This window comes from Lysobacter sp. GX 14042, assembly GCF_021390425.1.
Classification (GTDB): domain Bacteria; phylum Pseudomonadota; class Gammaproteobacteria; order Xanthomonadales; family Xanthomonadaceae; genus Novilysobacter.
Genome location: NZ_JAJUWY010000002.1, coordinates 1 through 109835, shown reverse-complemented (window position 1 = coordinate 109835; position 109835 = coordinate 1). Strand labels below are relative to the sequence as shown.

120 protein-coding genes, 2 tRNA genes and 1 pseudogene are annotated in these 109835 nt (G+C 69.9%); 81 read left to right on the top strand and 42 right to left on the bottom strand.

Annotation, left to right across the window (positions count from 1 at the left end; all coding sequences use genetic code 11):
* Positions 1-50 precede the first annotated feature (50 nt).
* From LY625_RS03865 to LY625_RS03820, 11 genes are all read left to right on the top strand, one after another.
* Positions 51-350, top strand: a complete 300-nt coding sequence (locus LY625_RS03865) for a hypothetical protein (RefSeq protein ID WP_233737694.1) — start codon at positions 51-53, stop codon at positions 348-350.
* On the top strand, positions 347-658 hold the full coding sequence (locus LY625_RS03860) for a hypothetical protein (RefSeq protein ID WP_233737693.1): 312 nt from the start codon (positions 347-349) through the stop codon (positions 656-658). Before LY625_RS03865 ends, LY625_RS03860 begins: the two co-directional genes overlap by 4 nt.
* The gene (locus tag LY625_RS03855; protein ID WP_233737692.1) at positions 655-1506 is read left to right on the top strand and encodes a YdaU family protein; all 852 of its coding nucleotides are present in this window, start codon (positions 655-657) and stop codon (positions 1504-1506) included. The genes LY625_RS03860 and LY625_RS03855 overlap by 4 nt, the downstream gene beginning before the upstream one ends.
* Positions 1493-2026 (top strand): hypothetical protein, encoded by a 534-nt coding sequence (locus LY625_RS03850; RefSeq protein ID WP_233737691.1) that lies wholly within the window; start codon positions 1493-1495, stop codon positions 2024-2026. The genes LY625_RS03855 and LY625_RS03850 overlap by 14 nt, the downstream gene beginning before the upstream one ends.
* Positions 2023-2157 carry a hypothetical protein gene (locus tag LY625_RS13370; RefSeq protein ID WP_255703299.1) on the top strand — a complete coding sequence of 45 codons (135 nt, stop codon included), beginning with the start codon at positions 2023-2025 and terminating at the stop codon, positions 2155-2157. The genes LY625_RS03850 and LY625_RS13370 overlap by 4 nt, the downstream gene beginning before the upstream one ends.
* Entirely contained in the window at positions 2154-2588 is a 435-nt protein-coding gene (locus tag LY625_RS03845; protein WP_233737690.1) for a Ref family recombination enhancement nuclease, read from the top strand. Before LY625_RS13370 ends, LY625_RS03845 begins: the two co-directional genes overlap by 4 nt.
* Complete coding sequence (locus tag LY625_RS03840; protein ID WP_233737689.1) at positions 2585-3406, top strand: hypothetical protein; 822 nt, start codon at positions 2585-2587, stop codon at positions 3404-3406. The genes LY625_RS03845 and LY625_RS03840 overlap by 4 nt, the downstream gene beginning before the upstream one ends.
* Positions 3406-3711, top strand: coding sequence for a hypothetical protein (locus tag LY625_RS03835; RefSeq protein WP_233737688.1), 306 nt, complete (start codon positions 3406-3408; stop codon positions 3709-3711). Before LY625_RS03840 ends, LY625_RS03835 begins: the two co-directional genes overlap by 1 nt.
* Before the next feature lie 169 nt (positions 3712-3880).
* Positions 3881-4252 (top strand): hypothetical protein, encoded by a 372-nt coding sequence (locus LY625_RS03830; protein WP_233737687.1) that lies wholly within the window; start codon positions 3881-3883, stop codon positions 4250-4252.
* Entirely contained in the window at positions 4239-4559 is a 321-nt protein-coding gene (locus LY625_RS03825; RefSeq protein ID WP_233737686.1) for a hypothetical protein, read from the top strand. The genes LY625_RS03830 and LY625_RS03825 overlap by 14 nt, the downstream gene beginning before the upstream one ends.
* On the top strand, positions 4556-4990 hold the full coding sequence (locus tag LY625_RS03820; RefSeq protein WP_233737685.1) for a hypothetical protein: 435 nt from the start codon (positions 4556-4558) through the stop codon (positions 4988-4990). Before LY625_RS03825 ends, LY625_RS03820 begins: the two co-directional genes overlap by 4 nt.
* A gap of 86 nt (positions 4991-5076) precedes the next feature.
* Here LY625_RS03820 and LY625_RS03815 read toward each other — a convergent pair whose 3' ends face one another.
* Complete coding sequence (locus LY625_RS03815) at positions 5077-5313, bottom strand: hypothetical protein (RefSeq protein WP_233737684.1); 237 nt, start codon at positions 5311-5313, stop codon at positions 5077-5079.
* A gap of 401 nt (positions 5314-5714) precedes the next feature.
* On the opposite strand from LY625_RS03815, the gene LY625_RS03810 reads away from it, so the two are divergent.
* The 19 genes from LY625_RS03810 to LY625_RS03720 all read left to right on the top strand — a co-directional run bounded on the left by LY625_RS03810 (position 5715) and on the right by LY625_RS03720 (position 22405).
* Positions 5715-6302, top strand: a complete 588-nt coding sequence (locus LY625_RS03810; RefSeq protein ID WP_233737683.1) for a hypothetical protein — start codon at positions 5715-5717, stop codon at positions 6300-6302.
* Positions 6299-6646, top strand: a complete 348-nt coding sequence (locus LY625_RS03805; protein ID WP_233737682.1) for a hypothetical protein — start codon at positions 6299-6301, stop codon at positions 6644-6646. Before LY625_RS03810 ends, LY625_RS03805 begins: the two co-directional genes overlap by 4 nt.
* On the top strand, positions 6643-7113 hold the full coding sequence (locus tag LY625_RS03800) for a hypothetical protein (RefSeq protein WP_233737681.1): 471 nt from the start codon (positions 6643-6645) through the stop codon (positions 7111-7113). Before LY625_RS03805 ends, LY625_RS03800 begins: the two co-directional genes overlap by 4 nt.
* Positions 7106-7570: a hypothetical protein gene (locus LY625_RS03795; RefSeq protein WP_233737680.1), complete on the top strand. Its 465-nt coding sequence runs from the start codon at positions 7106-7108 to the stop codon at positions 7568-7570. The genes LY625_RS03800 and LY625_RS03795 overlap by 8 nt, the downstream gene beginning before the upstream one ends.
* Positions 7567-8148, top strand: coding sequence for a glycosyltransferase family 9 protein (locus LY625_RS03790; RefSeq protein WP_233737679.1), 582 nt, complete (start codon positions 7567-7569; stop codon positions 8146-8148). Before LY625_RS03795 ends, LY625_RS03790 begins: the two co-directional genes overlap by 4 nt.
* Entirely contained in the window at positions 8132-9313 is a 1182-nt protein-coding gene (locus tag LY625_RS03785; RefSeq protein ID WP_233737678.1) for a hypothetical protein, read from the top strand. The genes LY625_RS03790 and LY625_RS03785 overlap by 17 nt, the downstream gene beginning before the upstream one ends.
* The gene (locus LY625_RS03780; RefSeq protein WP_233737677.1) at positions 9313-10719 is read left to right on the top strand and encodes a terminase family protein; all 1407 of its coding nucleotides are present in this window, start codon (positions 9313-9315) and stop codon (positions 10717-10719) included. Before LY625_RS03785 ends, LY625_RS03780 begins: the two co-directional genes overlap by 1 nt.
* A complete protein-coding gene (locus LY625_RS03775) occupies positions 10719-12722 on the top strand; it encodes a portal protein (protein WP_233737676.1) in 2004 nt (667 codons plus the stop codon). The genes LY625_RS03780 and LY625_RS03775 overlap by 1 nt, the downstream gene beginning before the upstream one ends.
* A gap of 35 nt (positions 12723-12757) precedes the next feature.
* Positions 12758-13612, top strand: a complete 855-nt coding sequence (locus tag LY625_RS03770) for a hypothetical protein (RefSeq protein ID WP_233737675.1) — start codon at positions 12758-12760, stop codon at positions 13610-13612.
* Positions 13613-13639: 27 nt separating this feature from the next.
* Positions 13640-14830: a P22 phage major capsid protein family protein gene (locus LY625_RS03765; RefSeq protein WP_233737674.1), complete on the top strand. Its 1191-nt coding sequence runs from the start codon at positions 13640-13642 to the stop codon at positions 14828-14830.
* 13 nt (positions 14831-14843) lie between these two features.
* Positions 14844-15038 carry a hypothetical protein gene (locus tag LY625_RS03760; protein WP_233737673.1) on the top strand — a complete coding sequence of 65 codons (195 nt, stop codon included), beginning with the start codon at positions 14844-14846 and terminating at the stop codon, positions 15036-15038.
* A gap of 15 nt (positions 15039-15053) precedes the next feature.
* Positions 15054-15407, top strand: a complete 354-nt coding sequence (locus LY625_RS03755; protein WP_233737672.1) for a hypothetical protein — start codon at positions 15054-15056, stop codon at positions 15405-15407.
* A gap of 48 nt (positions 15408-15455) precedes the next feature.
* Positions 15456-15857 carry a packaged DNA stabilization gp4 family protein gene (locus tag LY625_RS03750; RefSeq protein WP_233737671.1) on the top strand — a complete coding sequence of 134 codons (402 nt, stop codon included), beginning with the start codon at positions 15456-15458 and terminating at the stop codon, positions 15855-15857.
* Entirely contained in the window at positions 15857-17248 is a 1392-nt protein-coding gene (locus LY625_RS03745; RefSeq protein WP_233737670.1) for a packaged DNA stabilization protein, read from the top strand. The genes LY625_RS03750 and LY625_RS03745 overlap by 1 nt, the downstream gene beginning before the upstream one ends.
* Positions 17248-17715: a hypothetical protein gene (locus LY625_RS03740; RefSeq protein WP_233737669.1), complete on the top strand. Its 468-nt coding sequence runs from the start codon at positions 17248-17250 to the stop codon at positions 17713-17715. Before LY625_RS03745 ends, LY625_RS03740 begins: the two co-directional genes overlap by 1 nt.
* Positions 17712-18458, top strand: coding sequence for a hypothetical protein (locus LY625_RS03735; protein ID WP_233737668.1), 747 nt, complete (start codon positions 17712-17714; stop codon positions 18456-18458). Before LY625_RS03740 ends, LY625_RS03735 begins: the two co-directional genes overlap by 4 nt.
* Before the next feature lie 59 nt (positions 18459-18517).
* On the top strand, positions 18518-19915 hold the full coding sequence (locus LY625_RS03730) for a hypothetical protein (protein WP_233737667.1): 1398 nt from the start codon (positions 18518-18520) through the stop codon (positions 19913-19915).
* Positions 19915-22041 (top strand): hypothetical protein, encoded by a 2127-nt coding sequence (locus LY625_RS03725; protein WP_233737666.1) that lies wholly within the window; start codon positions 19915-19917, stop codon positions 22039-22041. Before LY625_RS03730 ends, LY625_RS03725 begins: the two co-directional genes overlap by 1 nt.
* Positions 22042-22165: 124 nt before the next feature.
* Positions 22166-22405, top strand: a complete 240-nt coding sequence (locus LY625_RS03720; protein ID WP_233737665.1) for an AlpA family transcriptional regulator — start codon at positions 22166-22168, stop codon at positions 22403-22405.
* Here LY625_RS03720 and LY625_RS03715 read toward each other — a convergent pair.
* The gene (locus LY625_RS03715) at positions 22402-22674 is read right to left on the bottom strand and encodes a hypothetical protein (protein ID WP_233737664.1); all 273 of its coding nucleotides are present in this window, start codon (positions 22672-22674) and stop codon (positions 22402-22404) included. The genes LY625_RS03720 and LY625_RS03715 overlap by 4 nt on opposite strands.
* Before the next feature lie 498 nt (positions 22675-23172).
* Between LY625_RS03715 and LY625_RS03710 the strand changes: the two genes are divergently transcribed.
* From LY625_RS03710 to LY625_RS03700, 3 genes are all read left to right on the top strand, one after another.
* Entirely contained in the window at positions 23173-23994 is an 822-nt protein-coding gene (locus tag LY625_RS03710; protein WP_233737663.1) for an H-type lectin domain-containing protein, read from the top strand.
* Positions 23991-25976 carry a hypothetical protein gene (locus tag LY625_RS13430; RefSeq protein ID WP_305067667.1) on the top strand — a complete coding sequence of 662 codons (1986 nt, stop codon included), beginning with the start codon at positions 23991-23993 and terminating at the stop codon, positions 25974-25976. The genes LY625_RS03710 and LY625_RS13430 overlap by 4 nt, the downstream gene beginning before the upstream one ends.
* Positions 25977-26534: 558 nt before the next feature.
* Positions 26535-26696, top strand: coding sequence for a hypothetical protein (locus tag LY625_RS03700; protein WP_233737662.1), 162 nt, complete (start codon positions 26535-26537; stop codon positions 26694-26696).
* A 177-nt stretch (positions 26697-26873) separates the two neighbouring features.
* On the opposite strand, the gene LY625_RS03695 is transcribed toward LY625_RS03700, so the two are convergent.
* From LY625_RS03695 to LY625_RS13480, 5 genes are all read right to left on the bottom strand, one after another.
* Positions 26874-27413, bottom strand: coding sequence for an integrase arm-type DNA-binding domain-containing protein (locus LY625_RS03695; RefSeq protein ID WP_233737661.1), 540 nt, complete (start codon positions 27411-27413; stop codon positions 26874-26876).
* A 275-nt stretch (positions 27414-27688) separates the two neighbouring features.
* Complete coding sequence (locus tag LY625_RS03690; RefSeq protein WP_233737660.1) at positions 27689-27913, bottom strand: AlpA family phage regulatory protein; 225 nt, start codon at positions 27911-27913, stop codon at positions 27689-27691.
* Positions 27910-28317, bottom strand: coding sequence for a hypothetical protein (locus LY625_RS03685; protein WP_233737659.1), 408 nt, complete (start codon positions 28315-28317; stop codon positions 27910-27912). Before LY625_RS03685 ends, LY625_RS03690 begins: the two co-directional genes overlap by 4 nt.
* Positions 28318-29417: 1100 nt before the next feature.
* Positions 29418-29861 carry a hypothetical protein gene (locus tag LY625_RS03680; protein WP_233737658.1) on the bottom strand — a complete coding sequence of 148 codons (444 nt, stop codon included), beginning with the start codon at positions 29859-29861 and terminating at the stop codon, positions 29418-29420.
* 118 nt (positions 29862-29979) lie between these two features.
* Entirely contained in the window at positions 29980-31140 is a 1161-nt protein-coding gene (locus tag LY625_RS13480) for a tyrosine-type recombinase/integrase (protein ID WP_233737657.1), read from the bottom strand.
* Between the two features lie 537 nt (positions 31141-31677).
* Between LY625_RS13480 and LY625_RS03670 the strand changes: the two genes are divergently transcribed.
* From LY625_RS03670 to LY625_RS03615, 12 genes are all read left to right on the top strand, one after another.
* The gene (locus tag LY625_RS03670) at positions 31678-33063 is read left to right on the top strand and encodes a hypothetical protein (RefSeq protein WP_233737656.1); all 1386 of its coding nucleotides are present in this window, start codon (positions 31678-31680) and stop codon (positions 33061-33063) included.
* A 199-nt stretch (positions 33064-33262) separates the two neighbouring features.
* Positions 33263-34270: a UDP-glucuronic acid decarboxylase family protein gene (locus LY625_RS03665; protein WP_233737655.1), complete on the top strand. Its 1008-nt coding sequence runs from the start codon at positions 33263-33265 to the stop codon at positions 34268-34270.
* Between the two features lie 64 nt (positions 34271-34334).
* Positions 34335-35438 carry an NAD-dependent epimerase/dehydratase family protein gene (locus LY625_RS03660; protein WP_233737654.1) on the top strand — a complete coding sequence of 368 codons (1104 nt, stop codon included), beginning with the start codon at positions 34335-34337 and terminating at the stop codon, positions 35436-35438.
* A complete protein-coding gene (locus LY625_RS03655) occupies positions 35435-36526 on the top strand; it encodes an SDR family NAD(P)-dependent oxidoreductase (protein WP_233737653.1) in 1092 nt (363 codons plus the stop codon). Before LY625_RS03660 ends, LY625_RS03655 begins: the two co-directional genes overlap by 4 nt.
* Positions 36523-37485, top strand: a complete 963-nt coding sequence (locus LY625_RS03650; RefSeq protein WP_233737652.1) for a zinc-binding dehydrogenase — start codon at positions 36523-36525, stop codon at positions 37483-37485. The genes LY625_RS03655 and LY625_RS03650 overlap by 4 nt, the downstream gene beginning before the upstream one ends.
* The gene (locus LY625_RS03645) at positions 37482-38495 is read left to right on the top strand and encodes a Gfo/Idh/MocA family oxidoreductase (RefSeq protein ID WP_233737651.1); all 1014 of its coding nucleotides are present in this window, start codon (positions 37482-37484) and stop codon (positions 38493-38495) included. Before LY625_RS03650 ends, LY625_RS03645 begins: the two co-directional genes overlap by 4 nt.
* The gene (locus tag LY625_RS03640; protein ID WP_233737650.1) at positions 38485-39660 is read left to right on the top strand and encodes a glycosyltransferase family 4 protein; all 1176 of its coding nucleotides are present in this window, start codon (positions 38485-38487) and stop codon (positions 39658-39660) included. The genes LY625_RS03645 and LY625_RS03640 overlap by 11 nt, the downstream gene beginning before the upstream one ends.
* Complete coding sequence (locus LY625_RS03635; protein ID WP_233737649.1) at positions 39657-40778, top strand: glycosyltransferase; 1122 nt, start codon at positions 39657-39659, stop codon at positions 40776-40778. The genes LY625_RS03640 and LY625_RS03635 overlap by 4 nt, the downstream gene beginning before the upstream one ends.
* Positions 40771-41862: a glycosyltransferase gene (locus LY625_RS03630; RefSeq protein WP_233737648.1), complete on the top strand. Its 1092-nt coding sequence runs from the start codon at positions 40771-40773 to the stop codon at positions 41860-41862. The genes LY625_RS03635 and LY625_RS03630 overlap by 8 nt, the downstream gene beginning before the upstream one ends.
* Complete coding sequence (locus tag LY625_RS13475; protein WP_233737647.1) at positions 41859-42983, top strand: glycosyltransferase; 1125 nt, start codon at positions 41859-41861, stop codon at positions 42981-42983. The genes LY625_RS03630 and LY625_RS13475 overlap by 4 nt, the downstream gene beginning before the upstream one ends.
* A complete protein-coding gene (locus LY625_RS03620) occupies positions 42967-43245 on the top strand; it encodes a hypothetical protein (RefSeq protein WP_233737646.1) in 279 nt (92 codons plus the stop codon). The genes LY625_RS13475 and LY625_RS03620 overlap by 17 nt, the downstream gene beginning before the upstream one ends.
* Positions 43238-44014, top strand: a complete 777-nt coding sequence (locus LY625_RS03615; protein ID WP_233737645.1) for a TIGR04290 family methyltransferase — start codon at positions 43238-43240, stop codon at positions 44012-44014. Before LY625_RS03620 ends, LY625_RS03615 begins: the two co-directional genes overlap by 8 nt.
* Here LY625_RS03615 and LY625_RS03610 read toward each other — a convergent pair whose 3' ends face one another.
* The 18 genes from LY625_RS03610 to LY625_RS03525 all read right to left on the bottom strand — a co-directional run bounded on the left by LY625_RS03610 (position 44015) and on the right by LY625_RS03525 (position 58102).
* Positions 44015-44752 (bottom strand): DUF6683 family protein, encoded by a 738-nt coding sequence (locus LY625_RS03610; RefSeq protein WP_233737644.1) that lies wholly within the window; start codon positions 44750-44752, stop codon positions 44015-44017.
* A gap of 75 nt (positions 44753-44827) precedes the next feature.
* The gene (locus LY625_RS03605) at positions 44828-45169 is read right to left on the bottom strand and encodes a hypothetical protein (RefSeq protein ID WP_233737643.1); all 342 of its coding nucleotides are present in this window, start codon (positions 45167-45169) and stop codon (positions 44828-44830) included.
* Between the two features lie 134 nt (positions 45170-45303).
* A complete protein-coding gene (locus LY625_RS03600) occupies positions 45304-45768 on the bottom strand; it encodes a hypothetical protein (RefSeq protein WP_233737642.1) in 465 nt (154 codons plus the stop codon).
* Between the two features lie 101 nt (positions 45769-45869).
* On the bottom strand, positions 45870-46160 hold the full coding sequence (locus LY625_RS03595) for a hypothetical protein (protein WP_233737641.1): 291 nt from the start codon (positions 46158-46160) through the stop codon (positions 45870-45872).
* 3 nt (positions 46161-46163) lie between these two features.
* Entirely contained in the window at positions 46164-46418 is a 255-nt protein-coding gene (locus LY625_RS03590; RefSeq protein ID WP_233737640.1) for a hypothetical protein, read from the bottom strand.
* 162 nt (positions 46419-46580) lie between these two features.
* Positions 46581-47162: a hypothetical protein gene (locus LY625_RS03585; protein WP_233737639.1), complete on the bottom strand. Its 582-nt coding sequence runs from the start codon at positions 47160-47162 to the stop codon at positions 46581-46583.
* Positions 47163-47177: 15 nt separating this feature from the next.
* Positions 47178-48536, bottom strand: coding sequence for a peptidoglycan DD-metalloendopeptidase family protein (locus LY625_RS03580; RefSeq protein ID WP_233737638.1), 1359 nt, complete (start codon positions 48534-48536; stop codon positions 47178-47180).
* A 98-nt stretch (positions 48537-48634) separates the two neighbouring features.
* Positions 48635-49285 carry a hypothetical protein gene (locus tag LY625_RS03575; RefSeq protein WP_233737637.1) on the bottom strand — a complete coding sequence of 217 codons (651 nt, stop codon included), beginning with the start codon at positions 49283-49285 and terminating at the stop codon, positions 48635-48637.
* Between the two features lie 10 nt (positions 49286-49295).
* On the bottom strand, positions 49296-49787 hold the full coding sequence (locus LY625_RS03570; protein ID WP_233737636.1) for a hypothetical protein: 492 nt from the start codon (positions 49785-49787) through the stop codon (positions 49296-49298).
* Positions 49784-51109 carry a FliI/YscN family ATPase gene (locus LY625_RS03565; RefSeq protein WP_233738322.1) on the bottom strand — a complete coding sequence of 442 codons (1326 nt, stop codon included), beginning with the start codon at positions 51107-51109 and terminating at the stop codon, positions 49784-49786. The genes LY625_RS03570 and LY625_RS03565 overlap by 4 nt, the downstream gene beginning before the upstream one ends.
* A gap of 5 nt (positions 51110-51114) precedes the next feature.
* Complete coding sequence (locus LY625_RS03560) at positions 51115-51846, bottom strand: FliH/SctL family protein (RefSeq protein ID WP_233737635.1); 732 nt, start codon at positions 51844-51846, stop codon at positions 51115-51117.
* 15 nt (positions 51847-51861) lie between these two features.
* Positions 51862-52506: a hypothetical protein gene (locus LY625_RS03555; RefSeq protein WP_233737634.1), complete on the bottom strand. Its 645-nt coding sequence runs from the start codon at positions 52504-52506 to the stop codon at positions 51862-51864.
* Entirely contained in the window at positions 52499-53272 is a 774-nt protein-coding gene (gene sctJ / locus LY625_RS03550) for a type III secretion inner membrane ring lipoprotein SctJ (protein ID WP_233737633.1), read from the bottom strand. Before sctJ ends, LY625_RS03555 begins: the two co-directional genes overlap by 8 nt.
* A 13-nt stretch (positions 53273-53285) precedes the next feature.
* Positions 53286-53720, bottom strand: a complete 435-nt coding sequence (locus LY625_RS03545; RefSeq protein ID WP_233737632.1) for a hypothetical protein — start codon at positions 53718-53720, stop codon at positions 53286-53288.
* 27 nt (positions 53721-53747) lie between these two features.
* Complete coding sequence (locus LY625_RS03540; RefSeq protein WP_233737631.1) at positions 53748-54068, bottom strand: hypothetical protein; 321 nt, start codon at positions 54066-54068, stop codon at positions 53748-53750.
* Positions 54069-54134: 66 nt separating this feature from the next.
* A complete protein-coding gene (locus tag LY625_RS03535; protein ID WP_233737630.1) occupies positions 54135-55466 on the bottom strand; it encodes an FHA domain-containing protein in 1332 nt (443 codons plus the stop codon).
* Positions 55463-57514, bottom strand: a complete 2052-nt coding sequence (locus tag LY625_RS03530; RefSeq protein ID WP_233737629.1) for an FHIPEP family type III secretion protein — start codon at positions 57512-57514, stop codon at positions 55463-55465. The genes LY625_RS03535 and LY625_RS03530 overlap by 4 nt, the downstream gene beginning before the upstream one ends.
* 162 nt (positions 57515-57676) lie before the next feature.
* A complete protein-coding gene (locus tag LY625_RS03525; protein WP_233737628.1) occupies positions 57677-58102 on the bottom strand; it encodes a flagellar biosynthetic protein FliO in 426 nt (141 codons plus the stop codon).
* A 93-nt stretch (positions 58103-58195) separates the two neighbouring features.
* Between LY625_RS03525 and LY625_RS03520 the strand changes: the two genes are divergently transcribed.
* Genes LY625_RS03520 through sctT form a run of 6 tightly spaced genes read left to right on the top strand, consistent with a single transcriptional unit; the run spans position 58196 to position 62948 of the window.
* The gene (locus tag LY625_RS03520; protein ID WP_233737627.1) at positions 58196-59299 is read left to right on the top strand and encodes an ATP-binding protein; all 1104 of its coding nucleotides are present in this window, start codon (positions 58196-58198) and stop codon (positions 59297-59299) included.
* Positions 59300-59317: 18 nt separating this feature from the next.
* Positions 59318-59920, top strand: coding sequence for a response regulator (locus LY625_RS13425; RefSeq protein WP_305067665.1), 603 nt, complete (start codon positions 59318-59320; stop codon positions 59918-59920).
* Positions 59913-61013, top strand: coding sequence for a type III secretion system cytoplasmic ring protein SctQ (gene sctQ / locus LY625_RS03505; protein WP_233737626.1), 1101 nt, complete (start codon positions 59913-59915; stop codon positions 61011-61013). The genes LY625_RS13425 and sctQ overlap by 8 nt, the downstream gene beginning before the upstream one ends.
* Before the next feature lie 3 nt (positions 61014-61016).
* Positions 61017-61883 (top strand): EscR/YscR/HrcR family type III secretion system export apparatus protein, encoded by an 867-nt coding sequence (locus tag LY625_RS13420; RefSeq protein ID WP_343223454.1) that lies wholly within the window; start codon positions 61017-61019, stop codon positions 61881-61883.
* A gap of 13 nt (positions 61884-61896) precedes the next feature.
* Positions 61897-62163 carry a type III secretion system export apparatus subunit SctS gene (gene sctS, locus LY625_RS03490; protein ID WP_233737625.1) on the top strand — a complete coding sequence of 89 codons (267 nt, stop codon included), beginning with the start codon at positions 61897-61899 and terminating at the stop codon, positions 62161-62163.
* Positions 62160-62948, top strand: coding sequence for a type III secretion system export apparatus subunit SctT (gene sctT / locus LY625_RS03485; protein WP_233737624.1), 789 nt, complete (start codon positions 62160-62162; stop codon positions 62946-62948). Before sctS ends, sctT begins: the two co-directional genes overlap by 4 nt.
* A gap of 6 nt (positions 62949-62954) precedes the next feature.
* Here the strand turns inward: sctT and sctU are convergent, their stop codons facing one another.
* On the bottom strand, positions 62955-64019 hold the full coding sequence (gene sctU, locus LY625_RS03480; protein WP_233737623.1) for a type III secretion system export apparatus subunit SctU: 1065 nt from the start codon (positions 64017-64019) through the stop codon (positions 62955-62957).
* A gap of 183 nt (positions 64020-64202) precedes the next feature.
* On the opposite strand from sctU, the gene LY625_RS03475 reads away from it, so the two are divergent.
* The 11 genes from LY625_RS03475 (at position 64203) to LY625_RS03425 (ending at position 73087) form a co-directional block, all read left to right on the top strand.
* Positions 64203-64529 carry a hypothetical protein gene (locus LY625_RS03475; RefSeq protein WP_233737622.1) on the top strand — a complete coding sequence of 109 codons (327 nt, stop codon included), beginning with the start codon at positions 64203-64205 and terminating at the stop codon, positions 64527-64529.
* A gap of 89 nt (positions 64530-64618) precedes the next feature.
* Positions 64619-65323, top strand: coding sequence for a hypothetical protein (locus LY625_RS03470; RefSeq protein ID WP_233737621.1), 705 nt, complete (start codon positions 64619-64621; stop codon positions 65321-65323).
* A 149-nt stretch (positions 65324-65472) separates the two neighbouring features.
* Positions 65473-67377 (top strand): threonine--tRNA ligase, encoded by a 1905-nt coding sequence (gene thrS, locus LY625_RS03465; RefSeq protein WP_233737620.1) that lies wholly within the window; start codon positions 65473-65475, stop codon positions 67375-67377.
* A gap of 30 nt (positions 67378-67407) precedes the next feature.
* The gene (gene infC, locus LY625_RS03460; protein WP_233737619.1) at positions 67408-67962 is read left to right on the top strand and encodes a translation initiation factor IF-3; all 555 of its coding nucleotides are present in this window, start codon (positions 67408-67410) and stop codon (positions 67960-67962) included.
* 220 nt (positions 67963-68182) lie between these two features.
* Positions 68183-68380, top strand: a complete 198-nt coding sequence (gene rpmI, locus LY625_RS03455; RefSeq protein WP_027069156.1) for a 50S ribosomal protein L35 — start codon at positions 68183-68185, stop codon at positions 68378-68380.
* A gap of 13 nt (positions 68381-68393) precedes the next feature.
* Positions 68394-68753, top strand: coding sequence for a 50S ribosomal protein L20 (gene rplT, locus LY625_RS03450; RefSeq protein ID WP_233737618.1), 360 nt, complete (start codon positions 68394-68396; stop codon positions 68751-68753).
* A gap of 122 nt (positions 68754-68875) precedes the next feature.
* Positions 68876-69886, top strand: coding sequence for a phenylalanine--tRNA ligase subunit alpha (pheS, locus tag LY625_RS03445; protein WP_233737617.1), 1011 nt, complete (start codon positions 68876-68878; stop codon positions 69884-69886).
* Between the two features lie 16 nt (positions 69887-69902).
* The gene (pheT, locus tag LY625_RS03440; protein WP_233737616.1) at positions 69903-72290 is read left to right on the top strand and encodes a phenylalanine--tRNA ligase subunit beta; all 2388 of its coding nucleotides are present in this window, start codon (positions 69903-69905) and stop codon (positions 72288-72290) included.
* A 28-nt stretch (positions 72291-72318) separates the two neighbouring features.
* Positions 72319-72621, top strand: a complete 303-nt coding sequence (locus tag LY625_RS03435) for an integration host factor subunit alpha (RefSeq protein WP_233737615.1) — start codon at positions 72319-72321, stop codon at positions 72619-72621.
* On the top strand, positions 72614-72970 hold the full coding sequence (locus LY625_RS03430; RefSeq protein ID WP_233737614.1) for a MerR family transcriptional regulator: 357 nt from the start codon (positions 72614-72616) through the stop codon (positions 72968-72970). Before LY625_RS03435 ends, LY625_RS03430 begins: the two co-directional genes overlap by 8 nt.
* Before the next feature lie 40 nt (positions 72971-73010).
* A tRNA-Pro gene (locus LY625_RS03425) sits at positions 73011-73087 on the top strand.
* Between the two features lie 82 nt (positions 73088-73169).
* Here LY625_RS03425 and dxs read toward each other — a convergent pair.
* The 6 genes from dxs to LY625_RS03395 form a co-directional block, all read right to left on the bottom strand.
* Complete coding sequence (dxs, locus tag LY625_RS03420; RefSeq protein ID WP_233737613.1) at positions 73170-75089, bottom strand: 1-deoxy-D-xylulose-5-phosphate synthase; 1920 nt, start codon at positions 75087-75089, stop codon at positions 73170-73172.
* Positions 75090-75153: 64 nt separating this feature from the next.
* Complete coding sequence (locus LY625_RS03415; RefSeq protein ID WP_233737612.1) at positions 75154-76251, bottom strand: hypothetical protein; 1098 nt, start codon at positions 76249-76251, stop codon at positions 75154-75156.
* A 72-nt stretch (positions 76252-76323) separates the two neighbouring features.
* Positions 76324-76998 carry an HNH endonuclease gene (locus tag LY625_RS03410; RefSeq protein ID WP_233737611.1) on the bottom strand — a complete coding sequence of 225 codons (675 nt, stop codon included), beginning with the start codon at positions 76996-76998 and terminating at the stop codon, positions 76324-76326.
* Between the two features lie 42 nt (positions 76999-77040).
* Complete coding sequence (locus LY625_RS03405; protein WP_233737610.1) at positions 77041-78834, bottom strand: acyl-CoA dehydrogenase C-terminal domain-containing protein; 1794 nt, start codon at positions 78832-78834, stop codon at positions 77041-77043.
* A 26-nt stretch (positions 78835-78860) separates the two neighbouring features.
* Positions 78861-79346: an LEA type 2 family protein gene (locus LY625_RS03400; RefSeq protein ID WP_233737609.1), complete on the bottom strand. Its 486-nt coding sequence runs from the start codon at positions 79344-79346 to the stop codon at positions 78861-78863.
* Between the two features lie 109 nt (positions 79347-79455).
* A tRNA-Phe gene (locus LY625_RS03395) sits at positions 79456-79531 on the bottom strand.
* A 109-nt stretch (positions 79532-79640) separates the two neighbouring features.
* On the opposite strand from LY625_RS03395, the gene LY625_RS03390 reads away from it, so the two are divergent.
* Positions 79641-80087: a DUF6491 family protein gene (locus LY625_RS03390; RefSeq protein ID WP_233737608.1), complete on the top strand. Its 447-nt coding sequence runs from the start codon at positions 79641-79643 to the stop codon at positions 80085-80087.
* Here the strand turns inward: LY625_RS03390 and LY625_RS03385 are convergent.
* The 4 genes from LY625_RS03385 to ftsY all read right to left on the bottom strand — a co-directional run bounded on the left by LY625_RS03385 (position 80066) and on the right by ftsY (position 83989).
* Positions 80066-80338: an oxidative damage protection protein gene (locus tag LY625_RS03385; protein ID WP_233737607.1), complete on the bottom strand. Its 273-nt coding sequence runs from the start codon at positions 80336-80338 to the stop codon at positions 80066-80068. The two genes, LY625_RS03390 and LY625_RS03385, sit on opposite strands and share 22 nt — an antisense overlap.
* A 38-nt stretch (positions 80339-80376) precedes the next feature.
* Positions 80377-81414 carry an A/G-specific adenine glycosylase gene (gene mutY / locus LY625_RS03380; RefSeq protein ID WP_233737606.1) on the bottom strand — a complete coding sequence of 346 codons (1038 nt, stop codon included), beginning with the start codon at positions 81412-81414 and terminating at the stop codon, positions 80377-80379.
* Positions 81411-82625, bottom strand: coding sequence for a hypothetical protein (locus tag LY625_RS03375; RefSeq protein WP_233737605.1), 1215 nt, complete (start codon positions 82623-82625; stop codon positions 81411-81413). The genes mutY and LY625_RS03375 overlap by 4 nt, the downstream gene beginning before the upstream one ends.
* Positions 82626-82696: 71 nt before the next feature.
* The gene (ftsY, locus tag LY625_RS03370; protein ID WP_233737604.1) at positions 82697-83989 is read right to left on the bottom strand and encodes a signal recognition particle-docking protein FtsY; all 1293 of its coding nucleotides are present in this window, start codon (positions 83987-83989) and stop codon (positions 82697-82699) included.
* A gap of 66 nt (positions 83990-84055) precedes the next feature.
* Here ftsY and rsmD point away from each other — a divergent pair, with 66 nt between their 5' ends.
* From rsmD to LY625_RS03335, 7 genes and pseudogenes are all read left to right on the top strand, one after another.
* Positions 84056-84724 carry a 16S rRNA (guanine(966)-N(2))-methyltransferase RsmD gene (gene rsmD / locus LY625_RS03365; RefSeq protein ID WP_233737603.1) on the top strand — a complete coding sequence of 223 codons (669 nt, stop codon included), beginning with the start codon at positions 84056-84058 and terminating at the stop codon, positions 84722-84724.
* A complete protein-coding gene (gene coaD, locus LY625_RS03360; protein ID WP_233737602.1) occupies positions 84721-85224 on the top strand; it encodes a pantetheine-phosphate adenylyltransferase in 504 nt (167 codons plus the stop codon). Before rsmD ends, coaD begins: the two co-directional genes overlap by 4 nt.
* Positions 85225-85302: 78 nt before the next feature.
* Positions 85303-85806, top strand: a complete 504-nt coding sequence (locus tag LY625_RS03355; RefSeq protein ID WP_233737601.1) for a hypothetical protein — start codon at positions 85303-85305, stop codon at positions 85804-85806.
* A 70-nt stretch (positions 85807-85876) separates the two neighbouring features.
* Positions 85877-86128 (top strand): YfhL family 4Fe-4S dicluster ferredoxin, encoded by a 252-nt coding sequence (locus LY625_RS03350; protein ID WP_233737600.1) that lies wholly within the window; start codon positions 85877-85879, stop codon positions 86126-86128.
* A gap of 128 nt (positions 86129-86256) precedes the next feature.
* Positions 86257-87960: pseudogene (gene ggt, locus LY625_RS03345) on the top strand (gamma-glutamyltransferase); the annotation flags it as partial.
* Entirely contained in the window at positions 87957-88847 is an 891-nt protein-coding gene (locus LY625_RS03340; protein WP_233737599.1) for an MBL fold metallo-hydrolase, read from the top strand. The pseudogene ggt and the gene LY625_RS03340, both read left to right, overlap by 4 nt.
* Entirely contained in the window at positions 88844-89575 is a 732-nt protein-coding gene (locus tag LY625_RS03335) for a TMEM43 family protein (protein WP_233737598.1), read from the top strand. The genes LY625_RS03340 and LY625_RS03335 overlap by 4 nt, the downstream gene beginning before the upstream one ends.
* A 78-nt stretch (positions 89576-89653) precedes the next feature.
* Here the strand turns inward: LY625_RS03335 and LY625_RS03330 are convergent, their stop codons facing one another.
* Positions 89654-91153: an aminotransferase class III-fold pyridoxal phosphate-dependent enzyme gene (locus LY625_RS03330; RefSeq protein ID WP_233737597.1), complete on the bottom strand. Its 1500-nt coding sequence runs from the start codon at positions 91151-91153 to the stop codon at positions 89654-89656.
* Positions 91154-91378: 225 nt separating this feature from the next.
* Here LY625_RS03330 and queA point away from each other — a divergent pair, with 225 nt between their 5' ends.
* The 5 genes from queA to secF all read left to right on the top strand — a co-directional run bounded on the left by queA (position 91379) and on the right by secF (position 96892).
* A complete protein-coding gene (gene queA, locus LY625_RS03325; RefSeq protein WP_233737596.1) occupies positions 91379-92431 on the top strand; it encodes a tRNA preQ1(34) S-adenosylmethionine ribosyltransferase-isomerase QueA in 1053 nt (350 codons plus the stop codon).
* The gene (gene tgt / locus LY625_RS03320; RefSeq protein WP_233737595.1) at positions 92428-93564 is read left to right on the top strand and encodes a tRNA guanosine(34) transglycosylase Tgt; all 1137 of its coding nucleotides are present in this window, start codon (positions 92428-92430) and stop codon (positions 93562-93564) included. The genes queA and tgt overlap by 4 nt, the downstream gene beginning before the upstream one ends.
* A 34-nt stretch (positions 93565-93598) precedes the next feature.
* Positions 93599-93931 (top strand): preprotein translocase subunit YajC, encoded by a 333-nt coding sequence (gene yajC, locus LY625_RS03315; RefSeq protein ID WP_233737594.1) that lies wholly within the window; start codon positions 93599-93601, stop codon positions 93929-93931.
* A gap of 87 nt (positions 93932-94018) precedes the next feature.
* Positions 94019-95887 (top strand): protein translocase subunit SecD, encoded by a 1869-nt coding sequence (secD, locus tag LY625_RS03310; protein ID WP_233737593.1) that lies wholly within the window; start codon positions 94019-94021, stop codon positions 95885-95887.
* A 15-nt stretch (positions 95888-95902) separates the two neighbouring features.
* A complete protein-coding gene (gene secF, locus LY625_RS03305; RefSeq protein ID WP_233737592.1) occupies positions 95903-96892 on the top strand; it encodes a protein translocase subunit SecF in 990 nt (329 codons plus the stop codon).
* Between the two features lie 84 nt (positions 96893-96976).
* Here the strand turns inward: secF and LY625_RS03300 are convergent, their stop codons facing one another.
* Positions 96977-97813, bottom strand: a complete 837-nt coding sequence (locus tag LY625_RS03300) for an inositol monophosphatase family protein (protein ID WP_233737591.1) — start codon at positions 97811-97813, stop codon at positions 96977-96979.
* Positions 97814-97922: 109 nt separating this feature from the next.
* Between LY625_RS03300 and LY625_RS03295 the strand changes: the two genes are divergently transcribed.
* Positions 97923-98684 carry an RNA methyltransferase gene (locus LY625_RS03295; protein WP_233737590.1) on the top strand — a complete coding sequence of 254 codons (762 nt, stop codon included), beginning with the start codon at positions 97923-97925 and terminating at the stop codon, positions 98682-98684.
* Positions 98685-98698: 14 nt separating this feature from the next.
* Here the strand turns inward: LY625_RS03295 and LY625_RS03290 are convergent, their stop codons facing one another.
* On the bottom strand, positions 98699-99334 hold the full coding sequence (locus LY625_RS03290; RefSeq protein WP_233737589.1) for an exopolysaccharide biosynthesis protein: 636 nt from the start codon (positions 99332-99334) through the stop codon (positions 98699-98701).
* Positions 99318-100661, bottom strand: coding sequence for a hemolysin family protein (locus LY625_RS03285; RefSeq protein ID WP_233737588.1), 1344 nt, complete (start codon positions 100659-100661; stop codon positions 99318-99320). The genes LY625_RS03290 and LY625_RS03285 overlap by 17 nt, the downstream gene beginning before the upstream one ends.
* A 232-nt stretch (positions 100662-100893) precedes the next feature.
* Here LY625_RS03285 and LY625_RS03280 point away from each other — a divergent pair, with 232 nt between their 5' ends.
* The 4 genes from LY625_RS03280 (at position 100894) to LY625_RS03265 (ending at position 103712) form a co-directional block, all read left to right on the top strand.
* Positions 100894-101520: a DUF47 family protein gene (locus LY625_RS03280; protein WP_233737587.1), complete on the top strand. Its 627-nt coding sequence runs from the start codon at positions 100894-100896 to the stop codon at positions 101518-101520.
* Between the two features lie 10 nt (positions 101521-101530).
* Positions 101531-102658 (top strand): inorganic phosphate transporter, encoded by a 1128-nt coding sequence (locus LY625_RS03275; protein WP_233737586.1) that lies wholly within the window; start codon positions 101531-101533, stop codon positions 102656-102658.
* Positions 102659-102697: 39 nt separating this feature from the next.
* The gene (locus tag LY625_RS03270) at positions 102698-102988 is read left to right on the top strand and encodes an MGMT family protein (RefSeq protein WP_233738319.1); all 291 of its coding nucleotides are present in this window, start codon (positions 102698-102700) and stop codon (positions 102986-102988) included.
* A 64-nt stretch (positions 102989-103052) separates the two neighbouring features.
* Complete coding sequence (locus LY625_RS03265; RefSeq protein ID WP_233737585.1) at positions 103053-103712, top strand: rhomboid family intramembrane serine protease; 660 nt, start codon at positions 103053-103055, stop codon at positions 103710-103712.
* Between the two features lie 36 nt (positions 103713-103748).
* On the opposite strand, the gene LY625_RS03260 is transcribed toward LY625_RS03265, so the two are convergent.
* The gene (locus LY625_RS03260; protein ID WP_233737584.1) at positions 103749-105728 is read right to left on the bottom strand and encodes a M13 family metallopeptidase; all 1980 of its coding nucleotides are present in this window, start codon (positions 105726-105728) and stop codon (positions 103749-103751) included.
* A 124-nt stretch (positions 105729-105852) separates the two neighbouring features.
* Positions 105853-107934, bottom strand: coding sequence for a M13-type metalloendopeptidase (locus tag LY625_RS03255; protein ID WP_233738318.1), 2082 nt, complete (start codon positions 107932-107934; stop codon positions 105853-105855).
* Positions 107935-108392: 458 nt separating this feature from the next.
* Between LY625_RS03255 and LY625_RS03250 the strand changes: the two genes are divergently transcribed.
* Positions 108393-109724 carry a DEAD/DEAH box helicase gene (locus tag LY625_RS03250; RefSeq protein ID WP_233737583.1) on the top strand — a complete coding sequence of 444 codons (1332 nt, stop codon included), beginning with the start codon at positions 108393-108395 and terminating at the stop codon, positions 109722-109724.
* Positions 109725-109835: the final 111 nt, after the last annotated feature.

The following is a 109835-nucleotide window of genomic DNA, read 5'->3' as shown; positions in this document are numbered from 1 at the left end:
TGGTCTTTGAGCAGGGCCTATCGCAGCGCCATTTGAGCCTACGTGAGTGCATGGCGACCGGGGTCTACCGGCAGGGGCTGGGGCGGATCGCGGGCCAGATTGATATGGCGCCTTCGAAGCTGTCCGAGAAGCTGGCCGGCGGCACCGAGCGAAAACGAGACATCGGCCTGGACGAGTTCGAGGCGTACATCGCCAAGACCGGGGACGTGACCCCGATCCACTACTTGGCCGACAAGTACCTGCGCGACCCCAACGTGACGCAGCAGGAGGCGCTACGGAAGCTCGCCGGGCTGGCCGAGACGCTACCGGCGCTTCTGGCGGCCGCGGGGCTGTCGGGAGCGCGGCGATGACGTACTGGCCCACCACTCCGATTCGTCGCGACGAGCTCGCTACCGCGGTCCGGACCGCAAGCAGGCAGGACGAGGCCGTCATGGCCGTGTATCGCGCAGCCGGACGCCCCCTATCCGCGTCCCAGGTCTGGCGTTCGTGCGAGGCGCAGGGCCGACGCTGGCCGCTGACCAGCATCCGCCGCTCGATCACCAACCTGATGAATGCCGGCGCCCTGGTTCACCTGCCGACGCAGACCCGCACCGGAATCTACGGCCGCCCCGAAACGCTGTACGCACTCCCCGAGAGGGAAGGCAGGGCCGCTGCGTGAACTACTTCGAGCACCACATCGGCGACTACGCCGCTGCCACTTCGCACCTGACGCTGCTGGAGGACGCCGTCTATTCCCGGCTGCTCCGGCGCTACTACCTCCAGGAATGCCCACTTCCCGCAGACGTGAAGCAGGTCGCGCGCCTCGCCGGCGCCCGCACGCCCGACGAACTGGAGGCGGTCGACGCGGTGCTGGCCGAGTTCTTCACCCTGGAGGACGACGGCTGGCACAACAAGCGAGCAGACGAGGAGATCGCGCGTTTCGTGGCGAAGATCGAGTCCGCGCGTGAGAACGGGAAGAAGGGCGGGCGCCCCCCGAAAGCGAAGCCACCCAGCGGCGGAAGGAAAACGGAAAAAACCCAACCCTTTCCATCGGGTTTGCAGGAAGAAACCCGACCCTTTTGCTCGGGTTCCGAAAACGAAACCCAACCGAAAGCTCACCAGGCTCCAGACTCCAGACCCCAAGAGCTCGCTTCGCTCGCTGGCGCGCGCGAGCCGACCGCGGCCGGCCGAGCGTGCCTGCTGATGCGGAAAGCGGGATGCGGTGGGACCAACCCGAGCCACCCCGACCTGCTGGCTGCGCTGGAGGAGGGCGTCACGCCCGAAGCGCTGGCGGCGACTGCCGCCGAAGCCATCGAGGCCAAGAAGACCCGCCCGTTTGCCTGGGCCATCACCACCGCGCGCAGCCGCCATGCCGAGGGCGCCGCACCCATCACCGCAGGAGCAACCCATGCAGGCCATAGCCGACTGTCTGCCGCCGACCGCGTGCAGGCCAACATCGAGCGCAGCCGTCGCGAGCGGGGCGAGTTCACCGTCATCGAAGGCACGGCTTCCCGTGTCGCAAACTGAAACCCTGTGGGGCCGCATGGCCTCGATCTACGGCCACCGGTGGACCAGCAGCTACGGCGACGATCCCGCCGGCATGGCCGGCGACACCTGGGCCTCCGGGTTGGCGGGCCTGACCGGCGCGCAGCTTGCTCACGGCCTGCAGGCGTGCCTCGCCAGCAGCGAGCCTTGGCCGCCGACGCTGCCCGAGTTCCGGTCCATGTGCCTCGGGATCCCGCCGATGGCCGCGGTGCGGCTGGACGCCGGCAAGCAGGGCGGCTTCACCCGGCTGGTGTGGCAGTTCCTCGATGGGCACCGCTACCGCAGCGTGAGCGCCGACCAGGCCGACCGGTTGCTGCGCGAAGCCTACGAGCTGGCCCGGGAGCACGTGATGCGGGGTGGCGAGCTGCCCGAGGTTGCCGGCGCGGTTGAGCAGGAGAAGCGCGAGGTGAAGCCGGCAGACCCGGAAGTAGCGAAGGCCCATGTCGAGGCGATCCGCCGCGAGCTGTGCGGCAAGGACCTGGCAGCGGGGCCGGACCGATGACCGGCCTGCCCAAGCCCGAGCTGGAGCGGTTCGTCTACCTGTCCCGCTGTGGCTGCAGCGTGTGCGAACTGGCCGAGTGGTTCCAGCTCCCGGTGTTCGAAGTCATCGAGTTGTGGAGGGCGCACGGATGACGCTGGCACGCCGGAAGGGGCTGCGGAGCCGGAAGCGCGCGATCCCCGCGCCGACCGCGGCGCAGCAGCAGTACCAGGACCGTGCTCGGGCGCTGGGATGCGTGGTGTGCCGGTTCCGCATCGAGCACGGAATGCAGCCGAATCGGCAGCCGGGCGCCACCGAGATTCACCACCGCAACGTGGGCGACCTGCACGGGCAGAAGCAACTGGGGCAGGACGAGGTGGTGGCCCTGTGCGAGTGGCACCACGACGGCGATTGGGTGCACTGGGGCTGGGGCGACGACGAAATGCGCGAGGTCTATGGGCCGAGCTTCAAGGCGCACGCCCGCGACTTCCGCGAGTGGACCGCCGATGCGTTGCCGGACCTGCCCGGCAAGGGCACCGAGCGGTGGCAGCGATACCAGGACGAACTATTGAAGGGGGCGAAGTGAACCTGTCTCAACGAATCCGCGACTACCTGGCCGAGCATGGGCCGAGTACGACCGCCGAGGTGCACGTCGGCCTGCCGGACGTGAAGGCCCGCAACAAGATCGCAATGGCGATCGGGTCCATGCGTCGGGCCGGGATGGTGGAGGCTGACGGGTCCACGCCGGCGAGGTGGGGCCTGGCCCGGGACGTGCGGTTGTGGAAGCACGCCACCGAGGGCGAGCGGCAGCGGGCGCAGGAGGAGTACCGGCGGCGAAGCCACGTGAAGCGAGTGGCCGCGCGCGCGTTCGAGCGCAAGAACCGGGGGGGCACCCGGAGTCGCGCGGCGTTTCTCGCCGAGTGCGCGGAGGGCCGGGTGGAAATCGCGCAGGAGCGGCTGGAGCGGCTGCTTACCGAGGTGCGGCAGGCGCAGGACGTACTCGAGCGGTCACGGCAGGAGGCTGCGGAGCTGCGCGCCGCGGCTACGGCCGATGCGGAGCAGCGAGCCCGGGCGGCCGAGGAGCGGGAAGCGGCGCGCAAGGCCCGCGCCGAGGCGGCCGAGGCAAAGCGGGCGGCCAGGGAGGCGGCGCGCAAGGCTCGGGCCGAGGCGGAGGAGACGAAGCGGGCGGCCAAGAGGGCGGCGCGCAAGGTACCGGCCAGGAGGGCGAAGCCGAAGCCGAAGCCGGCGGTTCGCAAGCCGGTCGTGGTGCGGCCGCCGGTGGTCACCCCGAAGCCGCCACCCGTGCAGAAGCAGGAGGTGCCGACCATGACGGTCGATGAGTTCCTGGCGCAAGGCGGGAAGGTCGAGCGGGTACCCGCGGCGTGGGAAAGGGAGGCGGCGTGATGGCGGCTTGGACGCGAGAGCTGCCGGCGGCGGTGGTTGATGAGGACGGGATCGTGGTGGGGAACCTGCGCCGCCAGGCCGCAGGGGAAATCGCCGCCGACGCCGCCCGGCGGATGGTGCGCGCGGCCGGGCCGGTGGCGGTGACGGTGGATCCGGATGGCCGGGTGTGGCTGGAGCCGCCGGAGTGCGCGGCAGAGGTGGACCTGGTGGGCGTGTACGACCCCGAGCTGGGCTTGGTGGCGATCACCACCGTGGTGCGGGATGACTTGATCGACGTGAGGCGGGAGTGGAGGCAGGCGGCATGAACCAGAAGCAATGGGACCAGGCGTATGACGCAGGGGAGTCGGCGCGCCGGGCGGGCAGGGATCGAAGGGCGCCGCTATACGCGATGGGACGGGACGGCGAGGTGCTGCGCGAACGGTGGTACGCGGGGTTGGATGACGCGGACGCCCGGATCAAAGGGGAGCGGAAGCGGTGAGGCCGCTGACCCTGCCGTGGCCGGACAAGGCCCTGTCCCCGAACGCTCGTGTCCACTGGTCGAAGCGGGCGGAAGCTGCCAAGAGCGCGCGAGCCGCGGCGCGCCTGCTGGCGATGGCGGAGAGGTGGAGCGGGGAGGGGCTGCCCGAGGGGCGGCTGCACCTGTGGATCACCTTCCACCGGCCCGCGCGGCGCAAGTACGACGACGACAACCTTCTGGCCCGGTTCAAGCCCATGCGAGACGGGCTGGCCGAGGCGCTGGGGATAGACGACGCCCGGTTCGTGTCGCACCCGTTCGTGAGCGACGAGGTGCGGACCGGCGGCGAGGTGGTGGTGCGAATCACGGGAGGATCGGATGGGCAGCTTTGATCATGGAATCTTGAATGTTCCGCTGCGCAAGCGCGGGAACATCGACGCTGAAATCGACCGCTACAAGGCGCAGCAGGCCCGGGAGGCGAAATCCCTGGCGCGCGAGCAGCACAAGAAGTGGCAGGCGCGGCAGGAGCGCATTCGGGCGGTCAATGAGCGGATCAAGGCGCTGACGGACGAGCAGGTCACAGCCCTGGCTCCGGTTCTGGGGGTCCACCGGCGGAGTGTGCGGAAGCAGCTGCGCTGGAACGCAAGCATCAATCCCTCCGCCGTGGCGAAGATCATTGAAGAGCTGGAGGCGGCATGACGGGGGAGGTGGATCAGTTCGGGTTGTACGTCGCCGGCCGGCTTGAGCAATGGGGCCGCGAGTTCGCATTGCATCGAGATTGCGAGTACCTGGGCCACCAGAGCAAGAACATGGTGCAGGTGCTGATCGAGCACAAAGGCGAGATGCCGGCGCGGCCTACGGGCTTCAAGCCACTGGAAGTGGACATGCTCGCGCAGCAGGTGGAGGACATCATCGCGGACATGGGCCGGGTGGATCGGACGCTGGCGACGGTGATGCGCGCGTATTACTGCGGCAAGGGGCGGAAGTTCCATGAGCGCCTGGAGACGTGCAACGAGCTTCTGGCTGCCATGGGGCTGCCCGAGGTTCGGCGCGAGGCGTACCGCGTGCTGCACATGCGCGGCTTCGATTGGGTGCGCGGCGTACTGATCGGGATGGCCATCGCCGCTTGAAGTTAGCAAAAATGCTAAAATCAAGGCGTCGATAGTGGAGGCGGCGAATTGATATGAGAAGTGCTCGGTTTGTTGCGGATCGGATTCTAACGGACACCTGTTTTCTGTATACGGCGTTTGCGCCGATGGTCTTGTTTGACCATGACCGAAAAGAGGTGAGGGACGCTGAACACGTACTTGTCAAGGTCGGAATCAGCTCCGCCCCGATGGACCGGCTGCACCAGATCCAGTGCGGCTCGCCTTTTCACATCGAAATCGCTGCGTTCGCTCCCGCTGGATACCGAGAAACTGCGAGAAAAATCGAGACGCGGATCCTGCGACATTTTAGATCCTACAAAACTCGTGGGGAGTGGCTGATGCTCCCGAACACTCCCCAGATGCGTAAAGAGTTCGCTTGTGACGCGAGGGGGGCCATCCACGATGTAACGGGGCGCCCAGTGGAGTGGCGACGGGTTACCAGGAGCGAACTCCGGCACTACTTCGACAAGGAGAGGAAAGCCGCTTGACGCCGTGACAGGTGTGTGGTCTTATCTAGGCACGGTGGCGAAATTGCCCCCGCGAAGCCCTGACCTGACCGGTCGGGGCTTTTTCGTTTCCGGCTGGCGGGGTGCGTCCTGCAGCCGCGGCGCCCGACAGGGGCGCCACCCTTCCACGCCCGCTACCGAGTCCGGACCAACTCTCACGCCCAGCCGGCAGTGGGAGCGGGCAGCTATGCCGAGAGCCTATGACCGACGCCCTGCACATCGACAAGACGGTGCTGGCGCCGGCCATGGAGCTGCTGCCGTCGAGGATGAACAGCGACCGTGCCCGTGTGGCGTTGCTGGCGATCTGCGGCCAAGAGTCGGACTTCCACCACCGGTGGCAAGTGATCGACCGGGCGCGGCCGCATGTGCGCGGGCCGGCACGCGGGCTGTGGCAATTCGAGCGCGGCGGCGGCGTGCTGGACGTGCTGACCCACCGGGCCAGCCGCGATCTGGCGCGCGAGGTGTGCGCCGAGCGCGGGGTAGCACCGAACTCCGAGGCGGTGCACCTGGCACTGGAGACGGATGACGTCCTGGCCGCCTGTTTCGCGCGCCTGCTGCTGTGGACCGACCCGCAGCCGCTGCCGCCACTGGGCGCGGTGTCGTCGGCGTTCGCGCTGTACCTGCGGGCTTGGCGTCCCGGTGCGTATGACCGCGGCAGCCAGAACCAGCGGGCCGAACTGCGGCGCAAGTGGGACGTGTACTACGCCCAGGCGCTCGAGGCCGTCACCGGCCGGGCGGATTTCTCCGGCGTGACCACGCAGTTCGACAGCTCGGCGAGGCGCGCGTGATCCCGGCAGGAGACGGCGCCCCGTGGTGGCTGGCGGGCGGCGCCGCGGCGCTGTGGGCTGCACGCGAGTTCGTGGGCGCGGTGCTATCCCGCAAGAAGAACCGCACCGAGACCGACGCGAACGTCGAACTGCTGAACAGCCTGCGGGAAGGGTTGGATCGGCAGGGGCAGAGGATACGGGCGATGGAAGAGGCTCACCTGCAGATTGCCCAACGCCTGGAAGACGAGATCAAGGCGCGGCAAGCCGCACAGGAAGAGGCATTCCGCCTGCGGTTGCGGGTCCAGGTGCTGGAGTCGGCGATGCGACAGGTCGGAATGGTCATTCCCCCGGAGACGAACACGTGAAGCTGGCCGTCACCCTGCTGGTCGGGTTCCTTGTGGCCGTGGTCATGGCGCTGCTCTACCGCGGCGATGCCATCGACGCCCGCGCCGACCTTCGCGCGATCGAATCGGATCTGGAGTCCGTGAAGGTCAAGCTCCGCACCAGCGAGACGCGCCGAAAGACGGAGCGCGCCCGGGCTGACCGCATGTACGACATCGCCGCCAAGGCGGAACAGGAGAGGATCGATGCTCAGGAAACTGCTGACCGGACTATTGCTGACCTGCGCGCTGGCACTATCCGGCTGCGCGAGCACTGGCAGGGATGCCCCGAGCCCCGCTTGCCCGGCATTGACCCCTCCCCCGCCGAGCCTGATGCGGGCGCCCGAGACCGAGAGGAAGGTGCGGGAGCAATTGTTTCAGCCGCAGCCGAGTGCGATGCCCAGGTGAGAGGGCTGCAGGGTGTGATCCGTGAGTACCTCGGCAATGAGTGAACGCAAGAACAAGGGTGGGCGCCCGAGCAAGTACAGCCCCGAACTGATCGAGACCATTTGCGAGCGCCTGGCGAGCGGTGAGCCGCTGGCGCAGATCTGCCGCGATGACGGCATGCCGCACCCTTCGACCGTGCGGGACTGGATGAAGGAGCGTGAAGACGTTTCCCGTTCCATCGCGCGCGCGCGAGAAGACGGTTTCGACGCGATCGCCGTGGATGCGCTGCGTATCGCGGACTTTGGTGAGAACGACACCGGCGAGGGCGGCGACGTCAACCACGACGTGATCCAGCGTTCCAAGCTGCGCGTGGAAACCCGGCTCAAGCTGCTGGCGAAGTGGGACCCGAAGCGGTACGGCGAGCGGATCCAGCACGCAAACGACCCCGAGCAGCCGTTCAACACCGTGTCGGACGCGCAGATCGAGGCGCGAATCCGACAGCTGCTGGGCGAGTCGGAATGATCTTCGACCTGCGCGCCGGCCACCTTGGCGACGTGCTGCTGGCGATGCCGGCGATGCGCGAAGGTGATGCGGTGATCGCGCAGGAGCGCGCGCGAGTGCCGGGCTTGGGTGTGCAGTGGAGGGCCGGTGGCTCGGGTATCCGACCGGTACACGGCCAGGGACGTCATGCCACCGATGCGTGGCTGTTGGCCAGCAGCCGAGAGCCTGTGCGGCACACGTTGCTTCCGGACGTTCCCCGTGACCTGCTGGTCATCGCGCCAGTGGTTGAGTCGCCGCGGCGGCGCTGGCATGGCTGGGCGCAGCTGGCCCGCCTGCTCGGTGACGTGGTGTGGCTGGGTGCCACGGAAGCCAGGCAGATGTGGATGGAGACGCTGAACCGCGCGCACACCGTCATCTGCCCGGACACCGGAACCGCGCACATGGCGGATGCGCTGGGCGTGCCGAAGGTGGTTGGTCTCTACGGGGGCGCCATGGACCGCTTCGCGCCGTACTGGAACCGCGCTCACTGCATCGAGCGCCCCCGCATGGCGATGACGCCGGCAGAAGTGGCGGAGGTAGTCCGTGCCCAACACGTTTGATGGATCGTGGGTCGTTTACAGCGATGGTCTTGGTGCCGAGTGGGATGGCACGTCGTTTATCGGGCTGTTGCCGTACTACTCGGCTAACTACACGCAGCCGGACGAGTACGCGGCGCCCGGCGACTTCGCGGCAGGCGTGGTCCTCGCAGAGTGGAGCGACCCGGACGGAATCGCCTACGTGCAGTCCTACGACCGTAACTGGAAGCTGATCGAGGACGCGCGGCTGTCGTCGGGCGTCCCCTTCGCTTTCAGCTACCCGGAGTGTATCCAGATCGTTGTTGGCACCAGCGCCATCGGCGGATTGAGCAGCCTGACCATCACGCCCACCGACCCAGAGCCACCCAACCCGACCCCAGGGCGCGATCCGGCCGACCTGCTGGCAGACCCGGCCTTGTGGGAGCCACAGGAGTACTGGAACGGGGTGGCGTACTACTTCGACCCCGACGACACCGCCGCGCATTACGGCATCTTCGAGATGCGGGCGCCCGAGGTGGTTGCCGGCGATACGGTCTCCGGCACCCTTTCCGGTGTGGGTTCCGATGACTTCGGGAACCTGCTGTATCTCAACGTCGTCGCGAACGACTCCCAAGTGCTGGAAAGCGTCCCAGTGGAGCCGGGCGGACCTTTCAGCATCACCGTGCCAGATGGCGTACAGCGGCTGTCCCTGATTCTGTCGCTATACCCCGACAGCATTTCGGCCTCGCAGGTCTACATCGGGCCGGTGACGATCACCCCGGCCACACCCGATCCGGAGCCGACGCCTGCTTCCGGCCCTTGCGACGAACTGGGCCGCGCCACCCGCGTGTTCGTCTCCGGCTACAACCGCACCCGGGTTCACCACTCCCGCCTGGTCCGTGGCGAGCGACGGTGTCTGGTGGCCGACTTCAACGGGGCGATCCCCAAGAGCCGCAGCATCGCGTCGGTGACCTGGCGCACCGATCAGCCCCATGCAGCGATCCTGTCTGCACCGCGCATCAAGGGCCGCGAGGTCATGGTGGACATGCTGGCCGGTCAGGGCGTCGCACAGGTGAAGTGCGAGGCCACGCTGGACAACGGCGAGGTTTACAACCAGCTGTTCTGGGTCCGCGCCTACACCGGGCCGTGGTTCCGTAATGAGTCTCCCGCCACCGAGGGGCCGCAGGAGCTGACGGCCACGGCCGAGTGATGCAGGCCATCGCAGGACTACCGGTTGCGCAGAAGCGCGAGCTGGTGGCGTTGCTGGAGGAACGGGAGCGGAGGAAGCGAACCAACAGGCTGGCCACGTACCGGCCGTACCCGAAGCAGGCGGAGTTCCACGCGCTCGGTGCCACGGTGCGCGAGCGCCTGCTGATGGCCGGCAACCAGCTCGGCAAGACCTGGAGCGCAGGGTTTGAGGCGGCGATGCACGCCACCGGCCTGTACCCCGACGACTGGCAGGGCCGGCGCTGGGATCGCCCCACGGTTGGGTGGGCGGCCTCGGAGACGATGGAAGTCAGCCGGGACGCGGGGCAACGAATCCTGCTGGGCCGTGAGGGCGAGCGCGGCATCGGGGCCATCCCCGAGTCCTGCATCCTAGACGTGGCCCGCTACCCGAACGTGCGCGGCGCGATCTCGCAGGCGTGGGTGCGGCACGTGTCCGGCGGCCAGTCGCTCATCATCTTCAAGAGCTACGACCAAGGTCGGCGCAAGTTCCAGGGCGACACGATCGACTGGTTCTGGCCTGACGAAGAGCCGCCGGAAGATATCTACAGCGAGGGCCTGACCCGGACGAACGCCACTGGCGGGATGGTCATGATGACCTTCACCCCGCTGCTGGGCATGAGCCGGGTGGTGCAGCGGTTTCTGAAAGAGAAGAGCCCCGACCGCGCCGTGGTGCAGATGGGCATCAAGGACGCGCTGCACTATACGCAGGAGGAGCGCGACCGGATCATCGCCAGCTACCCCGAGCACGAGCGCGAGGCCCGCACGCAGGGCCTGCCGATGCTCGGCGAGGGCGCGGTATTCCCGATCGCGCGGGAGAAGGTGGCCTATGACGCCGGGTCAATGCCGATACCGGACCACTGGCCGCGCATCTGCGGCATCGACTTCGGCTGGGACCACCCAACCGCGGCGGCCTGGCTGGCGTGGGACCGGGACGCGGACGTGATCTACGTCTACGACTGCTACGCGCAGACGAAGCAAACGCCGGTATTCCACGCGGCCGCGATCAAGGGCCGGGGCGACTGGATCCCGGTGGCATGGCCGCACGACGGCCTGCAGCACGACAAGGGCAGCGGCGAGCAGCTGGCGGACCAGTACCGGGCGCAGGGCCTGGAGATGCTTCCGGAGCGCGCTACGTTCGATGACGGCAGCAACGGGGTGGAGGCCGGTGTGATGGAGATGCTGGACCGCATGCAGACGGGCCGGCTCAAGATCGCCTCGCACCTGGAGCCCCTGTGGGACGAGATCCGCGGCTATCACCGCGAGAAGGGCCGGATCGTGAAGATCAACGACGACATCATCAGCGCGGTTCGCTACGCCCTGATGATGATCCGTCACGCCAAGGTGCCGGGCCGGAAGGCTGGCGCCATCAAGTTCAAGGGAGCGTGGTAGTGGCCGAGACGAACGACAAGCCGCGCACGAAAGAGGACCGCTACGCGCTGATCCGCAAGCGCTTCAAGGCGTGCGTGGATGCCGAGGCCGATCTTCGGGCCAAGGCCGCCGACGACTTCAAGTTCGCGTGGGTGTCCGGCCACCAGTGGGACAACCACTTCGGGGCGAAGCGCGGCGACCGACCGAAGTACGAGTTCAACAAGCTCCGGCAGGCCATCAAGCAGGTCATCAACGACAACCGGCAGAACACGCCGGCGATCAAGGTCCGGGCGACGGAGGACGGCGACACCGAGTTGGCGTCGATCCGGCAGGGCCTGATCCGAAACATCGAATCCGAGTCCAAGGCCGACGAAGCCTACGACTGGGGCGCCCTGTACGCGATAACGGCAGGGTTCGGCGCCTGGCGTGTGGTGACCGAGTATGTCGGCGACGACGCCTTCGACCAGGACATCCGGATCCGGCGCATCCCGAGCCCGCTCACGTCGGTGTGGTTCGACCCCTCCGCCCGGGAGCTGGACCGGTCCGATGCCCGGTTCGCGTTCGTGGTCGAGTCCGTGAGCCGCGACGAGTTCCGCGAGCGCTGGCCGAACGCCGATTGCGTCGACTTCGAGGGCAGCTCCGAGTACGGCGACTGGTTCGGCCAGAAGGAAGTCCGGATCGCCGAATACTGGAGCCGAAAGCCAGTCAAGCGCGAAATGCTGCAGCTGTCGGACGGGCGCGTGGTCGCCGCCGACGACTGGACCGAGACGGAAGGCGTGGAGGTGGTGAACCGCCGCAAGGTGGACACCTTCCAGCTGACCATGGAGATCGTGAGCGGCAAGGAGACGCTGGAAGGACCGTTCGACTGGCCCACCCCCGACATCCCGATCATCCCGGTGTGGGGCGACATCGTGACCGTCGACGGCAGCGACCAGTGGTCGGGCATGGTGCGGCCGGCGCGGGACGCCCAGGTGCTCTACAACTTCGAGCGCAGCAACTTCGCCGAGGTGATCGCGACCCAGCCGCACGCGCCGTTCCTGTATACGCCAAAGCAGATCGAGGGCTTCGAGCGCGAGTGGGCCGGGCTGGCGACCGACAACGCCCCGGGGCTGCCGTACAATCCCGACCCGCAGGCGGAGAGCGTGGCCCCGCGCCGGCAGCCGCCGCCGCAGATGTCGCCGGGCTACATGGCCGCGCTGCAGCTGTCGTCGGACGACCTGAAAGCCGTCACCGGCATCTATGACGCCAGCTTGGGCGCGCGGAGCAACGAGACCAGCGGCCGGGCGATCATGGCCCGTAAGCAGGAAGGCGACGTCGCCAACTTCGACTACGCCGACAACATCGCCCGTGCGGTGCGGCGGACCGGCGAGATCGTCAACCGCCTGATCCCCGAGGTCTACAACGGCGAGCGGCAGATCCGCATCCTGGGCGAGGACGGGGCCGAGAAGTACGTCCGCATCAACCACCTGGAGCTGGACGAGGCCGCCGGCGAGTGGCGCTCGGTGACCGGGCGGGTGGTCAACGAGGACGGCTCCCTGGTGCCGGTCTACGACATCACGCAGGGCAAGTACGACGTGACCATCGCGACGGGGCCGAGCTACACCACCCAGCGCATGGAGACGCTGGACGCGATGATGCAGCTGGCGCAGTCCAACGGCCCGATGGCGATGCTCGCGCAGTACGGGATGCTCAAGAGCATGGACACGCCGGGCATGGAGGAAACGCTCGAGGCGATGCGCCGAGTTCTGGTCGGGCAGGGCTTGCTGCCGCCGTCCGAGGAGGACCAGGCGCAGATGCAGCCGCAGCAGCCGGACCCGGTGCAGGAGTCCGAGGTGGCCGAGAACATGGCCGGCGCCGAGAAGGACAAGGCGATGGCCATCAAGTACGCCGCCGACGCCGAGAAGACGCAGATGGAGATCCAACGCCAGATGTACCTGGACCAGGTGGCGCTGGCGCCTCCAATCCCACAACCGCAACCCCTTCCCATGGAGCCGCCGCCAGGCGGCTTTTTTGTGGGCCAGTGAAAGCCTGAACTGACGGGCGCAACCCCAGAGGAACCATGACCACCGAGACCGAAAACGAGAACGTGACCGACGAGGCGGCGACCGAGGCTGCTACCGAGGCCACTGGGTCGGACGCACAGGCCGAGCAGGTCGAGCATCAGGAAGCTGCCGACGCTGACGAGGACGAGCGTGACGACGACTCCAACGGCGAGGACGACAAGCCGCGGCGTAAGCGCCCGCGCTGGAGCGATCTGAACGAAGCCCGGCGCCGGGAGGCAGAAGCGCAGCGGGAGCTGGCAGAGCTGCGCCGGCAGATGGCCGAGCGTGACGGCAAGCGGGAGGAACCGACCCCCGAGAAGCCCGAAGGCAAGCCGACGCTGGAGCAGTACGACTACGACCAGGAAGCCTACCTGACGGCCCTTGCCGACTGGCGGCTGGCAGAGCGCGAACGCGAGCGCGAGCAGCAGGCACAGCAGCAACAGGCGCAGCAGACCACGGCGGAACGGATCACGCAGCTGCAGGCGGCAGAGGCGGAGTTCATCAAGGCCAACCCGGACTACGAGGGCGTGGCGAAGAACCCGCAGGTGCCGATCACGCAGCAGATGGCGGACGTGATGCTGGAGAACCCCAGCACCGCGCCGGCCATCGCGTACTACCTGGGCCAGAACGTCGCCGAAGCGGTCCGCATTGCGCAGATGACCTCTGTGCAGGCGGCCCGTGCGATCGGCGCGATCGAAGCCAAGGTGTCCGCTTCCCCGAAGCCCGCGCCGCCCCCCAAGCCGGTGAAGAAGGCAGCCCCCGTCGTGCCCACGCTGAACTCCGGCGCCCCCGCGGTGAAGGACTGGAACCAGATGGACACCGACGAGCACGTCAGGGAGTACCTGGCTCGCAAGCAGAAAAACGCCCGATAGGGCATCCCCCTTCCCGAGGAAACCGCAATGCCGAACAACATCCTGACCGGTGACGTGATCGTCAACCGGATGCTCGCCAAGATGGCGGAGGTCCCGACCTTCCTGAACAAGATCAACACGCAGTACGACAGCTACTTCGGTGGCCGTGGTGCGCGCGTGGGTGACTCGGTTCGCGTGAAGGTTCCCCAGCGCGCCCGGATCCGCCGCGGCCGCATCGCCGACCTGAACCCGATCAACGACCAGACCGTGACCGTGGCCCTGGACGAGCAGATCGGCGTCGACGTGGGCGCGACCAGCGCGGAGCTGGCGCTGGACATCGATGACTTCGACGCCCAGTACATCACCCCGAACGCCCCCGACCTGGTGGCGGCCATCGAATCGGCCATCCTGCAGAAGGTGATCCCGCAGGTGCCGGAGACCGTGGGCGACTACGGCGCGTTCGATGACGCCCGTACCGCGCTGGAAGCCAAGGCCCGGTTGGACAACAACCTGACCCCTGCGGCGGATCGCATCATGCTGCTGAACCCCAGCGCGCAGGTGCAGATCGTGGATGGCCTCAAGGGCCTGTTCAACGATCAGGGCAAGGTCGGCCGCCAGTACCGCACCGGCGAGATGGCCAGCAACACGTTGGGCTTCGACTGGTTCCAGTCCACCCTGATGCCGAGCCTGACCCGCGGCACCGGTGCGGGCTACACGGTCAACGGCGCCGGCCAGACCGGCTCCAGCCTGGTCGTGGGCGCGGGCACCGGGACCATCAAGCGCGGCGACACCTTCACCATCGCGGGCGTCTACGCGGTCCACGACCAGACCAAGGAGACGCTGGGCTACCTTCGGGAGTTCACCGTCACCGCCGACCACCCGGGCGGCGCCGGCACCCTGCAGATCACCCCGGCGATCGAGCCGACCGGCACCCGGGCGAACGTCTCCGCGGCTCCGGCCAGCGGCGCGGCGCTCACGATCGAGGGCACCTCCGGCGGCGTGTACGGCCAGAACCTGGCCTTCGCCAAGGACGCCTTCTACTTCGTCACCGCCGACCTGCCGGTGCCGAAGAACATGGAGGCCGCGGCGACCCGCACCTGGAACGGAATCAACATCCGATACGTCCAGGGCTTCGACATCACGAACGACATGTTCGTGAGCCGCTTCGACGTGATCTACGGCGGCGGCGTGCTGCGCCCGGAGCAGGCGGTGCGCATTCCCAACGACTTGACCCTGTAAGGAGGGCACCAGCATGGCAATCGAACGCAACAGCGAGTTCGCCGCGGCGCCGGGCACCGAGGACGGCACCCTGGTGGGCCGCAACGCGGACACCCCGGTCGGCTTCTACGGAGCCGCCCCGATCCCCCGGCCGGTCCTTCCGGCCGCCACCGCCGAAGACATCGCCAACGCCCTCGTGGCGCTCGGGCTGGTGTCGCAGGCGTCCTGATAGGAGGGCACGACGATGGCAACCTACAAGCGCCCCCTGTGGCTGGAGAAGGATGGTAAGCGGCAGCTGTTCGCCGCTGACGCCGTGGCCGATGCCCGCGCCAACGGTTGGGACAACCCGACCGCCCCGCGGGCCAATGGCGAGCCGTGGAACCCGCCCCAGGACGAAGACCTGCGCACGCAGGCCGACGCCCTGGCCGCGGTGAACGAGAACCGCGAGAAGGTCGAAGCCAAGAAGGCCGACCGCAAGGCCAAGGAGGACGCCGAGCGCCAGCAGCAGCTGGAGAAGCAGGCCGAGGCCAAGGCCGAGACCCCGGACTTCAAGGTCGCGGTGGTCGAGCCCGAGAAGAAGGGCAAGTCGAAGAAGTGATGCACCGAGGGGCCGGGAAACCGGCCCCTTCCTCATTCTGGAGGCCGCATGGCCCGAGTAGCTGACATCGTGAGCCGCGCCCTGCGGATCCTGCGGGTGGTCGACGCGCACAGCGCCCCGTCCGCCCAGGAGATGGCGGACGGCATCGTCGCCCTGAACGGCATGATGCGGCGCTGGGAGGCCAACGGCCTCGCGCTGGGCTGGTCGGACGTGGAAGGCCCCGACGACCAGGTTCCGGCGCCCGACGAGGCGCACGAAGCCATCGTCTACAACCTCGCGCTCAAGCTGCGCCCCGAGTACGGCGCGGCGCTGGAGCCAGACGTGGTGCAGCACGCAGCGGACGGCCACGCGGCCCTGCGCCGTGACGTGCTGACCGCCTCCCCGCTGCAGGTGACGCCGCGGTCGCCGCGCGAGGGGCGCTACAACATCTACACGGATTCCTGGGACTGATGGCCCGCCTGTCGCCCCTGAACATCGCTGGCGGGGCCTACAGCGACGACGCGCGGCCGTGGAGCGCGCAGGACACGGTGAACTACCTGCCTGTGCCTGCCGAGCGCGCCGGCACCCGGTCGCCGTCCCTGCTGCGCAGCGCGCCGGGCTTCACGGTGTTCGCCACCGGCATGAAGAACGCCCCCGTGCGCTGCTTGCACAACGTGGAGGGCCTGTTGCTCGCGGTGGTCGGCGACACCCTCTACCGCATCGCGCCCAACGGGCAGGCCACCGCGATTGGCACCGTGCCGGGCGTGCGCCGGGTGACGATGGCGCACAACCAGATCAAGCACGGCCACGAGGTCGTGATCGCCAACGGCCAGTCCGGCTACCTGTACCGGACCACGGACGGCACGTTCCAGCAGATCACCGATCCGGGCTTCCCCGGGTTCAAGGCCGTGGACTTCGTGGACGGCTACATCGCCGGCATCGAGCCGGCGGGCCGGTTCTGGCTGCACAGCGACCTCCTGGACGCCGGCAGCTACAACACGATGGACCGCTACGACGCGGAAGCCTCCCCCGACAAGATGGTGGCGATCGTCGTGTCCAGCCGCGAGGTGATGATCCTCTCGGGCCGATCCGCGCAGTTCTTCCGCAACGTGGGCGGGGCGACCGGCACGTTCGCCAACAGCTCCGGGACCGAGATCGAGGTCGGGTGCGCGTCGACGCACGCCGTGGCGCGCCTGGACAACACCGTCTACTGGCTCGGCCACGATGGTGTGGTCTACCGCCTCGCCGGCCACCAGCCGCAGCGCGTCAGCACCGGCCCGATCGAGCAGGCGATCAGCCGCTGCAACATGGCCAACGCCTTCGCGTTCACCTTCGAGGACCGCGGGCACAAGGTGTTCTACCTGACCTTCCCGGACGGGCACACGTGGGGATATGACGTGTGGTCGGGGGAGTGGCACCGCCGGCAGTCGCAGGGCTTCGACCGGTGGCGGCTGTCGACGCTGGTGAAGTGGAACGGCCGGTGGATCGGCGGCGACTTCGCCAACGGCCAGCTGTATGCACTGGATTGGGACGTGCAGCACGAAGCCGGCGACGAGCTGGAGAAGCGCCGCGTCACGCCATCCCTGCACGACAACCAGAACGCGGTGACGGTTCCGGCGCTGGAGGTGGTGGTCGATAACGGCCTGCCCGCGCAGCCCGCCACCTTGCAGCTGCGCTACAGCCGCGACGGCGCCCACAACTGGTCCGACTGGCGTCACCTGCCCATGGGCGAGGTAGGCGACTTCCAGCAGCGTGTGATGGCGCGCCGGCTCGGTCGCGGCATCCGCTGGGTGTTCGACATCCGGGTCACCGATCCGGTCCGGGCCGACCTGTTGGCCGCAAGCATCCAGGTGGAGGGGTGATGGTCCTGATGTTCTCGGCGTCCTTCGACGTGACGCCACGGGCGCCCATGCCCACGCGCGAGCAGCTGCACGCCCTGGAGGACGCTATCCGGGCGAGCGGCGGCGAGGTTCCCGTCGACGCCATTACGCACCACCACTTCGCGCACGGGATCTACGGTCGCGAGATGCGCATCCCCGCCGGCGTCGTGGTGGTCGGGAAGATCCACCGGCATTCCACGCTGAACGTGCTGGCGCAGGGTGAGATGTCGGTCACCACGCCGCAGGGGCAGAAGATCGTGCGTGCCCCGGCCATCTTCACCAGCGAGCCGCGCACGAAGAAGGTGGCGCTGGCGCTGACCGACTGCGTGTTCCTGAACGTGCATCCGAGCTTTGAAACCGACCTGGCAAAGCTGGAAGCCGAGTTCATCGTTCCCGAGCCGCGCCGCGAGCTGGGGCAGACCCACCAACTTGAGGAGAGCAGCCGATGAGCTGGGGAATCGTGGCCGGCGCAGCCGTGAGCTTGGTCGGCGGCGCCTACGGGGCCAATCAGCAGAAGAAGGCCGCGCAGGGCGCCGCGAACTCCGCAGCAGAAGGCCAGCAGCTCGCTATCGCGGAGCAGCAGCGCCAGCTCGACCTGACGCGGCAGGACATGCAGCCGTGGATGCAGGCCGGCCAGAACGCGCTGGGGCAGATGCAGGCCCTGAACGCCGGGGACTTCTCGAGCTTCACGCAGTCGCCCGACTACCAGTTCGCGCTGGACCAGGGCCTGCAGGGGCTGGACCGTAGCGCCGCGGCCCGCGGCAGCCTGAACACCGGTGGGCACAGCGCGGACGTGCTGGGCTACGCGCAGGGGCTGGCCAGCCAGAACTACGGCAACTTCTACAACCGACTGGCCGGACTGGCCAACGTGGGGCAGACCACCGCCACCAGCCTCGGGCAGTTCGGCGCCAACGCCGCCAGCAACATCGGCAACGCCTACGGGAACATCGGCAACGCGCGGGCGTCGTCCTACCAGGCCCGCGGTGACGCCAACAGCCAGCTGGGCGGCCTGGTCGCCGGCTTCGGATCCAACCTGCTGAACAACTGGGGCGGCTGGAACAGCACGCGCAACCAGACGCAGGCGGCGCAGAACGGCTTCGCCGGCCTGCAGGCGTCGAACAACCCCTTCGCCGTCTCGGGCGGCAACGCCTGGGCCTCGCCCGGCTACAACTGGAACTTCGGAGGCGGCTGATGGCAGTTCCCAACGCACTACTCGGCGGCTTCGGGGCGGGCTTCAACGCCGGCAACGCGATGGCGCAGAGCGCGCTGGATACGCGGCGCCGCAACCAATTCGCGCAGCTGGCGTCGCAGGCGTACAGCACGCCGGCCGCTGGCCAGAATGCCCTTTTGGGGCAGATGGCCGCGATCAGCCCGGAGGGCGCGCAGGCGCAGCAGGCGCAGTTCCAAGGCCAAGATGACCGATCCCGGGCACAGGTGATCAATGCCTCGCGCTACCTGATGAACGCCTTCAAGAGCGGCGATCAGGCGGCGATCCAGGGCGCCTACCGGGCGGTGAAGCCGGCCTTCCAGCAGTTGGCGCCCGATAAGCAGCTTCCCGATCAGGTGGGCGAGGACATTCTGCCGATGCTGCACCAGGTGCTCGCACAGGCGGACCCGAACGCCGCTGGCACCACGGTGCAGTCCCGGTTCGTGGGCCAGGACGGCAACGTCTACACCGTGATGCGGGACGGACAGGTGGTGAACACCGGAATCGCCGCGGACCGGCAAATGTGGTTCCGAGACCACCCGGGCATGGACCCGCAACTGGTCGACAAGCTGGGGAACGTGCAGACCGTGGGCGGGCAGGCGGGCGGGCCTGCACCGCCGGTTGCTTCTACGGCCCCGACCCGGGCAGGCATGGAGGCCGACATCGCATTGGCCAACGATCTGATCGCTGCCGGAATGCCGGCGGATCAGGTCGACACCTTCCTTTCACAGCGGGGCGCGCGCGTCGGCGGGGAGCCGACCATCACGCCCGGCCTGCCGACCCCGCCGCGCACGATGGCCCGTCCGAGTGAGGCGCAGGTGGCTGCGGAGACGGAGCGCGCCCGGCAGCAGGCGCAGCTGGAGTTCCTTCCCGCGCAGCAGGCGATCGAGACTGCCGGCGAGGTCGACCGTACCCGGCAGGTGGGCGAGGTCAAGCGCGACCTGGAGAAGTCCGCCGGCGAGTCGAAGGCGCGGCTGTCGCTTGACCAGGCCACGGCGCGAATCGGCCGGGTCGACGCGCTGGTGAACTCCATCATGCCGCGGATCAACAACTGGACGGCCGGCACCATCGGCAGCATCGCCGACGCCATTCCCGGCACGCCAGCGGCCGACCTTCGGCGGGACCTGGGCACGCTGCAGGCCATCGCCGGCTTCGATGAGCTGAACGCCATGCGAGCCGCCAGCCCCACCGGCGGCGCCCTAGGCAACGTGACGGAGCGCGAGCTCGCCTTCCTGCAGTCGGTGGTCCGCAACATCGAGAACAGCCAGTCGCCGGAGCAGCTGCGGCGCAACCTGCAGGACTTCCATCGCGAGCTGCGCGGATCGTGGGAGCGCGTGGCGCGCGCCTACGACCAGGACTACGGCGCCGGGCGCCAGCCTTCGCCGCAGACCCCGCAGCAGCCCGCGCAGGACATTGACGCCCTTCTGGAGATGTACCGCTGATGGCCACCCTGCAGGAGCTGGAGAACGGGCTGCGCAAGGCGCACGCCGCCGGGAATGCGGACCACGCGCGCGTGTTCGCTGCCGAGATCCGGCGGATGCGCGACCAAGGGCAGACGGCCGCCGACTTCTCCGGCGTGACCGGTAGCACGGACAGCACGGCCATGCCGCGCACGGACGCGCAGCCGTCGCTTTTCCGCGGCGACTCCGACTTCCACCAGCGCGCCGGCCTGAACCCGCTGCAGATGAGCTGGGCGGCCGCGCGCGACATGTTCGGCACCCGGCAGGGCGCCGCGGAGTACCTGGCCGAGCAGTCCGGCGGGCGGGTGCGGCGCGATGACCGCGGGGAGCCGGTGGTGGAGCTTCCGGACGGCACCGCCTACCGGCTGAATGACCCCGGCATCGACGTGCAGGACGTGTCCAGTCTGGCGGCAAACATCGGCGTGGCCGCGCTCCCCGCCGGCTGGATCGCACGCATCGGGCAGGCGCGCAACGTGGGGCTGGCCGGACGTGCCGCGATGCAGGGCGCGGGAGCGGGCGCGACGGACGCGGCCCTGCAGGCTGGCTTCAACGATGGCCGAATCAACCCGGCCCGTACTGCGGCGGCCGTAGCCGGTGGCGCCGGTGGCGAGGCGCTGGGAACCGGTCTGGCTGCCGCCACCAACGCATTCGGTCGCATCGGGCGGGTCGCCAGTGGCAGCAACGCAGCTCGCGCGCAGCAGCTTGCAGACGAAGCGGGCATCAACGCGACCCCCGAGCAGCTGGGCCGGCTGTCCGCGGCGATGGAGGAAGTGCGCGCCGGCGCTGACCCGCGAGCGGTGTTGGGCTGGGAGGAGTTCGGGTTCCTGTACACGCAGGGCCAGCGCATGGCCGATCCCGCGCGGCAGTTCCAGCAGTTGAGCCGGGAGGAAGTGCTGCGGCAGTCCCCCGGCGGCGGTCCGGCGTTCCAGCGTGCGGCGGCACACAACGCCGAGCGTCTGGACGATGCCGTTACCACAATGGGCGAGCGGTTCGGGGCGCAGGCAGCCACCACGCCGGCCGAGATGGTCAGTGGAGCCGGGGCGCGGCTGCGAGGTCAGGCCGACGAGCTCCAGCAGCGGATCGGGGAAGCCTACGGGCGGGCAGGCGAAGGCGCGCGGGCCGCAGTGAGCCGTGATGCCGTGCTAGAACTGCCGCTTCGTTTGACCCGCGCCCTGGCCGAGTTCTCGCCCAACAGTTCGACCACGCCGGCTACGGCGACGACACTGCAGCAGCTGCGTACCGCCACGGAGTCGATCCTGTCGGACCCGAACGCCAAGGGCGTGACCCTGCGGGCGCTGGAGACGCAGCGGCGAATCATCAACAACAACATCAACACGGCTGCCAGTCGTGGAGATCGAGCCGCCCTGACCACGCTCAAGCGCGAGTTCGACGGCTGGATGGACGAGGCCGTGGAGTCCGCGCTGGTGAACGGCGACCCCGCGGCCCTGGCGGCGCTCAAGGAAGCCCGCGGCCTGCGCGCCGAGTTCGGGCGCCGGTTCGAGGGACGGGGCGATGCAGACCGCTTCATCGCCGGCCTACTGGACGGCTCCCGCACGCCCGAGGAGCTGGTGAACATCGCCTTGGGGGCCAGCCAGGTCAGCAAGTCCGGTGGTGCGCGCTTCATCGAACGGCTGCGCGTGGCGGCCAACAACGATCCGCAGGTGATGGACGGCCTGCGGGCCGCGCACTTCACCCGCCTGACCCGTGGCAACAACGGCGACCCGCTGCAGCCGGGGCAGATTCTGCGCAACATCCGCACGACCGAGTACAACAACGCCAGCGTGCTCCGGGCGCTGTACTCGCCGGATGAGTGGCGCCAGGTGCAGCGGCTGGCGGATGCGCTCGAGCCGATGGTGGCGAAGGGTGACTTCGGGAAGTCGTCCGGATCGACGGAGCGCTTCATGCGGGCTAGGTTCCAGCAGGGGCTTGGCTTCCTGCCATTTGCGGGTCGCCTCGTGAATAGCCTGATCGAAGGCTTCTCGAGTACCGCCCAGAACGTGCAGGCGGCCCGTGCGATTCACAGGCCGGTTCGGCCCGTACTAGAGACCCCGGCGACGGCGCCGGCAGGTGGAGGTGTCGGGCTGCAGGAGGTGCTGACGGACGACTAGACCCCCTCCCCTCCGGGAATAGAACGTCGCTGGAAATCTGACGTTCTATGCCTGACCCCATCAGTGATTGCGCAGATCATCCCATACAGCCCCGGGACGGCCCCGGGAGTTGTGAGGATGCAACATGGCACTTGGAGGCACAGCCCACACACCTGCACTTGAGCGGGTGGCAACAGTCCAGCTACGCACCGGACTCAGTCGGACCGAGATCTACCGCCAAGTTAAGGCGGGGACCTTCCCGGCTCCCGTGAAGATCGGCTCGCGATCGTCAGCGTGGATCGCGTCAGAGGTTGATTCCTGGATTGAAGCACGCATTGCTGCGCGTGACAGCGATAGGTCCGGTTGCAGGTCAGCAGGGCGCTAAGGATCACCGCCGAACAGGCGCGACTTGCCCGCGAGGAAGCCAAGGCGGAAGCAGACGATGCCGGTCCCGCCGATCGCCACCCACCACCAACCGATGAAGTAGGCGGGGGCGACGGCGGCGAGGACCGCCACCAGCGCCACCGTGTTGAAGGCTCCGGGATGAAGGGTCAGCCACGTGGCCAGCTTGGCGTACCAGGGCCGCGGTCCTACGTAGTACGCCGGCTCGCCGGAGTCGGTGAGCTCGGCATCGACGCGGCGGCGCTGGTTCACGGGCGGCTCCCGATGAGCGCGCAGTTGCTCGAGTTGTACTCGCCCTCGGCGCGGACCTTCCGCAGGTCCGCGTCGGGGAACACGCCATCCACGACGCCGCGCACTGCCTCCAATGCGTTCTCCGTCGCGCCCTCGTACACGCGACCCAGGATGAAATCGTGGCTAGGCCCTTGAGCCGCCCACAGAAACCCCACCGGGGCAGTGTTCCTCACCTCTTGATCGGTAATCGCTCCGCTTTCCCACAATGAAAGGAAGGTCTTTCCAGCTTCATAGCCAGCAAGGAATAGCCGCTGCGCCTCATCCTCATAGCCCGCCTGCCCCGCGAGGGCGGAACACTCAAAAGCGGCCCATGACGTTCTTGCGAGATTGGCCTCTCCGGCTGATGCCGTGAAGCACGCCGCGACTGTCGCCAGCACCACCCACCGCTTCACGTAGCCAGCCCCGCCCCGAGCGGGGCTTCTGCTTTCAGGAGAACCCATAGTGCCCGCATTCCGACTCTTGAACCAGTTCCCGGTCTACTTCGACCGCGCCGGCCGCCTGGCTGACGGAGGGCGGCTGCTGTTCTTCGAGACCGACACCACGACGCCGAAGGACGTGTTCGGCGACCCCGGCCTGTCGGTGAACAACGGCAACTCCGTGACGATCGGCAGCGACGGCCGGGCCGAGGTCGACGTGTGGGGCGATGGCCGGTACTACGTGCGCCTGGAGGACGCGGACGGGACGCTGATCGCGGACGCGAACCACGTGGAGGTGGGCGGTGGCAGCGAGGCGACGATCCCGCCGCTGGAGTCCGGCGCGTTCCTGACGAACAACGGGAGCCTGCTGCTGTGGTCGCCGATCCGCGAGGTGCCGGACCCGACGGGGCAGGGCGGCAAGGTGCTGGGCACGGACGGCGACGTGCTCATCTGGCAGCCGGTGCAGGAGATCCCCGAGCCGCCCGAGCCGGACATTGCCGTCGACAGCGACAGCATCCGCATCGGCGGCGGCGGGTCCACGTCCTGGCTGCAGCAGATCGGCAGCGGTTCGGCCGCGGCGACGGGCAGCAAGTCGACCACGGCGAACGTCACCTTCCCCAAGCCCTACGCTTCGACCCCCAAGGTGTTCGTGACCAACACGGCCGGTTTCATCACCCAGAAGGGCAACGTGATGCCGACCGTCTCGGTGACCAACCGGAGCACCACGGGATTCACCGTGTCCTTCTCCACCGAGACCGGCGAGGGGAACGCGGACAACAACATTGTGACCCCGGTGGCCTTCGACTGGCTGGCCGTGGGCACGGTGGCCACCCCCTCCGATGATCCCCCGGTGACCCCGGCATGATGCTGCCCCGCCAGTCCATCCCGATCGCCGAGGCCGGCGGTCGCACGTCGGAGCCGTTCTACCGGTTCCTGCAGGACCTGGAGCGCGAGGTGCGCGCCAAGGGCGGCGACACCACCGAGCTGCAGCGCCAGATCGACAAGCTGCGCGAGGACATTGCAGAGGGCCGCGGCGACATCGGCCTGCTGCTGGGGTCGCAGTCGGTGCGCGTGGTGGGCCAGCTCTCCAACGGAAACGCCTTCGTCAGCTTGCAGGGCGACGTGGACGAGCCGGGGTCGACATTCGTGTACGGCACCACCGCGGAGGGCCAGAAGGGCTGGTTCGCGCTCGCGGACGGCCTGCTGGAAGGCGAGGGCGTGGCCCTGTCCGTCGACGCCACCGGGCGGGTCACCTTCGGCCTGTCCCCGCTCCCCGACACCGGCGGCGGCACCCTCCAGAAGCTCGAGCGCGACCAGTACGGCCGCGTGTCCGGCACCAGCGAGGCGACGACCGACGACCTCCCGGAAGGGGAGGGGAATCGGTACTTCACGCCGGAGCGGGCGCGGGCGGCGGCTGTCGCCGACGCGATCGACCCGGACGCCACGGACACCGCGCCGAGTGGGCGGGCCGTGGCGGAGGCCATCGAAACGATCGAGCTGACGCCCGGCCCGGAAGGTCCACAAGGACCGGAGGGGCCCGAAGGCCCGCAGGGGCCGGAAGGCCCGGCCGGCGAGGATGGCGCGGGCATCGAAATCGCGGGCTCGGTGCCGACCTATGCCGACCTTCCCACGGGGCTCGGTTCGGGCGACGCGGGCGCGGGCTACCTCGTGCAAGCAGACGGCAAGCTCTACATCTGGGACGGCTCTGCGTTCCCGCCCGATGGTGGCGGCGTGGCGTTCCGTGGTCCGGAGGGGCCACAAGGTCCGCAGGGCAGCCAAGGTCCGCAGGGTCCGAAGGGTGACACGGGTGAGCGCGGCCCGCAGGGTCCAGCCGGGCCGAAGGGCGACAAGGGGGATCCCGGCGATCAAGGCCCGGCAGGACCGAAGGGCGATCAGGGCGATCCGGGGCCGCAGGGTCCACCTGGCGCTGACGGCGCGCCCGGGCCGCAGGGCGATCCCGGTCCGCAAGGGCCGGAAGGCCCCGCCGGGCCCGAAGGTCCACAGGGCCCGCAGGGAGACCCCGCCACCAACCTCGTCCAGTCCGTCAACGGAAAGCAGGGCACGGTCGTGCTCGGGGCCGCGGACGTGGGGGCTGTCCCTTCCTCCGGGGGGCTGTTCTCGGGACCAATTTCAGTTGAATCCACCGACCCCGTTGTGATGACGGTGCGGCGGACCAACAACAACGCTAATGGCGCTATTCGTTTCGCAGGCTCCACAGAGGAGCTGTTCTTCGGTTTGCGGTCTGGAAGCTCCTTCGGGGTGGGGGGCACTTCTGTCCTATCTTCTGGTTCGTGGGTGTTCTTTGCTTCCAATGAGGTGAGTCCGGGGGTCGACAATGCAGTAGCTCTCGGGCGAACAAACCTTCGCTACACCGAAGTGCGCGCCGTCAACGGCGCTATCAACACCTCCGACGCCCGCGAAAAGACCGAGCCGCGCGACCTGACGGAATCCGAGCTTGCCGCGGCCTCTGACATTGCCCGGCTTCCCTGCATCTTCCAGTGGCTCCACGCGATCGAGGAAAAGGGCGAGGACGCTAGGCTGCACGCCAGCCCCACGGTGCAGGCGGTGATCGCGGCGATGGAGGCGCACGGGCTTGATCCGTTCCGCTACGGCTTCGTGTGCTTCGACCAGTGGGACGAGCAGCCGGAGATTCGCGACGAGTGGCCCGACGAGTACGACGACGAGGGCAACCTGATCCGCGAGGCCGGCAGCGAGGTCACGCAGGAATACCGCCCAGCCGGCGACCGCTACAGCCTGCGCCCGACCGAGCTGGCGCACTTCGTGCTGCGGGGCCTGGCACACCGGCAGGACGAGCTGGAGCGGCGTCTGGCGGCGCTGGACGGCTAGGGTGTTCGAGGTCCGGTGAACTGCCACTCAAACCGCCGGTTGGGGTAGTCCATCACCAGCACGCCGAACTGCAGCAAGCATCGGCCCAGGATCAACGAGTAAGCCGAACACCCGCTCTCCCGCACGGACACATCGGTGTGGAAAACGAGCCCGGACGCAGGGGCGAGAATGGTGGCGTCACGCACGTCAGCGGTATGGCTGCCCCAAGCGGTGTGTTGGCCTACGGACCTAGTGGAGGGTGCCGACACAGCGTCAAGCACGCTGGCGAAGGAGGAGCAGTAGTCAGCGCCTGTATCAACGAGCGCGACACAGTCCACGCGAGCGGTGCTGTCGCTGCCTTTCGGTGGCGCCAGGACAATATCCACGACCGGGATGGCGTCCGCCACTTCGCCGAAGGGATCGGACGGTCGACCGGCTCTGTCTACGAACCTGATTGGCAGGGTTGCTGTGGTCATCTCGCTGATCCAATGGCCTGCCCGCAGCCTACCTGACACCTGGGGCCGGGCGTATCCTGCGCCCATGCTCGGCGCTGCTTTCAACTGGCTGGAAATAGACGGCGTGAGCTACCTGCGCTACAACACGAAGACCGTGGCGGTGGTGAAGCCCGGCGAAGTGGTGATCCGCTGGGGGAGCACCGAGACGGGCGGTCGGTGCGGGTCGGTCGCGCAGGGGAAGCGGTACGTGGAGCGGTGGTTCGGGGCGCGTCTCGGAAATCGCTGACGCCGCGCCGGGGTGTTGCCTGACTGACCCCGGCCACTCACCGCGCCATCCTGCAATCCCCGCCGTGCAGCGCGGACCGGGCGACGGCCTGACGCCAGACGGGCCTGCCGGGAAGCAATGCCGTCCTTCGGGACAGCGGCGGGGGCTATCCCTCCAGGTACTTCGCCCACGCCTGCATCAGCTCGCGGCGCGATACTCGATGGGGTCAAGCCCTTCGCGAAGGAGCTGCCGTTGCTGGTGGGCGAGTTCTCGGGCTTGCGCCAGTGATGTTACGGGATACGCTCCAAGACCCATTTCCCTGCGGCGCTTGTTCCGCTGGAACCGGAATATCCATGACTTCGTTCCGGCGGGGGTCACAGCCAGGTAAAGCCCTGCGCCATCGCAGTGATAGCCAGGTGCAGTTGCATGCGCGACCCCAGCGGCGCTAAGGCGGGATGTTTTGTGTGCGGAGGGGCGGGGGCGTACGTTGGCAGGGATCATCGGCGCATCGTTGCCCACAACGTTGTGCAGCGGCCGCTCCGTCCTGATCGCCTCACTCTCGGCAGCCAAGGCATCTTCGCGCGAGGGATAGCGCGCTATCTTCACGGTGGCGATTCGGTCGTACCAGGCGGAGCCGTCTCGGTGCTCGCACAGCCTGGCGATCGGGCTTAGCGCGATGCCCACGTAAAGCAACGTTCCATCTGCATCGTAGTGCCGGTACAGCGCTGTCGTCTCCATGCTCCCTCCTAACACGCAACTCAAACGCACAGGCGCTGCAACCCGCATTCCTGCGTTGGCACGCGCCACCCTGAAACGGCGCAAGCTATTGAATCCGCTGCAATCCCCTGACCTTGACATGGTAGGGGTCACAAGTTCGAACCTTGTACCGCCCACCAATAAATCAATGATTTAGGTCATTGGGCATTGGGGAGTACGGCAAAAGTACGGCAAACAGCGATGCTGCTGCCGCACCCCTGCCGGCTCCCCTTTTGCTTTTCTGGAGGATGCTGCAGCTACGCAGCCTGTGCCTCAGCCGCCTTCCGGCGGATCCATGCGTCGACTTCGGACGCCAGCCAGCCTACGGCGCGGGGCGCGATCTGCAGCTTCCTAGGGAAGTCGCCGCCGCGCTCCAGTCGATCAAGGGTGGAACTGGTCAGGCCCGTGGCCTGCAGCACCTGCCGCTTCCTCAGGATCGGGTCGGCGATGCCGGGGATGGCGGCGACCTGCGGGGTGCTCATTCGTTGCTCCCTTCGGCTGCAACGTCGCACGTCGAGGCAATGACGCTGCAGTCCTTGTGGGCATTGCCACCGGAAGCCGTGGTGAGATTCGGGCGGCGTAGGTCGAGACGATTGCCATTGCGATATCTGACTTGTTCCTTGGGGCGAGCGCCGTAGACGAGGCGGGCCACCACTCGACCGTCCTTGCCGGGCAGGCTCACCTTGACGTAGCTGCGGGCGAGTTCGGCGCTGCCGTTTGAGTTCAGCTGCCAGTTGAGGGACACGCCATCGGCTACCAGGCGGGTCAGGTCATCCGCATAGATGATCGCGGAATCGTTGAGGTTGGCGACAGGAACGAGGGCACAGCGTATGCCGTCGGCGTCGGTGAAGTAGCGCACAGGGCGCAGGGTCTGGGTCTTGCTCATGAATTGCTGGGTTCCATACTTCGGCCACGCGGAACCGAAGCGCGAAGCTCAGGGCTTCGCACCGACGGCAGCGCGGGGGGTCACAGGGGAGAAGACACGTCCGCAGGCGCGGAACGTGGGAACCGATGACGCCTAGTGGTGCGCCATGGGTTAACCGATACGGGGACTTGGCCCCCGGGTCTCCCTCCGGGCAGGCAGTCAGTACGCGCTAGCGTGGCCGTGCGGTCGCTCGGGTCGAAAAATAGACCCCCACGCGAACAGCTTTCACGTGAGCGGTCGAGCGCCTCTGGAGCGCTCTACAGGGGCGACCTGTGCCCGACGGGTACCGGGCGACGGTCGACAAGGTGCGCGGCGCTTCAGCAGCCTGTGGCGGCGTCCTGCTGTCGCCACGAGGGTGCCGCGCTTGACCAAAAAAAGGACCAGCCACCAGAGAGGGGGCCGGTCCTGAGGTAGCGCGGCGCGAGTGCGGCCAGCAACTGAGTAAGGATGGGGGCAGAGACGGGGCAGGGCTTGACCACGGCTGGACCGGGATCAGGTTCCCTGATGATGGTGATCATTGGTCACCACCACCACAGAGAGCCGTAGGCCTACCTGCTGTTGAACCCTAGGTAGACACTAGGTGTATATACAGGGAGTTGACCGGGGGGGGCTTTTCAGCTCCCCCGATACGGGGACTTGGGCAACGGCTATCAGACGGGGACCTACCCCACCCCCTGCCGCTGTGCGGGGGCGACCCCCACCGGGGGAATCGCCGTTCGCGCTCAAGATGAAATGCCCTCTTGAATTTTCTCAGTCCAAAAGGGTCGGCCTACCTCTCCCAGACGAACTCCCGGGTGTGCCAATTCCAGTACAGCTCCCGGCGTCCACCCTTCACGTACAGGTACCGCGATGCGGTAGACAGCTCAAGGTGGACGCTTCCAGCTTCGATGATCACTTGCTCAGATTCCCATACCGCCCGACGTTGGGCGGGGGCATTCTCGGGGCACCTGCTGGCCGCGTCACGCCAACGGATGGGCCTTGCTGCTGGCCACGCTGGTGACCGATAGTGGGCCGGTCGGAACGTCTCGGATCGTAGAGGGTCGGCCGCGCCGGAGTGGCGCTCAGGCGTGCGCCGGGTCAGCGGCTTCGTCGTCTGCCGTAGGCTGTTCTTGGGCGAGCATGAAGGCGGTATAGGCTGCCTCAAGTAGCTGGTCATCTATGCCGTTCAGCGGATACAGGCGTCCGTTTTTCTGGACTTCGGACAGGACTGTCCCTAGGCAAAGGACCAGCGTCGGTCGGTGCGGATGGGTAGCCGGTATGCCCATGACGCACAGCCCGAGTGCCGTAGCCGCAACTGCCAACTTGTGCGGACGCTGACCAAATTTCCCACTGAAGACGTCGGGCATATCGTCCCACGCTGCCTGCACGAGTGCGTTGGCTGTCTTCGCAGGATCAGCGGGGACGGGTAGAAGGCCAATCCGCGCGTGATGTTCAAGAAGGTTCTGTATTACTACTGCCGCTTCGCTCTTCTTGAACGTGCTCTTGATTCCACCAAAAAATCCCATGATTCACCTGGCCCGCTGGCCATCCCCCTTGTAGACGTCGGGATGGTAGGCCACGCAGTCAGAGTCGGGGAAGGCGGGGCGGGCGGATACCCCCAGCTGGGCAAAGGTGACTGCGGGATCAGACGGCGAGCGTTGCCAACGCTGCCGTAGCCCGTTCTTGCAGCAGGTGCCCGTAGGTCTTTTCGATCATTCGGACGGACGTTCCGGCCAGCTTCGCCACCGTGAGCAGGTCGGTTCTGCCGCTGGTGACGAGGTCGGTAATCACGGAGTGGCGCAGGGTATAGGCCGTGGTCCCGGGAGGGAGCGAAGCAGCCTGCGCGGCTGCGGTGATGGGCTTCTTCCACGCGTCCTTGTTCCAGACACTCCCGTCAGCCCGCATGAAGATGAAGGCGGTCGGCAGCTTGTTCCTGATCTGTTCCCGCAGCAGGTCGGCTGATGCAGGCGGCAGCACCAACGGGCGTCCCTCGCCCGCCTTGTCGCTTCGAACTGTAAGGATGGCCCGTCCGGCATCGAAGTCACCCACGCGAGCAGCGGCAAGCGCTCCCGGCCTCAGGGGAAGCAGGCACAGCGCACGGCAGAAGGCCTGAGCGTCTGCCGGAAGTTCGGCGAGGAACGCCCGCCGTTGTTCGCGCGTCAGGTACAGGTCACGGCGGCTGGTGACCTCATACGGCTTCAGCGCTTCGCGCCATGCATGCTCCGATAGAACATCGCCGTTCTTGAAAGCCTCGTTCAGTGCGGCGCGGAAGGCGACCATATCCCGGTTGATGGTGGCCTTGCTGCGGGGGCGGGTGGTCCGGGGTCCGGACTTGCTGCGCGATACCTGTGCCGGCATGGCCTCCAACCGCTCGCGCCAAACGCGGACGTGGCGAGGTGTCAGCTTGTGCAGAAGTACCGACGCGATGGGGTCATCGTAGACGTGCCGCGCAAAGCGCCCTGCAGCGTCCTTCGGGCCACGTTCCGCGTAGCGCTCGCAGGCATCCCGTACCGTCAGGACTTCATGGGAGCCGCCCGCGTCCAGATGCTTGAACCACTCCATCGCTTCCTTTGCTGCAGCGCCGAACCGCTCACTCGGTGGCAGGTGTCCGAAGTCACCGAGGGACCGCAGCGGGCGCTTCCCGCTGTCCGGGTCGTTGAACCGGGCAATCCACGTCCCGCCCTCTCCGGACTTGGACGGTCGGAACCCGATGGCTTGTCCAGTGGCCAGGGTGTGCCAGTACGGCTCCCGGCGGGGCTTCAGCTTGTCGCGATTGCGGACGGTCCTCAGGTCGATCTTTGCCACGTTGCCAACTCGCTGCACTCTGGGAAGCGCGGAGTCTATCGAGTACGGCAGAAGTACGGCAAACATAGTGGCGTGCATGGGGTCTTCTGGTGATATGAATCAGCGAGTTGCATGCACATGGGTGCTCTTGGCTACCTATTTCCCAGCCTTGACATGGTAGGGGTCACAAGTTCGAACCTTGTACCGCCCACCAGATTCCTTCGAAGCCCCGGCATGCCCGGGGCTTCGCTTTTTGGAAGCCCCGCACCCTAGGGTCGACCTCAGGGTTGCGTCCGCCGCATCGCGCGCTAGCGTGACAGGACCCGCGCCGCCTGCGCATGCCAGCGGAGTGTTCCCATGCCGATCGGTTTCGACGGTGGTCTTCCACGCCTGCCCGACCCGCTCGGGCTGTTTTCCGGGCGGGGGAACAACGGAGTGGGAACCGGGGCGCGGTCGCATCCGCTCCACGGTGGGGGCCATGGACAGCAGCCGCAGCGGGGGCAGGGTGCGGGCAACGCACAAGGGCACGGCCATGGGGTGAATACCGGCCGGGGCGGAATGCACGTTCCATCCGGCCTGACCGCCCCCCCGGCGCCTCCGATCCCGCATATTCCCGGCCTGGGCACGCCCGGGACGCAGCCGTCCGGCCACCCGGTCCAGCAGGCGCTCAACACCCTCGGCGGGTTGTTGCCGGGTGGTGGTCCGGTGGCAACCGCGCAGTCGGCGGTCAACGCGCTCCCGGTTGCGCTCCCGGGGACGCCGGCATTCACCGGCGGGCCGGGCCAGCCCGCACTGCCGGCGCTCCAGGGCCCGCTGCACAATGGCGGCGCGCGGTCCGCCATGGGCAACCCCGCCACCGGCTACCCGCTGGCGGGACAGCCGGGTCCCGCTTCCCTCGCTGGCGCGGTGGTCAGCCAGCTTGCCCGGGCGATGAACCACGGTGCCCCCCATTCCGCGGCCCAGGCGAATACCCAAGGTGGGCCGGCGCCGGCCGGATCCATGTTCGCCTCAGTGCCGGGATCCCCGGGCCTGGTCGCCCATTCCCCGGCGACGGCATTGCCACTACCGGCCCATCCCGCGGCACATCGCGCCACCGACGCGCCGCTGGTGCCGCGCATGCCCGCCCAGCAAGGGTTCCAGGCGTCCGTGGTCCCGCGGGCAGTGGCCCAGCCAACGCCGGCCCACGCGCAACCGGCCGCACTTTCACAGGCGCCGGCGACCCCGGGGCAGGCGCCCGCCGCGGCGCACCAGGCGGCGCAGGCTGCCAGCCAGCCGCAAGCAGGCACTGCGCCAGCCCAGGAAAACCGCCTGGCGCAGCAGCAGGCCCAGGTACCCGGGCGTGCGGCGCAGGCCGGGCAACCGGCCACCATGGCGGCGCAGGCGGCGGTATCCGGAAATCCCGCGGCGCCGTCCACGGCCGCCGCGAACCCGGCCAGCGCCGCGGCCATCAACCAGGCCGCGGTGCCGCTGGTCGCGGCGCTGGCCGGCAACACCATGGTGGAGGCCCGTGCCGTGCAGGGTGCCGGCAATGAACGCAGCCAGGTCCATCTGGAAAACGCATTGGCAAGTGGCCATACCGCCGAGCGCGGCCTGCGCCGGTCGCTGCGCAACAGGGTGTCGGGCATGCGCAGTTCGCTGTTGCGGATGATCGGGCTGTCGCTGCTCGACCCCGCGCACCGCCAGCGCCCGCACGGCCACACCGCGCAGGGTGCGGACGTGGTGGTGGGGAAGGGCGTGTGGTTCGCATTGCCTTGGCTGTTCTGGCTCCTCTCGGTGGTGGCCTATGGCTGCCTGGCGATGGCCCTGGTGGTGATGATCGGGGCGGACGCGGCAGGCCCGACCGGGACACGCGCCGCCGTGCCGGGCTGGCTTGGCCCACTGGTGCTCGGCTGCGGGCTGCTGGCCGCGCTGGGAGCCTGGCGGATGGTCCGGCGGCGCCGCTGACCGCAGGCGCGGGCCCATCGCCTGCGCTGGCGCCGCTCCGCGCGCGCGAACGTACGCGCGCTGCTTCTTCCTCTATTCACCTTCACGTTGCGGCCGCATTCATCCGTGCATCGTCCGGACTCGCGCTTTACTCCCCCCACGTACGACGTGCGGTCGCGCCGGCGGGCGCCACTCGCGTTGAAGAGCAGAGGTGAGACGGATGGACGCAACGATCGGCAAGAGGAGCTTCCCCGACGGGAAGCGTGCGCTGGTGACTGGCGGTGCTGGATTTCTCGGTTTCCACCTGTGCCAGCGGCTGCTCCGCGACGGCTGGCAGGTGCTTGCGACCGACAACCTGTCGACCGGCTCCATGGAGAACGTCGCCGCATTGCGCCACGAACCCGGGTACCGCTTCATCCGCCATGACGTCACCGAGCCGTTCAATGCGCCCGTCGAGCGCATCTTCAACCTGGCCTGCTGCGCCTCGCCGGTGCACTACCAGGACGATCCCATCAAGACCATGCGGACCTGCCTGGACGGTTGCGCGAACATGCTCGAACTGGCCCGGCAGACCGGTGCGCGGATCTTCCAGGCTTCGACCAGCGAGGTCTACGGCGAGCCGGAAGTCCACCCGCAGACCGAGGATTACCGTGGCGCGGTGAGCACCACCGGCCCGCGCGCCTGCTACGACGAGGGCAAGCGCTGCGCCGAGACCCTGTTCTTCGACTACCACCGGCTCTACGGCACTCCGATCAAGGTCGGCCGCATCTTCAACACCTACGGTCCGCGCATGCAGGCCGGCGATGGCCGGGTGGTGTCCAACCTGATCGTGCAAGCCCTGCGCAACAAGCCCATGACGCTGAACGGCGATGGCAGCCAGACCCGCTCGTTCTGCTACGTCGATGACCTGATCGAGGCCATCGTGCGGCTGATGGACAGCCCGGAGGACTTCACCGGCCCGGTGAACCTGGGCAACCCCTCCGAGGTGACCGTGGCCGAGCTGGCCGAGCGCATCATCGCCATCACCGGCACGCGCTCGAAGATCATCCATCGCCCGATGCCGGTCGACGACCCCACCCGCCGCTGTCCCGACATCACGCTGGCAAAGCAGTCACTGGACTGGGAACCGCAGGTATCGCTGGAGGAGGGGCTGCGCCAGACGGTGGCCTGGTTCGAGCGCAGCCTGGCCGGGGCCGAACCGCAGGAGGCACGCCGTGGGGTCGCCTGAGTCGATGGCTATGAAGAATGGAAATGGGGGCGGAAACGGCGCCCCGAATGCAGGGGTCAAGCGCGTGCTGATCACCGGCGGTGCCGGCTTCGTCGGCTCGCACCTGGCCGACCAGCTGCTGGCGCAGGGCTACCAGGTCCGCGTGCTCGACAACCTGTCCGAGCAGGTCCACGGCGAGTCGATCAGCCGGCCGTCCTACCTGGATCCGGAGGTCGAGCTGGAGCGCGGCGACGTACGTGACGAGGTCGCGGTGCGCCGTGCACTGCGCGGCGTCGATGCGGTCTACCACCTGGCCGCCGCGGTCGGCGTCGGCCAGAGCATGTACGAGATCGAGCACTACACCGACGTCAACAACCGCGGTACCGCGGTCCTGCTGGAGGCGCTGGCCAGCGCGCCGGTGCAGCGGCTGGTGGTGGCCTCGAGCATGAGCATCTACGGCGAAGGCCTGTACCGCGACGCCGCCGGCGAGGTGGTCGCCCCGCCGGAGCGCTCCCCGGAGCAGCTCGCGCGCGGCGAGTGGGAACTGTCCGACAGCGCGGGCGTGCTGACCCCGGTGGCGACGCCGGAAACCAAGGTGGCCTCGCCCTCCTCGGTGTATGCGCTGTCCAAGCTCGACCAGGAGCGGCTGTGCCTGATCGTCGGCCAGGCCTATGGCATCCCGACGGTGGCGCTGCGCTTCTTCAACATCTACGGCACCCGCCAGGCGCTGTCGAACCCGTATACCGGCGTGCTGGCGATCTTCGCCTCGCGCTACCTCAACCGCCGTCCGCCGCTGATCTTCGAGGACGGGCGGCAGCGTCGCGACTTCGTCAGCGTGCACGACGTCGCGCGCGCCTGCCGGCTGGCACTGGAGGTGCCGGGCGCGGCGGGCGAGGTGCTAAACATCGGCAGCGGCCGGTCGATCGACGTGATCGGCGTGGCCGGTGAAATGGCCTCCGCGCTGGGCATCGACGACCTGCCGCCGGAGATCACCGGCAAGTCGCGAACCGGTGACATCCGGCACTGCTTCGCGGACATCGGTCGCGCGGCGGAGGTGCTGGGTTACCGCCCGGAGGTGGAGCTGCAGCAGGGCATGGAGGAGCTGGTCGAGTGGATGCTGGGCCAGCAGGCCTTCGACCGGGTGGACGCCGCGGCCGAGGAGCTCGCGCGGCGGGGGCTCGCACGATGACCGCGAATGCCCGCGACACCGCGCCGGTGCTGGTCACCGGTGGCGCCGGTTTCATCGGGACCAACCTGTCGGCCCGGCTGCTCGCCGGCGGGCGGCAGGTGATCGTGCTCGACAACCTGTCCCGCGCCGGCGTCGCGCGGAACCTGCAATGGCTGCGTGCCCGCCACGGCGATCGCCTCGAATTCGTCGAGGGCGACGTCCGCGACCGTGCACTGCTCGACAAGGTGGTCGGGCGGGCCGGCGAGGTGTTCCACCTCGCCGCGCAGGTGGCGGTCACCTCCAGCCTGGACGATCCGGGTGCCGATTTCGAGGTCAACCTGCGCGGCACCCTCAACCTGCTGGAGGCGATCCGCGGGGCGGGGCACCGGCCGCCGCTGGTGTTCACCTCCACCAACAAGGTCTACGGCGCGCTGGGCGACGTGGAGCTGGAGGACACGGGACGCCGCTACGAGCCGTCCGACCCGGAGCTCCGCGGCAGGGGCCTGGGCGAGGATCGCCCCCTGGACTTCCACAGTCCATACGGTTGCTCCAAGGGCGGCGCCGACCAGTACGTGCTCGACTACGCCCGCAGCTACGGGCTGGACACCGTGGTGCTGCGGATGAGCTGCATCTACGGCCCGCACCAGTGCGGCAACGAGGACCAGGGCTGGGTGGCGCATTTCCTGATCCGCGCGCTGGCCGGCGAGCCGGTCACCCTCTACGGCGACGGCCTGCAGGTGCGCGACATCCTGTACGTCGAGGACCTGGTGGACGCCTTCCTGGCCTGCCGCGATCGGATGCCGGTGCTGCGCGGGCGCGCCTTCAACATGGGCGGCGGGCCCGCCAATGCGGTCAGCCTGCTGGAGGTGCTCGAACGCATCGGCCAGCTCACCGGGCACCCGCCGCGGGTCGAACATTCGAACTGGCGCACCGGCGACCAGCGCTATTACGTCTCCGATACCGGGGCCTTCCGCGCCGCCAGCGGCTGGGCACCGCGGGTCGATGCGGACGAGGGCATCACCCGCCTGCACGACTGGCTGCGCGAGTTCCACGTGCCGGTGACCGGCGCCCGTCGCGAAGCCGCCGCTGCCGGGAGCAGCGCCGCATGAGCATGATGCAGGCGGCGGTATTCCAGGGCGACGGAAAGGTGGAAGTGGCGCGCGTGGCCTTGCCCGAGCCGGAAGTGGGCCAGGTACGGGTCCGGCTGCACGGCTGCGGCGTCTGCGCCTCGAACATGCCGGTGTGGGCGGGCAAGCCCTGGTTCGAATACCCCTTCGATCCGGGCGCGCCCGGCCACGAGGGCTGGGGCGAGATCGACGCGGTCGGCGACGGGGTGGAGGACTGGCGGGTCGGCGACCGGGTCGCGCTGTTGTCGGGCAAGGCCTATGCCGAGTACGACGTGGCCGATGCCGGGGCGCTCGCGCGGCTGCCGGAAGGCCTCGACGGCAGTCCGCTGCCGGGCGAGCCACTGGCGTGCGCGATGAACATCTTCCGCCGCAGCGACATCCGGGCCGGGCAGACGGTGGCGGTGGTCGGCGTGGGCTTCATCGGCGCCCTGCTGATCCAGCTGGCCACCCACGCCGGCGCACAGGTGATCGCGCTTTCCCGCAGGCCGTTCGCGCTCGACGTGGCGCGCCGCTGCGGGGCCACCGCGACCTTCGGCACGGAGGACTGGTACGCCGCGATCGGCGCGGTCAACGAACTGACCGGCGGCGCGGGCTGCCCGCGGGTGATCGAGGCCGCCGGCGAGCAGGCGACGCTGACCATCGCCAGCGGTGTCAGCGGCGAGGGCGGCCGGCTGGTGATCGCCGGTTACCACCAGGACGGCCCCCGCGAGGTCGACATGCAGCAGTGGAACTGGCGCGGACTGGACGTGATCAACGCCCACGAGCGCGACCCCGAGGTCGCCGCGCGCGGCCTGCGCGAAGCGATGGTCGCCGTCGCCGAAGGGCGGCTCGATCCGGCTCCGCTGCTGACGCACCGCTACCCGCTCGATCGTCTCGGCGATGCCTTCACTGCGATGCAGCAGCGTCCGGACGGATTCCTCAAGGCAACGGTGAGCCTGTGAACGCACAACTCGAACCCGTCGCGCGGCGGCCACGGCTGGGTTTCCTCGGCGTCGGCTGGATCGGCTGCCAGCGTATGCAGGTACTCGCCGAAAGCGGTCTGGCCGAGATCGCCGCGGTGGCCGATGCAAGCTGCGATGCCCTGGAGCAGGCGCGCGCCTGCGCACCGCAGGCCCGGCCCGCGCGCGATCTTGCCGGGTTGCTGGCGATGGACGACCTCGACGGCCTGGTCATCGCCACGCCCAGCGGCGCCCATGCGGGGCAGGCGATCGCCGCGCTGGAATCGGGCCTGGCGGTGTTCTGCCAGAAGCCGCTGACCCGCACCGCGGCGGAAGCCAGGCAGGTGCTCGACGCGGCGCAGCGCGCCGACCGGCTGCTCGACGTGGACTTCAGCTACCGCTACGTCGCGGGCGTGGCGCAGCTGCGCGAGGCGGTCCGCACCGGCGAACTCGGTGAGCTCTACGCCATCGACCTGGTGTTCCACAACGCCTACGGACCGGACAAGGACTGGTTCTACGACATCGCCCGCTCCGGCGGCGGTTGTGTCATGGACCTGGGCATCCACCTGGTCGACCTGGCGCTGTGGATCGCCGGGGCCCCGGCGCCGGGGACCGTGGACGCGCAGCTGTATGCCGCCGGCCGGCCGCTGCAGGCCCCGGTCGACCGGGTGGAGGACTACGCCAGCGTGCAGTGGCGCCTGGACGGCGGGGCCAGCGTGCGCATGGCCTGTTCCTGGCGGCTGCCCGCCGGCTGCGATGCGGTGATCGGCGCGTCCTTCTATGGCACCGGTGGTGGCGCGGCGCTGCGCAATGTCGGCGGGTCGTTCTACGACTTCAATGTCGAGCGGTTCGATGGCACCTCCAGCACGCCGGTGGCCTCGCCGCCGGATGCCTGGGGTGGCCGGGCGCTGGTCGACTGGACCCGGAGGCTGGCGGCGGGCGGGCGCTACGATCCGGCGGCCGGCCACCTGCTCGACGTCGCCCGGCTGGTGGATGCGGTCTATGGGCGCTGAAGCGTTGCCGCGCGCGCCCTACCGGGTGCTGATGACCACCGACACCGTGGGCGGTGTCTGGCAGTACGCGCTGGAGCTGTGCCGCCAGCTGTGCGCCGGTGGGCACGAAGTGGTGCTCGCCGCGAGCGGGGCCGACCCCTCGCCCGACCAGGCGGCCGAGGCGCTCGCGATCGAAGGCCTCGAACTGCACGCGATGCCCTACCGGCTGGAGTGGATGTCGCGTCCCTGGGACGACATCGCCCGCGCCGGGGACTGGCTCCTCGATCTGGCCGGGCGCGTACGCCCCGACATCATCCATCTCAACGACTACAGCCAGGGGGGGCTGCCCTGGCCGGCGCCGGTGCTGATGGTCGGCCACTCCTGCGTGTGCTCCTGGTGGCAGGCGGTGCGCGGCGCCCCGGCCCCGGAGGAGTGGGCGCAGTACCGCGCCCGCGTGAGTGCCGGCCTGCGGGCGGCCGACCTGGTGGTGGCGCCCACCGCGGCGATGCTGGATTCGCTTGAGGCCCACTATGGCCCGCTGCCGGCCACGCGGGTGATCGCCAACGGGCGCACGCCCCTGGCCCGCCCCCGGACCGGGGCGCCGCGTGAGCCGCTGATCCTTGCCGCGGGGCGGCTGTGGGACGCGGGCAAGAACATCCAGGCGCTCACCGCGGTGGCCGGCGGGCTGTCCTGGCCGGTATGCGTGGCCGGCGAGGCACGGCATCCGGATGGCGGTGACGAGTCGCTGCACCCGGGTGTCCGCCTGCTCGGCCAGCTGCCGCGCGACGCGCTGGCCGGCTGGATGGCACGTGCGGGGATCTACGCGCTGCCGGCGCGCTACGAGCCCTTCGGCCTGTCGGCGCTGGAAGCGGCGACCGCAGGCTGCGCACTGGTGCTCGGTGATATCCCGAGCCTGCGCGAGGTGTGGGGCGAGGCGGCGCTGTACGTGCCGCCCGACGACCACGACGCCCTGGCCGCGACGCTGCAGCGCCTGATCGACGATCCGGAACTGCGCGAACGCCAGGCCACCCGTGCCGCCGCGCGCGCCGCCCGGTACACGCCAGAAGCCATGGCGCGCGGGTACCTGGCCGCCTATGCCGGGCTGGCAGCCGGGGCCGCGGAGCTGCAACCCGGTGTACCCGCCACCGCCCCCGTTTCCGCCGCCGTCGCCGGAGCAGGCCCATGAAGTTCGTGCTGTTCTATCACTCGCTGGTGTCGGACTGGAACCATGGCAATGCCCATTTCCTGCGCGGGGTGGTCGCCGAGCTCCTGGCCCGCGGCCACGAGGTGCAGGTGCACGAGCCGGCCGATGGCTGGAGCCGGGCGCAGATGGTGGCCGGCCACGGCCAGGCCGCGGTCGAGGAGTTCCACCGCCGCTTCCCCGCGCTGCGCAGCCATGCCTACCCGCCGCAGGGACCGGACCTCGACCAGGCGCTGGACGGCGCCGACGTGGTGCTGGTGCACGAATGGAACGAGCCGGAACTGGTCGCCCGCATCGGCCGCCAGGCTCCCGGCGGCTGCCGGCTGCTGTTCCACGACACCCACCACCGGGCAGCCTCGGCGCCCGGGGAGATGGCCCGCTACCAGCTGCGCGACTATGACGGCGTGCTGGCGTTTGGCGAAGCGGTACGCCAGCGCTACCTGGAGCATGGCTGGGCTGCGCAGGCCTGGACCTGGCATGAGGCCGCCGACACCCGGGTGTTCCGGCCGATCGACGGGGAAGCCGACGAGGGCGACCTGGTGTGGATCGGCAACTGGGGCGACGAGGAGCGCAGCCGTGAACTGCGCGAGTTCCTGGTCGATCCGGTCCGGAGGCTGGGGCTGCGGGCGCGCATCCACGGCGTGCGCTACCCCGACGCGGCGCTGCGCGCGCTGGAGCAGGCCGGCATCGAGTACCGCGGCTGGCTGCCCAACCATCGCGCGCCGGAGGTCTTCGCCCGTTTCCGCGCCACCGTGCACGTGCCCCGGCGTCCCTACGTGGAGACGCTGCCCGGCATCCCGACCATCCGCATGTTCGAGGCGCTGGCCTGCGGCATCCCGCTGGCGAGTGCCTGGTGGCCCGACGACGAAAGGCTGTTCACGCCCGGGCGCGACTACCTGGTGGCCCGCGACGGGAAGGAGATGGAGCGGCACCTGCACACGCTGGTCCACGACCGCGAGGCCGCCGGGGAACTGGCCGCGCACGGGCTGGCGACCGTCCTCGCGCGGCACACCTGCGCCCACCGCGTCGACGAACTGATGGAGATCCTGTGCGGGCCACTTGCCCGCGACACGCATGAGCCAAGGAGCCTGACCCATGCCTGAGCCACTGAACATCGCCTTCTTCGGATCCAGCCTGGTGTCCTCGTACTGGAACGGGGCGGCCACCTACTACCGCGGCATCATCCACGCCCTGCACCGGCTGGGGCACCGGGTGACCTTCTACGAGCCCGATGCCTTCGAGCGCCAGCAGCACCGCGACATTGACGATCCGGACTGGGCACGGGTGGTGGTCTATCCGGGCGAGGGCACCGACGGTGTCGAGCGTGCGCTGGAGCAGGCCCGTGGCGCCGACGTGGTGGTCAAGGCCAGCGGGGTGGGCGTGTTCGACGAACTGCTCGAGCGCGAGGTGCTGCGCCTGCAGGGCGAGGGCACCGCGGTGATCTTCTGGGACGTGGACGCGCCGGCCACGCTGGAGCGCGTGGACGAGGACCGCGCCGATCCGTTCCGCGCGCTGGTCCCGCGCTACGACATGGTCCTGACCTACGGCGGCGGACCGCGGGTGGTCAGCGCCTACGAGACACTGGGCGCGCGCCGCTGCGTGCCGGTCTACAACGCACTAGACCCGGCCACCCACCATCCGGTGCCTGCCGATCCGCGGTTCGCCGCGGACCTGGGCTTCCTCGGCAACCGCCTGCCCGACCGCGAGGCGCGGGTGGACGCGTTCTTCTTCGAAGCGGCGCGCCAGGCCCCTTCACGCCGTTTCCTGCTGGGCGGCAGTGGCTGGGACGAAGGCGTGCCGGGCAACGTCGAACGCCTCGGCCACGTTTCCACGCGCGACCACAACACTTTCAACTGCAGCGTGCGGATGGTGCTCAACGTCAACCGCGAGAGCATGGCGCGCTTCGGCTGGTCCCCGCCGACCCGGGTGTTCGAAGCCGCCGGCGCCGGCGCCTGCCTGATCGTCGACGAGTGGGAAGGCATCGGCGACTTCCTGGAGCCGGGCAGCGAGGTGCTGGTGGCCTCCGATGGCGGGCAGGTCGCCCGGTACCTGGAAACGGTGGGTTCCGGCGAGGCCGCGGCGATCGGCGAACGCGCCCGCAAGCGGCTGCTGGCCGACCACACCTACGACCACCGCGCGCGCCAGGTCGAGCAGTTGCTGGGCGTGCGCGCCGGGGCGCCGGCGTGAGCGCGCCGCTGGACATCGTGGTCCTGGGGTTGAGCCTGCGCTCGTCCTGGGGCAACGGCCATGCCACGACCTGGCGCGCACTGATCGAGGCGCTGGGCGAACGCGGCCATCGGGTGACGTTCCTCGAGCGTGACGTGCCGTGGTACGCCGGCCACCAGGACGCGCGCGGCGAGCTGCCCGGAGAGCTGCTGCTGTATGCCGGGCCCGACGAGTTGCGCCAGGCCCATGCCGGCCTCGTGGCCGATGCCGACCTGGTGATCGTCGGCTCCTACGTGCCCGACGGCATCGAGGTCGGGCGCTGGGTGCAGGACACCGCCACCGGCCTGGTCGCGTTCTACGACATCGACACCCCGGTGACCCTGGCCGCGCTCGGGCGTGGGGAGTGCGAGTACCTGGACGCGGAACTGGTGCAGGGCTACGACTTCTACCTGTCCTTCAGCGGTGGCCGCTCGCTGGAGCTGCTGGAACAGCGCTATCAATCGCCGATGGCGGTGCCGCTGTACTGCTCCTTCGACCCGGCGCGCTACTTTCCCGAGTCGTGCGATACCGCGTACGACCTGGGCTACATGGGCACCTACAGCGACGACCGCCAGCCGGTGCTGGACGAGCTGCTGCTGCAGCCGGCGCGGACCTGGCGAGACGGCCGCTTCGCCGTGGCCGGGCCGCAGTACCCCGCGCACATCCAGTGGCCTTCGAACGTTGAGCGCATCGAGCACCTGGCGCCGGCGGAGCACCGCGGCTTCTACAACCGCCAGCGCTTCACCCTCAACGTCACCCGGGCGGACATGGTGGCCGCCGGCTGGTCGCCCAGCGTGCGCCTGTTCGAGGCGGCCGCCTGTGCCACCCCGATCATTTCCGACGCCTGGGAGGGTCTCGACAGCCTGTTCGTCCCCGGCGAGGAGATCCTGATCGCCGAGCGCGCCGCGGACGTGGCGGCCTGGCTCCGCGACATGCCCGAGGCACGACGCGCCGGCATCGGCGAGGCGGGCCGCCGCCGGGTGCTGGCCGAACACACCGCCGCCCACCGGGCGGAAGCACTGGAGCGGTACTTCGACCGGGCCGCCCAGCGTCGTTCCCGCCACCGGTCACAAGGGAGGGTTTGCGATGGCAGCCGCGCATGAGGCACGACAGACGACCGACCACGACGAAATCAGGAAATGGGTGGAAGCCCGTGACGGCCGGCCGGCCACGGTGAAGGACACCGGCGAGGGCGAGGAGGCGGGCGTGCTGCGCATCGCCTTCCGCGACGATCCCGCGCTGGAGGAGATCAGCTGGGACGAGTTCTTCGACAAGTTCGAGGAAGAGGACCTCGGTTTCCTCTACCAGGAGAAGACCGCCGACGGAAAGCCCAGCCGCTTCTTCAAGCTGGTCGACCGTGAGTAGCGCGCAGGAGCTGCGCGCGCGGGTCGAAGAGCTCGGCCCATGGTTCCACAACCTGCACCTGCCCGGCGGCGTGCAGACCGCCCCCGACCACTGGCTGCAGGCGGACTTCCCGGCCTTCAAGTGGGCGGAGATCGCCCCTCACGTGCCGGCCGACCTGGACGGCTGGACGGTGCTGGATATCGGCTGCAACGCCGGCTATTACAGCTTCGAGCTGGCCAGGCGCGGCGCCCGGGTGACCGCGGTGGATGTCGATCCGCACTACCTGCGCCAGGCCCGCTGGGCCGCCGGTGTGCTGGGGCTGGAGGACCGCGTCGAGTTCCGCCAGATGCAGGTCTACGAACTGGCGCGGGTGGAGGAGCAATACGACCTGGTCTGGTTCATGGGCGTGCTCTACCACCTGCGCCATCCGCTGTTGGCGCTGGACATCATCCGCCGCCGCACCCGGCGGATGATGGTGATGCAGACCCTGACCATGCCCGGCGAGGAAGTCGCGGAGATTCCCGGCGACTTCCCGCTGGACGAGCGCGAGCGGCTGCGCGGCGCCGGCTGGCCGGTGATGGCGTTCCTCGAACACCGGGTCGCCCAGGATCCGACCAACTGGTGGGCACCGAACCACGCCTGCGTCGAGGCAATGTTGCGCAGCGCCGGCTTCAGCGTGCGCGAGCGGATCGCGCACGAGACCTATCTGTGCGAGCCCGAGCGCGGGGAGGAGGGCATGCGCCCGATGATCGAGGCCGAGCTGCGCGCGGCGGCCGGGCTGGGGCGGTGATCAGCGGCCGGCGAAGCCGGTATCGCTGATCGTCAGCCGGTCGAGCCGCGGGCCGTCGGGCAACAGCTGGTCCTGGACGCCGGCGCGGTAGCGGGCGAGCAGTCCGGGATCATTGCGCCCGACCAGGGTTTCGTGGGCGAGGTCGGCGGCCGCGACGTGCAGCACGAAGGTTTCCGCCAGCTCCTGCTTTTCCGCATCGTCCATCCGCCGCATCCAGAAGTCCCCGCTGAACTGCGCGAGGAGCTGGCTGCGGACCGCGCGTGCCTGGGCCGGAGTGATGGCGCGGCCATGGATGATTTCCCACAGCGCGACGTAGCGCATCGCGGCGACCTCGAGCAGGTCGTCCAGGCGCGGCTCCAGACCGTGGCTGCGCATCAGCTCGCGGAAGCGCTCGTGATAACGCCCGGAGTCGAGCTCGCGCGCCATGGTGGCGCGGCTGGCCGGGTCATCGCCGCCATAGAAGAGGACGAAGCGCTGGTTGACCGTTTCGGTGACTGCGGGGTCGGCTTCGAACCCCGGATCGAACTCGGGTTCCTTCCACTCGCTGGCCTGGCTCTGGAAGGCCTTGCTGCTGTCGCTGCTGAGCCGGCGGGCACCATCCAGGGCCGACTGGCTCAGGGCCATCTGGCCGTAGCCCATGCCCAGGTCGAGCGTCGCCGAGGGCGACCACTGCGCCTGCGCGGCCAGTGGCACCGCCAACATCCCGAGGACCGCAGCAGGCAGGCGGGACTTGCGCATCGTGGGACCTCCGTAAAAAAGGAAACGGCCCCGGGAGACCGGGGCCGTTCCATCTTGCACCTGTAGCGCCGGCGGTTACTGCTTGCGGGCGTTGGCGGTCATGCCTTCACCGATCGCCTTGATGGCGGTGCTGGCGGCGTTCGAGATCATGCTGAACAGCTGGCTCTGGGCCTGGAACTCCGAGATGGTCTTCTGGAATTCCTTGGCGGCCTTCTGGTCTTCCGGGTCGGCGGCGGCGAGCTTGTCCATCTTGCCGGTCAGCTCGACCAGCTTGGCGGCCTTGTCACCCATGATGCCGCCCAGGGCCTGGGCGATGGCGACCAGCCAGCTCTTGCCGTTGGAACCCTTGCTCTCGCCGGATTCCTGCAGGCCGCTGATGATCATCTTGCTGATGGTGAGGTTGATTGCGTCGGACATTTCCTGTTTCTCCTCGGCTTCGGGTCGCCGCCGGTGAAGCCCCGGATGGAAGCGGCGTGGTGGATGTGTTTGCGTGGAAATGATTCTGCGGGGAAGTGCCGCGGTAAACAGCTAGGGCGTTCCCTAGCGGATCGTCAGCCGCGCTGCAGCGCCATCGCCAGGTGCGCGGGCAAACCCTCGGTCCCGGTGGCGGTCGCCGCCGCGGGGCGCGACTTCAGCCACGCCAGCGCGGCCTGTTCGCCGTCGGTGCGGCAGCGGCGGGAGAACTCCATCGCCACCGCCAGCGCCTCCGAATCCAGGCCCGCCATCGCCCGGTCGAACTGCTGCACCAGCTCCTCGCGGTCGCCGTGGTCGAGCATTCCCACCGCCTGCAGCGAATCCAGGGTGGACAGCCACTGGTCGCGGTCGGGGGTGCCGCCGGGGGTGGTGCTTCCGTTCGCCATCGCCTGGGCTTCCTGCTCCAGTGCCTGGCGGAAGTGGCCAAGGATGGTTTCCCGGGCGCTGGCGTCCAGGTCAGGGTTGCGGGCGAGCGATTCGTCGAGTTGCGCCAGCATCTGCTCACGCTCGCTCGCACTGGGAACCTGGGCGAAGGTCGTCATGGGTGGAATCCCCCTGTCTTGGTGGGTGTCACGGGTGGGTGTCGCGACAGGCTACGTTTGGACGTGCCGGGTCAGCAAGTGCCGCGCGCCGGGGCGGCAGCTCATGCCCGGGACAGTTGCAGGCCATCCAGCAGTTCCCGGGTCGCGCGCGCGTCGGCTTCCCCCATCTCACGCGCCTGCGCGGCGAGCCATTCGTCGGCCGCCTCGCGCCCTTCGTCCGCGATGCGCCGGCGGTACTCGGGAACCAGGGCCGTCATCGACACTTCGAGTTCCGCGCGCCGGTCGGAGAGGTGGCGTACCAGCGCCGCCTCCGCGTCCTCGTCGATCAGCCCCTGTTGCCTGAGCTCCTCGATCCGGGCGATCCAGTCACGCCCGGACGGGTCGGCCTGCACGGCTCAGTACCCCATGCCCTGGTCGAAGGCGAACGAGTAGTTGTTGGAGAACAGTGCCGCGACATTGTTGGCGACATCGTTGACGCCGTCGCCGAACACCGCCACCGCGACGTTGTTCGCGAAATTGCCGAGTACATCGCCCACGATGTCGCCCACGATGCTGCCTACGAAACCGCCGATCGGGCCGCCGTACGCGGTACCGATGGCACGGCCGATGGACTGGGAAAGGTTGTCGACCGCAGTGCTGATGAAGGACATGGGAGTCTCCGCTTGCTCGGGTATGGCCGGACGCCGGCCGGAATGGACTGCAGGTTGTGCTGTTGCAATGACGAGTATCTGCAGCGTGGACGGGCGCACCATCGGGGCCGCCCCCAGCTGGGGTTTTCCCGTGGGTGCCGGCTCGGCAGCGGGACCCGGCGGTCAGGGCTCCACGCGGGCGGCGGCGACGTAGCGCTCGCCGTCGCTGGCGAAATCCGACCGCAGCGCCTGTCCGCGGCCGTTGACCAGATGGGCGCGCAGGTCGGCCATGCCGTTGTGGCGGGTCGGCAGGACCTCCAGCTGCCGGGCCTGCCGGGCGCGGAGCAGCACGCGCTGGCTGCCCGCGGCGTCGCCGGAATAGATCCACCACCAGGCGTTGTCATCGGCCTGCTGGCGCAGGCATGGGTGCAGGCCGTTGAGGATCCACTCTTCGCGCCCGTCGCCGTCGAGGTCGACGCGGTGGACACCGACCCAGTCGCGGGCGAAATGGCTGCGGCCGTCGACCACGCCACCGGGGCAGGTCAGGACCAGTTCGTCGGTCTGCAGGGCGCGGGAAATGGCTTCCGGGAGCGGGGTTGTGGTATCCCCGGGATCGCGATGGTCCAGCCGCACGGCGTCGGCCGGCTCCGGATCCGGTGCCGGCGGCGCCAGCGCGCCGGCCGCCGGTGGGGCGTTGCAGCCCGCCAGTACCGCCAGCAGGACGGCCAGCGGCAGGTTCCAGCGGGTCACGGGCAGGACCCGCATGGCGCCAGGGGCATGTCAGCCGGCGCGGCCGTCATAGGTGCCATCGAGCAGGTCGTTGACCCAGCGGTCGATCACCTCGGGCGCGGCCTCGATGTGCACGTGCGGGCCGGTCGAGTTGCCGGTGGATCCCTGATTGCCCAGCACATCGCCATAGCCGACCTGCTGGCCGACCTTCACGTCGATCGAAGACAGGTGGAACAGGGCGACGATCTGCCCGTTTTCGCCACGGATCATCACCGCGTTGCCCGCGCCGCCGTTTGGACCGGCCTGGATCACCTCGCCGGCGATCGGCGAGGGGAGTGGCTGCCGGGTCTGGGATTCACCGTCGCGGTGCAGCACCAGGTCGCGGACCTCCAGCTGCTGGCCCTCGCGGGTGACCGTCTGGTAGTCATGGTGCGGTTGCTGGTCGGCCGCGCTGTCCAGCGCGATCGCCCCCTGGTGGCCGGTGCTGTAGACCGTGTACGGACGCAGCGTGGCGGGCTCGCCATCGTCATTGGCGGCCGGTCCGGCGGCGTCCAGCGCGGTGTCGCCCGTCGACGCGGGCACGGTGTCACCGGAAGGGGCGGCGCCCGCAGTACCGCCCGGCAGGTGCACGACCTGGTCCGGATAGATCAGGTCCGGGTTGCGGATCTGGGGGTTGGCCTCGATCAGCGACTGCAGGGATACCCCGTTGGCCATCGCGATGTCCCACAGCGTGTCGCCACGGACTACCGTGTGGGCGGCGGCAGCGCGTGCGGTGCTGCCGGCGTCGGCGCCGTTCGGCGCCGGCCGCGTGCCGGTGGAGGCGGGCGGTGGGGCGGAGTTGTCCAGTGGGCCGTCGATGCGCTCGCGGACCTTGGCGGTCGCCTCGCCGGAGGTGATCCGGCCGTCGCCGTTGAGGTCCAGCCCGGCGTTCATGCTGTAGGCCGCGCCGCTGTCGAACAGCACCGAGTCCGGGTCCGGCCGCGGACTGCCGTGCAGCACGGTGGTGTAGACGCCTTCCAGCGTGCCCAGGTCGCCGGGGTCGGAGCGGTTGTTGAAATAGCGCTCGACGTATTCGAGCTGTTCCACCGGGCTCATGCGCGCCAGCGCCTCGGTGCTGGTACCGAGCTCGGCGGCGGTCGCCGGCATGAACTGGATCAGGCCGGTGGCGCCACTGCCGGCGGCGTTGAGCACGCCGGTATCGAAGGTGCCGCCGGTTTCGAAGCTCATCACCGCCAGCAGGAACTCGGGGCGGGTGCCGAGGCGCTCGGCCATCGCCTCGACCCCGCGCAGGAACTCCGGGGTGACGTTGGGATTGCCACGGACGCCGGCAATGCGGTTGTAGTCGAAGCCGGACTGCTCTACGCGGCTGGCGTTGACAGCGGCATTGCCGGAAATGGACTGCACGGCCATGGGGGGCTCCTGCGGCGTGTTGGCTGCCCCCGATTACAGGCCCCCCGTGCGGTCATTCCAACTGGTGCTGACCCTATGCGGCGCCCGTCGCGGCCGGTTCAGGCGTGGTAGCGCGGTTCCACCACCAGGTTGCCAAGGCCACGGGCGGCAAAGCGCTCGCCCAGCTGCCCGGCCGCCTCGCGGATCGCCGTGAAGCTCTCGGCCGAGCGCACGTCGGCCTGCAGCAGCCAGCCGTCGGTGGTGCGCGTGAGCATCAGGTCGGTGCCCGGCAGGGTGGCTTCGTCCAGCCGGAGCAGGACCTGGCTGTTGCTGTCCGTCGCGCCGCCCTCGCTGACCGCGAGCTGGCGTACATGACGCTCGAGCATCTGCGCCAGGGCCGCGGGGTTGGCGGTGGGGGGCGGGGCGCCGGTGGTGACTGCCGGAGCCTGCGCCGCCAGGTGCTGGGCCTGCCACATCGCGGCGGACTCGGCAGGCGGCAGGATGTCGGCGCTGCCGCGGCCTGGCTCGCGCGGATCCTGGGCGGTGGCCTGCTGGAACGCCGGGCGTCCGTCCTGGGCCTGCTGCAGCGATGCGTCCTGGCGGCTGGCACCGTGGGCGCCCGCCTGGCCGGCACCCTGCTTCTCCATGGCCTGGCGGAAGGCCTGCACCGAACCGCTGTCGGCCGGCCTGCGCTCGCGCACGTCCGGGTCGCGTCCCTGCTGCCGCACTGCGCCGGTTTCATTGCCGGAGGTGTTGCGAATGATGCTCATCGTCGTTCCCTCAGTTCACGGTGCTGCGCACAAGGCGCGACTGCAGCAGCTCGGCGGCGGCGTTCTCTTCCTGCCGCAGCTCGGCCGCATGCTGTTCCCCACGCCAGACATCACGCCGCTTGACCAGCGCATCCTCGCGCGCCTTGGTGCGGAAGAACGCTTCGCGCGCCTGGCGCAGGGCGAGCTCGGCCTCGCGCAGGACTTCCTGCGCCTTCGCAAGTTCCTGCTGCGCCTGCTGGATCTTCACCGCGAGCAGTTCCACGTGCGATTCGCGCTGGGCCAGCACCAGTGGCCAGGCGCTGCCGGGCGGTGGCGGTTCCATCAGGCGCTGCCGCTGCTGCGTGCGCTCCATCCCGAGCGCCATGATCTGGCCCTCGATGCGCAGGCAGGCGTCGCGCTGCCGGCTAGCCGCGCGCTGGCACTGCAGCACCTTCTGGCGCGCCTTGCCGGTGCGGTGCTCGCGCAGTTCGACCAGCTTGGCCAGGGGAAAGCGCCTGTTCATGCCGGGAACAGCCTGCGTAGTGCCTGCGATGACTGGTCGAACGGCACCAGCTCGGCCGCCGACTGCTGCAGCAGTTGGCGGATCGGTCCTATCCGGTCGATGGCGATGTCGGCCTCGGGGTCGCTGCCGCGCTGGTATTCGCCCAGCTGCAGCAGCAGTTCGATGTCCTGGTGCTTGGCCAGGTACTTGCGCAGCTGGCCGGCGGCCCGCTGGTGCACCGGATCGACCACCCGCGGCATGGTCCGGCTGAGGCTGGAGAGCACGTCGATCGCCGGGTAGTGGTAGGCGGCGGCCAGCTTGCGCGAGAGCACCACGTGGCCGTCGAGGATCGAACGGACCTCCTCGGCGATCGGGTCGCTGCCGTCCTCGTCCTCCATCAGCACGGTGTAGAAGGCGGTGATGCTGCCCTTGTCGTTGTTGCCGGCGCGCTCGAACAGGGCGGGCAGGGCGCTGAACACCGAGGGCGGGTAGCCGCGCCGCGCGGGGGGCTCGCCGACCGCCAGGCCGACGTCGCGCAGGGCGCGGGCGAAACGGGTGACCGAGTCCAGCAGCAGCAGCACGCGCTTGCCCCGGTCGCGGAAGTGCTCGGCGATCGCGGTGCCGACCCAGGCGGCGCGGCTGCGCTCCAGCGCCGGCCGGTCGGAGGTGGCGACCACCACCACCGAGCGCGCAAGGCCCTCGGGGCCGAGGTTGTCCATGATGAACTCGTTGACCTCGCGGCCGCGCTCGCCGACCAGCACGATCACGTTGACATCGGCATCGCCGCCGCGGGCCAGCATGCCCATCAGGGTGCTCTTGCCGCCGCCGGCGACCGCGAAGATGCCCAGCCGCTGGCCCTCACCCACGCTCAGCACGCTGTCGATCGCCCTTACCCCGGTGGAGAACGGGCGCTCGATCAGCTTGCGGGTCAGCGGGTTGGGCGAGGGCGCGTAGATCGGGGCTTCGGCGATGGTGCGCAGGCGGCCACGGTCGTCGATCGGCATGCCATGGGCGTCGAGCACCCGGCCCAGCAATGCATCGCCGGCACCGATGGTGGCCTGTCGCCCACTGGCGTAGACCTCGGTGCTGGCGGACACGCCATCGAGCGCGCCGAGCGGGGTCAGCAGGGTGTGCTGGCGGGAGACGCCGACCACTTCGGCCGGCAGGCGGAACCCGGGCGGGCCCTCGCCGGGCGGATTGCGCAGTTCGCACAGCTCGCCGATCGAGGCCTTGAGGCCGGTGGCGCGGATCAAGGTGCCATAGGCCTCGGCGACCTTGCCGACGCGCTCGACGGTCCGCGCCTTGTTGAGAGCGCCGGCGACCAGGGCATCGGTGGAGTGCAGGGCGCTCACGCCGGGGCGCCCGTATCAGCGGCGTCGGCCGCGTCGGCCTGGTCGTGGGCGTGCGCCAGGGCGGCGCGGATCGCCTCGATCTGCTGGGCGATGCCGGCCCGGACCTGCCCGGCCTCGGACACCACCACGCAGCTCAGCGGGTCCAGGCTTTCGTCGTCGACCAGCTCGATCACTCCGACCGCGGGGTGCGCCTGACGCACCGCGCCCAAGCCGGCGTTGACCGGCTCGCGCACCGAGGGGTGGACCCGGATCAGCAGGAACTGCTCGGCCTGGGCGGCCTCGACCGCATCGCGCACCAGCGCCGGGGCGACGGCGCTGGCGTCGAAGCCGGGCGCGAGCCGGGACACGATGGTGCAGGCCAGGTCGGTGATCCGGCCATGGGCCTCGCCCAGGACCCGGGCGCGGCGCTCGTTGAGGGCGGCCAGCTGTTCGGCCATCTGCTGCTGTGCGCGGGCGAAGCCATCGGCGAACCCGGCCGCCACGCCCTCCTTGCGCGCTTGTTCGATCTCCGCCGAGGCGCCCTCGTACAGGGCGTTGACCTTCTCCAGCAGCTGGTCGATCTCCTCCAGCTTCGCCCAGGCCTGCGGCGGGACGATGTTGCCTGCGATCGCGCGCTCGAAACGGCGCGGCTCAAATACCCCCACGCCGCCCTGCAGCCGCGGGGTGGGCGCGGCTGCGGCGGGAGGCGCATCGGCCCGGGTGGCGGGCGCGGCAGTGTCTGCGTGCATCCGGAGTGACCGTCCTCAGTTGCCGCCGCCCCCGGCAGGGGCGGTGTGGTGTGCGTGGAGCCGGGCGACCGCGCCGGCGGGAAGGTGCGCCCGGGCGTCGGGGTCGCCGGGGTGCAGCAGCAGGACCCAGTCGCCCAGTGCCGGTTCGTGGGTGGCGGCCCAGTGGCGCAGCTCGGCCCGGCCCTGACGGGCGAACATCGCCCGGAGTACCGCGGCCGGATCGGGACCGCCGACGGCGTCGGACAGGCGCGCCTGCAGCCGGGCCAGCAGGGTCGGCGGCACCTGGCCGTCCCACATCTGCCGGTCCAGCGCGAGCAGGTAGCGCTTGCCCAGGGTGTCCTTGAGCCGGCGCACCGGCTCGCGCCCGATCTCCGCGCGGATCGCCGGGGCGAACGCCAGCACGCCCAGGTTGCGCAGGAAGGCCTCCAGCCGCTCGCGTGGCCAGGCCGCCGCGGTCCGGTCCACGGCCGGCTCGGGCGAGGGGGCGAAAAGGGCGGCCGCGGGTGCCTGTTCCAGGCACCGCAGCATCACCTGGCGGCCGAGCCGGCTCTCGCGGCCGGCGGCCAGCAGGGCGGGATCGATGCCGCCAAGCCACTGCGGATCGATCTCCGCCAGCAGCGTGCGCAGGCCCTGGCCCGGCCCCCCGGCCACTTCACTCATCCTTCCAGGTCGGTGCCTCGGCGCGTACCTCGCCACGCCTTGCCAGTGGCAGGCGCTTGCGCATCGCCACCAGGCCGGCCGCGAGGGCGAACAGCGCCAGCAGGACCAGTGCCAGCGGACTCACCGAGGACATCGCCACCGGGACCTTCTGCTCACGGGTGCCCGCCGGCGGCACCGCCTTGGTGAAGAACTTCACCGAAACCCGGTTGGGGTTGTTCAGGTACTCGATGCCGTCCACGACCAGGACCTTGACGTCGGTCTCGCGGTTGCGCAGCTCGTAGCCGGGAAGCTCGTAGATGATCACCGAGGCGGAAGCCTCCCGCGGGTTGTTGCCCAGCGGGTCGTCCTCGGGGATGGCGACATGGACCCGCGCGTCGACCACCCCGTCGATCTTCATCAGGGTGGCCTCGATCTCCTGCTGCTGGCCGCACTTGTAGCGTGCCCGCTCCTCCAGCGCCGAGGAGGCGAAGCCTTCCTTGCGGAACACGTCGCACAGCGATACCCGGCTGCTGCCCGGCAGCCCGCGCGAATCCAGGACCTGCATCGAGTAGGCGAAATCGGCCCGGTCGACCTGGACCTCCCAGCCCTTCTTCGCCGAGGACGGGGCCTTCTCGGCGGCCACGCCCGAGGCCAGCAGTGCGGCCATGACCTCGTTGGCCTGCTGTTCGTCCAGCTCATTGTAGAGCGTGGCGCGGCTGCAGGCCGCCAGCACCAGGCAGGCGAGCAGGACGGCGACCGGGCGCCAGGCGGTGAACGGACGGGACATGCCGGAACCTCCCTTACGACTGCTGCCGGAACAACTGCTGGATGCCGTCCGAGGAACGGTTGGCAACGTTGGACGTGAGCTGCGCCGTGAACAGGAACTGGTGGGCGCGCATGGTCAGCTGGATCATCTCGCCGGGGGTGAAGTCGGACGAGCCGGCGGTCAGCGAATGCGACATCGACTCGATCCGCTCGGCGCCACCGTTGAGGCTCTCCAGCGCGGACAGGATCGCCCGGGTGCCCTGCGGCTCGGCGGTGCCGGTGGCCGACAGCACCGTCCCGGCGCCCTCGCTGTTGGCCGGTCCCGCCGTTCCGGCGCGTTCCATGGAGGCGGCGAAATCACGCATCTGCTCGCCCGCGGCCTGCGGGCTGTGTTGCGACTGCGATGCGGCCGTGGTCCCGGTGCCCGCCTGGGTACTGGCGGCGACACTGGCCTGGATGGCTTCGATCATCTCGTTTCTCCGATGGTGGAGGGTGGCTTACTGGCGCTTGCCCAGGGTTTCCAGCGCGTGGCCGACGGCGTTCTGCGAGGTGGCGGCGTTGTTGGAGATGAACTGCATGCGCAGGCTCTCGGCGGTCAGCTGGACCATGTTCGAGGGCTGGTCGCCGCCGGTGGCGATCTGGTCGGACAGCGCGGTCACCCGGCCGGCCTGGTTGTCCAGGGTGTCGCCCCAGGCACGGGCCATCGCCTCGTACCAGCTGGAGCTGGCGCCGGCGGAAGCAGGCTTGCGGGTGGTGCCGGAGTTGGCCGAGGCGATGAAGGTGGTCAGGGCGTTCGGGTCGGTCGGGTTGATGCTCATGGGTTTCTCCTTGTGGCGGGTGGCACTTCTCTTGCGAGCATTGCGGCCTGCTCGCGGGGCCATGGATCAACGGGGTGCGGGGGTGGTCCCGGGTGTGGCCGGCGCGGGGTCCTCCGCTTCGGCCAGCGATTCAGGTTCCGCGTCGGCCGGCGCCGGGCCGGCGAGCGCGGTGTCGGCCTCGTCCGGCAGCGGCTCGCCGGCCTCGTCCGGCACGGCCGCCGGCTCGATCCGGATCTTGCGGATCAGCCCGTCGCCGCCGATCGCCCAGGCACCCTTCTCGCTGATGCTCGACAGGCGGCCGCGGCCGTCGGGGAGGTCCTCGGAAGGGCGGAACACCCGGCCGTCGGAGGCGATCAGGTGCGGGTCCTCGCCGGTCACCACGGTGATCAGCCTGACCCGCTCCGCGGGCTTTGGCGCCGGGTTGCCATCGCTGGCCAGCGCCGGGGCGTCGCGGGGCGGAAGCAGCTCGGTGAAGCCGTTGACGTCGCGCATCACCCGCGAGCTCCCGGCCTCGGCCAGCAGCTTCCAGTCGTCGAAGTCCACCGCGGGCTCCACGCGCACCGCGCCATCGCCCTGGTAGCGGGTGTCGGCGGTGATGCCGAAGGTGCGCAGGACCTCGCGGACGTCGCGGGCGACATCGTCGCCGGTGCGCAGCCGGAGCTCGATCGGCAGCGACTCGTCGGCGATGCGCTGCTGCAGGCGCGCGGCGGTGGCGGCGTCCTCCACGGTGCCGGCCAACACGATCGCCTTGCCGCGGCCGTCGACCAGCTCGCTGTCGCGCACGCCGTACTCGTCGACCAGGACACCGGCGCGCTCGCGCGGGGTGGCGGCCGGCTCAGCGGCCGGGCGCACCATGGCGTAGATGCCCACCGAGACCAGCGACAGCAGCGCGACGGCCACCAGCGCCGTCGGCAGGAACGGGCGCGGGGCCGGTGTGGCGGGGAGCGGGGTGGCGGTGAATGCGCCCGGGCTGGCACCCAGGGCGGTCCAGCCCGGCGCATCGGCCGGGCCGATCGCGATCGACACCCCGCCCAGGCGCGCCGGCTCGAGCGCCGGGAGCTCGATCGGGTCGCCCGGTTCCAGCGGGTCGCCGGCGAACTCCAGTGGCGCGTCGATCGCACGCAGCGACAGCGTGTCGCCGTGCCGCAGCACCATCGCGTGGTGCCGGGCGACCCCGGGGTCGGAGAGGATGATGTCGCAATCCTCGCCGCTGCCGATCAGCAGCATCTCCTGCGCCGACAGCACCCGGCTGGCGCCGTCGTGCAGGCCCGAGAGGATCCGCAACACCAGCGGGGCGGGTGGCTGCTCCCCTGTTGCAATCGTCTCCTCGGCAACCTGCTCGCTCATTTCACTGCCCTGCGGTCCAGTGTCCTGCGCCATGTCGTCGTGCCCGCTCATGCGTTGATCTGCCCGGTCTGGACGATGCGCAGGTCCGGGGCGAGTTCCTGATAGGACAGCACGGCCAGGCTGAAGAAATCGTTCTCCAGCAGCTTGCGCAGGTGCCGGCGTACGTCGAGTGAACACAGCAGCACCGGCGATACGCCCTGCGGCTGGCGGGCCAGGTGGCCGCGCACCTCGCCGGTCAGGCGGGCGGCGGTCTCCGGTGCGATGGCCAGCTGGCTCGCGCCACCGGCGACCCGCACCGACTGCCGCAGCCGGTCCTCCAGCTCCGGGTGGATCAGCAGCACGTGCAGGGTGCGGCTGTCATCGGCGTAGCGCTCGGCGATCTCGCGCTTGAGCGCCACGCGCACGTATTCGGTCAGCAGCACCACGTCCTTTTCGCGACCGCCGACGTCGGTGATCGCCTCGAACACGTCGCGCAGGTTGCGCATCGGCACGCCTTCCTCGGCCAGGCGGCGCAGCACATCCGAGACCCGCTGCGGGGCGACCACCCGCAGCATCTCCTTGATCAGGTCCGGGTAGTCGCGCTGCATCCGGGCGAACAACCTTGAGGTTTCCTGGATGCCGATGAAGCCGCCCATCCGCCGCTCCAGCGCCTGCCGCAGGTGCAGCTGCAGGGCGTCCAGCGGGGCGAGTGCGCCTTCCGCGGGCGCGACCCACTCGCCTGGCAGCGCGGGGTAGAAGCCGGGGGGCGAGCGGGTCTGGTCGGCGCCGGGGCCGGCGGGGCGGAACTGGCGGTCGGCCGGCACCACGCCCGAGGCGATGCGGCCGCCGAAGGCGGTGAGCCGGTAGGCGTCCGGACCCAGCGAGGCGTCCACCTTGAGCGCCGGGTTGGGCAGTGGCACGCCGCTGCGCTCGCGCAACTGCTGCGACAGGGCGAGCAGCCCGTCCTGCAGGGCCTGCTTGCCCCCGGTGGCCTCGAGCAGCGACGGCGAGGCGGCGAGCTGCAGCGGGGCCGGTGGCGCCAGGTCATCGGTTTCCACCGGCTCGTGGATGCTGGCCATTTCCGCGTCGCTGACCCGGAAGGTGCGGCGCAGGACCTCGTATTCGTGGCGGTAGCGCCACGCCGAAAAGCCCAGCAGCGCCAGCCCGAGCAGGCCGAACACCGGCCACGGGAAACCCGGCACCAGCATCATCAGCAGCGACAGCACGCCGGTGATCAGGGCGATGCGGGGCTGTGCCGTGACCTGCCGGGTGATGGCCGCGCCCAGATGCAGGTCCTCCTCCTCGCCGGCGGTGCGGGTGACCACCAGGCCGGCGGAGATCGCGGCCAGGATCGCGGGAATCTGCGAAACCAGGCCGTCGCCGATGGTCAGGATGCTGTAGGTCTGGGTCGCCTCGCCCAGCGCCATGTCGTGCTGCAGCACGCCGACCGCCAGGCCGCCCAGCAGGTTGATGATGATGATCACGATGCCGGCGATCGCATCGCCCTTCACGAACTTCATCGCCCCGTCGAGGCTGCCGTACAGCTGGCTCTCGGTCTCCAGCAGGCGGCGCTTCCTGCGCGCCTCGTCCTTGTCCAGCAGGCCCGAGCGCAGGTCCGAGTCGATCGACAGCTGCTTGCCGGGCATCGCGTCCAGGGTGAACCGCGCCGCCACCTCGGCCACGCGCTCGGCGCCCTTGGCGACCACGATGAACTGCACCACGGTGATGATCAGGAACACCACCAGGCCGACCACCAGGTTGCCGGCGGCGACCATGTTGCCGAAGGTGTCGATGATGTGGCCGGCATCGGCGTTGATCAGGATCGACTTGGTGATCGCGATCGAAAGCGCCAGCCGGAACAGCGTGGTCAGCAGAAGCACGCTGGGAAAACTGGAGAACGCGACCGGCGAGGGGATGTAGATCGCCAGCAGCAGCAGCGAGAAGCCGATGGCGATGTTCAGCGCGACCAGTGCATCGATCACCGCCAGCGGCAGCGGCAGGATCATCAGCGTGATGATGGTCACCGCGCCGATCGCCAGCACGATGTCGCTGTAACCGTTACGGCGCCTCGGGCTGGCACCCTGCGGCGCCGCCAGCAATGACCCGATCAGCTCGCGCATGCGCCTTGTCCCCCCTGCAACCGTTGATCGTTGTGTCCTCCAAAGGCACTATCTGCCGCTGAGGGACAGTTCGGAAGCTAGCACCATTGCCCTCGCGATTGCCACCCTCGATTGCTGCCGGTGGAGTCGCCGGGTCGTTCACGCCATGGCAACACCGGCGTGCTACCCGTTCCGGCCGGGAATCCCGTCAGGGCGGGCGCCCGGAGCACCATCGATGGATGACGGAGGGGGATCGAGTGCCACATCACGGGGGTCGAGTTCGGCGATCAGGCTCAGGGCCTGGGCGCCGACTCCAACAGCCAGGTAACGGTCGTTGCGGGTGCGCACCACCACCACCCGCTCGCGCGGGCCGACCGGCAGGATCTGCACCACCGAGAGGGCCGCGCTGGAACCGGTCAGCCGGTAGCGTCGCCGTGCGTAGAACAACACCGCGGCGAGGACGGCGATGACCAGCAGCACCGGCACCAGGACGGCGATCACGTCGACCGCGACCGCCCCCGTGCCGGTCGCGGCCGGAGCCGCGGCGCGGGCCGGCAAGGCAATGCCGGAGGCCAGCAGGGCGGTGGTGGCGGGATGGCGTGCGGACATCGTGGCTGGACTCCTGCGGGGGGATGCGCGCTACCGTAGCAGCCGCCGCCGCGGTCCCGGGAGCGGATCGCGGCGCAACGGGGGAGTGTGTTGATGGCGGTTCCAGGGGGAACGCTGCCGCGGCCGGGCGCCGATGGTGGCCAGAGCGGCGGAACACCTTCGCTGGATGCATTGCTGGAGGCGATCCCGATCGCCTGCGCTGCGTTCCAGGACGGCTCCGGGCAGCTGGTGGCGGGCAACCGCCGCTACCACGACCAGTTCGGCCCGGTGCCGGGGCACGTCTCGCGCGAGCGCCTGATGCGGGAGCTGCACCCGGGGTCCACCGGCGACACCACCGGCCGCCGCGACGTGCGCCTTCCGCACAACGGGCGCTGGTACAGCCTGCACTGGGGCCGGGTGGAGGACGCGGGGCAGCCGCTGGACCTGCTCAGCGCGGTGGACATTTCCGAGCGCATCGAGGTGCTGGACTCGCACAAGAGCCAGCAGGAGAAGCTGCTGTTCACCTCGCGGCTGATGTCGGTGGGCGAAATGGCCGCGACCCTGGCGCACGAGCTCAACCAGCCGCTCGCGGCGATCGTCAACTACCTCAACGGCAGCCTGCGCCTGGTCGGGCAGGCCGGCGGGCCGGTCCAGGTCGAGCGTGCGCTGCAGGCCGCGCGGACCCAGGCCGAGCACGCGAGCGCGGTGATCGGCCGGGTGCGGGAGTTCGTCCGTGCCCGCGAACCGCGCCGCTCCGCGCACCGGCTCGGGGGCATCGCCGACACCGTGCTGGAACTGCTGCGGCTGGAAGCCGAGCGCCAGCAGCTGTGCATCGAGCTGGCCCTGCCCGAGGACCTCCCGGAGGTCTACGCCGACCGGGTGATGGTCGAGCAGGTGCTGCTCAACCTGGTCAAGAACGCCATCGAAGCCATGCGCGAGACCCCGGCCGAGCGGAGGGCGCTGCGGGTGGAAGGCCGGGTCAACCTGGACGGCGATGTCGAGGTGCGGGTCATCGACCGCGGCAGCGGCCTGAGCAAGGCCCAGCAGGACCAGCTGTTCTCGCCGTTCTTCACCACCAAGGCCGACGGGCTGGGCATCGGCTTGGCGATCTGCCGCTCGATCATCGAGTACCACGAGGGCCGGATGTTCTTCGAGCCCGCGCCCGGCGGCGGCAGCGTATTCGGCTTCACCCTGCCGGTGGCGCAGGGGAGGCAATGACAATGGAGGAACCAGGCCATGGCTGACCGTGCCGCAGGCGCTCCCACCCGGATCCACCTGGTGGACGACAACGACGGCTTCCGCGATTCCACCGCCTGGCTGCTGGAGACCGCCGGCTTCGAGGTCGAATCGTATGCCTCGGCGCCGGCGTTCCTGGACAGCCGCGACACCCGGCCGCCGCCGGGGACGGTCGAGTGCCTGGTGTCGGACATCCGCATGCCGGACATGAGCGGGGTGCAGCTGCAGGAGGAACTGCGGCGCCGGGGCGACACGATCCCGCTGGTGTTCGTGACCGCGCACGGCGACGTGCCGCTGGCGGTCGAGGCGATGCGCAAGGGGGCGGCGAACTTCCTCGAGAAGCCGTTCGGCGACGAGGTGCTGGTCGATGCCATCGAGGCCGCCCTGGCGCGGGTGCGCGGGGCCAGCGAGGCGCTGGCAAAGCTCAGTCCGCGCGAACGCCAGGTGCTCGACCTGGTGGTGGCGAGCAAGCCCAACAAGATCATCGCCGACATCCTCGGCATCAGCATCAAGACAGTGGAACTGCACCGGGCCAACATGATGAACAAGCTGGGCGTGCGCTCGCTTCCGGACCTGATGAAGGTGGCATTGGGACATGGCTGAGACCGATGGCGCGCTCGCGCCCGTACTGGAACCCCCCTCCGCCGGAACGCAGGTGGCCCCCGTCACCGGCCGGCTGCCCGAAATCCCCGAGCCGCGCGCGGCGGTACTGCAGGCGCTGTTCCGGCAGCCGCGGCGGTGGACCGTCGAGGGCGGCGAGGTGCTGCGGCTTGAGCCCGGCGGGCCGGCGCCGCAGGCCGCGACCTTCGCCCTCGACTCCGACGGCGCCAGCGTGGCGCTGGCCTTCGACCCGCATGACGGCGGCGTGCCCGACGGACTGCACTGGAGCGACCATGCCGGCCGCTCGCGGGTACTCGCCTGGAGCCTGGCCCACGAGCGGCAGTTGGTGCGCCTGAGCCAGGCGTTGGGCATGACCCTGGTGCCGGCGGTGGGGGGCGGCGACGACCCGGTGGCGGCGGCGACCGCGGGGGAGGGGACCTGGCTGCGGTTCCGCCTGGGCCCGCCCGGTGCCACCGGCGGCGCGGGCCTGGCCGGCACGGCCTGGCTCCCGCTTTCGCGCCTGCAATCCTTGCTGGTGCGCGCCGACGCGGCCGACGAGGCGGAAGCGGAACAGGCGATGGCCCGGTGGGCCGTGCTGCCTGCCAGCGTGGCGATCGCGATGCGGGGCCTGCGCATACCGCAGGCCGAATGGGCCGGGTTGTCACCCGGCGGCGTAATAGTGGTCGGACGGGCCTCGGCCCCTCCGCAGGTGCGTGCGCGTGGTGCCGGCCAGGCGTGGCCGGTACAGCCGACCGCCGAAGGCTGGCGCGTGGAAGGGCCGGGTGTACCCGATGGCGATGATCAGGAGAATGAAATGAGCGAAGACGAACAGCAGGCCGCGCAGACCGGCGACGCCGCCGAGGCGGCCAGCCCCAACCCGGTCGGCAGCCTGCCGGTGCAGGTGGGTTTCGAACTGGGGCGGCTGGAAGTCGGCCTGGGTGACCTGGCCCGGCTGCAGCCCGGCTACGTGTTCGCCCTGCCGGCGCACCTGCAGGGCGCCAACGTGGCCATCCGCGCCAATGGCCGCGAGGTGGGGCGTGGCGAGCTGGTCGCCGTCGGCGACACCCTCGGCGTACGCCTGCTGGCCTGGAGCTGACGGGTGGAGCAGTTCTCTCCCGCGCTCATCATCCTGATCGTCGTCAGCCTGGCGCTGGCACCGTTCGTGGCGGTGATGGTCACCTCGTTCACCAAGATCGTGGTGGTGCTCAGCCTGCTGCGCAACGCGCTCGGGTTGCAGCAGGTGCCGCCCAACGTGGTGATCAACGGGCTGGCGATCGTGCTGTCGATCTACGTGATGTACCCGGTGATCCTCGACACCCACGCGGCGGTGAGCGCGCACATGGACGGGCGGCCGCCACCCGCACACGTGGCGCAGCAGGCGGCGGTGAACACCCCGATGGATCCGTCTCCCGTGGCGATACGCAACCCGGCCGGCGTGACCACCACCGTCGACACCAGCGCGGCCACCGTGGGCGAACCGGCCACGGCGGTCCAGCCGCTGGTGGAGGACGAGGCGGTCGAGCCCGCGCCGTCCACCGCCACCGGTGGCGGTTCGGGGCTGGAGGGAATGACCGTCGACCGGCTGATCGAACTGGTGGACGTGGGCAAGGAGCCGCTGCGCGCGTTCCTGATCCACCACTCCAGCGATGCCGAGCGGGCGTTCTTCCTGCGCAGCGCGCAACGCCTGCTGCCACCGGGCAAGCGCGACCAGGTCGGCGTGGACGACTTCATCGTGGTCGTTCCCGCCTTCACCGTCAGCGAGCTGACCGCCGCGTTCCAGATCGGCTTCCTGATCTTCCTGCCGTTCCTGATCATCGACCTGGTGGTGGGCAACATCCTGCTGGCCCTGGGCATGATGATGATGTCCCCGACGACGGTCTCGCTGCCGCTCAAGCTGCTGCTGTTCGTCCTGATCGACGGCTGGGCCAAGCTGGTGCATGGCCTGGTGCTGACCTACAGCATGTAGCGGAGGCCACCCGATGACCGAAGTACTCGAACTCACCAAGCAGGCCCTGTGGCTGGTGCTGCTGCTCTCCGGGCCGCCGATCGCGGCCGCGGCGCTCATGGGCCTGGTGGTGGCCTTCCTGCAGGCCGCCACCCAGCTGCAGGAGCAGACCCTGGCCTACGCGGTGAAGTTCGTGGTGATCATCGTCACCCTGTTCGTCACCGCGGCGCTGATCGGCGGCACGCTGTACACCTTCGCCGAGAGGCTGTTCATCGATTTCCCGGGGCTGGTCCAGAAGTGATCGGCGGCTACGAATCGGTCGGCAACGTGATGCTGGCGCTGGGGCTCACCGTGCCCCGGATCACCGGGGCGTTCCTGATGCTGCCGCTGATGACCGCGCAGACGGTCCCGGCAATGGTGCGCAACAGCTTCCTGGTGAGCCTGGCGCTGGTGGCACTGCCGATCGCGATGGCCGGTGCGCCGGTCGATTTCATGACCAACCCGCTGTGGGTGGCGGTGATCCTCAAGGAGCTGTTCCTCGGGATGGCGCTGGGCTTCTGCTTCGGCATCGTGTTCTGGGCGATCGGCGCGGCCGGCAGCGTGATGGACAGCCAGGTCGGCATGGGCATGGCGTCGATCTTCGACCCGATCCAGGGCCACCAAGTGGCCCTGCACGGCCAGTTCCTGTCGCAGCTGGCGGCCTGGCTGTTCATGGCCAGCGGCGCGTTCCTGATCTTCCTCGACCTGCTGCTGTCGAGCTACGTGCTGTGGCCGGTGCTTTCGTACACGCCGGTGCTCAAGGGCGCCGGGGTGCACCTGTTCGTCGGCCACTTCGACTACCTGATGACCACCCTGCTGGTGATGGCCGCGCCGGCGATGGTGCTGCTGCTGGTGATCGACCTGTCCTTCGGCCTGGTCAACCGCTACGCGCCGCAGCTCAACGTGTTCGCGCTGACCCTGCCGATCAAGGCCTGGATCGCCACCGCGGTCATCCTGCTGCTGATCGGGGTGTACGTGGAGATCGTGCTCAAGCGCCTGGCGGCCAACCGCGGCCTGCTCGACATGCTCGACCGGGCGTTTTCCTGACCCCGCTCAGCCGCGGGCGTTGCGCACGTCCTCGGCCCAGTGCAGCACCTCGGCGACAGCCTCGAAGAACTCCTTGCCGATGTAGTCGTCGAGCTCGACCTTCTCGTGCAGGCCACGGGCCAGCGGGATGTTCTGCATGATCGGCACCCCGGCTTCCTCGGCGGCGCGCCTGATCATCTCCGCCTCGTAGCCCTCGCCCTTGGCGACGACGACCGGCAGGTCGGTGATGCCATGCTCGTACTGCAGGGCGACGGCGATGTGGGTCGGGTTGGTCACGACGACATTGGATCCCCGGACGGCACTGAGCATGTTCTGCTGGGACCACTCCTGGTGCAACTGCTTGCGCCGCTGCTTGACGTAGGGGTCGCCCTCGCTTTCCTTCACTTCCTGCTTGATGTCGCGCTTGCTCATGCGCAATTGCTTGAGGTACGAGTACTTCTGGTAGGAGGAATCCAGGGCGGAGATGAAGAAGAACACGAACACCGTCCACACCACGATGCGCACCAGCCCGGTCCAGATCGCCTCGCCCATGGCCGCCGGAGGCGAGTAGGGCAGCAGCAGCAACTGCTCCATCAGTCCCCACAGCACGACGCCGCCGATGCCGATCAGCGCCGCGCTCTTGATGATGGACTTCACCAGCTCGACCAGGTTGTCCATCGAGAACATCTTCTTGATGCCCTCGGCGGGGTTGAGCTTTTCCATCTTCGGGGTGACCTTCTTGAAGGCCAGCAGCGGCCCGACCTGCAGGAATTCCACCAGCAACCCGAGCAGCACCGCCATCACCGCCAGCGGCAGGACCAGCCAGACCAGCGTCTGCACCGCCGCCCAGCCCAGTTCCACCAGCGCCGGCAGGAAGGGCTTGTGCATGGCGTCCAGGCTCAGCTGGAACAGGGCCTTGACCCGTCCGCCCATCGAGCCCATCAGCATCCACCCGCCCAGCAGCCAGCCCAGCACCAGCACGGTGCTGGTGAGGTCCTTGCTCTTGGAGACGTTGCCTTCCTTGCGCGCATCGCGGATGCGCTTGTGGGTCGGCTTTTCGGTCTTGTCGGCGCCCTGGTCCTTCGATGCCATGGCAGCCTCCCCTGTCCACGGGCGACCCGCGCAGGCTAGCATGCGTGGGCGCCGGTCCAACGTCCGGTGAACCGCCCCGCGGCCCTCGGGGCGACCCTAGATGGCAAGCCGACGGCCCGGCGATACATTGCAGTCGTGTTTCATGTCTGAACGGGCAGCGAGCCTGATCCAAACCGGCCAATCATGAGCAGCATCAGCAACAATCCGGGTCTTGATCCGGCCGCCCTGCGGCTGGGACTGGGCCAGGTCGCGTTCGATGACCCGCGCCAGCGCGGTACCGAACCGGCCGTCGACATCGCGGATGCCGCGGGCGTCGAGGCGGTCGAGCAGGTCCGCGGGCCGCTCGCCGACCCGGGTGAGACCGTGCTGCAGCTGCAGGCCTGGGACGGGAGCCTTCCGGGGCAGCGCCTGCTTCCGGGCGAGACCGGCCTGGAGCAGCAACTGGCCGGGCAACCGCTGTCGGCCGCAGCCGATCATGGGGTCGAAGCGGTTCTCGACACCCTGTACTGACCGCATCGCAGCGACCGGCCCGCCACGGCCGCCTGGGCTAGCATGGGATCCTTCCACCTCGCGCCCGCTGCCGGCCTGCCGGAGCCCTGATGCAAGCCCCCGCGCATCCCGACACCCTCCCTTCCGCGCACGCTCTGCGCGCGGCCGCCTCGCGCCTGGTCTCGGCGCTGGCCGCGCATTCCGACCCCGAGTACCGGCTGACCGTCCTCAAGCGCTTGGCACGGCGCCTGGGCGAGGACCAGTACCCGTTGTTCATCCGGATCCTCGGGGTGGTGGCCGAAAGCGACGACAGCCGCGCCCACCGGGTGCTGGCCGAAACCTTCGGCACCGCCCTGCGCAGGATGGACCTGCCCGGCGGGGCGCTGAGCTCCTGGGGGGCGACGCGACTGCCCGACAGCCGCCAGCCGGTGGCGGCCAGCGCACTCTCGGGGCAGTTCTTCGGCGCGACCCCGCAGCGGCTGCTCGGCCCGGTGGAGTACCTGACCGTGTGGCACCTGCAACGCACCCAGCGCCAGCCGCTGGGCGCCGAGGCGTTCCGTACCGCGCTGGCGCGGCTGATCGCCTTGCTCAACCACAGCGAGGATGCGCGCACCCTGTATCCGCAGAAACTTGCCGTGGATGCACAGAGCGAGATGGAAGGCGCCTATACCCGGACCACCCGCGACCGGCTCGCGGCGATTGCCGGGGCCTGGGGCGCGGGGCTGTCCCCGGAGGAGGTCGCCGAGGCCGCGCTTGCCGCGGGCGGAGATGCCGCCACCCCGCCGCCGGGCGCCTGGGTGGTGCGCGACCTGTAGCCGGCCGCCCGGAAATGTTTGACTTGATGCGCCGGCTCCCCAACCATCCGGGGTTGGAACCGCCCTTTCGGCCACCCGGCAAGGCGCCCGCGCGGCGCCTTTTTCACGCCCGCGGCACCGGCCCGCACGATCCAGACACGCCCATTCCCATGATCACGATCACGCTCCCCGACGGCAGCCGCCGCGAGTTCGACGCCCCCGTTACCGTCATGCAGGTCGCGCAGTCGATCGGCCCGGGCTTGGCCAAGGCCACCGTGGCCGGCAAGGTCGACGGTCGCCAGGTCGACGCCTGCGACCTCATCGACCACGACGCCAGCCTGCAGATCCTCACCCCGAAGGACCCGGAAGGGGTGGAGATCATCCGCCATTCCTGCGCCCACCTGGTCGGGCACGCGGTCAAGCAGCTCTATCCCGACGCGAAGATGGTGATCGGCCCGGTGATCGAGGACGGCTTCTACTACGACGTCTGGCGCGAGCAGCCGTTCACGCCCGACGACATGGCCGCCATCGAGCAGCGCATGCGCGAGCTGATCGACACCGAGTACGACGTGATCAAGCGCATGACCCCGCGCGAGGAGGTCGTCGAGGCCTTCAGCGCGCGCGGAGAGGACTACAAGCTGCGCCTGATCGAGGACATGGGCCCGGAGGTCACGGCCATGGGCCTGTACCACCACCAGGAATACCTCGACATGTGCCGTGGCCCGCATGTGCCCAACACGCGGTTCCTGAAGGCATTCAAGCTGCTGCGCATCTCCGGCGCCTACTGGCGCGGCGATGCGAAGAACGAGCAGCTGCAGCGCATCTACGGCACCGCCTGGGCCGACAGCAAGCAGCTCAAGGCCTACATCCAGCGCATGGAGGAGGCGGAGAAGCGCGACCACCGCCGCATCGGCCGTGCCCAGGACCTGTTCCACCTGCAGGAGGAAGCCCCCGGACTGGTGTTCTGGCATCCGAAGGGCTGGGCGGTCTGGCAGGTGGTCGAGCAGTACATGCGCGGCGTCTACCGCGACTCCGGCTACCAGGAAGTGCGCTGCCCGCAGATCCTGGATGTCTCGCTGTGGCAGAAGTCCGGCCACTGGGACAACTACAAGGAGAACATGTTCTTCACCGAGTCGGAAAAGCGCACCTACGCGCTCAAGCCGATGAACTGCCCGGGCCACGTGCAGGTGTTCAACCACGGCCTGCACAGCTACCGCGACCTGCCGATCCGCTACGGCGAGTTCGGTGCCTGCCACCGCAACGAGCCCTCCGGCGCGCTGCACGGGATCCTGCGCGTGCGCGGCTTCACCCAGGACGACGGCCACGTGTTCTGCACCGAGGGGCAGATCGAGGCCGAGGTCACCGCCTTCCACGCCCAGGCGATGAAGGTCTATGCCGATTTCGGCTTCACCGACGTGCAGGTCAAGCTGGCCCTGCGCCCCGAGCCGCGGCTGGGTGACGACGCCACCTGGGACAAGGCCGAGGCGGCCCTGCGCGCGGCCCTGCGCGCCGCCGGCGTGGAGTGGGAGGAGCTGCCGGGCGAGGGTGCCTTCTACGGCCCCAAGATCGAGTACCACCTGCGTGATGCGATCGGCCGCACCTGGCAGCTGGGAACCATGCAGGTCGACTTCATGATGCCCGGCCGGCTCGGCGCGGAGTACATCGACGAGGGCAGCCAGCGCCGCCACCCGGTCATGTTGCACCGCGCCATCGTCGGCTCGATGGAGCGCTTCATCGGCATCCTGATCGAGCACCACGAGGGCCGCTTCCCGGCCTGGCTGGCGCCGGTGCAGGCAGTGGTGATGAACATCACCGATGCCCAGGCCGATGCGGTGCGGGAGGCGCGGCAAACCCTTGCGGCCCAAGGCTTCCGGGTCGAGGCGGATTTGCGCAACGAAAAGATCGGCTATAAGATCCGCGAGCACACGCTGCAGCGCGTGCCGTACCTGCTCGTCGTCGGTGACCGCGAGAAGGAGAACGGCCAGGTCGCGGTGCGTAGCCGTGAAGGGGAGGACCTGGGATCGATGACCGTCGCCGAGTTCGCCGAGCGTCTACGCAACGAGGACGTGCACTGAAGCACGCTGGCGCAGTGACTGCCCGGCCGAATGGCCGGTTCGACCCCCAACGGAGATTGCAACATCAGCACCCCCGACAAGCGCAACCGCAGGAACCAGGAGATCCGTGTCCCCCGGGTCCGCGTGATCGACAGCGAAGGCGAGATGCTTGGCGTGCTCACGCGCGACGAGGCACTTGCGGCCGCCCAGGAGCAGGGCCTCGACCTGGTCGAGATCCAGCCGCATGGCGACCCGCCGGTCTGCCGGATCATGGACTTCGGCAAGTACATGTTCGACCTGCAGAAGAAGGCCAACGCGGCCAAGAAGAAGCAGAAGCAGGTCGAGATCAAGGAAGTGAAGTTCCGCCCGGTCACCGACTCGGGCGACTACGCGATCAAGATGCGCAAGATGCGCGAGTTCCTGGACGAAGGGGACAAGATCAAGGTCAACATCCGCTTCCGTGGCCGCGAGATGCGCCACCAGGAGCTGGGCCGCGAGATGGCCGAGCGGATCGAGAAGGACCTGGGCGAGGACATCGTCATCGAGTCCCGGCCGCGCTTCGAGGGCCGGCAGATGGTGATGATGATCGCGCCGAAGAAGAAGTAGGCCGCGCCGGCCGCCGTTGCGCGGCTGCCGGTTTGTTGCCATACTGGGCGGCCCCGGTTTTGCCGGGGTCGCCGTTTTAAGCGACACGTTAAGCACATACGGACACGTCCCGCGTCCCGCCGTCCGGCGTGGCGCGTGGCGCATGACCGGTCGGGGCAGGACGGAAAGCGTGGCCCAGCCACCGCCCAGGCCAGTGACAGAAACCGAAAGGACATCCGCAATGCCCAAGATCAAGACCCATCGCGGTGCGGCCAAGCGATTCCGCAAGACCGCGTCCGGCAAGTTCAAGGCCGGCCACGCCAACCGCAGCCACATCCTCACCAAGAAGGCGACCAAGCGGAAGCGCAACCTGCGGCAGACGAACCACGTCCGCGCCGAGGATGCCGGCCGTTTGAACCGCATGCTGCCGTACGCCTGAGGAGGACTGAGAAATGGCACGAGTCAAGCGTGGCGTGCAGGCACGCCGTCGTCACAAGAAGGTCCTCGCCCAGGCGAAGGGTTACTACCACGCGCGCCGCAAGGTCTTCCGCGTCGCCAAGCAGGCGGTCATCAAGGCGCAGCAGTACGCCTACATCGGCCGCAAGCAGAAGAAGCGCAACTTCCGTTCGCTGTGGATCACCCGCATCAACGCGGCGGCCCGCGCCAACGGCATGAGCTACAGCCGCTTCATCAACGGCCTGATGAAGGCCGGCATCACTCTGGACCGCAAGGTGCTGGCGGACATCGCCGTGCACGACGCGGCGGGTTTTGCCGCGCTGACCGAGAAGGCCAAGGGCGCGCTCGCAGCGTAAGTTGCCGGCGCCGGCCGGCCGCGGGAAACCGCGGTGGGCCGCGCACGGACACTGCAGTACACGCATGGGGAAGGGCGCAAGTCCTTCCCCATGTTCGTTTTCGGGGTACGGGATCCGTTCGCATGAGTGACATCCAGGCGTTGACCACCCGGGCGCTGGCCGATATCGCCGCCGCCGATTCGCCCGCCGCCATCGAGGCGCTGCGGGTGGCGCTGATCGGCAAGTCCGGCAGCATCACCGGCCAGCTCAAGCAGCTCGGCAAGCTGCCGGCGGAGGAGCGCAAGGCCGCCGGCGCCACGATCAACCAGGCCCGCGATGCCGTTTCGACGGCATTGGGCGAGCGCAAGGCGATGCTGGAGTCCGCGGCGCTGGATGCCCGCCTGGCGGCGGAGACGGTCGACGTGACCCTGCCGGGGATCGACGCCGGGCGTGGCGGGTTGCACCCGGTCAGCCGGACCATGGAACGCATCGCCGACATCTTCGGCCGGCTCGGCTTCGAGGCCGCCCGCGGGCCGGAGATCGAGGACGACTGGCACAATTTCGAGGCGCTCAACTTCCCGCCGCACCATCCGGCGCGGGCGATGCACGACACCTTCTACTTCGGCGATGGCCGGTTGCTGCGCACCCACACCTCGGGCGTGCAGGTGCGCTACATGCAGGACCTGCTGTCCGCCGGCGGGCAGCCGCCGCTGCGGATGATCGCGCTGGGCAAGGTCTACCGCAGCGACTCCGACCAGACCCACACGCCGATGTTCCACCAGTGCGAGGGCCTGCTGGTCGACGAGCACGCCAGCTTCGCCGACCTCAAGGGGACGCTGGCCGAGTTCGTGCGGGCGTTCTTCGGGCGCGACTTCCAGATGCGCTTCCGCCCCAGCTACTTCCCCTTCACCGAGCCGTCCGCCGAGGTCGACATCGCCTGGCAGCAGGCCGACGGGAGTACCCGCTGGCTGGAGGTGCTGGGCTGCGGGATGGTCCACCCTAACGTGCTCAAGGCGGTCGGCATCGATCCGGAGCGCTATACGGGCTATGCCTTCGGGCTGGGCGTGGAGCGCTTCGCCATGCTGCGCTACGGGGTCGACGACCTGCGCAGCTTCTTTGAAAACGACGTGCGCTTCCTGCGCCAGTTCGCCTGAGGCAGGAGGGCACGCGATGAAATTCCCCGAGAACTGGCTGCGCCGGCACGTGGCGACCCGCGCGAGCCGGGCCGAACTGGTCGACACCCTGACCGCGATCGGCCTGGAGGTGGAGGAGGTCACGCCGCTGGGCGACGGGCTGGACGGCGTGGTGGTGGCCGAGATCCTCAGCGCCACCAGGCACCCGGAGGCCGACCGGCTGCAGGTGTGCCAGGTCGACGCCGGCGACGGCGCGCCGGTGCAGATCGTCTGCGGTGCGCCCAACGCGCGCGTCGGGCTCAAGGCACCGCTGGCACGGGTCGGGGCGGTGCTGCCGGGCGGGATGAAGCTCGCGGCGGCGAAGCTGCGGGGCGTGGAATCGTTCGGCATGCTGTGCTCGGCCAGGGAACTGGGGACCGATTCCGACGCCGCCGGCCTGCTGGAGCTGCCGGCCGACGCTACGGTGGGCCAGCCGATGGCCGAGCTGCTGGGCCTGCCCGACGCGACGATCGAGATCAAGCTGACCCCCAACCGCGCGGACTGTTTCAGCGTGCGCGGGATCGCCTTCGACGTGGCGGCCGCGTCCGGCTGCGAGGTCGCACCGTTCGCGGTGGCGCCGGTGCCGGCCGGCAGCGAAGCCCGGCTGCCGATCGAGCTGTCCGCGGGCGCCGATGCGCCGCGCTACTGCGGCCGGGTGATCGAGGGCGTGGACGCCTCGGCGCCGACGCCGTGGTGGATCGCCGAACGCCTGCGCCGCAGCGGCGTCCGCCCGGTCAGCCTGCTGGTCGACGTGACCCAGTACGTGATGCTCGAGCTCGGCCAGCCGATGCACGCCTTCGATCGCGACACGCTGGCAGGTCCGGTCGGCGTCCGCCGCGCCCGCGCAGGTGAGTCGCTGGCCCTGCTGGACGGCCGCCAGGCGAAGCTCGACGACGACTTCCTGCTGGTGACCGATGGCGACCGGCCAGTCGCGCTGGCCGGGATCATGGGCGGGCTGGACACGCGGGTGACCGAGGCGACCCGCAACGTCTTCCTGGAGGCGGCGCACTTCGCCCCGGCCGCGGTGATCGGGCGCAGCCGCAGGCTCGGCCTGCACACCGATGCCGCCCACCGCTTCGAGCGCGGGGTGGATCCGGAGCTGCCGCGCACCGCGCTCGAGTACGCCACCCGGCTGATCCTGGACGCTGCCGGGGGCACGGCCGGCCCGGTGGCCGAGGCGGCCCTGGCCGACCGGCTGCCACGCAATGCGCCGATCCTGCTGCGCCGCGGGCGACTGGCCCGGGTGCTGGGCCTGCAGGTTGCCGACACCGAAGTCGAGCGGATCCTGCGCGCGCTGGACATGCACGTCGAAGCGCTGGACGACGGCTGGCGGGTCACCGCGCCGAGCCGGCGTTTCGACATCGCGCTGGAGGAGGACCTCATCGAGGAGGTCGCCCGCATCCACGGCTACGACCGCGTACCGGCCACCCTGCCGCGCGGGGCCGCCGTGCTGCGCGTGCCGGCCGAGGAGCGGGTGGACGAGGCCGACGCGCGCCGCCACCTGGCCAGCCGCGGCTTCCTGGAGGCGATCAGCTACGCCTTCGTCGAGGCCGGGCTGCTGGCGCGCTGGCAGGCGGACGGCCAGGCGGTGCCGCTGCTCAACCCGCTCAGCGCCGAGCTGGCCGTGATGCGCACGATGCTGCTGCCGGGCCTGGTATCGGCACTGGGGCGCAACACCGCGCGCCAGCAGTCGCGGGTACGGCTGTTCGAGCTGGGCAACGTGTTCAGCGCCCCGGCGATGGAAGGCGGGGCGCCGGTCGAGTGCCTGCGGGTGGCCGCCGCCGCCAGCGGCGACGCCGGCGCCGAGCAGTGGGGCGAGCCCTCGCGCCCGATCGGCTTCCACGACCTCAAGGGCGACCTGGAGAGCCTTGCAGCGCTGTCGCGCGTCGGCCTGGCGTTCCGTCCCTCGGCACCCGCCTGGGCCCACCCCGGACGCTCGGCCGACGTGTTGCTGGCCGGCGGCGGGCAGCCGGTCGGCTGGATCGGCGAGTTGCACCCGCGCCTGCTGGAGGCGATGGAGGTCGACACCCGGGTGGTGGCCTTCGAGTTGGACCTGGAGCCACTCCTGGCGCGCGCATTGCCGCGTGCCGGCGCCCTCTCGCGCCAGCCGTCGGTGCGCCGCGACCTGGCGTTCGTACTGCCCGCGCAGGTGTCCTGGGCCGCGGTCGAGGCCAGCATCCGCGCCGCCGCCGGCCCGGTCCTGCGGGACCTGGTGCTGTTCGACCGGTACCAGGGCAAGGGTGTGGAATCGGGATTCAAGAGTCTTGCTATGGGCTTGATTCTGCAGGAGGAATCGCGCACGCTGACGGACCGCGAGGTCGACGCGGCCGTCGCGGCGGTGAGCGCGGCGCTGGAGCGCGACCATGGCGCGGTGATCCGCGGCTGAGACCCGCCTGCAGTACGAAGGTGACACGATGGCGTTGACCAAGGCGGAGATGGCCGAGCGTCTGTTCGACGAAGTCGGCCTGAACAAGCGCGAGGCGAAGGAGTTCGTCGACGCGTTCTTCGACTCGCTCCGTGGCGCGCTCGAGGGCGGCCGGCAGGTGAAGCTGTCGGGCTTCGGCAACTTCGACCTGCGGCGCAAGAACCAGCGTCCCGGGCGCAACCCGAAGACCGGCGAGGAGATCCCGATCTCCGCCCGCACGGTGGTCACCTTCCGCCCGGGGCAGAAGCTCAAGGAGCGCGTCGAGGCGTACAGTGGAGCCGAACATGCTTGATCCGGGCAGCAACCGCGAGCTTCCGCCGATACCGGCCAAACGCTACTTCACCATCGGCGAGGTCAGCGAGCTGTGCGACGTCAAGCCGCACGTGCTGCGTTACTGGGAAACCGAGTTCCCGATGCTCAACCCGGTCAAGCGCCGGGGCAACCGCCGCTACTACCAGCGCCACGAGGTGCTGATGGTGCGCCAGATCCGCGGCCTGCTGTACGAGCAGGGCTACACCATCGGTGGTGCCCGGCTGCGGCTGGAGGGCGACGCCGGGCGCGACGAGTCCGCGCTCAGTTCGCAGATCGTGCGCCAGGTGCGCATGGAACTGGAGGAAGTGCTGCAGTTGCTGCGGCGATAGCGGTATACTTGCCGGCCGCCGCGAGGCGGGCAGGATCGTTCGGGGTGTAGCGCAGCCTGGTAGCGCACTTGTCTGGGGGACAAGTGGTCGTCGGTTCGAATCCGGCCACCCCGACCAACACGATCACGCGGATGGATGCGCGCAGATGCAGGCGCGGATGCAAAAAGGGGCCTTGCGGCCCCTTTTTCATGTCCCGGTATCAGGATGCGGCGCCTGCCCGCACCGGCTGGCCCGCGGTGGGCCAGCGCGCCAGGATCGAGCCGCGGATCCCGTCGGCGTCCAGCCCCGCTTCGGCCAGCAGCTGCTCGCGGCTGCCGTGGTGCTGGAAGGCATCGGGCAGGCCCAAGTGGAGGATCGGCAGGCAAATGCCCTCGGCGGCCAGCAACTCGGCCACGCCGGAGCCGGCGCCGCCGGCGACCACGTTGTCCTCCAGGGTCACCAGGGCGTCGTGGCTGCGCGCCAACTCCAGCACCAGCTCCCGGTCCAGCGGCTTGACGAAGCGCATGTTGGCGATCGACAGCCCCAGTTCGGCGGCGACCTGCTCGGCCGCGGCCAGGGGGGCGCCGAACGCGAGCAGGGCGATGCCGGAGCCTCGCTGGCGCAGCTCGCCCCTGCCGATCGGCAGGGTATCCAGCCCCGCCTCCAGGGTCACGCCGGGGCCGGTGCCCCGCGGGTAGCGCACTGCTGCCGGCCCCGGGTGCTGGAAGCCGGTCGAGAGCATCCTGCGACACTCGGCCTCGTCGCCGGGTGCCATGACCACCATGTTCGGCACGCAGCGCAGGTAGCTCAGGTCCAGGTTGCCGGCATGGGTCGCGCCGTCCGGGCCGACCACGCCGCCGCGGTCGATCGCGAACAGCACGTCCAGGTCCTGGATGGCGACGTCGTGCACCAGTTGGTCATAGGCGCGCTGCAGGAAGGTCGAATAGATCGCGACCACCGGCTTGGCGCCCTCGCAGGCCATGCCGGCGGCCAGGGTGACCGCGTGCTGCTCGGCGATCGCCACGTCGAAGTAGCGCTCCGGGAACTCCCGGCTGAAGCGCACCAGCCCGGAGCCTTCGCGCATCGCCGGGGTGATGCCCATCAGTCGCGGCTCGGCGGCGGCCATGTCGCACAGCCAGTCCCCGAACACGTCGGTGTAGGCGGGCTTCTTCGCCCCCGGCTTGCTGACCATGCCGCGGACCGGGTCGAACGGGCTGACCGCGTGGTAGCCGATCTGGTCGCCTTCGGCGAGTTCGTAACCCTTGCCCTTGGTGGTGATGATGTGCAGCAGCTGCGGACCCTTCAGCTCCCTCAGGGTGCCCAGGGTGGAGACCAGCGCGTCCATGTCGTGGCCGTCGATCGGGCCGGTGTAGTGGAAGCCCAGTTCCTCGAACATGCTGGAAGGCACGAACATGCCCTTCCACTGCTCCTCCCAGCGCTTGACGAAGCGCGCCGGGGCGCCGTGCTTGTCGCCCAGCAGCTTCTTGCCGCCCTCGCGGATGGCGTTGAGCGTGCGGCTTCCGGACAGCCGGCCGAGCATGCGGGTGACCCCGCCGACGTTCTCGGAGATCGACATCTGGTTGTCGTTGAGGATCACCAGCAGGTCGGGCTCGGCACGCCCGGGCTCCTCGCCCAGGCCGCCGCCGTGCGCCAGTGCCTCGAAGGCCATGCCGGCGGTCATCGCCCCGTCGCCGATCACCGCGACCACCTTGCGCGGGTCGCCCGCGGCCTGCAGCGCCAGCGCCATGCCCAGCGCGGCGGAAATGCTGGTGGAGCTGTGGCCGACGCCGAAGGTGTCGTACTCGGACTCGTCGCGCTTGGGGAACGGCGCGACGCCGTCCTTCTGCTTGACCGTGTGGATGGCGTCGCGGCGCCCGGTGAGGATCTTGTGCGGGTAGGTCTGGTGGCCGACGTCCCAGACCAGGCGGTCGTCGGGGGTCTGGTACAGCCAGTGCAGGGCGACCGTCAGCTCGATCACCCCGAGGCCGGCACCGAAGTGCCCGCCGGACTGGGCGACCTGCTCGATCAGGTAGGAACGCAGCTCGTCGGCGATCGCCGGAAGCTCCCCGGCCGGGAACTCGCGCAGGTCCGAGGGGACCTGGATGCGGGAGAGGCGGGGATAGCGTTGCGGATCGATCATCAATACGGAACCGGACGGCAAGTAGGACATTGTCCCGCCGCCGCCCAGGGTCGGCAAGGCGTGGTCAGCGCCCGCGCAGCCGACCGAACAGGCCGCCGCGCCCGGCCGGCGGGGCCGGGGTATCCAGCTGCTCGGGCCGGGCGAAGCCGGTGGCCAGGTTGGCATTGACGAAATCGGTCACTTCCTCCAACGGCACCCCGCTGGCATCGGCGATCGCCTGCAACTGCGCCGGTCCGCGCATCATCACCGTGGCAATGCGGAAATGCCGCGGGTACTCGCGTTCGGTCTGCGGCCACTTGAGCAGCTGGTAGCGGGCCTGCGGGTCGAAGCCGGGCAGCAGCTGGCCTTCGCCGGCACGCAGGGTCGCGAACCACAGCAGGCGCGAGAGCGGCTGGCCCGGCCCGGCCGCTGCGGCGCGGGCCTCCCAGTCCGCTGGTTCCGGCCCCAGTTCATCGATCATCAGGGGCGTGGTGACATGCCCGGACAGCGGCTTCAGCGAGGCCGGGCCGTGGTACTGGCTGGATACCGGGTCGACCAGCAGTTCGACGCCTTCGTGCCCGAGCGCGAAGCGGTGGCCGGGCTCGCCGGCCGCAAGCCATTCGCCGAGGGTCCTGGCGCGCGGCGGACCGGGCTCCACTGCGGGGTCCGGGGCCGGCGGCTCGATGGTGGCTGCGGCCGGGACCACGCGGGCGACCGCGGCGCTGCCCGGCTCGGCACGGTCGCCCGCCTCCCCGGTGTCCGGTGGAGCAAGGCCGAAGTGGCCCGGCGCGGCCTGTTCTTCATCGGCCGGCGCGGGTTGTTCCTCGGGAAGCTGGTCACCGGCTTCCGGCGCCGGGGTCAGGCCGGACGGACGCGGTGGCACGGGCGCGATCTGCCGCAGGACGGCGGCCAGGCGCTCGGCATCGAGCGGTTGCGGCAGGTGGTAATCGGCCTGGGTGCGCGGGGCGCTGGTCAGCCCGATCACCTGCTTGCCGTCGCCATGCAGGCGCAGCCAGCTCATCGGCCCGTACATGCTGTCCATGTCGACGACGACGTGGCTGGCCTCACCGTCCTCCACCAGCTGCCAGGCCTCGCCGGCCAGCGCGTTGGCCTGGGCGAAGACGGCCTCCAGCTTCGAGCGGGTCGCCTGATCCATTCCGGTCAGGCCAAGCTTCAGCGACATCTGCCGATCCAGTTCATGTGATCGCGGCAGTGTTGCGGACCCGGTGGCCGCGGTCAAACGATTGCGTCGCGCTCACACCGCGATGCGGGCGTTGCGGGGCAGCTGCGCCCTCAGGAAGGCCATCTGGTCGGCCAGGATGTTGCGGTTGGACAGGATCAGGTGCTCGATCCAGCTGGGGCGGTAGGGCACCGCCAGCAGCGGCATGCCGGCCTGTTGCGGGGTGCGGCTGCCCTTGCGGGAATTGCAGGAAAAGCAGGCGCTGACCACGTTCTCCCAGCAGTCCTGCCCGCCACGCGAGACCGGAACCACGTGGTCGCGGGTCAGCTGCGGACGGTTGAAGCGGTTGCCGCAGTACAGGCACAGGTGGGCGTCGCGGGCGAACAGCGCCGGGTTGCTGAGCGAAGGGGAGGGATCCAGCGCCTTGCCGCGGGCCTGTCCGCGGCCGGCGACGATCGGGTGGAGCTCGAGGTGGCTGCGCTGCCCGCTCCAGCGGTTGGTGCCGCCGTGCACCACCAGGCAGGGATCACCCAGGGTCCAGGCGACCGCGTCGCGGGCGTACAGGCAGGCGGCGTGCTGCCAGCCGATCCATTCAAGCGCACGGCCATGGGCATCGAGCGACAGCAGCCGTACCGCATCGAGCCTGCGCCCGGGCCGCAGCTGCCCGTCATCGCCGCCGTGGGCGAAGGCCTCCGGCAGCGCAGGGCCACCGGAGACAACCGGTTCCAGCAAAGCCGGGGCGGTCTCCATGCCGCCCGAGCTTACAGCGGGATCGTTGCGCCAGGGAAACCCTCAGGCGTCGAAATGCTCCGCGTCCAGGTCCATCAGCGACCCGGCACCGCTGCGGATCGCCGCGGCATGGGCCCGGGTGCGCGGCAGGATGCGCTCGAAGTAGAAACGCGCGGTCTCGCGCTTGCCGGCCTTGAAGCCCGCCGGCTGGGTCGAGGACTCCGCCGCGGCGGCCATGCGTGCCCACCAGTAGGCGAGGGTGGCGTAGCCGCTGTACATCAGGTAGTCGTACGAGGCCGCGCCGACCTCCTCGGGGTTGCGCGCGGCCGACTTGGCGATCGCAACGGTCAGCTCCTCCCACTCCGCGGCCGTCTTCGCGAGGGTGGCGACCATCCCGCCAAGGGCCTCGTTGCCGGCGTTCTCTTCGCAGAACCGGCGGATCATCGCGCCCAGCGCCTTGAGCCCGGCGCCCTCGAGCTTGAGGACCTTGCGGCCGACCAGGTCCAGTGCCTGGATGCCGGTGGTGCCCTCGTAGAGGGTGGTGATGCGGGCGTCGCGGGCGAGCTGCTCGATGCCGTGCTCGGCGATGTAGCCATGGCCGCCGAAGCACTGCAGCGCGTTGTAGGTGCATTCGATGCCCCACTCGGTCAGGCAGGCCTTGACGATCGGGGTCATGAATTCGACCAGCGCATGGGCGCGTTCGCGCTCGGCCGGGTCGCCGGCGCCCTCGGCGGTGTCGACCATCAGCCCGGCGTGGTAGGCCATGACCCGGCCGCCCTCGACCAGCGCCTTGCAGGTCAGCAGCATGCGGCGCACGTCGGGGTGGACGATGATCGGGTCGGCCGGCTTGTCGGCCAGCTTCGGGCCCGACAGCGAGCGCGACTGCAGGCGCTCGCGCGAGTAGGCCAGCGCGTTCTGCAGCGCGCGCTCGGACAGCCCGAGTCCCTGCAGGCCGACCGCCAGGCGCGCGGCGTTCATCATGGTGAACATGTGCGACATGCCCTTGTTCGGCTGCCCCACCAGGTAGCCCTCGGCGCCGTCGAAGTTCATCACGCAGGTGGCGGAGCCGTGGATGCCCATCTTGTGCTCGAGCGAGCCACAGGCGACCGGGTTGCGCCTGCCCACCGTGCCCTCGCGGTCGACCTTGAACTTCGGCACCACGAACAGGGAGATGCCCTTGCTGCCGGCCGGTGCGTCGGGGAGCCGGGCGAGCACCAGGTGGACGATGTTCGGCGCCAGGTCGTGGTCGCCGGCGGTGATGAAGATCTTGGTGCCGGTGATCGAATACCGGCCATCGGCGGCAGGCTCGGCGCGGGTCTTGAGCAGGCCCAGGTCGGTGCCGCAGTGCGGTTCGGTCAGGCACATGGTGCCGGTCCACTCGCCGGACACCAGGCGCTTGAGGAAAACCTCGCGCTGCCAGTCCTCGCCGTGGAAGCGCAGCGCCTCGCTCGCGCCGTGGCCGAGCAACGGGAAGTTGCCCCAGGCCAGGTTGGCGCTGTCGATCATCTCCTTCTGCACGAAACCGATGAGCTGCGGCAGTCCCTGGCCGCCGAACTCCGCCGGCGCGGTCAGGCCCGGCCAGCCGCCTTCGACGTACTGTGCATAGGCCTGCCTGAAGCCGGTCGGGGTCTTCACCTCGCCGGTGGCCGTGTCGAGGCTGCAGCCCTCGCGGTCCCCGACCTCGTTGAGAGGCGCCAGCACGCTCTCGGCGAAGCGCGCGGCCTCCTCAAGCACCGCGTCGACCAGTTCCGGACCGACCTCGTCATGGCCGATGGCCGGCAGCGCGGTGTCGGCGCCGAGCACATCGTTGAGGGCAAAGCGCATCTCGCGCAGGGGGGCCTTGTAGCTGCTGCTCATGTCGTCCTCGTGGTCTTGTGTACGGCTCAGCGCAGCACGCCGGGAAGCCCGGGTGCCGGGCTCAGTGCGCTGCGGCGCAGGTCGGGTTCGAAGCGGCGCTGGCGGCCCTGGTCGGGCGTGGCGGTGATCGACCCCTCCAGCGTGTATCCCACGGTCCGGCGCGAGGCCAGCGCATCGGCCACCGCCAGCTTGGCTGCGCCGGAAGGGGCGAAGGCGATGCCGGTCACGTCGGCCGATTCACCTCCGATCACCAGGTCGGGACTGGCACGCATCGTCCCGGCGTCCTGTCCGTCGACGGTCAGCTGCAGCTCGATCGAATCGAAGCGCATCGGGATGCTGCTGAAGTTCTGCAGGCGCAGTTCCACGTCCCAGCTGCCGTCCGCCTGCACGGTGAGTTGCTGGATGCGCGCGGCAGGCTCGGAGACACGCCGTACCGGCCCGCTGGCGCAGGCGGCGAGCACCGCGGCGGCAAGGGCAAGGCTGATCCAGGTGTAAAGGCGCCTGGGGGACATGCGGCTGCTCCGACGGGATGGTCGGGGGAGCATACTACGGCGCATGGTGGGGTCGGAAAACGAAAAGCCCCGCAACAGCTGGAACCGTTGCGGGGCCTGCGTTTGATCATGGTGGCCAGGGAGGGAATCGAACCCCCGACACGGGGATTTTCAATCCCCTGCTCTACCAACTGAGCTACCTGGCCACGTCGCGGGCACGCCGCGAAGGAGCGGAATGATAGCGGCGGGTCGTCGAACGGGCAAGCGCTTCGACTATCCTCGGATCCCGCAGCGGCGTCGGCCGAGGAGGAACGGATGAAGCACGCAAGCAGGGTGGCGGTCATGGCCGTCGCGATCGTTTCCGGCCTGGCCGCCTGTGCCACCGGCTCCAGCCTGTCGGATACGCAGAAGCTCGCGCTGTACCAGCGCAACGCCGGTGAGCCGGTGGCCAAGATCCGCTACTTCGGGACACCCAGGAGTTGGGAGCCGGTGGGCGACCAGGCGCTGGTGGTGTGGGTGCGTGGCAACGAGGGTTACCTGTTCACCCTGGATGCGCAGTGCCCGGACCTGTCGTTTGGCAGGGCGATCAGCATCGGCGACCAGACCGGCGATGTGTTCGCCGGCTTCGACTCGGTGCGGGTGCTGGGCGCCACGGCCACCGCCCCGGGGCTTGCCTGTCGCATCCGCACCATCCAGCCGCTCGACCGCGCCGGGCTGAAGGAGGACGAGAAGGCGATCCGTCAGTCGGCCGGCGGCACGTAGCCGGCGACCTGTCCGGCCTCGCCCTCGAACAGGAACTTCACCATGCGCTCTTCCAGGAACGCGCGGTGTTTCGGGTCCATCGGCGAGAGCCGGTTCTCGTTGATCAGCATGGTCTGGTGGGCGAGCCACGCCTGCCAGGCCTGCTTGCCGATCCCGGCGTAGATGCGCTTGCCCAGCTCGCCCGGCCAGGGGGCGAAGTCCAGGCCCTCGGTGTCGCGCTTTTCGTACTGGCAGTAGACCTGGCGGGGCATTGCGGTTCCTGTGCGGTGAGCGTCCGGGGCGCCCCGGGTCAGGGCGCCAGCAGGCGGCGGATGGGGGCGGGGATGCCGAGGCGGTCCAGGGCAGCGGGCGCCACCCACCTGAGTGCTTCATTGTCGCCCACCCCGCCGGCCGGCGCGATGCCGTGCCAGCGCAGCGGCCGCAGTTGCAGGCGGTAGTGGCTGAAGGCGTGGTCGATGGCCGGCAGTGGCTCGCCGGCGGTGAAGTCGCCCGCCAGGTGTCGCTCGAACCACTCGCGCGCGCCTGCGGCCCCGTCGGCTTGCGGCAGGGTCCACAGCCCGGCCCAGATCCCGGCCGGTGGGCGCTGCTGCAGCAGGATGCGCCCGTCCGCATCCTCGACCCACAACACGGTCGCGTGGCGCTGTGGCAGGGTCTTGCCGGGCCGCGGGGTCGGCAGTTCGGCGGTGCGGCCCTCGATCCGTGCCACGCAGTCCTGCTGCAGCGGGCACAACATGCAGGCCGGATTGGCGCGGGTGCACACGGTCGCGCCCAGGTCCATCTGGGCCTGGGTGTAGTCGGCCAGGCGGGCTTGGGGCAAATGGGTTTCGGCCAGGGCCCACAGGACCTTCCCGGTCCTGGGCAGGTTCGGCCAGCCCTCCACGCCGTGGTAGCGCGCGAGCACCCGCTTGACGTTGCCGTCGAGGATCGCGTGGCGGTCGCCCCAGGCCTGGGCGGCGATCGCGGCCGCGGTGCTGCGGCCGATGCCGGGCAGGGCTTCCAGTGCGGCGGTGTCACGGGGGAGGCCGCCGTCGTGGTGCTGCATGCACAGCCGGGCGGCGGCGTGGAGGTTGCGGGCGCGGGCGTAGTAGCCCAGTCCGGACCACAGGGCGAGTACCTGTTCCCGAGGTGCGTCGGCCAGTGCCGGCAACGTGGGCAGGGCGCGGGTGAAGCGTTCGAAATAGGGGATGACTGTCGCGACCTGGGTCTGCTGCAGCATCACCTCCGACAGCCAGACCCGGTACGGCGTGCGCGGGTGCTGCCAGGGCAGGTCGTGGCGTCCGGCGCGGTCGAACCAGGCCAGCAGGCGGGGGGCGAAATCCGGGCTCACGGTTCGGCAGCCTCCGCCGACATTTCGATCTCCACGCCGTGCAGGATCGCCCCGGCGATCTCCACGCGCGGCACGACCAGCCGGCCGTGCAGCGGCGGCAGTGGCGTGCCTGCCGGCAGGCGCTCGAGCCAGTCCAGCACGTCCGGCAGGTGGAAGGCGCTCTCCAGCCGGGCGCGGTCACGTTTCAGGCGCAGGCTTGCAGGACCCGACAGGTCGGCCGGACCCGCATAGGCGAGGGCGAATGGCAGCGGCGACACCGACGAGCCGAGGGGTTCCGGCAGGGGCGGCCAGGCGGCGGGCCAGCGCTCGATCGTGCCTCCAAGGTCCAGCTCCATGCCGGCGTCCCAGGCGAAGCTGCCGCGGCCGCCCAGGTCCGGCACGGTACCGTCGCCGCGGACCACCAGCGCGAGATCCGCGAGCGCCAGTCGCCCGTCAAGGTAGCGCAGCGGCGCGGCGAGCCCGGCGGTGAACTCCACTGGCTGGCTGCCGGGCGCGACATGCCGTGCACGCATTCCCAGGCGCATGCCGTCGAGCCCGAGCCCGTCCGCGCCGGCGTGCAGGCGCGCCGACAGGACCGGCCGCATCGGCAGGTGCCATGACCGGTCCACCACGGTGGCGATGCCGGCGATGCCGATCGCCGCGTCCGGCGCCGGTGCCGACAGCATCACCTGCAGGTCGAAGGGCAGGCGGGTGTGGCCGGCCAGCAGCTCGCCACTGGCGCGGCCGGTGGTACGGCGTCCGGGATAAAGGGTTGGCACATCGAGTCCGAGCCTGCGCAGGGTCCAGCCGGCACCGGCGACCGTGCCGCCGGTGACCCGCAACCCGCCGGTCAGCGTCGGAATGCGCGGGGCTCCATTGGACGTGCGGCCTGCCAGCCAGGCCTGCAGCGCCGCCAGGTCCAGTACCGGGGCGTCGAGTTCGATGCGCTCCACGGTCAGCTCGCCGCCAGCGCCGCGCAGGGTGGACCAGGGCAGGGCGAGGTAGGCCCGGCGCGCGCTCAGCAGTGTCTGGCCGGCGCCTGGCTGCCGTACCTGCAGGCCCCGGACCATCAGGTGTGGAGTCCCCCGCAGGCGGTATTCCGCCGCACCATCGAAACTGACCTCCAGCCCGAGCGCCGCCCCCGCCCGGTGCAGCACCAGTGCGGCGACCTGTTGCGGCCGCGCCAGCCAGGACAGCGCGGCAAGCAGCAGGGCGAGCGCCACCAGCGCCACCAGCAATCCCTTCCGGCGTGGGCGGCGTGCGGCGGTGTCCGGACCCGGGCCGGCGTCCACGGCGCGCCGGGTCAGCTGCCCAGCTTCTGTGGCAGCAGCGCGTCGACGAAGGCCGCGGCGTCGAACACCCGCAGGTCCTCCGGCTGCTCGCCGATGCCGGCGAAACGGATCGGAATGCCGAACTCGCGGGCCAGGGCGAATACCACGCCGCCCTTGGCGGTCCCGTCCAGCTTGGTCACCACCAGGCCGGTCACCCCGGCCGCGGCGTGGAACTGGCGCAGCTGGCTGAGCGCGTTCTGGCCGGTGGTGCCGTCGATCACCATCAGCACCTCGTGGGGCGCGTCGGGGTCGATCTTGCCCAGCACGCGCCTGATCTTGCCCAGCTCACCCATCAGCCCGGCCTGGGTGTGCAGGCGCCCGGCGGTGTCGGCGATCAACACGTCGGTCCGGCGGGCCTTCGCCGCCTGCAATGCATCGAAGGCGACCGAGGCCGGATCCGCATCCTGGCCCTGGGCGATCACCGTCACCCCGTTGCGCTGGCCCCAGGCCTGCAGCTGGGCGACCGCGGCGGCGCGGAAGGTGTCGCCGGCGGCGAGCATCAGCGAGTGGCCTTCGCCGCGGAACCGGTGCGCCAGCTTGCCGATGGTGGTGGTCTTGCCGACGCCGTTGACTCCCACCGTCAACAGCACGAACGGCTGTGCGGCCGGGTCGATTTCCAGCGGCCTCGCCACCGGTTCCAGCAGCGCGAGCAGCTCGGCCCGCAACCCGCCGAGCAGTGCGTTGGCGTCGGCGAACTCGCGCGCCTTCATCCGCTTGCGCAATCCCTCGACCAGCTCGGTGGTCGCGGTCATTCCGACGTCGGCGGTGATCAGCGCGGTCTCGATGTCATCCAGCAGCGACTCGTCGAGCCTGGGGTTGGAATAGAACAGGCCGCTGAAGCCGCGGGCGAAACCACTGCCGCGCAGGCGCTCGCGCCAGCCAGAGCGGCCGGCGGGTGCGGCCGGCGCTGAGGGAGCCGCGCCGGGCAGGTCCACTGCGGTGGAAACCGCTGGCCCGGGCTCGGGTGCCGGCACGGGTGCCGGTGCCGGCGGAGGTGCCACCGGCGGTGGAGCTTCGCGTATGGCCGGAGCCGGGTCGACAGGCGGTGCGGCGGCCCCGGCAGCGGCATCGGCGGCCGGGGCCGTCGTCGGCTCGGCCGCCGGTTCCGGAGTGCCCGCCGGAGGCGGCTCCGGTGTCGCAACGGGGTCTTTTTTCGCCGGATCTTCCGGCTGTGCATCGGGGAACGCGGCGGCGAGTTCCTCGATGCTGAAGCGGCGGCTGCCGGGGGTATCTTCCGGCTTCTTTCGGCGGAACAGGCTGGCCATCGACAGGGGGCTTCGTGAATGCGCGAGAATGCCCCACATGCTAGCACCGGCACTGCATCCCTCCCGATGAGCAAACGGCCACAAAGGCCCGCCCCGCAGGCCTCCCGCCCGGTGGCCGGGCACGTGCGGGTGATCGGCGGGCGGTGGCGCGGCACGCGGCTGCCGGTCGCCGCCGTCGACGGGCTGCGGCCGACCCCCGACCGGGTGCGCGAGACCCTGTTCAATTGGCTCGCACCGGTGCTCCCCGGCGCCCGGGTGCTCGACCTGTTCGCCGGCAGCGGCGCACTCGGCCTGGAATCGGTGTCGCGGGGAGCCGCCGCGGCGGTGCTGGTGGAGCGGGATCCGGTGCTGGTGGCGTCCCTGCGGGAAATTGCCGGCCGGCTCGAGGGGGGCGAGGTGGTCGAGGTGGTCCAGGCCGACGCCCTGCGCTGGCTGTCGACCCGCCGCGGGCCTTTCGATGTCGCCTTCCTGGACCCGCCCTTCGCCTCGGACGCCTGGCAGGCGGCGCTGGCCGGCGTGCTTCCGGCGATGGCCCCGGGCGGCTGGATCTACCTGGAAGGACCGCCACAACTCGACCTGGTGCTGCCCGCGCCCTGGCAGCTGCACCGCGACGGGCGCACCCGCGACACCCACCATGCGCTGTTCCGCCACGCCGGAAACGCAAAGGGTGGCCCGCCGGTTGATACACTCGGTTCAGGTCCCGACACCCCACCGGCTGTCCAGGCAGACACATGACCACGGCCCGCAACCGCATTGCCGTCTATCCCGGCACCTTCGACCCGATCACCTGTGGCCACGTCGACCTGGTGGACCGGGCGGCGCCGCTGTTCGACCGGCTCGTGGTGGGGGTGGCGGCCAGCCCCAACAAGGGACCGGCGCTGGCGCTGGAACTGCGGGTGGACCTGGCCCGCCAGGCGCTGGCGCACCACCGCCACGTGGAGGTCCGCGGCTTCGACTCGCTGCTGGCGCATTTCGTCGCCGAAGTCGGCGGCGGGGTGCTGCTGCGCGGGCTGCGGGCGGTCTCGGATTTCGAGTACGAGTTCCAGCTGGCCAGCATGAACCGCCACCTGATCCCGGAGGTCGAGACGCTGTTCCTGACCCCCTCGGAGCAGTACAGCTTCATTTCCTCTTCGCTGGTGCGCGAGATCTCGCGCCTGGGCGGGGATGTCTCCAGCTTCGTCACCCCGGCGGTCGCGCAGGCCCTGCAGGAGCAGTGGCGGCGTCCGGCGGACTGACCAGCCCGGCGCCGCTGGCGCCACCCACCGCACCCCGGCTCCGGCCGCCTTCCAACAACCACGCAATTGGGGAACCACATGAACACCACCGCACGCCTGATGCTGCTCGCCTGCCTTTCACTGCCCGTACTGGCCGCCTGCCAGGACGACGCCGCGGTCCAGCAGGGGCCGGAGACCGTCGAGCAGGCCCCGCTCAGCGCACCGGCCACGGCCGATGACAACGAGTGGGCCGCCTACCTGTCGGATGTCGTCCGCCGCAACATGGGCGACATCACCAACAGCCCGTACGTGTATTACCTCCCGGGCGCGGACAGCGCCGATTACGAGGGCCAGCGCGAGCGCCTGAACGAGGAGATCGACCTGGCCATGCAGCGTGGCGTGGTCCAGGGCAACCTGATCGCGTTCGCCTCGCCGGAGTCCGCGGCCATGGCCGACATGGTGGTCAGTGCGTTCGAGAAGGTCGACGACGGCGCCATGAAGGGCGTCAAGCTGCTCTTCATCGGTGACGCCGCCGACGAGGCCCGGGTCCGCGCCGCGGTCGAGCCGGCCGGCGTCGACTTCCAGTTCGTCGAGGCCAGCTGAGCCCCAACCGGCCCGCGCCCGTCCCGGGTGCGGGCCACCGCCGGCGGCCCGCGCCGGTTGCAGGACCCCCATGTCACTGAAGATCAACGAACTCTGCATCAACTGCGACGTCTGCGAGCCGGCCTGTCCCAACGAGGCCATCACGCAAGGTGAGACGATCTACGTAATCGATCCGGCGCGCTGCACCCAGTGCGTCGGCCACTTCGACGAGCCGCAGTGCGTCGAGGTATGCCCGGTCGAATGCATCGACCCCGATCCGGCCTTCCCGGAGTCGCGCGAGCAGCTGCTGGCCAAGCTCGCCGCCCTGGGTGGCGCCGGCTGATACAGGAGCACGCCGTGCGTCCCGTCCTGAACCCGTTCCTCCTCGCCGGCCTGCTGGCCACGCTCACCGCCTGTGCCGGACTGGGTGCCCCGGTCGCCGGTGCTCCGCATCCGGCGACTACCCAAGACACCGCGGCGGTCGTCGAGGCGCAGACTCCGCCGGGCGCCGCGATCGCCAGTGCGCACGCGCTGGCCACCGAAGCCGGCATGGACGTGCTGGCCGCCGGTGGCAACGCCTTCGATGCCGCGGTCGCGGTGTCGGCGGCGCTGTCGGTGGTCGAGCCGATCAGCTCGGGCCTGGGCGGTGGCGGCTTCTTCCTGCTGCACGAGGCGGACAGCGGCCGCGACGTGTTCATCGACGCGCGCGAGACCGCGCCCGCGGCGGCCACCCCGGAGGTCTACCTGGATGCGGACGGCGAGCTCGACCGCGACACCGCCACCAATGGTCCCTGGGCGGCGGGCATCCCGGGGCTCCCGGCCGCACTGGTCCACCTGTCGGAGCGCTACGGCCGGGTTCCGCTGGCGACCGCGCTGGCACCGGCGATCCGCATTGCCCGGGAGGGTTTCGAGGTCTATCCGCGGCTGGAACGGGGCTACGCCGCCCGGGCCGAGGTGATGGAACGCTATCCGGGCACCCGCGAGGTGTTCCTGGCCGACGGCGACCCGCCGCAGGCCGGCGAGCTGCTGCGCCAGCCGGACCTGGCGCGGACCCTGGAGCTGCTGGCCGAACGCGGCCACGACGGCTTCTACCGCGGCGAGGTGGGGGAGAAGCTCGTCGCCGGCGTGGCCGCCGAGGGCGGACGCTGGGACCCGGCCGAGCTTGCCGGCTACCGGGTGCGCGAGCGCGAGCCGATCCGCTTCGACTACCGTGGCTGGGAAATCGTCACCGCGCCGCCGCCGTCCTCGGGCGGCGTTGCGCTGGCGCAGATGCTGCAGATCCTGGCGGGCTGGGACCTGGCCGGGCTGGAGCCGGCCGAGCGGATCCACCTGACCGCCGAGGCGATGCGTCGGGCCTACCGCGACCGGACCTTCTACCTGGGCGACCCGGACTTCGTCGACGTGCCGGTGGACATCCTCACCAGCGTGGACTACGCCCGCGGCCTGCGCGCGACCATCCATCCGGGCCGCGCCACCCCCAGCGCGCTGCTGTCGGGCGAGCCGACGCCGCTGGAAGACGAGGAGACCACCCATTTCTCGGTCATTGATGCCCAGGGCAACCGGGTCGGCGCCACCCAGACGGTGAACCTGCTGTTCGGCTCCGGCCTGGTCGCACCGGGTACCGGGGTGCTGCTCAACAACGAGATGGACGACTTCGCGCTCAGGCCCGGCACCCCCAACGCCTTCGGGGTGATGGGGTTCGACGCCAACGCGGTGGAGCCGGGCAAGCGCATGCTCAGCTCGATGACCCCGACCTTCATGGAGTCCGCCGACAGGGTCGCGGTGCTGGGCACGCCCGGCGGCAGCCGCATCATCACCATGGTCCTGCTGGGCATCCTCGGCTATGCCGACGGGCTGGGCGCGCAGGAAGTCGCCGCGCTGCCGCGCTTCCACCACCAGTGGATGCCCGACCGCATAGAGGCCGAGCCGGGCGCGATCCCGCTGGCGGCCGCCGACCGCCTGGAAGCCATGGGGCACACGCTGGACATGCCGCGCGACGAGGTCCAGGCCGGTGCCTCCAGCCACGTCTGGGGCAACCTGCAGACCGTGCTGTGGGACCGCGCGGCCGGTACCCTGGAGGGCGGCACCGACCCGCGCAACCCGGTCGGCACCGCGGAGGTCAGGCTGCTGCAGGACCCGCCGCGGGAAGCCGCTGTGGAGGAAGCAAGGCGATGAAACTCTGGTCACTGCTGGGCAACAGCCAGAAGCTCGACGGCGGGGCGATGTTCGGCAACGCGCCACGGGCGATGTGGAGCCGCTGGGTGCAGCCCGACGAGCGCAACCGCATCGACCTGGCCTGCCGCGCGCTGCTGGCCACGCCGCTGGCCGGCAAGACGGTACTGTTCGAGGCCGGCATCGGCGCCTTCTTCGAGCCGAAGCTGCGCGAGCGCTATGGCGTGGTGGAAGACCGGCACGTGCTGCTCGAGTCACTGGCGCAGGCGGGCTTCAGCCCCGGGGACATCGACGTCATCGTCCTGTCGCACCTGCACTTCGACCATGCCGGCGGCCTGCTGGCCGCGTACGCGGAAGGCGAGGCGCCGCGGCTGGTGTTTCCCAACGCCTCCTACATCATCGGCCGCGAGCACTGGGAGCGCGCCCGCGCCCCGCACCCGCGTGACCGTGCCAGCTTCATCCCGGAGCTGCCCGGCCTGATCGAGGCGACCGGCCGGCTGGAGCTGGTGGACGGGCCGCACTCGCAACTGCTGGGGGAGGCGGTGCGCTTCCATTTCAGCGACGGCCATACCCCTGGCCTGATGCTGGCCGAGATCACCGGCCCGCTGCACGGCGATGGCGAGCCGCATGGCGGGCTGGTGTTCTGCGCCGACCTGGTACCCGGCCGGCCATGGGTCCACGTGCCGATCACCATGGGGTACGACCGCAACGCCGAGCTGCTGATCGACGAGAAGAAAGCCTTCCTGGCCGACAAGCTGGAGCGCGACGTGCACCTGTTCTTTACCCATGACCCGGATTGCGCGATGGCCCGGGTGGTGCGTGACGAACGCGGGCGCTACGCGACCGACAACGAGGTGGCCGGCCTGCAGGCGAGGACGCTGGCGGCATGAGGCGCGCGCTGGCGTTGCTGGCGGGGCTGCTGCTCGCCGGGAGCGCGCTGGCCGAAGTCGCCCCCGGGCCGGTGGTGCCCGAAGGCCCGCCGAGTCCGGGGACCACGCTGGAGGACCCGGACTTCGGCGTGCGCACCGGGCAGTTCGGCCTGGAGCGCACGGTCGAGATGTACCAGTGGTACCGCGACCCCAACGGCGACTTCCAGCGGGTCTGGAAGGCCGGGCTGGTGGAGTCCGCCGGCTATCCGCCCAGCCATCGCAACCCGGCGGCCATGCCGATGGAGGGGCGGCGCTGGTGGGCCGAGGCCCCGACCCTGGACGACCGGCCGCTGGACCCGTCGGTACTGCGCGCGCTGGGACGCTGGGAAGCGTTCCGGCCCGGCTTCAGCCGTTTGCCGGGCAACCTGGCGGCCACTTTCCAGCCCGAAGGGGATGGGCTGTCCAGCGCGGACAACCCGCTGGATCCGCGGGTCGGCGACCTGCGCCTGCGCTGGCGCGAGCTGCAGCTGCCCGAACTGGCCGGACGGGTGGAGCTGGTCGACGGACGCTGGGAGCTCTCCCCGGGCACGGCCAATGCCGCGCTCAATGCGCGTCCGCTGCCGCCGGTGGACCTCCCCGGGGCGGAGGATGAGCGGAAGGATCGCCGCCACTGGTGGCCGCTGCTGGCCGGACTGCTGATCCTGGGCGGCGGGCTGGCCCTGTGGCACCGCCGGGGGCGCCGCCGCTGAATTGATCGCGCCGTCGATGGGTGCTGGAAAAAAGAAGGCCGGGCAATGCCCGGCCTTCGCATGTCACGCCCGCCGGACTCAGGCCTGCTTGCGCGGGCCCTCGCGCAGTGCGCGGCCGACCATCTCCACCAGCAGGTCCAGCTCCTCGCTGGTCATGGTGAAGGTGGGGGTGAAGCGCAGCGAGTTGGTGCCGCCGTGGATCACGCCGATGCCGTGGCGGCGCAGCCACTCCTCGGTGGAGTCGGCGCCGAAGCACTTGAACTGCGGGGCCAACTCGCAGGAGAACAGCAGGCCGGTGCCCTGGACCTTGGTGATCAGCCCGCCCAGTTCGTCCTTCAGCTTCTCCAGCTTCCCGATGGCCTCCTTGCCGCGCACGCGGATGTTCTCGCGCACCTCGTCGGTGACCAGCGCCAGCACCGCGCTGGCGGTGTCCAGGCCGCGCGGGTTGGCGGTCATGGTGTTGCCGTACAGGCCCTTGCGGTAGCAGCCGGCGGCACGCTCGCTGACGGCCAGCACCGACAGCGGGAACTGGCCGGCGTTGAGCGCCTTGGAGAAGGTCTCCATGTCCGGCGCCTCGGAACCCTCGAAGCCCGGGTAGTCGACGATCGACAGCGTGCCGGTGGCGCGCAGGCCGGCCTGGATCGAATCCACCAGCAGCAGCGAGCCGTGGTCGCGGGTCAGCTTGCGGGCCAGGTTGTAGAACGCGACCGGCACGCTGCGGCCCGGATCGCCTTCACCCATCACCGGCTCCAGGAACATCGCTTCGATGAACCAGTTGTTGGCCGCGGCGTCATCAAAGACCTTCTGCAGGGCGGCCTCGTCGTACGGTTCGATGGCGATGACCGTGTCCTCGCCGCGGTAGCTGGCCAGGTACTGCAGGTAGGTCTTGCGGGTGGAATCGGAGTACAGCGCGGGACGGTCGGTACGGCCATGGAAGCCGCCCTTGACCACCACCCGCTTGATCACCGCCCCGGCGTGCCGGCCACCCTCGTCGGTCATCGCCTTGGCGTTGGCATCGGCGATGCGCGCGGCCAGGGTCACCGACTCGGAGCCGGAGTTCAGGCACAGGAAGTTGCTGTAGGGGCACTCGCGGCCCAGGCCGATGGCCGCGCGGATCGCGCGCTCGAAGCGCAGCTGCGAAACGCTGGGGGTCATGATGTTGGCCAGCGCCTGCGGGCGCGACATGGCTTCGATCACCGCGGCCGGGGCATGGCCGAAGCCGAGCATCCCGTAGCCACCGGAGTCGTGCAGCACCGCGCCCTTGAGGGTGATGATCCAGGGGCCGCGGGCGGCCAGCGCCACGTAGGGGTTCACCGCATCGTCGGGATAGAAGTTGACGAAGCCGGCCTGTACCCGCCCGACCTGCTCGCGCTCGTCCAGGTCCAGCAGCTCGGCGAACTCGTCCTTGACGCGCCCGTACTGCTCGACGGCGGCCTCGGCAGCCAGCTGCAGGTCCGGGTTTCCGGCGAAGCGGGCGAGGGTGGCGTCGTCGAGGCCAGGGGTCAGGCGCTCGCCGCCGTGGGCGCGCAGCGGGCGCAGCCGGGTGGCGATGGTGTTGTCTTGGGCGTTGCTGGACATGTATCAGGCTCCTCCGGGAATGGGTGCCGGCGCCGGGCCGTCGCGGGACGGGCCGCCGAACGAAAACGCGCGGCACGCGCCGCGCGTCTGCAAACGCTTTATGGATCAATCATTTGCGCGATTCTACCACGTGCCGCCAGCGACTATAAAGCCGCCCGCCGCTAGACTGTCGCGCCCTGGAATCCCGGATCCGGCCCCCCTGCCGCGGGCCGGGCCGCCACGACCTTGAAGAAATCCGACTTCACCTACGACCTGCCGCCGGAACTGATCGCCCAGGCGCCGCTGCCCGAGCGCTCCGCCAGCCGCCTGCTGGTGGTGCCGCCGGCGCCCGGCGGACTGCTGGACCAGCAGGTGCGCGACCTGCCGCGGCTGCTGGAGCCGGGCGACCTGCTGGTGTTCAACGACACCCGGGTGATCCCGGCGCGGCTGTTCGGCCACAAGCAGACCGGCGGCCGGGTCGAGATCCTGGTCGAGCGGCTGCTGGACGGGAACCAGGCGCGGGCGCAGCTGGGTGTCAGCAAGTCGCCGAAGCCCGGCGCGGTGATCGAGCTCGATGCTGGCGGCACCGCCGAGGTGACCGGCCGCGACGGCGGGTTCTACGTGCTGGCCTTCAGGGTCGGCCGGCCGCTGCAGGAATACCTCGAGGATGCCGGCCGGCTGCCGCTGCCGCCGTACATCCAGCGCGAGCCGGACGCAGCGGACACCGACCGCTACCAGACCGTGTTCGCCCGTAACGCCGGCGCGGTGGCGGCGCCGACCGCCGGGCTGCACTTCGATCCGGCGTTGCTGGAGGCGCTGGCCGCGCGCGGCGTCCAGACCGCGCGGGTGACCCTGCACGTGGGCGCCGGCACCTTCCAGCCGGTGCGGGTCGAGGACCTGTCGCAGCACGTGATGCACGCCGAGCGGATCGAGGTGGAGGCCCCGCTGGTGGAGCAGGTGGCCCGCACCCGGGCAGCCGGAGGCCGGGTCATCGCCGTGGGCACCACCGTGGTGCGCGCGCTGGAGAGCGCGATGCAGCCCGGTCCGGGCAACCCGCATGGCGGGCTGCGGCCTTTTTCCGGTGAAAGCCGGCTGTTCATCCTTCCCGGTTACCGGATCCGCTCGGTCGACGCGATGCTGACCAACTTCCACCTGCCCGAGAGCACCCTGTTGATGATGGTTTCCGCATTCGCCGGCCGCGACCGGATCGCGCAGGCGTACCGCCACGCGGTGGACGCGCGCTACCGCTTCTTCTCCTACGGCGACGCGATGCTGCTGTTCCCGGAGGACCGGGCATGAGCCGCATGTCGTTCGAACTGCTGGGCACCGACGGTGCCGCGCGGCGTGGCCGGCTGGACTTCCCCCGTGGCAGCGTGGAGACCCCGGCGTTCATGCCGGTGGGCACCTACGGTTCGGTCAAGGGCGTGCTGCCGCAGCAGCTGCGCGACATGGGCGCGCAGATCATCCTGGGCAACACTTTCCACCTGTTCCTGCGCCCCGGCCTGGAGGTGATCGGGGCGCATGGCGGGCTGCACGGCTTCGCCCGCTGGGACGGGCCGATCCTGACCGATTCCGGCGGCTTCCAGGTCTTCTCGCTGGCGCACAAGCGCAAGATCACCGAGGCCGGCGTGCACTTCTCCGCGCCGATCGACGGCCGCCGGGTGTTCCTGGGGCCCGAGGAGAGCATGCGGATCCAGAAGGTGCTCGACTCGGACATCGTGATGATCTTCGACGAGTGCACGCCGTATCCGGCCAGCGAGGAGGTGGCGCGCACCTCGATGGAGCTGAGCCTGCGCTGGGCCGAGCGCAGCAAGCGCGCCCACGAGGGCAACGACGCCGCGCTGTTCGGGATCGTCCAGGGCGGGGTGCATCCGCAGCTGCGCAGCCGTTCGGCGGCCGCGCTCGTGGATCTGGACTTCGATGGCTACGCGATCGGCGGCCTGGCGGTCGGCGAGCCGGAAGCCGAGCGCAACGCGATGCTCGAGCACACCTGTCCGCAACTGCCGGCCGACCGGCCACGCTACCTGATGGGCGTGGGTCGCCCAGAGGACCTGGTGGAGGGCGTCGCCCGCGGGGTCGACATGTTCGACTGCGTGATGCCGACCCGCAACGGCCGCAACGGCCACTACTTCACCTCGACCGGCACGCTGCGCGTGCGCAACGCGAAGTACGAGCACGACCTGCGTCCGATCGAGGAGGGCTGCGACTGCCAGGCCTGCGCCGGGGGCTTCAGCCGCGCCTACCTGCGCCACCTGGACCGCTGCAACGAGATGCTCGGGCCGATGCTGGGCACCCTGCACAACCTGCGCTACTACCAGCGGCTGATGGCGCAGGTGCGCGAAGCGGTCGCCGCGGGGAACTTCCGCGCGTTCCGGGAGTCCTTCTATGCGGCACGCGGCGCAGAACCGCCGCCGCTGGTCGCCGTGGCATAATCGGCGGCTTGTCTTTTCCCGACCCGAGTCCGCCATGACCCTGCTCGACTTCTTCATCGCCCCCGCCCACGCGGCGCCTGCCGCCCCCGGTGGCGGCATGGGCACCCTGCTGTTCCCGATCGCCCTGATTGCGATCATGTACTTCCTGATGATCCGGCCGCAGATGAAGCGCGCCAAGGAACACAAGGCCCTGCTCGAGAAGCTCGCGCGCGGCGACGAGGTCATCACCAACGGCGGCATCGCCGGCACGATCAATGAGATCGGCGACAACTTCATCGTCCTGGAAGTGGCCGAGAACGTGCGCATCCGGGTGCAGAAGGGTTCGATCGGCAACGTGCTGCCCAAGGGCACCCTCAAGTCGGCCTGACGGCCGCATCCGGCCCCCGGCGCTGCCGGGCGGCCGTTCCGCACTGATTCAATCGGGCGGCCGGCAGGTCGCCACAGGGGCGTTGCGATGCTGACCTACTCGCGCTGGCAATACATTCTCATCCTGCTGGTCCTGATCTTCGGCGTGGTCTACGCGCTGCCCAACGCGTACCCGCAGGATCCGTCGGTGCAGGTCACCGCCGACCGCGGCGGGGTCGTGGACGAGGCCCTGCGCAGCCGCGTGGCGGACGGCCTGGAGCGCGCGGGCGTGAGCCCGCGGGCGATCGACCTGGGCGAGGACAGCCTGCTGGTGCGGCTGGACGATCCCGACGAGCAGGGACGGGCGGCCGACGCGCTGCGTCCGGTGCTCGGCGACGACTACGTGGTGGCGCTGAGCCTGGCCTCGACCGTACCCGGGTGGCTGCAGGCGCTGGGCGCCGATGCCATGCCGCTGGGCCTGGACCTGCGCGGCGGCGTCCACTTCACCATGCAGGTCGACCAGCAGGCGGCACTGGACAAGCGCATGGACGCGACCGCCGAGGACCTGCGGGTGGTGCTGCGCGACAAGCGCGTGCGCTACCAGTCGGTGACCCGGCGCCCGGGCGGCAACGAGCTGCTGGTGACCCTGGCCGACGCGGCCGATGCCGGCAGTGCCCGCGCCGCGATCCTCGGCTCCGACCCGACCCTGCAGATGTCCGGCTCCGGCAGCACCCTCACCGTGCGGATGTCCGATACCGAACTGGACCAGATCACCGCCGATGCCATCGAGCAGAACATCGGCACCCTGCGCAACCGCATCAACGCCCTGGGCGTCTCCGAGCCGGTGATCCAGCGCCAGGGCAACGACCGCATCGTGGTCCAGCTGCCCGGCGTGCAGGACACCGCCCAGGCCAAGCGCATCATCGGCGCCACCGCGACCCTGGAGTACCGCGCCGCACTCGACGGCAACGCCTATGACGCGATCGCCACCGGCAACGTCCCTCCGGATGCCCGCGTCTACTACCGCAAGGAAATCGGCCCGGACGGCAATCCGATCCCGATCCTGCTCAGCCGGCGGGTGATCGCCACCGGAGACCAGCTGGTGCATGCCAGGTCGCAACTGGATCCGCAGTCGGGGACGCCGTCGGTCTCCGTCACGCTGAACAACGCCGGCGGCCAGCGCATGTTCGACTTCACCAGCCAGAGCGTCGGCAAGCCGATGGCGGTGGTGTTCATCGAGCGCATTCCCGAGGTGCGCATGGTCAACGGCGAGGAGGTGCGCACCACCCGCGTCAGCGAGGAGGTCATCTCGGTAGCCAACATCAACGGCGTGTTCGGCAAGGAGTTCCAGACCACCGGCCTGGACAGCATGAAGGAAGCCGCCGACCTGGCCCTGCTGCTGCGCTCGGGTTCGCTGGCGGCACCGATGATGTTCGCCGAGGAGCGCGTGGTCGGCCCGAGCCTGGGCGCCGAGAACGTGGAGCGCGGCGTGACCGCGGTGAAGTACGCCTTCGTCTTCACCCTGGTCTTCTTCCTCATCTACTACCGCATGTTCGGCATCATCACCTGCGTGGCGCTGCTGATGAACCTGCTGGTGCTGGTGGCGATCATGTCGATGTTCGGCGCCACCCTGACCCTGCCGGGGTTGGCGGGCATCGTGCTCACGGTGGGCATGTCGGTCGACGCCAACGTGCTGATCAACGAGCGGATACGCGAGGAGTTGCGGGCCGGACTTCCGGCAAAGGCGGCGATCGCGGCCGGCTACGACCGCGCCATGGGCACCATCGTGGATGCCAACATCACCACCATCCTTGCGGGCGTGGCGCTGTTCGCCTTCGGAACTGGCCCGATCAAGGGGTTCGCGGTCTCGCTGATCGTCGGCATCGCGGTCTCCATGTACACCGCGGTTTCGGCCTCGCGCGGCTTTGCCACGCTGATCTACGGCGGCCGCCGCAAGCTCAAGACCGTCGCGATCTGACCGGGAGCCAGCAATATGAAGCCATTCAACGTGTTCCCGTACGACAGCCGCATCGACTTCATGCGGATGGGCGGCGTCTCGATCTTCCTCTCGGTGCTGCTGGTGGTCATCTCCCTTGGGGCGATGGGTTACAACACCATCCGCGACGGTGCGCCGTTCAACTTCGCCTTGGACTTCACCGGCGGCATGGTCTCGGAGATCCGCTTCGACCAGCCGGTGGACGTGGACGACGTGCGTGCCAGGCTCGATGCGGCCGGCCTGGACGGCGCCCAGGTCCAGACCTTCGGCTCGGGCAACGACCTGCTGATCCGCCTGCGTCCCTCGGGCGGGGAAGCCGGAGGCGCCGCACAGTCCGAACTCAACGACCGCACCGCGCGCGAGGTCACCCAGGCGCTGGCCTACCCCGACAACCCGGGCCGGGTCATGCGCAACGAGTTCGTCGGCCCGCAGGTCGGGCGCGACCTGGCACTCAACGGCATGTGGTCGATCATCTTCGTGGTGGTCGGCTTCCTGATCTACATCTCGATGCGTTTCGAGCGCAAGTTCGCGATCGCCGCGGTGCTGACCTCATTGCACGACATCATCGTGGTCGCCGGCTGGTTCGCCATCACCGGCCACGAGTTCGACCTGACGGTGCTGGCCGGCCTGCTGTCGGTGCTGGGCTTCTCGATCAACGACACGATCGTGGTGTTCGACCGCATCCGCGAGAACTTCCGCGGCATGCGCGCCAGTGCCTCGGAGATCATCAACGCCTCGATCAACCAGACCCTGTCGCGCACCGTGATCACCTCGGTGGCCTCGCTGCTGACCATGCTGGCGCTGTACTTCTACGGCGGCGGCTCGCTGGCCGGCATGGCCGAGGCGATGATCATGGGCGTGATCTTCGGCACCCTGTCGTCGATCTTCGTCGCCGCCCCGCTGCTGGAACGCGGCGCGCTGCGGGTCACCAAGCAGGACCTGATGCCCAAGGCCAGGGACGACGCGGAGCTGGCACGCCGGCCCTGATCCGGGGCCGGTGGCCGTAGGGCGCAATAGCCGCCCTGCGGCGTATTGCGCCGTAATGCCGTTTGGGCTTGTGCCTGTTTCCGGTTATTTCGCGTCGAACGCCGATGCGTATCCCGTGGACACCAGCCGCTGCTGCAGCAGCGGGCCGACCTTGACGTTCGCGGCCATCAGCGGGCGGGTGTCGGGGCCGGCGGCGTCCATGCGCGGGGTGCCGTTGCCGCGGTAGTCGCAGACCATGCCTCCGGACTCGCGCACCATCAGCGCGCCGGCCGCGATGTCCCAGGGCTTCAGGCCGGCCTCGAAGTAGGCGTCGGCGCGTCCGCAGGCGACCCAGGCCAGGTCCAGGGCGGCCGAACCGAAGCGGCGGATCTCCTCGATCTCGAGCATCAGCGTGTCCAGGGCCTTGAGCTGCGCGGAGGCACGCTTGCGCTCGCGCGGCGGGAAGCCGGTCAGGATCATCGCCCCGTCCAGGTCCTTGCGGTCGCCCACGCGCACGCGCTTGTCGTTGAGCGTGGTGCCACTACCACGGCTGGCGGTGAACAGCTCGTTGCGCAGCGGGTCGAACACCACCCCGTGCAGCGGCTCGCCGTTCTCCACCAGCGCGATGGAGACGCAGAAGTGCGGGATGCCGCGCAGGTAGTTGCTGGTGCCGTCGAGCGGATCGATCACCCAGGTGAAGCGGCTGTTGCCGCCGCGGCCCTTCATCTCGCCGCCTTCCTCCCCGAGGATCGCGTAGTCGGGGGTCGCCCGGCGCAGTTCGCGGACGATCTCCTTCTCGGCCAGCGCATCGACCTCGCTGGCGAAGTCCATCCGCGCCTTCTCCACCACGTTCAGGGCGTCGAGCCGGTTCATGTGCCTCAGCAGCACGTTGCCGGCGGAGCGGGCGGCCTTGACCATGAGGTTGACGGCGGGTTTCTGCATGGCGTGGGGCCTCTGCCTGGTGGAGTGGGGACGGGGAAAAGAGCGTGGGTGGCCTCCTGGAGAGGCGACCGCCGGCGTCGGGGCCGGCCGCGCAGTTTACCATTGCGCCATGAATCCCGACCCCGCCAGACACGCCTCCCGCCTGCGCATCGTGCTGGTCGGCACCCAGCACCCCGGCAACATCGGCTCGGCTGCCCGTGCGCTCAAGACCATGGGCCTGGCACGGCTGGTGCTGGTGGCGCCGGAGAAGTCCCCCAATGCCGAGTCCAGTGCGCTGGCGGCCGGTGCCGACGACGTGCTGGACGCCGCCGCCGTGTACCCGGACCTGGCCGCCGCGGTCGCCGACTGCCGGCTGGTGCTGGGCTGTACTGCGCGCAGCCGCCGGGTCCAGCTGGAGGAGCTGCTCCCGCGCGAGGCGGCCAGTCGTGCCGTCGCCGAGGCGGCCGCGGGCGCGGAAGTCGCCCTGGTGTTCGGGCGCGAGCGTACCGGGCTGGACAACCACGAGCTGCAGCTGTGCCATGCCGCGGTGCACATCCCCGCCAACCCGGACTACAGCTCGCTCAACCTGGCGGCGGCGGTGCAGGTCCTGGCCTACGAGCTGCGCCTTGCCCTGCTGGACGATGCCGGCCCGACGGGCCAGGCGGAGCCGCGCGACCCGCCCGCGGCCCATGACGAGATGGAAGGCCTGTTCGCCCATCTGTCGCAGACCCTGGAGCAGATCGACTTCCACAAGGGCAGGGCGCCGGAGTCGGCGATGCGCAAGCTGCGCCGGATGTTCCTCAGGGCGCGCCTGGACCAGCGCGAGGTCCGCCTGCTGCACGGCATCCTCGCCGACGCCGAGCGGATGGCGATGCTGGCCGGCCGGCGCTGAGCTGCGCCCGCCGCTCAGACCACCAGGTCCAGCAGCGATGCGGCCCAGGCGGCGACCTGCCCGGACAGCAGCGCGGAGGCGCCCACCGCCAGCACGCCCAGGGTCCATGCCACCGCCATCAGCCGGCCGTCGCGCTCCAGCAGGGCAAGTGCGAACAGCAGCAGGAGCAGGCCGAATACGTAATTGGTGAACGGAATCGGCAAGGCCAGCAGCAGGCCGAGCAGCAGCAGCAACAGGCCGGTCCAGGCGGTCGCCAGGCGGTGGTCGAGCAGTTCCGGGTTGCGCGGGCTGATGTGTTTTTCCAGTCGCGCCAGCCACGGCGAGATGCGGTCGCGGAACCGGCGCAGGGAGCGCCGCTTCGGCCCGCGGCGGCCGATCGCGCCCGGCACCCAGGGCACGGGCCGGCCGAGCAGCAACTGGGCGCCGATCAGCATCACCAGTGGCCCGCTTGCCGCGCCGGCCAGCCCCGGCACCGGGATGAAGGCGGGCAGGGTGGCGATGAACAGCAGCATGCCGAACGCGCGCCGCCCCAGGCCGCCGAACACCTGCCGCAGATCGACCACCTGCGCCGGATCGCCGCCGTCGGCCAGGGCATCGAGCAGGGCGCGGGTTCCGGCCTCGTCGCGACCCGGGTCAGGCGTCGTCGTCATCGCCGCGCCCGTCGTCATGGTCGACGCGGTCCAGCAGCAGCTTGTCGATGCGCGGGCCGTCCAGGTCGACCACTTCGGCCTTCCAGCCCGGCCACTCGAAGCAGTCGCCGACGTTGGGGATGCGCCCGATGTGCGCGATCACCATGCCGGCGGCGGTGTGGAAATCGTGCTCGTCGACGCCGGGAACCGGACCGCGCAGCAGCTCGCGCAGGTCGTCCAGGTGCAACGAACCGTCGATCAGCCAGCTGCCGTCGGCGCGCTGGACCACCGGTCCGCTGGCCTGTTCGCTGTGCTCGCCCACGGTGGCGGCGCCGATGCCGACCTGGGTACGGCCGATCACCGCGCCCATCACGTCGTTGACCGTGACCACCCCGGTGACATCGCCGTACTCGTCGACCACCAGCGCCAGCGACTGCTGCTCCTCGCGCAGGATCTCCAGCAGCTTCAGCGCGTGGGTGGATTCGGAGACGAACAGCACCTCGCGCATGTCGCCGAACAGGTCGATCGGTACCCCGGGCTCCAGCGCCCGCAGCAGCGACTTGGCCTCCACCACCCCGACCACGGTGCGGTCATCGCCGCGATAGACCGGGAAGCGCGAGAACGGGCTCTCGCGCATGGTCGCCAGGTTCTCCTCCAGTGGCGCCTCCGCGTCCAGCCAGGTGATCCGGGTGCGCGGGGTCATCAGGCTGTCGGTGGTGCGGTCGCCCAGGTCGAGGACCCGGTTCATCATCTTGCGCTCGTCGGCATCGATCACGCCCTGCTCGTGGCTTTCGCTCACCAGCAGGCGGATCTCCTCCTCGCTCACCGCCGAGGCCTCGGACTTGTCCAGGCCGAGCAGCCTCAGCAGGCCGCGAATCGAGCTGGTCAGCAGCCACACCGCCGGCCGTGCGATCCAGGCCACCCAGTGCATCGGCACCGCCACCGCGGTGGCCAGGCGCTCGGGGGCGAGCAGCGCCAGGCGCTTGGGCAGCAGTTCGCCGAAGACGATGCTCAGGTAGGTGATCAGCGCGATCGCCAGCAGCGTGCCGACCAGCCCGGCGTAGCTGCCCAGCGCGGGCATCGACACCGCCAGCCACTCACCGATGATCGAGCCGATCGCATCGCCACCGAACATGCCGGTGAGGATCGCGATGAGGGTGATGCCGACCTGGACGGTCGAAAGGAACTGTTCGGGATGCTCGGCCAGCTCGAGCGCGCGCTGTGCCTTGCGGCTCCCGGTGCCCATCTGGCGCAGCCGGGGCTTGCGCGAGGTGACGACCGACATCTCCGACAGGGCGAAGAAGGCGTTCAGCGCGATCAGGACGAGGACGATCAGGAACTCGAGCATGGCGCGAGCGTCCTGTGGTCAGCGGGAGTTCCGGCGCGCAGGGCGCCGCGGCGAGATCGTGGGTCGTCGTCCATGTGCGGGCGTGGGGAAGGGGGCGCCCCTCGGGCGTGCGCGAAGTCTAGCAGCCGACCGTGCAACGCCGCCCGTGAACGGGGTGTACTGGGCGTGCCGGCAACGAAACCGTCATAATCCGCGCCTGTCCGTGGCCGACCGGCCGCTCCCCGGGGGTCCCATGTTCTCGCTGCAAACCATCTTCGGCCAAGGCAACCAGTTCTACACGCTGCTGGAAGAGTCGGCGGTCGCCGCCCACGACAGTGCCCACGCACTGCACGAAATGCTCCGGGTGGCCGATCGCCAGCCGGCGCTGGACGCCTTCAAGCTCGCGCGCCTGCAGCAGCGCGACGTCTCGGCCAAGATCAGCCAGGAGCTGGTCGACAGCTTCATCACCCCGATCGAGCGCGAGGACATCGAGGCGCTGGGCTCGGCGCTGTACAAGATCCCCAAGCAGGTGGAGAAGTTCGCCGACCGCTATGCGCTGGCGCTGCAGCACCTGGAGCACATCGACTTCACCCCGCGCGCGGCGATGCTCGAGCAGGCCGCCGAGGTGGTGGTCGACATGGTCCGGCAGCTGCGGCACATGAAGCTTGGGCCGATGAAGCAGCTCAACGACAAGCTGCGCTCGCTGGAGAACGAAGCCGACCGGCTGATGCTCGAGCTCTACCGCGACATCTACTCGGGCAAGCTCGACCCCCTGCAGATGTTCCTGCTCAAGGAATTCTTCGAGATCCTCGAGAAGGCCATCGACCGTTGCCGCGAGGCCGGCGTGGTGGCCTACGAGATCGTGCTGAAGAATTCCTGAGGCCGCGCCGATGCTAAGCCTGGTCATCGTCGTGATCCTGGTGGCACTCGCCTTCGAGTACATCAACGGCTTCCACGACACCGCCAATTCCATCGCCACGGTGGTCGCCACCAAGGTGCTCTCGCCGATGCAGGCGGTCACCATGGCCGCCAGCATGAACCTGCTGGGCGCGCTGGCCGGCACCGCGGTGGCCAGGACCATCGCGTCGGGACTGATCGACATGGGCGTGGTCGAGGTCGGCTCGCAGCTGATCCTGTGCGCGCTTGCCGGCGGCATCGCCTGGAACCTGATCACCTGGTGGCTGGGCCTGCCGTCCTCGTCCTCGCACGCGCTGATCGGCGGGCTGATCGGCGCCGCGCTGGCGGCCTCGGGCAACAACATCGCGGCGATCATCTGGTCCGAGCCGGCCGAGCCGGTCTGGCAGAGCGCCGGCGTGCTGTGGAAGGTGGTCGTCCCCATGGTCACCTCACCGGTGCTGGGGTTCATCGCCGGTTTCCTGGTGATGGGCGTGCTGTTCGCGATCATTTCCGGCATGGCCAGTGCGGGCGGGCTGCTGGCGCGGCTGGCACGCCCGCGCTGGGTGAACGGGCTGTTCGGCAAGGCGCAGATCGTCAGCGCGGCCGGCATGGGCTTCGCCCACGGCATGAACGATGCGCAGAAGACCATGGGCATCATCGCCCTGACCCTGGTGAGCGCGGAGGCCACCGGGCTGCTGGCCGACCTGCCAGCGCTGCTGGCCTTCCTGCATCCCTCGCCGGAGGCGCTGGCCGAGGGCGACATCGACCTGTGGATCAAGGTCACCTGCGCGCTGGTGATGGCGGCCGGCACCGCGGCCGGCGGCTGGCGGATCATCAAGACCCTCGGCCACAAGCTGGTCAAGCTGCACCCGATCCACGGCTTCGCCGCCGAGACCAGCGCCGCCTCGGTGATCCTGGCCGCTTCCTCGCTGGGCATCCCGGTCTCGACCACCCACAACATTTCCGCGGCGATCATGGGCGTGGGCACCGCCAAGCGCTTCAACGCCATCAAGTGGACGGTGGTGGAGCGGATGATCTGGGCCTGGATCCTGACCATCCCGATGGCCGGTGGCTTCGCCTACCTCATGTTCCGCGTGCTGCACGTGGCCGGGCTGGTCTGAGCGGTGGACGAGCGCGCCCGGCAGCGGATTCTCGCCGCGGTGCGCGCTATCCCGGCCGGCGAGATCGCCGGCTACGGTGAGGTGGCCCGGCGCGCCGGCCTTGCCGGACGCGCCCGGCTCGCCGCGCGGGTGCTGGCCGGCAACGACGATCCGGCGCTGCCGTGGCACCGGGTGCTGCGTGCCGATGGCCGCATCGCCTTTCCCGCCGGCTCGGCGCAGCACGAGGAGCAGTGCCGCCGCCTGCGCGCCGAGGGCGTCCGGGTCGAGGCCGGACGGGCGTGCGGCCAGCGCCCGGTGGCCAGTCTGGACGAGCAGGTCTGGGGTCCCTGAGCCACTGTCACGAGCCGGCGGCGTGTCCGGCCGGTACCATTGCGCGAGCTGCGAAGGAGCCGCGATGTTCTCCAATCTCCCCCCCGTCACCAAGGCGCTGCTGATCGCCAACGCTGCGGTGTTCGTGCTGCAGTTGCTGCTGGGTGATTTCGCCCTGGCGGCCTTCATGCTGTGGCCGCTCGGTGCAGGTACCGGCGCACCGGCGCCGTACGAGTTCCTTCCCTGGCAGCTGCTGACCTACGGCTTCATGCACGGCAGCTTCGGCCACCTGGCCTTCAACATGCTGGCGCTGCTGATGTTCGGCGCGCCGCTGGAGCACGTCTGGGGCGAGCGCCGGTTCCTGACCTACTTCCTGAGCTGCGTGGCCGGGGCGGCGGTGTGCCAGCTGGCGGTGGGCTGGTGGACCATGTCGGCCGGCGGCCCGGCGTACCCCACGGTGGGCGCCTCGGGCGGGGTGTTCGGGCTGCTGCTGGCCTACGGCATGCTGTTCCCGCACCAGCGGGTGATGCTGTTGATCCCGCCGGTGCCGATGAAGGCGCGCACGCTGGTGATCGTCTACGGGTTGATCGAGCTGCTGCTGGGTTTCAGCGGCTGGCAGCCGGGGGTGGCGCATTTCGCCCACCTGGGCGGGATGCTGTTCGGCTGGCTGCTGATCCGCTACTGGCGCGGCCAGCCGCCCTTCGGCGGCCGTCGCGGCCCGCCGAAGATCCGGATCGTGCGGTAGGGCGCAACAGCCGGAGGCGTATTGCGCCCGGCTCCATCACCGCGCCGGCCATACCTGCAACTGTTCTGCCGGCGCCAGCCGCATCGGCGTCGAAGCCTTGCAGCCGAAGGTCTCGCCGAACGCGGCCAGGTTCATCAGCGGGCCATTGCTGCGCCACTGCCCCGGTGCATGCACCGAGGTGGCGGCGCGGCGGGTCGCCTCGGCGGTCGACAGCTGCTGCGGCCACAGGCCGGCCCAGGCGGTGAAGAAGCCCTGGCGCGCCTCGCGTGGCAGGTCGGACCCGGTGGCCTCCAGGGCTTCCCAGGCCAGCTGCACGCCGGCCAGGTCGGCGACGTTCTCGCTGGCGGTCAGGTTCCCGTCGACCTTGCGTCCCTCCAGCCCGGGCCAGTCGTGGCGGCCGTACTGGGTCGCCACCTGCCCGGCGAAGGCACGCCAGGCCTCCAGTTCGGCCGGGCTCCACCACTCGCGCAGCGCGCCGCCGGCATCGACCATGCGGCCATGGATGTCGAAGCCGTGGCTGAGCTCGTGGCCGACCAGGGCACCGTAGCTGCCGTACTGGCCGGCGATGTCCGCAGCGGGATCGAGGATCGGTGACTGCAGGGCCGCGGCGGTCACCACCAGCCGGTTCTGGGCCAGGTCATAGGCGACCGAGGCCTGCTGCGGCAGCACGTTCCAGCGGCGATCGGCGTTCGCCTCGCCGATCCGGCGCATCTGCTCGCGGTGGTGCCAGGTGGAGGCGATCAGCATGTTGCCGCCGAAACTGCCGCGGCCCATCGGCTGGACGGTGTAGTCCAGGTCACGGGTGGGGGTGCCGACCTCGATCTTGAGCTGTTGCAGCTTCGCTGCCGCCTCCGCCTTTGCCTGGGGGCCCAGGCGCGCATCGCGCTGCAGCGCCTGTCCCAGGGAGTCGCGCACCGCCTGGGCGATCTCCACCGCGCGCTGGCGGGTGGCCGGCTGGACGTAGCGGGCGGCGTACTCGCGGCCCAACATCGGTCCGGCGGCGAGGTTGACCGCATCCAGCACCTGCTGCTCGCGCGGCAGCGGCGCCTGCTGGCCGGCCAGCACCCGGCCGCGGAAGTCGAAGTGGATGCCGCGCCAGGCCTCGGACAGGTACGGCGCCATGGCATCGCCGACCCGCCAGCGCAGGTAGGCGCGCCACTGCTCGGCCTTCAGGCCGCTGGCCATCGAATCAAGCGCGGCAAACAGGGTGGGATTGGCCAGCGACACCACGTCCGACTCCACGCCCTGGGCCTGCAGGAACTGCGCCAGCTGCAGGTTGGGGTAGCTGCCCGCCAGGCTGTCGACCTGCACCAGGGCATAGCTCGAGCCCGGGTTGCGCAGCAGGCTCAGCGGCCGCGAAGCCTTGGCGATCCGCGTCTCCAGGTCGACCACCAGATCGGCCTCGCGGCCGGCGCGGCGCTCGGGGGTGCCGGTCAGCACCAGGACCCGGCGCACGTACTCGTGGTACTGCGCCATCAGCGCCGTGGTAGCGGCGTCATCGCGGGTGTAGAAGGCCGGGTCGGGCAGGCCGAGCCCGCCCTGGGCGAAGTAGCCGATGTGCCGCTGCAGGTCCTGCAGGTCGACGTCGGCGCCGAAGTTGAAGCCCACCGGGATGCCGACCTGGTGGAGGGCGGCGAGGGTGGGCGCGATGTCGCGGGCGCGGCGGATGGCGTTGATGCGCTCGAGCAGTGGCCCGAGCGGCTGTGCGCCATCGCGCTCGACCTGCGCCTCGGACAGGCCGCTGGCCCAGAAATCGCCCAGCAGCTTCTGCACCTCGTTTTCCGGCGACTGCATGGCCGCGTTGAGCAACGCGACCTGCTGTCCGCGCACCCGCGCCTCCAACTCGCCCAGGGCGGTCACCGCATCCTGGCCTTCCGCCAGCGCGTGGTTGGCCAGCCAGGTGGCGTTGGCGTGGGCGTGGAAGTCGGTGCACGCCTCGACGGCGTGGGACGGGAGGGTGGCCAGTGCGGCGAGCAGGCCGGCGGTGATGGCGCCGGCGAGGGGCTTGCGGAGCATGCGCGAAGTCCGTGGAAAAGGTGGGCCGGAGTCTAGCCGGTGGGGCGTGAGGCGGCGTGTGCCCAAGAAAAAGGCCCGGAAACCTGCGTTCCCGGGCCTTTTCGTCACCGCTGTACCGGTGCGGTTACCAGATCACGACCTGCTGGTCGCCCTGGCGCACCATCGGCTGCCCCGGCTTGCACTCGAACGCGGCCGCGAAGGCCGGCAGGTTCGACGGCGCCCCCATGGCGCGGAAGTTCGCCGGCGCGTGCGGGTCGGTCTGCAGGCGCACGTCGAGCTCCTGGTCGGTGAAGTTGCGGCGCCACACCGTGGCCCAGTTGGCGAAGAAGCGCTGGTCGCGGCTCATGTCGTCGGTCATCGGGTCCTCGGTGCCCCGGGTGGCTTCCTTCATGGCGTCGTAGGCCACCGCCAGGCCGCCCAGGTCGGCGATGTTCTCGCCCAGGGTCAGGCTGCCGTTGACGTTCTTGCCCGGCCTGGCCTCGTAGGCGTCGAACTGGGCGACCAGCCTGTCGGTCAGCGCCTTGAACCCGGTCGCATCCTGCTCGGTCCACCAGTTCTCGAAATTGCCGGTCGGCCCGAAGCGGCTGCCCTGGTCGTCATAGCCATGGATCATCTCGTGGCCGATCACCGCGCCGATGCCGCCGTAGTTCATCTCCGGGGTCGCATCGGGATCGAAGAACGGCGGCTGCAGGATCGCCGCCGGGAACACGATCTCGTTGGCCAGCGGGTTGTAGTAGGCATTCACCGTCTGCGGGCTCATGCCCCACTCGGTCTTGTCGACCGGCTCGCCGATCTTGGACAGGTTCCACTTGTAGTTGAATTCGTTGGCGGCCATGACGTTGGCGATGTAGCTGTCGCGGTCGGTGTCCAGCCCGCTCCAGTCGCGCCACTTGTCCGGGTAGCCGATCTTCGGGGTGAAGCTGGCCCACTTCTCCATGGCCTTGGCCTTGGTCTCGTCGGTCATCCAGTCCAGGCCCTCGAGGCGGGCCTTGAGGGCGTCACTGAGGTTGCCGACCAGCTCTTCCATCTGTGCCTTGGACTCGGCCGGGAAGGCGACCTGCACGTACAGCTGGCCCAGCGCCTCGCCCACCTCGCCGTTGATGGCGTCGAGCACCCGCTTGCCGCGCTCCTTCATCTCGGCCTGGCCGCGCAGGGTGGCGCTGTAGAAGTTGAAGTGTTCCCGGGCGAACTCGTCGGCCAGGTACGGCGCGGCATTGTCGATGGTGTGGAAGCGCAGGTAGGACTGCCACTGCTGCGCCGGCACGTCGGCGATCATCCCGCTGACCTCGGCATGGAAGTCCGGGATCGCCAGCGAGAACATCTCCGGCTTGTCCACGCCCTGCGACTCGAAGAAGCGGGTCCAGGGGAAGTTCGGCGCCAGCTCGTCGGCCTGCGCCAGGCTCATCGGGTTGTAGAACAGCGAGACGTCGCGCGACATCTCCTCGCTGGACTTGGAAACGCCTGCCAGGCGGGTCTCGAAGGCGACCACGTCGGCGGCCTGGCGCTCGGCCTCGGCGCGCTCGGTGCCCGACAGCGCGAGCACGTTGGCGATGTGCTGCTGGTAGGCCTCGAGCTTGTCCTTCTTGTCGGCGTCGAAGTAATAGCCCTTGTCCGGCAGGCCCAGGCCGCCCTGCATGGCGTAGGCGATGTTCATGTCCGAGTCCTTGAAGTCGGCCTCGGCGCCGAAGCCGAACAGGAAGTTGCGGCCTTCGGATGCGCTCGCGCGCAGATAATCGGCGATCGCCTCCGGGGAGTCGATCGCTACGATCGCGTCGAGTTCCTCCCGCAGCGGGGCGATGCCCTGGGCGTTGATCGCGTCGGCGTCCATTCCGGTGGCCCAGAAGTCGCCGACGATCTTCTCCACCCCATCGGCGCCCTCGTCGGCGGCGGCCTGCTCGGCGAGCTGGCGCTGCGCAGCGGTGGAGCGCTCGGCCAGCATTTCGAAGGCGCCCCAGGAGGTGCGGTCGCCGGGGATGTCGTTGGCCGCCAGCCACTTGTCGTTGACGTAGCCGCCAAAGTCGGTGCAGGCATCGATGGACGGATCGAGGTCGCTGGCGAGGAAGCGGTTCACGCCCGGCAGGGCGGATTCATCGAGGGTGAGCGTCCCGGCATCGGCTGCCGGCCGCGCCGCCTTGCGGTCCGGGGCCTCGGCGTCCTGGCCGGCGCAGCCGGCGACGACACTGGCAATGGCGAGGGACAGCAGCAGGGCTCTTGGCTTGTTGGTCTTCATCGGGGCTCCGGCCGGTTGGCGTTGGGATTGCGGCCTCCGGCGATCGCCGGGACCGCACGACGATACGCCCTGTGCCGCTCCCGCGCCGGGTGTCGGAGGTCATGCCGGCGGCATGCCGACGTGGCGCGCGGATGAACGGGCAGGCGGCCACGCTGGCACGGGTGGCCGCTTTCACGTAGGATTCGCCCGTTCAGCGCACGGCTGCCTACCCCGCAAGGGGCACGTTTCCCAGGTATGCCCTCGCACGGGTTGGCCGATCGGCCAAGACCCCTCGCTCAAAGGCGTGGTCCGGTGCGACTTATCCCGCACGTCTTTCGTTGCGCAGACGCGGTCCGGAGCATCCGGTCCGTTCAATCCGATACCCACGGCGCGGTTCCAGGGAACGCCGTGGGTAACGCCGCATTCGTGCGGTTTCTTCCGTACCGGAGCATTACATGTCGTTTGAAACCCTCGGGCTTGCGCCCGCGTTGTTGCGCGCGCTTTCCGAACAGGGCTACACCAGCCCGACCCCGATCCAGGCCGAAGCCATCCCGCTGGTCCTGGCCGGCCATGACCTGCTGGGCGGCGCCCAGACCGGCACCGGCAAGACCGCCGCCTTCGGCCTGCCGCTGCTGCAGCGCCTGGCTGCGCACACCCCGGCCAAGGGGCCGCGCAAGCCGCGCGCACTGGTGCTGGTGCCGACCCGCGAGCTGGCCGTCCAGGTCGAAGAGAACATCCGCGGCTACGCCCGCCACCTGCCGGTGCGCACCGCCACCCTGTTCGGCGGCGTGGGCATGAAGCCGCAGGTCGATGCCTTGCGCCGCGGCGTCGACGTGCTGGTGGCCTGCCCGGGCCGGCTGATCGACCACATGGGGCAGGGCACCGTGCAGCTGGACGCCATCGAGGTGCTGGTGCTCGACGAGGCCGACCGCATGCTCGACATGGGCTTCCTGCACGCCATCAAGCGGATCCTCGCCAAGCTGCCGACCCGCCGCCAGACCCTGCTGTTCTCGGCCACCTTCGAGGCCCAGCTCAAGCAGCTGGCGCTGCAGTTCATGCGTGAACCGAAGCAGGTCCAGGTCGCCGCCGGCCGTGCCGTCGCCGAGACCATCAGCCACCGGGCCCACCCAGTGGACGCCGCGCGCAAGCGCGACCTGCTGGTCGAGATCCTGTCCTCGCGCCACACCGACCAGGCGATCGTCTTCGGCCGCACCAAGCATGGCTGCAACCGCCTGGCAGAGCAGCTGGAGAAGTCCGGCCTGACCGCGGTCGCGATCCACGGCAACAAGAGCCAGGCCCAGCGCCAGAAGGCCCTCAACGCCTTCAAGGCGGGCAAGGCGCGCGTGCTGGTGGCCACCGACGTGGCCGCGCGCGGCCTGGACATTCCGGACCTGCCGCTGGTGATCAACTACGAGCTGCCGATGGTCGCCGAGGACTACGTCCATCGCATCGGCCGCACCGGCCGCAACGGCGCCAGCGGCGAGGCGATTTCGCTGGTCTCCCACGACGAGGGCGGGCTGCTGCGGCAGATCCACAAGGTGCTGGAAGGCAAGGGCGAGGTCGAGGTGGCCGCGTACGAAGGCTACGAGCCGGCGCAGCCGCTGCGGCTGAACGTGCCGCTGCCCAACCCGCGCCAGAAGTCCGGCGACCGCCCGCCGCGCGCGCAGCGCAACCCTTCGCCGCGCGGCCACACCCAGCCCAAGCCGGCCGATGGCCGGCAGCACACGCATGCCGGTCCCGGTCGCCGGCGTCGCGGTGGCCGGCGCACGAGTGGCTCCGGGGCGTAGAAAAGCGAGGAACGAGGGGAGAGGAATGAGGAACGAGTAAAAGCGGAAAGCGGATCGGCGACTGAGTAAGGGCGCCGTCATCCCCGCGCACGCGGGGATCCAGGCCCTTCT

Coding starts and splice junctions, on each gene's coding strand:
- LY625_RS03430 (WP_233737614.1), top strand. CDS start 72,614: ATGCTTGATCCGGGCAGCAACCGCGAGCTTCCGCCGATACCGGCCAAA.
- LY625_RS03835 (WP_233737688.1), top strand. CDS start 3,406: ATGGCGGCTTGGACGCGAGAGCTGCCGGCGGCGGTGGTTGATGAGGAC.
- sctJ (WP_233737633.1), bottom strand. CDS start 53,272: ATGTCCCGTCCGTTCACCGCCTGGCGCCCGGTCGCCGTCCTGCTCGCC.
- infC (WP_233737619.1), top strand. CDS start 67,408: ATGGCCGGTTCGACCCCCAACGGAGATTGCAACATCAGCACCCCCGAC.
- LY625_RS03335 (WP_233737598.1), top strand. CDS start 88,844: ATGAGGCGCGCGCTGGCGTTGCTGGCGGGGCTGCTGCTCGCCGGGAGC.
- LY625_RS03665 (WP_233737655.1), top strand. CDS start 33,263: ATGGACGCAACGATCGGCAAGAGGAGCTTCCCCGACGGGAAGCGTGCG.
- LY625_RS03865 (WP_233737694.1), top strand. CDS start 51: ATGGCGACCGGGGTCTACCGGCAGGGGCTGGGGCGGATCGCGGGCCAG.
- thrS (WP_233737620.1), top strand. CDS start 65,473: ATGATCACGATCACGCTCCCCGACGGCAGCCGCCGCGAGTTCGACGCC.
- LY625_RS03405 (WP_233737610.1), bottom strand. CDS start 78,834: ATGAGCAGCAGCTACAAGGCCCCCCTGCGCGAGATGCGCTTTGCCCTC.
- LY625_RS03735 (WP_233737668.1), top strand. CDS start 17,712: ATGAGCTGGGGAATCGTGGCCGGCGCAGCCGTGAGCTTGGTCGGCGGC.
- LY625_RS03670 (WP_233737656.1), top strand. CDS start 31,678: ATGCACGTTCCATCCGGCCTGACCGCCCCCCCGGCGCCTCCGATCCCG.
- pheT (WP_233737616.1), top strand. CDS start 69,903: ATGAAATTCCCCGAGAACTGGCTGCGCCGGCACGTGGCGACCCGCGCG.
- LY625_RS03530 (WP_233737629.1), bottom strand. CDS start 57,514: ATGCGCGAGCTGATCGGGTCATTGCTGGCGGCGCCGCAGGGTGCCAGC.
- LY625_RS03765 (WP_233737674.1), top strand. CDS start 13,640: ATGCCGAACAACATCCTGACCGGTGACGTGATCGTCAACCGGATGCTC.
- LY625_RS03640 (WP_233737650.1), top strand. CDS start 38,485: ATGGGCGCTGAAGCGTTGCCGCGCGCGCCCTACCGGGTGCTGATGACC.
- LY625_RS03760 (WP_233737673.1), top strand. CDS start 14,844: ATGGCAATCGAACGCAACAGCGAGTTCGCCGCGGCGCCGGGCACCGAG.
- LY625_RS03620 (WP_233737646.1), top strand. CDS start 42,967: ATGGCAGCCGCGCATGAGGCACGACAGACGACCGACCACGACGAAATC.
- LY625_RS03285 (WP_233737588.1), bottom strand. CDS start 100,661: ATGCTCGAGTTCCTGATCGTCCTCGTCCTGATCGCGCTGAACGCCTTC.
- LY625_RS13425 (WP_305067665.1), top strand. CDS start 59,318: ATGGCTGACCGTGCCGCAGGCGCTCCCACCCGGATCCACCTGGTGGAC.
- secF (WP_233737592.1), top strand. CDS start 95,903: ATGAAGCCATTCAACGTGTTCCCGTACGACAGCCGCATCGACTTCATG.
- LY625_RS03650 (WP_233737652.1), top strand. CDS start 36,523: ATGAGCATGATGCAGGCGGCGGTATTCCAGGGCGACGGAAAGGTGGAA.
- sctU (WP_233737623.1), bottom strand. CDS start 64,019: ATGGCATCGAAGGACCAGGGCGCCGACAAGACCGAAAAGCCGACCCAC.
- LY625_RS03520 (WP_233737627.1), top strand. CDS start 58,196: ATGGCGGTTCCAGGGGGAACGCTGCCGCGGCCGGGCGCCGATGGTGGC.
- LY625_RS03355 (WP_233737601.1), top strand. CDS start 85,303: ATGAACACCACCGCACGCCTGATGCTGCTCGCCTGCCTTTCACTGCCC.
- LY625_RS03725 (WP_233737666.1), top strand. CDS start 19,915: ATGGCCACCCTGCAGGAGCTGGAGAACGGGCTGCGCAAGGCGCACGCC.
- LY625_RS03330 (WP_233737597.1), bottom strand. CDS start 91,153: ATGTCCAGCAACGCCCAAGACAACACCATCGCCACCCGGCTGCGCCCG.
- LY625_RS03295 (WP_233737590.1), top strand. CDS start 97,923: ATGAATCCCGACCCCGCCAGACACGCCTCCCGCCTGCGCATCGTGCTG.
- LY625_RS03535 (WP_233737630.1), bottom strand. CDS start 55,466: ATGAGCGGGCACGACGACATGGCGCAGGACACTGGACCGCAGGGCAGT.
- LY625_RS03475 (WP_233737622.1), top strand. CDS start 64,203: ATGAGCAGCATCAGCAACAATCCGGGTCTTGATCCGGCCGCCCTGCGG.
- LY625_RS03585 (WP_233737639.1), bottom strand. CDS start 47,162: ATGCGGGTCCTGCCCGTGACCCGCTGGAACCTGCCGCTGGCCGTCCTG.
- LY625_RS03580 (WP_233737638.1), bottom strand. CDS start 48,536: ATGGCCGTGCAGTCCATTTCCGGCAATGCCGCTGTCAACGCCAGCCGC.
- ftsY (WP_233737604.1), bottom strand. CDS start 83,989: ATGGCCAGCCTGTTCCGCCGAAAGAAGCCGGAAGATACCCCCGGCAGC.
- LY625_RS03415 (WP_233737612.1), bottom strand. CDS start 76,251: ATGTCGCTGAAGCTTGGCCTGACCGGAATGGATCAGGCGACCCGCTCG.
- LY625_RS03540 (WP_233737631.1), bottom strand. CDS start 54,068: ATGAGCATCAACCCGACCGACCCGAACGCCCTGACCACCTTCATCGCC.
- LY625_RS03680 (WP_233737658.1), bottom strand. CDS start 29,861: ATGGGATTTTTTGGTGGAATCAAGAGCACGTTCAAGAAGAGCGAAGCG.
- LY625_RS03265 (WP_233737585.1), top strand. CDS start 103,053: ATGTTCTCCAATCTCCCCCCCGTCACCAAGGCGCTGCTGATCGCCAAC.
- LY625_RS03605 (WP_233737643.1), bottom strand. CDS start 45,169: ATGTCCGACGCAATCAACCTCACCATCAGCAAGATGATCATCAGCGGC.
- LY625_RS03570 (WP_233737636.1), bottom strand. CDS start 49,787: ATGAACAGGCGCTTTCCCCTGGCCAAGCTGGTCGAACTGCGCGAGCAC.
- LY625_RS03815 (WP_233737684.1), bottom strand. CDS start 5,313: ATGTCGCAGGATCCGCGTCTCGATTTTTCTCGCAGTTTCTCGGTATCC.
- secD (WP_233737593.1), top strand. CDS start 94,019: ATGCTGACCTACTCGCGCTGGCAATACATTCTCATCCTGCTGGTCCTG.
- LY625_RS03860 (WP_233737693.1), top strand. CDS start 347: ATGACGTACTGGCCCACCACTCCGATTCGTCGCGACGAGCTCGCTACC.
- LY625_RS03555 (WP_233737634.1), bottom strand. CDS start 52,506: ATGAGTGAAGTGGCCGGGGGGCCGGGCCAGGGCCTGCGCACGCTGCTG.
- LY625_RS03695 (WP_233737661.1), bottom strand. CDS start 27,413: ATGGAGACGACAGCGCTGTACCGGCACTACGATGCAGATGGAACGTTG.
- LY625_RS03300 (WP_233737591.1), bottom strand. CDS start 97,813: ATGCAGAAACCCGCCGTCAACCTCATGGTCAAGGCCGCCCGCTCCGCC.
- LY625_RS03720 (WP_233737665.1), top strand. CDS start 22,166: ATGGCACTTGGAGGCACAGCCCACACACCTGCACTTGAGCGGGTGGCA.
- LY625_RS03260 (WP_233737584.1), bottom strand. CDS start 105,728: ATGCTCCGCAAGCCCCTCGCCGGCGCCATCACCGCCGGCCTGCTCGCC.
- LY625_RS03795 (WP_233737680.1), top strand. CDS start 7,106: ATGAGTGAACGCAAGAACAAGGGTGGGCGCCCGAGCAAGTACAGCCCC.
- LY625_RS03250 (WP_233737583.1), top strand. CDS start 108,393: ATGTCGTTTGAAACCCTCGGGCTTGCGCCCGCGTTGTTGCGCGCGCTT.
- LY625_RS03350 (WP_233737600.1), top strand. CDS start 85,877: ATGTCACTGAAGATCAACGAACTCTGCATCAACTGCGACGTCTGCGAG.
- LY625_RS13430 (WP_305067667.1), top strand. CDS start 23,991: ATGATGCTGCCCCGCCAGTCCATCCCGATCGCCGAGGCCGGCGGTCGC.
- LY625_RS03525 (WP_233737628.1), bottom strand. CDS start 58,102: ATGTCCGCACGCCATCCCGCCACCACCGCCCTGCTGGCCTCCGGCATT.
- rplT (WP_233737618.1), top strand. CDS start 68,394: ATGGCACGAGTCAAGCGTGGCGTGCAGGCACGCCGTCGTCACAAGAAG.
- yajC (WP_233737594.1), top strand. CDS start 93,599: ATGACCCTGCTCGACTTCTTCATCGCCCCCGCCCACGCGGCGCCTGCC.
- LY625_RS03610 (WP_233737644.1), bottom strand. CDS start 44,752: ATGCGCAAGTCCCGCCTGCCTGCTGCGGTCCTCGGGATGTTGGCGGTG.
- sctQ (WP_233737626.1), top strand. CDS start 59,913: ATGGCTGAGACCGATGGCGCGCTCGCGCCCGTACTGGAACCCCCCTCC.
- LY625_RS03275 (WP_233737586.1), top strand. CDS start 101,531: ATGCTAAGCCTGGTCATCGTCGTGATCCTGGTGGCACTCGCCTTCGAG.
- LY625_RS03750 (WP_233737671.1), top strand. CDS start 15,456: ATGGCCCGAGTAGCTGACATCGTGAGCCGCGCCCTGCGGATCCTGCGG.
- LY625_RS03845 (WP_233737690.1), top strand. CDS start 2,154: ATGACGCTGGCACGCCGGAAGGGGCTGCGGAGCCGGAAGCGCGCGATC.
- LY625_RS03280 (WP_233737587.1), top strand. CDS start 100,894: ATGTTCTCGCTGCAAACCATCTTCGGCCAAGGCAACCAGTTCTACACG.
- LY625_RS03340 (WP_233737599.1), top strand. CDS start 87,957: ATGAAACTCTGGTCACTGCTGGGCAACAGCCAGAAGCTCGACGGCGGG.
- LY625_RS03690 (WP_233737660.1), bottom strand. CDS start 27,913: ATGAGCACCCCGCAGGTCGCCGCCATCCCCGGCATCGCCGACCCGATC.
- LY625_RS03820 (WP_233737685.1), top strand. CDS start 4,556: ATGACGGGGGAGGTGGATCAGTTCGGGTTGTACGTCGCCGGCCGGCTT.
- LY625_RS03290 (WP_233737589.1), bottom strand. CDS start 99,334: ATGACGACGACGCCTGACCCGGGTCGCGACGAGGCCGGAACCCGCGCC.
- LY625_RS03630 (WP_233737648.1), top strand. CDS start 40,771: ATGCCTGAGCCACTGAACATCGCCTTCTTCGGATCCAGCCTGGTGTCC.
- LY625_RS03755 (WP_233737672.1), top strand. CDS start 15,054: ATGGCAACCTACAAGCGCCCCCTGTGGCTGGAGAAGGATGGTAAGCGG.
- dxs (WP_233737613.1), bottom strand. CDS start 75,089: ATGATCGATCCGCAACGCTATCCCCGCCTCTCCCGCATCCAGGTCCCC.
- LY625_RS03790 (WP_233737679.1), top strand. CDS start 7,567: ATGATCTTCGACCTGCGCGCCGGCCACCTTGGCGACGTGCTGCTGGCG.
- LY625_RS03410 (WP_233737611.1), bottom strand. CDS start 76,998: ATGGAGACCGCCCCGGCTTTGCTGGAACCGGTTGTCTCCGGTGGCCCT.
- LY625_RS03400 (WP_233737609.1), bottom strand. CDS start 79,346: ATGTCCCCCAGGCGCCTTTACACCTGGATCAGCCTTGCCCTTGCCGCC.
- LY625_RS13370 (WP_255703299.1), top strand. CDS start 2,023: ATGACCGGCCTGCCCAAGCCCGAGCTGGAGCGGTTCGTCTACCTGTCC.
- LY625_RS03545 (WP_233737632.1), bottom strand. CDS start 53,720: ATGATCGAAGCCATCCAGGCCAGTGTCGCCGCCAGTACCCAGGCGGGC.
- LY625_RS03685 (WP_233737659.1), bottom strand. CDS start 28,317: ATGAGCAAGACCCAGACCCTGCGCCCTGTGCGCTACTTCACCGACGCC.
- LY625_RS03780 (WP_233737677.1), top strand. CDS start 9,313: ATGCAGGCCATCGCAGGACTACCGGTTGCGCAGAAGCGCGAGCTGGTG.
- LY625_RS03590 (WP_233737640.1), bottom strand. CDS start 46,418: ATGTCCTTCATCAGCACTGCGGTCGACAACCTTTCCCAGTCCATCGGC.
- LY625_RS03655 (WP_233737653.1), top strand. CDS start 35,435: ATGACCGCGAATGCCCGCGACACCGCGCCGGTGCTGGTCACCGGTGGC.
- LY625_RS03575 (WP_233737637.1), bottom strand. CDS start 49,285: ATGAGCATCATTCGCAACACCTCCGGCAATGAAACCGGCGCAGTGCGG.
- rpmI (WP_027069156.1), top strand. CDS start 68,183: ATGCCCAAGATCAAGACCCATCGCGGTGCGGCCAAGCGATTCCGCAAG.
- LY625_RS03385 (WP_233737607.1), bottom strand. CDS start 80,338: ATGCCCCGCCAGGTCTACTGCCAGTACGAAAAGCGCGACACCGAGGGC.
- LY625_RS03635 (WP_233737649.1), top strand. CDS start 39,657: ATGAAGTTCGTGCTGTTCTATCACTCGCTGGTGTCGGACTGGAACCAT.
- LY625_RS03740 (WP_233737669.1), top strand. CDS start 17,248: ATGGTCCTGATGTTCTCGGCGTCCTTCGACGTGACGCCACGGGCGCCC.
- LY625_RS03810 (WP_233737683.1), top strand. CDS start 5,715: ATGACCGACGCCCTGCACATCGACAAGACGGTGCTGGCGCCGGCCATG.
- tgt (WP_233737595.1), top strand. CDS start 92,428: ATGAGCCGCATGTCGTTCGAACTGCTGGGCACCGACGGTGCCGCGCGG.
- pheS (WP_233737617.1), top strand. CDS start 68,876: ATGAGTGACATCCAGGCGTTGACCACCCGGGCGCTGGCCGATATCGCC.
- LY625_RS03825 (WP_233737686.1), top strand. CDS start 4,239: ATGGGCAGCTTTGATCATGGAATCTTGAATGTTCCGCTGCGCAAGCGC.
- LY625_RS03745 (WP_233737670.1), top strand. CDS start 15,857: ATGGCCCGCCTGTCGCCCCTGAACATCGCTGGCGGGGCCTACAGCGAC.
- rsmD (WP_233737603.1), top strand. CDS start 84,056: ATGAGCAAACGGCCACAAAGGCCCGCCCCGCAGGCCTCCCGCCCGGTG.
- LY625_RS03770 (WP_233737675.1), top strand. CDS start 12,758: ATGACCACCGAGACCGAAAACGAGAACGTGACCGACGAGGCGGCGACC.
- coaD (WP_233737602.1), top strand. CDS start 84,721: ATGACCACGGCCCGCAACCGCATTGCCGTCTATCCCGGCACCTTCGAC.
- LY625_RS03435 (WP_233737615.1), top strand. CDS start 72,319: ATGGCGTTGACCAAGGCGGAGATGGCCGAGCGTCTGTTCGACGAAGTC.
- LY625_RS03600 (WP_233737642.1), bottom strand. CDS start 45,768: ATGACGACCTTCGCCCAGGTTCCCAGTGCGAGCGAGCGTGAGCAGATG.
- LY625_RS03560 (WP_233737635.1), bottom strand. CDS start 51,846: ATGCACGCAGACACTGCCGCGCCCGCCACCCGGGCCGATGCGCCTCCC.
- sctS (WP_233737625.1), top strand. CDS start 61,897: ATGACCGAAGTACTCGAACTCACCAAGCAGGCCCTGTGGCTGGTGCTG.
- LY625_RS03390 (WP_233737608.1), top strand. CDS start 79,641: ATGAAGCACGCAAGCAGGGTGGCGGTCATGGCCGTCGCGATCGTTTCC.
- LY625_RS03730 (WP_233737667.1), top strand. CDS start 18,518: ATGGCGCAGAGCGCGCTGGATACGCGGCGCCGCAACCAATTCGCGCAG.
- LY625_RS03470 (WP_233737621.1), top strand. CDS start 64,619: ATGCAAGCCCCCGCGCATCCCGACACCCTCCCTTCCGCGCACGCTCTG.